Genomic DNA, 95,602 nt, shown 5'->3' with positions numbered 1-95,602 from the left:
CGGACAGAGCACAGGTTATCGAGATGGACGAATCTTCCGATACTGAAAGAACATCTGTATGTGAAAGAACGGTTGAAACGGTACCGGCAACAATACTGCACGATGCTGTTCCTTCAGAGGGTAATCCTGAATGTCTGACCGATGGTTCTATTGAAGTACGCTACAGGCCATCTTCCGGAGCTGACGCTGTTGTCATCGACCTTGGTGAGGAATGCACTGTAACTTCAGTTATTTCTGAGAGAATATCAGATACTTCTCTTGATGTAAGTTCGCTTACGGATGAATCCGTTCTTAATGTTGAGACTGTTCCGTTAATTGAACCTTCTCTGTTAATAGAAGTAGCCGGTTCTGACAGGGATTTCTATCCATTTGCCACAGAATCACGCAGCGGTACAGATGATGTTCGTTACGTAAGAGTATGCGGAGCTTCGGGTCTTTCAGAGGTCAGTGTTTACGGCAGCAGAAGCACTGATTCAGGGGTTTTATCTACTGAGATCACCCGCAGTGTTGAAAACGAAGGCTGGATGTTCGCCATTCCAGTTGTTGAATACTCCGAAGAAGCTTCGGTGAAGATCTACGATATTTCCGGCCGCATGATCTGGAGCGGTCATGCTGAATCGGGAAGTGTTCTTCACTGGGACGGTTTTACCGATAACGGAACAGCTGTTCCCAACGGCGTATACCTTCTTCAGTGCAGCATCGGTTCCGAAGTCAGCACCGGGAGCTTTGTTGTGAGGGGGAATTAATTAGTAGAGTCGTTAAAAGCCCCGCCTTCTTAAAGGGAGGCGGGGTTTCAATGGTGATTATTTCGACGAGAGATTGAAAACCCCATCCCATTTATCCGGATCATCAGCGTACTCTTCGATCATTTGTCCGCATCTTTGCGCCATTATCATCGATGTCGGATCTCCTTCGGAAGAGAACTTCTCTGCGGCGGCTCTGAAATCACCTTTTCTGTAAAGATCCAGAGCGCTTGAATACTCGCGGAGAAGTGTTTCTAGTTCATCCGTTATTTCATCGCGACGGCATTTCAGTTCGTACACCTTTACCGGTATCTGCTGACCGACAACGCGGATCGTATCCAGTTCGCGGAAAACGAATTGATTTTGGGCATTCTTGAAAGTATCTTCGGGAACCATTATGGAGGTATCGTAAACCTTATTGGCACCCTCAAGCCTTGAGCCAAGGTTGACTGTACTTCCAATGGCGGTGTAGTCGAATCGTTTTGATGAACCCATGTTGCCTACAACCATGTCACCGGTTGAAAGACCTATTCTCGTGAATATTTCAGGGTAGCCCTCCAGCATTAACTGTCGGTTCATCTCAACATGGGCTTCATGGCATCTGAGAGCTGCTGAGCACGCTCTGACTGCGTGATCTTCCAGTGGCAGAGGGGCACCCCAGAATGCGATAATGGCATCACCTTCGAATTTGTCTACAGTGCCGCCTGTTTCCAGTATAATATCGGTCATGATCGTAAGGTAACGGTTAAGAAGTGATACAAGATCTTCAGGTGTAAGCTTTTCCGAAAACCCGGTGAATCCTCTGATATCGGAGAAAAAGGAAGTCATGGAGCAATAGGAAAGTTGATCTAGTGGAATTTCCACAATTCCACAACCTGTTCACAAAGCAGTCCAATCGTCGCAATAAACCTCCGATTCCAGACTGAAACTGACCATACGATGTGAAACACCCGCAGTCAAAGATCGTTGCCGATAGATATGCACTGGAGACTCAACATACGGATGTACGTCCCCACTGAAGTCGGATCCATGAGTTATTACCCAACCTCTATTTCAGGAACATCGTCCTGCCATGGAATGTAATCCGCACTGGGTTCACATACCAGTTCCAGTGGCTCTGGAGGGGGTCTTGGGTCTTCCCAGAGATAAAGTGTTTCAGGATGCGTCTGATGACAAACGGTTGCTCTATGAAAGAGATGACCTTCATCTGTCCCCCGCACTTCAGACACTTCAATACATCAATGTCCCATACCTTCTTGAGAAGAGCAACCCACATCTGTCTTCTGCGGCGGGAGCATGTGGAACGATCACAGGAAGATGCAGATTTCTCTTCGGTTGCTGCTGCAGGTAAGATATCCTGGTGACGTTCACGGCCACGCCATGCCTGGCTGTAGGACCCGTAATAGATAACCTGCTTGGCTCCCTTCCTTGGGACATGAGATGTTATCCGTGCTATCCATACCAGGGGATCTGAAACATTGAAGTTCCTGGCAAGAGTGGGGTGAAAATGCTCTCCCCTGTAAAGTACAGTGTCCGAACCTTCGTTGAAGCTCATCCTCTCAAGGGAGAATGGTGCCCTTGATATGTTATTCGCTCAGGGTCTTACGACCATCGGCATCACAGGCTTTAATGGGCTTGCCGCAGTGAACGCTGAAGCCGCTGCGCTTCCAAGAACGCATGTTCGTTGCAAGCTCCTCTGAGATAATTGACCTGGAATTGAGGGATATTGATATTCAACAGGCATCCTGTGGTTTATTGCAGAAGTAAATAGGAAACCTGTGTGTGCTTTTAATCAAAAATATTTGAGAATTCAAAGGATTTTGTATATTCTCTGCTTCTGATTTAAATCAAGGGGGGATCGTGGTTTATTTTCTTGTGTTTTTGTATTTGATTTCTGTAAATGATGGTGAAGTGTGTGCTGTTTCAGATTTGCCAGGCAACATGGATTTTGAGACAGAGTGTGCTGACTCTCTGCTGTTCAACTGGGTCTGTAACGAGGCCGGCTTTGAGTTTGTTTATGATTCCACGGTATTCCGAAGCGGTTCCCGGTCGGGCAGACTTGATTTTGTTGAGCCTGGTGAATACATGGGAAACCTTTTAAAAAAGATTCCCTTTTCTTATCAGGGAGAGGAAATTGTTTTTTCCGGCTATTTCAGGAAATCTCTTCTTGATGAAGAAAGCTCTTCAGGATTTTACATGCTTCTCCAGGATTCCCTGGGAAATTATCTTGAGTACAATTACACTGCGATTGAGGATTCAGCCGATATTTCGGAATGGCAGCGTTTTGAAATAGCAGTGAGAAACTGTAACTTTGCCGATTCCCTTTCTTTTGGTGTGTATCACATTGGACCCGGCAGCATCTGGATCGATGATTTTGAGTTATCTGTAGACGGTAAGCCCATTACTGAGGCTCTTAGCCGTCCTGAGTCTGCTGTACTTGCTGATAATGAGTATGATGCCGGTTCGGGAATTGTAATCGGTGAGGTGAGCCCTTTCCAGCTGGAGTCGCTTGCACAACTGGGTAAGGTATGGGTATTTCTGAAGTACCACCATCCTCATATCTGTCGCGGGGAAGTAAACTGGGATTACGAGCTGTTCAGGACGATGCCCAGTGTTCTTCAGGCTTCAACTTTCGAGGAACGGGAGCAGGCACTGCTTGGGTTGCTTGACGATCTTTCACCGATTGAGCCCCATGAATGCGTTGATATCAACCCGGATGAAGTTCGCCTCGCCACAGACCTGTCCTGGATTGATCACTCAGAGCTGGGCGTTACTCTTGCCTCAGCCCTTGAGACCGTATACACCGGAAGGCATCAGGGCTCCAGCTTCTATGTGCGATTCACTTCGCTTCCTTCCTTTTTTGAGGAAAGCTATAAGGATATGGCTATGCCTGACACAGGTTTCCGGCTCCTTGCATTGTATCGGTACTGGGGAATGATCGAGTACTATTTTCCCTACAGGTATGCAACAAACAATATCTGGTCGGATCAGATCAGGATAAGTCTTCCTTCCTTCATCGCTGCAGGAAGTCCTCTTGAGTATCAACTGGCAGTGCAGCAGCTTTTCGTTTCATTAGGAGATTCCCATGCCAGCCTTCTAGTCGAACCTGAAGCTTTTGCAGGGTTTCTGGGTGAATACGCAACCCCCCTGCACCTTTACCATATTGATGGCAGCTGGGTGGTGGACGGCTATACTCATCCTTCCGCCGAGGAATCACCTGTTCGGGTCGGTGATGTTATCCTGTCCTGTGACAGAATACCACTCTCCGAAATAGCCGGGAAACTGAGGCCGTATGCACACGGCTCCAACGAGGGATCGCTGCTAAACATAATGGGACGATACCTGCTTCGCGGCAACACAAATTCCACGCTGCTTGAGATATCCCGTGGTAATCAGATCACTGAAGTGACAATGACAAGGGTTCCTGTGGAGGAGATAGACAGAAAATATTGTGAGGTCCCTGCCACAGGCGAAACCGCATATTCCATCATGGATGAAAACATCAGCTATGTTCATCTCGGTACTCTGTTGCGTTCTGATGTTCCCGGTTTGAAAGAAGCTTTTCGAGAGACCTGCGGGCTGGTACTGGATCTAAGAAACTATCCTTGCGACATGCCTCTTTTCGATGTGGCCAGCTACATTATTCCCGAACCGACACCTTTTGTACTGTTTTCAAGATGTGATTCCGACAATCCGGGTTCTTTTTACTGGGACGAACCGGGCATTGCCGGTGGAGGTGATCCAGATCCATATACCGGTAGAGTAGCTGTGATTGTAGATGAGGGCACAGCAAGCTGCGGTGAGTTTCATGCAATGGCATGGAGACTTGCTCCTGAGGCCAGGGTGTTCGGTCACGCCACATGCGGAGCTGACGGAAATATCGTTAATTTTTATCTCCCCGGGGGAATGTACAGCAGATTCACCGGACTCGGGGTTTATAACCCCGACAGCACTGAAACCCAGAGGGTTGGAATCATTCCCGATGTGTTTGTGAATCCAACAGTATCCGGTCTTCAGGCCGGTCGTGACGAATTGCTTGAAACCGCTGTGAAGTGGGTTCTCTCTACTGATTAATCGGCTATCAGTCAGCAGGTGTCAGTGATCAGGGCATGCACATGAGGATTCCAGTTGGCCATTCCCCCGAAGGTCTTCCGCGTCCCAGGCAGTCCGGCAAGACAACATTTGTTCAGATGACTTTCCCGGAGAAGGCCTATAGTGTCCTTCAGTATCCGGACGTGCGTCGCATGGCCGCCGAAGATCCACGCAGTTTCTTTGCGGAATGCCCCGATGGCGGTATAATCGATGAAGTACAGCGAGTGCCTGATCTATTGTCCTACATATGTTGATATGAGTTAAACATATTTTGGAGGTGTAATTCATAATGAAGAAAACATTTTTGACAGTCTTCATTCTGGTCATATTCACAAGCATTGCGATTGCTAACCAGGATACGCTCTACCCGACTGATGACGCCGATGTGTGGCAGGACACGCCCGGTACTAATAGAGGCTCTGAACAAAATTTCCAGGTTGGTTGTATTTCATCCGGGTATTGGAGAAATTCTCTAATAAAATTCGACCTGTCGCCGTATTCAGGGGCGACTATCAATAACGCTACTATACGGTTAATGGTTTTTACCTCATGGGGTGATTTCCCGACGGATGAAATCAATATTTCCCGGAACAACGCTGATTGGGACGAGTTGACTGTAACCTGGAATAACAAACCTGGTTTTGCTGAGTATGTCCCCATAACTGCACCATCAATCCTTTTTGAATGGTGGGAAATCGATGTAACGGGTTGGGTTCAGGATATTGTGGATGGGACTGATCCTAATTACGGCTTTCAAATATATCAGGACGATACAGACTATGCGGGATTTTCTATGAGAACGAAGGAGGGTACGGTTGATCCGGAGCTGGTGTTGGAGTATGTACCGTCTTCCCTTGAATCCACAACTTTCGGCAGGATAAAGTCTCTATTTAATTAGTGATGTCTTCTACGTCTGGAGTATGAGGAACGGTCTTTCATCGATGCCGTTTGGAAGTTCGATGGAATCAGCATCCCATACATCTGCAGAACACGAAGAGCCAGCAGTATTCCAATGCTTCAGCAGGTCACCCGCGATCGGCGGATACTCAATCTGGCACCAGGAGGTGGATACAGTTATCAGAAAAAACAGAATCAATGTTGTTTTCATGCAATTTTATCCCAAGAATCAGTAGACTTTTCTGCTGTGTCCCCGTGCTACCAGTCGAAGTATTCCAGAGTGGGAGTATGTTCGTCGTCCGGAATGAGCTGCTCCCCGTTGCCTCCGGATGCGTCTATCAGAATCAGTCGGTGGTCCATTCCAATCAGATATTCCGCAGGATTCAAGATGAAGCCCATCCTCAGAAATAGAATGCTGGCTCCGTCCCGGGAGAACACGGGAAGCCCTGCGGCATACTCCACATTTGTCAATTCCTCAATATTTCCATTGAGATCAACACTTCGTACATTCCAGGGAATAAACTCGTCCCATGAGGATGCAAAGACTTCGGGATCAGTCATTTCGATCCAGAGCCTTGATCCGGCATAGTGGCTGAAGACTATACTCCTGCTGTCAGGACTCCAACTTGGGTCATGATCCGACTCACATCCAACTGTTGATGTCAGTCTATTTTGCCCGGTTCCATCGGCGTTCATGACGAAGATCTCCTCACGAGCAGACTGCTGACTATCTCGATTTGACTTGAAGGTGATCATAGAGCCGTCAGGTGACCATTCAGGATCGTTATCCTCCCATACCGAAGTAGTGAGCTGCGTCAGATCTGTACCATCCGTCTTTATCGTGTAAATATCAGCAGCTCCAGCAGGGGCTCCAAACTCGTTCCTGAATGAACCGAAAACAAGTAAGCTGTCTCCTGGTCCCCAGTCGGGGTGCGCATCGATTACTCCGTTGTTGGTCAGGCGCGTGACTCCCCCACCGGATATATCGGCAGTATAGAGTTCCCATGTAAGTTGATTGTTTTCCTGGCCTGCCTGATAAGCTATCATTGTCCCGTCACGGGAAAGTGCTGGATTATTCTCGTGCAGGGAATTGTGGGTTAGTCGTGTGATCTCACCACTCTTATTCAATACGTAGAGCTCTCCCTCCTGTGAATCCGCTTTGGACATGAAAACTATCACGTCATTGGGTTGCTGGAACCAGGATTCAAGTGGATCGGAGGGTCCTGTCGAATCTTCACCGCAGCCGATCAGTAAAAGAAGATAAACATGTATAAGTATCAGCAGCCGCTTAGTCATAGAATACTCCCCGTCCATATTGTTCATCAATGAGTATCAGTGACCGATAACTGATACTGATCCGGGAAAGCCTTATGATTCAGCGACTGCTGCCGGATTACCTGGAACAAAAAGCTTTATTGAAATCACCCCGTACAGGATTTGAATGTGTTTCCTCGAATTTGATTCCGGCTGTTTCAATAGTAGGAAAGTGGATTTTCCGCAATCTCTTGATTTGCTTGCAAAGCAGTACAATCGTCGCAATAAACCTCCGATTCCTTCCTGAAACTGACCATACCACCTGAGAAACCGCCAGTCAAAGATCGTTGTCGGCAGATATGCACTGGAGACTCAGCATACGGATGTAAGTCCCCACTGAAGTCGGATCCTTGAATTATTACCCAACCTCTATTTCAGGAGCATCGTCTTGCCATGGAATGTAATCCGCATCGTGTTCATATACCAGTTCCAGTTGCTCTGGAGGGGGTCTTGGGTCTTCTCAGAGATCAAGATGTTTCAGGATGCGTCTGATGTCTCAGTATAATTCAATGCATCACGCGAAAGACTATCCCCTTCTTTCCAGAAAGCCCAAAACGCAGGAGTATTCAGAAATCGAGAAAGTACTCCTGTCTCTTGGATTCGAATATGGCTGGACGCAGGATACGGTAACCTCTCCGAATAACTATCTCCCTGGAAGTGATTTTATTCTATATGAGTTTCATTGACCTGCGATCACAGGTTATGTATTCTCAATAATGGTAGATAATTGTTTCTGTATTTAGAAAGAAGAAGGTAACAAATGAAGCTGTCACTTATTTTACTGATACTTGTTTTCTGTTTTTCAGTAACGGGTCAATGGCTGGAACAGACAGACTGGTCCGGAGGCCCTGGAGAGCAGGGACCCCAGTACGATTTCTATAATGCTTTCTGGATCAGCCAGCAGATAAACTGGTCAACGACAGGTAAAATATCTCTGGAATTCGAGAGGGCACAGCACAACCTCTCTGAATCCGGTCTCCCGGCAAACTTGGATTTCCCGGATACCGGGACTCTTGAATCCTCTCTTGTGTGGATGCCGATGGGAACAGACTGGGAAATCGCATGGGGCAATATTGAATGGATTTCAAATGAACCTGTGAACACATCAGTCAGTTTTCAGCTGAGAACAGGTATGACTCCGGAAACTATGGGAGAATGGACCGATCCGATAACGGAATCGGGGACTTTCCTCGGCGCCATTCTGCCTGACACGATTCTGCTTATCCAGTACAGAGCCAATCTGAATACTACGGATTCAAGTGTTACACCGGAACTGGAATGGGTTCAGATAGAAGGATGGTATCCCGGAGGAATAGAAGATCCTTTTTCCAGTGGCGATCAATATGAAGCTCTTTCGATAACACCAAATCCATCGTTCGGCTCAGTTACAGTAAATGTGAATCTCTTATCATCCGAATCTTTCGTATATCTTCGCATGTATGATCTTGCCGGAAAACTGATAAGAACAGCATTTGAAGGAGAATTGCAGCAGGGCAGCCATTCATTCATAATGAACGAATTCACTTCCGGAATATATTTTGTCAGACTGGAATCAGATTGTGCGACCGACTTGCGGAAAGTGGTGATTCTGGAATAGTAGGAAAGTGGATTTTCCGCAATCTCTTGATTTGCTTGCAAAGCAGCCCAATCGTCGCAATAAACCTCCGATTCTTGCCTGAAACTGACAATACCACCTGAGAAATCGCCAGTCAAAGATCGTTGCCGGCAGATATGCACTGGAGACTCAGCATACGGATGTACGTTTCCCGTGAAGTCGGATCCTTGAATCATTACCCAACCTCTATCTCAGGAACATCGTCTTGCCATGGAATGTAATCCGCATCGTGTTCACATACCAGTTCCAATTGCTCTGGAGGGGGTCTTGGGTCTTCTCAGAGATCAAGATGTCTCAGGATACGTCTGATGACAAACGGTTGCTCTATGAAAGAGATGACCTTCATCTGTCCCCCGCACTTCGGACATTATCCCTGCTGGATACTAATCCAGGAACATCAATTATTCAGCGCACCTGCCCATATCAGATAACCTGAGTGTTCAAAATTAGCACGACCTGACTGGAAGTTGCCGCAGTATGAATTCAAGGAGGAATACTTGCTGCGGTGATGGATGACGGTACTGGAGAACACACACTTACAATTTCCCAGACACTCTTGAGTATCAATGCCGGTAAGGACTGTCATTCACCAACCCGCTAAGACTTTGACATAACGTGGTTCTTATCACTATTGTTGTTTATGGTAAATTGCTTAATTCTGGAAGGCAGTAATCCTGTGAGTTCGCAATCCAGTTATATCCGAAAAAGTAGGAGGACTATTATGAATAAGCAAATTCTGATTGGATCCCTTTTAATCCTTGTGTTCTTTATTACAGCATCGTGCGGCAGTTCATCACCCGTTGATCCCGTAATCTCAGATGGAACCTGGACCGGATCAATAATTGGTCAACCCATTACTTTCACTGTAGAAGGGAATCAGGTCGGGGATATTCAGTTTGCATTCATTTACTGGGGTATCAGCCTGCCTGCGGATACGGTGCACTGGACCCCTGATGATGCGGTGATAACAAATAACAATTTTCATGTGGTTGATAGCCTGAGTACCGGAAACTACAGCTATACAATGACTCTTGAAGGTACTTTTGATCCTCCCACCGATATTTCAGGATTGTTTTCTACGACGGGAGCTTTTGACAGTACCGGCGTTCATCATAATGAAAGTGATTCTTTATCCTGGTCCGGTAGTCATCAATAGCAGTATTTGAGGGATGAGAGTGGATATTTTCAGCACTCATCTGAAAGGCTGATCTGTCTGATCGGGATGATCTTCTTGAAAAACTTGAGTATCTAATGCGTGATCAGCTGAACCGGAAAGAAGGAACGATACAACCCTGTTTTTCTTGATTACCATTTGTTCTTTGTCATTAACCTCCGGACTCAGGATATCGGAGGGGGGCAACGTTCTTAAGACATTCCAGCTGTGCTTCCTGCGTTGTCAGGGAGAAAAAAGTGTTGAAAACAACGAATATCAAATCGTACTTGCCTTCAACGGAAACCATTGAGAAGTCCCCTAATGTAAACGGAATAGCTCTACCGTGATGTTTCGCGCGGAGCTTCTTAACCATGGAGGTGGACGCGTCTATTCCGTGGATGTCGATTCCCTTTTCTTTCAATGGCAGAGCGATGCGGCCCGTTCCTATTCCCAGCTCCGGTGTGCGGCCGCGATACGCCAAATCACTCAGCAGCGTAATCGAGGACTCCTCGGGAGAACTGTACCAGTTATCGTAAGTATCAGCTATTCGGTCACCGTAAGTTTCGGCTTTGTAGTTTTCCATAAGTACAACCTTTCTATCGTTGATTCTTCAGACGATGCACACGGAAATCGTAAAACACCAGACAGGGTTTGAGAAGCTATTCAGGCACTCACTCTTGAATTACTTTACTTTATAGTTATACTTATCAGTAAACAATTACTATTGTAATGCTGGATATTATCTATATTCAAGCAGATAAGGTTATTATGAAAAAAACCTCTGAAAACAGCGGAATCGGAGGACGATAATGCGAACATCAAAATACGCATCACTTGCTGTATCCATAGGAATTGCTCTTCTTATTTCCGGTATTTCCGGCTGTCTTCCGGGACCTTACTGCGTTGGTGAGCCGGATTCACTTTTCTCCGAGTACCATCTTATGTGGGATATGGTGAACAGTCACTACGCCTGCTTTTTCGCGAAGGAGGACGTGGACTGGGACCAGTCGTTACAGACATACAAATCAGCGGCAGAGAACCTCAAGAACGAAACCGAGCTTTTTGATCTTTGCCTTGAACTCATGGGTGAACTCGAAGATCAGAATCTGTCTATTCGGAATTCAGTGGGAACCCGGCTGGAGAGCTGGAACCAGGGTGCTTTCGTTAACTGGACTTACGAAGTCTGGAGACGTTACATTGAGAGTTACTCCCCGGATACCGTTGTAGTCTTTCATGCCTACGGAGCAATAACGTTCAAGCCGACTAATTACGATACCTTAGGTTATATGTACATAAGCGATCTGGGTGATGGATACGGTATAAGTTCATTTTATAATATGACATATGTGATTAAAGATTGCAGAGGTCTCATTCTGGATCTCCGCATGTGCAGTGAAAGCGGTTCTGCATACAATGCATACACCGCCTGCGGCAGGTTTATTAAAGTAAGAGAGCTGGGTTATTACGAAGTTTTCAGGACAGGTCCGGGAAGAAACGATATGGGAGAGATGCGGGGAGTACTGGCGAGTAGAAACGCTTCCTGGCAGTATACTGAGCCCATCGTTCTTCTCACGGGCAGAGGTACCCAGGGAGCAGCCGAGCAGCTGGTTCTGCTTCTCAGAACTCAGCAGCATGTTACCGTTATTGGGGATACCACAGCGGGTTTTGCCAATCCTGCCGTTTCATTCAATCTTACTAACGGTTGCACCATTGAAATACCAGAAATGGTCACCTATTCCCCAGACACTACCCTCATTCTCAATTCAGGAATAGCTCCCGACATTTTCATCCCGGTTTCCGAGGCTGATCTTGAAGCCGGGGTGGACCCGGTTTTTGATGCTGCCCTTGGGATTATCACACAGTGATTTGACCCCTTTTCTATTCAGCAGTAAGAGCCAGCAGCATCCCGCCGGGACATATTTCGAGGTCAACAGGGTAACCCCTCAGATCGAGCTGATTCTCAATAATGTGGCTTGTGCAGTTGTAGGAAACCAGTCTGCTTACGAACAATAGGAAAGTGGATTTTCCGCAATCTCTTGATTTGCTTGCAAAGCAGCCCAATCGTCGTAATAAACCTCCGATTCCTGCCTGAAACTGACCATACGACTTGAGAAACCGCCAGTCAAAGATCGTTGCAAGCAGATATGTACCAGAAACTCAGAATCAGGATGTACGTTTCCCCTGAAGCCGGATCGCTGACAACTTACCCAACCTCTATTTCAGGAACATCGTCCTGCCATGGAACGTAGTCCGCGCATGGTTCGCAGACACGTTCAAGTGGCTCAGGCGGAGGCCTTGATATGAATTCACTCAGGGTCTTTCGACCGTTTGTATCATCAGCTTTTATGGGCTTAGCCACTGATTGCATCCGACTGGTTGGGTAGTATCCTCTATCGGGTGTGGCAACTGGTTCGGAGGTTTTTCCTCAGTCATTTATCGTTTCATCATCCCAGTTGTGAAATGAGATGTTGATTCTTTGATTAAGTTCCCAATCGAACACATACAGAATCATGTCGGCATGTACGAAACGGTAATCGAAATTGTCGGGATCGTTGTACTCCGCAATGGAAATGGAGTAACGAGATGTCAGCTTGAATTCCACATATCCCGATTGGCCGGACCATGTACCCAGAGTGAGAACGGCATCCGGATAATAGAATTTCACGGTTTCCTCGACTTGCGCCTCACTCATGTCGGGTTGAATTCGACCCAGGATTTGATTCACACCATCGGGGAAAAGAGGTTCCTCAGCGGCGAACGCGCTCAGAGTGATTGAGAGCATTACTACTATTACCACGATGTTCAATTTCATTCTTCCTCCCAACAATGAAGTTGAGGCAATTGTACGATTCTTACGGGCCCGATTACTGCTTATGTCCATTCATTTATCCCGAATCATATGCCGGTGTGAAGCGCAGTGAAAAACCAGCCAGGCGGATTGACAGGTTGAACAGCCTTAAAACGCAAATAGCCTTTGTAAAACAGAAATAACCTCCAGTTCACCGGCATTTGCCATAGTTTGCAGCCATAGCTTAATACTGCTTCCACTGCATTGCTTCTTCTTCATAATACTTTACGAAATCATGCTTCATATCGCAGTACTTATCGACATCGTTATCACACATACGTGCACATCTCAGCTTCAAATCACCATACTCCCCGGCTATCAGGGGATGCGCGATGAGGTAGTCACGAAAGGCAATATGCCTTATCGCGCCATACGAACCATTGTTAAATGCATGAATGTTGTGTGTCCGGTCGAATTGGCCCTTTATGAAAAACCGTCTTCCCGGTATACCGTATTCGCCTTTTGGAATGTAGCTTGATTCTTCCATTTCAGAATTGTAACTATCCAGAGCATTTACGTCTTTCACTTCCAACAGAATATCTATTATCGGTTTTGCCGCCAATCCAGGAACAGCGGTACTTCCAATGTGGTGAATGTGCACGATTTCTTTAGAGAGTATATCTGATAAAGCCCTGCTCTCAATTCGAAATTGATCCGGCCATTTCGAATTGTAAGCAACTACCTGGATAATTCGTTTTTTCATTCTCATTTACCTCTGCCAGAAATGTGAATGACAGGCCTGCAGTGAAGCAGCGCTAATGAACTTCTTTGCATGATGATACGACAACTTCCCGTGACATCTCTCTGAACCCCAGGCTCTCGGCCAGCTTGATCGATGGTTCGTTGTTAATATCTACCAGGTATATCGGTCGATATCCATGCGAGAAGCACCATTCAATCGCATGGCTGACGACGGCTTTTCCATACCCTTTTCTCCTGAATTTGGAATTCGTTCCTACCGTAATATTCGCGCCCAGGTAATCAATATCCGATATGTATGCTGAAGAGGCGATTTCATCCTTCTCAAAAGCGGTGAAGTACCTGCCGGCACGAACAGCTTTTAATCTTGCGTTCCATAGATACTCAATAGATCTCTTTCCTCTGATAATCCAGCGGGAAATGAACCTGGCTTTATCCGATTCAGATAGAACATCAACCTTGATCTTCGTTTTTTGTTTAACCAGTTCTCCCTTATCCAGTGTCATTCGCTTCATAAGCCTGGTGCTGTAGAGCAGGACTGGAAGAAAATCAAAGAAAGTATCGTCGATCATTCTCAGCAGGTCCTTATTAACAGCGTTGTCTGTAAGGAGCGTACGTTGAATCTCAAAGGCGGGAGCAAACTCCGGAGCAACGGAGAATACTACATCGCCATTAATTACCGTTGAGATCAGATGCTGTGCATAGAAGAAAGCAAATGTTCCGGCTCTTCTTTCACACGGAAAGACTCGATGTCCTACCTTCAGTCGTTCCGTATGAACGCCAAGGTATTCAAGGTAGTATTGATCGAAGCTGATCATTGATTTCTCCTCTTTGAATTCCATTCTTATCTAAACTCGCGCATCAGCGGTGCCCGCACTGCGTCCGGAGTCCGTTTGAACGAATCGTTAAGCAGCGTGACTGCACGAAACATAAAAACATATTGATCTTCACACTTCGATTCTCAATTCCGGCCGTGTCTGCTGCTGTAACAAATTTAATTCTGACCGCAATCGTGTCCAATAGGCATGATCGGAATTGAAAGCAATCTCTATGTATTTCTTCGCCATATCAGGATAATGTTCCTGCAGTATCTGCCGTATGTTCTGCCAGTTGCGGTCTTCGAAGGTATCCAGGCTCAAAGGGTAAATCCAGATCGTGTCCGAATACGGCTCGACCAGGCTGACAAGTTTTCCCACATCAGTAATGAATGGCATCACCGGGCAGATCAGCGTATACGTTTCGATACCTTCCTCATGCAACCGTATCAGCGCTTCAACCCTCTCCCTGTTTGACGGTGCAGAAGCTTCGAACAGTTCTCTGTCATGGTCGTTTTGAAAGGCTATCGAGATCCCCACCGATGAACCGGACATGCGTTTAAATAAGTCCATGTCCCTCACCACCAGGTCGGATTTAGTCAGCACACAAACCGGAAACCTGCGTTCTGCGAGTAATTCCAGTGCCTGTCTGGTCTGTTGGTAATCAGCCTCTAAAGGCTGATAAGCATCAGAATTCCAGCCTATGTAAACTGGCTGGGTATCAATAGACGAAATTTCATTACTGAGCTGGGCGCGAATGTCCTGGTGTATCTGTATCTCCCTGGCCCAATCTGTCTCAGCCTCGTTAAGAGCGTAACAGTAATAGCAGTGATGCTCACAGCCGATATAAGGATCCAATTGAAAAGAATAACCTTCCAGGGCGCAAGGTTGAAGAACAGGTCGATGCGAGCAGATATTAGCTTTTACCATCGCATAGAATTCTTTCTGAAATCATGTTCGCACCTGATCAACCTAACCGACCCGATTACACACAGCGCGGCCAAATAGATTTCGAGGCGGTAAATTACTTTCATACATTTTTCAATGCTTTTGATATTCTCTTCTTTATTTTCTGATAGGATGGAGGCGGTCCGGTATTGAGTTTTTTTCTGTTGATGAATATCGAATCAGAAATGCCCCATTCGTCAAAAACTTCTTTATCAAAAGTATTTATCTCATGAAAAACAACCTGGTCTCCAAGTTCTGAGGAAGCCCGTTTCGCCCTTTCAAAAACCATGTTGTAAGCGGGACACCATCCGTTGATGAATCCTGTTACAGTTACTTTGTCATGTTCCAATTCCGGCTCTTTCCTGCCTTCGATCCATTCTGGCGGAACAGCGTCATCTGAAAAAGGTTTCCACAGTAGAACCCGACCGAGGAAGCCTTCTTTGTCTACTTGAACGTATCCCTGCTTTTTGAACCAGGAAGCTCTCATGAAAACCGGTATAGGCACTCCCCAGGCAACTAGCCCTTTCGCGCCTCTCTTCTTTGCGTCATCTTCCGCTGCCGTTATCAGCGCCTTGCCGATTCCCTGTTTCCGATAATCCCCAACTCCCTTTTTTTTGTATCCGTGGACCCAGATACACAGGATGAAATACAATTCGCTGCCTTTTACAAAAGAGTATTCGATTGGGAGATATTGAATCATACCGACTGGTTTTGCCTCATCATTAAGAGCCAGTTTAACACGTAGCCCCTTATCTTTCATTTTTCGATACCAGAGTTCCTTACGATTTCCGGCTTCCTTTATTTCGTCTGACCAGTCTTCGAGACAAACGAAGTAATTGCCCTCGTACTCTTCTGTTAAATCAACAATTTCCATAGTCCACTCTTACTCAAATAAGTTACCTGAAATCGATATGCCTGACAGGTACATTATGAAATTGATTCTGTCACCATTAGTAAAATATACCGTACCCATTGTTAGAGGCGCATAATGCCATTCATCCATCCTGGAATTTACACAAATAGAATTCTCAAAACGGTCCTGCACGTACTCTTCAGTAAATTCAACCTGATTTGAATTCATGTATGGAGTGCCAATCAGTATTCTCGCTATCTCTATTTCCCCTTCCAGCCAGGACATCAAGGTTTCGCCTTCCCCGGGAGGATTCTCGGTCGGGAAAGTATTCGGTCCTGCATCAGTAGCAGGCCCTGTTTCAATCTGTATTTCATAGGCTTGAAGGTTACCTGGACAGGATAATGCCAGCAGAAAGAATAATGGTGTTTGAAATTTCGTTATTTTCATTTTTATCCAACCCTGCAATGATTACGTAACTGCTACTTATCTCAGTACCTGGATATTTGTACCGATGTCTCTAATACTATTAATCTGATTACTGCAGTCAAGTTCTCATCAGCAGTTCTACTTTTCCTGATAATTCATTTTCAAGGTAGAATACAAAAATAGATATCTGCTTTTCAGTTCGTTGACAAGCATGAAATATATTTCTATATGTGCTTTCTGGAATTTTTTATTTTTGTAAGTGTCGCAAATGAAGTCCGACCCCGTATTTCCGGAAGGATATCTTATGGAATCAATGACAGGCTTCGGCCGGACTGAGACTGCTGGTGACGATTATACACTGACGGTTGAAGCGAAATCGGTCAATCATAAAAGCCTGAGTATTTCCCTGAAGCTGCCCGAAGTATTCTCCGGTATGGAGCCCGAAGTCAGAAAAACCATCAAAGAGATGTTCGACAGAGGACGCATCAGGCTGGATGTTTCCATTGAACTTGGCGGCTCAGAAGGTTCGTCAGTATCTATCAATATAGAATCAGCAAGGCAGTACATTACAACCGCAGAGCTTCTCATCAAGGATAACGAACACATCAAAGGGATTTCAGCGGGGGAGCTTCTCAATCTCCCTGGAGTTGTAAGAACAGCTGAACCTTCCATGCTTGACCGCGGTGAACTGACGAATGCGTTCAGATCATCCATGACTGAGGCTCTTAATGAACTCCGGGAAAGCCGCCGCAGGGAGGGAGCCGCACTTGCTCCCTTATTTCGCGAGGGGTTCGAAAGTATCAGGGAACTGGCTGCTCCCGTTCTTGCCCGTCAAAAGGAATCGGTGCAGGAAAGGTACGGGCGTCTTAAGGAAAGAATAATCGAACTTCTGGACGATGTCAGTCTGGATGAAAACCGCTTGATGCAGGAACTCGCTCTCATGGCGGACAGATCTGACGTAACCGAGGAAGTCCAGAGGCTGAAATGCCACCTTGACCATGTCCTTGAAATCCTTGATTCTACCGACCATTCCATCGGACGGAAGCTGGAGTTTCTTATTCAGGAAATACATCGGGAGCTGAACACGATGGGAGCGAAAGTTGACGATCCGGAACAGTCACTGCGAGTTATCGAAATGAAGAACATACTGTCTTCACTTAAAGAACAGGCTGCGAACATTGAGTAGCGCGACCGGGCAGCTGATAGTTATTGCGGGGCCTTCGGGAGCCGGTAAAACTACGCTTGCCCATCACCTTGTTGATACGTTCAGTTCCGCGGTATTCTCAATTTCAACAACGACAAGACCACCGCGGGGTTCGGAGAAGGATGGGGTGGACTACTTCTTTACAGGCAGGGATGAATTCCAGAAGAGAATTGATGACGGTTATTTCCTTGAATACGCGGAGGTTCATGGACACCTTTATGGAACTTCAAAAGATTGGGTTTTAAAAGAACTATCCCGAGGGGCAAGTGTTATCCTTGATATAGACGTTCAGGGAGCGCTTCAGGTTAAGGAAGCTTTTCCGGCTTCAATACTCATCTTCGTTCTGACGTCTTCTCCGGATGTACTCCGCAGCAGGTTGATATCCAGAAATACGGATGATCCTGATGTCGTTCGAAGGAGGATGGAAACCGCGGCAAGGGAAACAGGCTGGATCGGTTCTTTCGATTATTACATACGTAACGATAGTCTCGAAGACTCCCTGATACAGGTTGAAGCGATAATCCAAGGCGAGAAGCTGAAACTGGAGAATACGGTTTTTCCTCGCGAAGTCAGGGCTTTTTCTCCCGACTCTTTCAGGGGGCTTGAATACTGGGAGGGGAGAAGGGTAATAGTAACATCCGGCCCCACAAGGGAACCGCTTGACAGGGTTCGGTTCATTTCCAACAGATCCAGCGGTCTTATGGGTTGCAGTATGGCGGAGGCATTTCGTGATGCCGGAGCTGATGTTCTGTTCGTTACCGGGCCTGCCTGCAATTCAGATCCCTCCGGAACGGATATCGTTACCGTTGAAACGGCGCGGGAAATGCTTGATATCCTTATCGGTGAAGTTGAAAAGGCTGACTTGCTTGTAATGGCAGCGGCAGTATCCGATTTCAGCCCATCAAGCTTTCTTGATGGTAAAACCGAAAGAGCGGGAACCGTAGAGCTTGAACTTGAGGCAACTCCCGATATACTTGAAGAACTGCACAGGTCAGTGAAAGGTATGTGTCCGGTGATGGCTTTTGCCCTTGAATTCGGCTCCGGCGGAGAAGAAAGAGCCATTGGAAAAATGAAGAGGAAGGGGGCATCTGCCGTTTTCTTCAATCCGGGGGACATTCCCGGAGCTGGAATGGAGGTATCCTCCAACCAGGGGAAGCTTATTTTCAGTAACGGCAGTTCCGAAGAGGTCAAACGATTCTCGAAAAGGTATATTGCCGAACTGCTGGCAGCAGCCATGGGAAGATATTTAATGAAAGGCAGTGAATGTTAATGGCTGACGACAGGAATACACTTGCTCCGAAAGGCAGAGCTGACCCTTTCTGGAATTCGGTAGCCAGCTTTGGTATTGATGACATTTTTGTACTTCCTGAATGGATTTCAGAGCTGAAAGGAGAAAAGACCCCTTCGGTAACAGGTGAAAAAGGCGGAAATATACCTGAGGGACTTGAAGCGCTTACATCAAGGGTTGGCGACTGCCAGGCCTGTCGTCTGTGTGAAAAGAGAAATTCGATTGTTTTCGGTGGAGGCAACCCTTCGGCTGGAATCCTTTTCATCGGTGAGGGACCCGGAGCCAACGAAGATATTCAGGGCGAACCATTCGTTGGCCGAGCGGGGAAGCTGTTGGATAAAATACTGGAGGCCATCGACCTGAACAGGGATTCGGTGTACATAACGAATATTGTTAAATGCAGACCCCCCGGTAACAGAAATCCTTCACCGGATGAAGTTGCAGCCTGCTGGTGGATACTGGAAGAACAGATACGGATAATGAAACCGGGTATTATAGTATCCCTTGGCGCGCCTGCCAGCAGAACGATGACCGGGAGCAAAGAGGGTATAGGAAAACTCAGAGGTTCCATTCACAGATATGGCGATATACCGGTTCTTCCCACCTATCATCCGGCTGCCCTTCTGCGAACTCAGGCCCTGAAAAGGCCTGTATGGGATGATATGAAAAAGCTTAAGAAACTCCTCGATGAATTGAATCTTCCCAGAGCCGGTAAGGATAGAGCATAATGGATGAAAAGGGACACAGACCTCCACATAGCCTGGATGCTGAAAAGAGCGTTCTGGGAGCTATGCTTCTCGATCAGGAACTTGCTGTTGAAGCCCTTGATGGCCTTAACACAAACGATTTTTTCGACCGTAAACACAGAAGAATCTTCCAGGCTTGCCGTGATCTTGACTCAAAAAACAGCGTAACGGATATGGTTACTGTTGGCGAGGAATTATCGAGAAAAAAAATTCTGGAAGAGGCCGGAGGTATAGAGTACATCGCTTCTCTTACCGATGACATTCCCCTGCTTTCGAATGTGCTTCAGTACATAAAGATAATCAAGGACAAGGCCATGCTTCGTCAGCTCATCAAGGTCAGCAGGGAGAATATCAACGAAGTTCTCGAAGGAACCGATGATGTAGAGAACGTTCTTGACGCAGCCGCCAGCAAGATCATGGCGATTACCGAAACAAGGGCTTCGGGTGAGTTCAAGCCTTTAGCACAGCTTGTTTCCAGGGGTATCGAAGAACTTGAGAACCTCAGGAATACCAAGGGTTACGTCACCGGACTTTCCACAGGGTTCACCGAACTGGATAAAATGACTACGGGATTTCATTCTGGTGAGTTGATCATTCTTGCAGCGAGGCCCGGTATAGGCAAAACAAGTATGGCATTGAATATGGCGACACATATCGCAAGCGAAACGGAAAGGGCTGTAGCTATTTTCAGCCTGGAGATGTCCGATGCGAAACTTACTCAGAGAATGCTCTGCGCCGATGCCCACATAGGTACAAAACCAATTATCGAGGGGACCCTTTCCCAGAATGCCTGGTACGATCTACAGGCAGCCGCCGACAGGCTCCAGAGAATGAAGATATTTATCGATGACAAGGCCGGTATAGGTTCTATGGAGGTGAGGGCAAAGGTTAGAAGCCTCAAAAGGCGGGAAGATCTCTGCATGGTCTTCGTCGATTATCTTCAGCTCATGCGCAGCGATGGAAACTCCGAGAACAGACAGCAGGAGATCGCGCGCATTACTGGCGATCTAAAAGCGCTTTCCAAGGAGATGGAACTTCCCGTGATGGCGCTTTCCCAGTTGAGCCGTATGGCTACAAAAAGAAGCGGTACCCCCAGGCTCAGCGACCTGCGGGAAAGCGGTGCTATCGAACAGGATGCCGACCTGGTAATGTTCCTTCATCAGCCTGAAATACATGCCGATCAGGACGGGGAATATGAAGGTCAGATTGACTTTCTAAGAAGAGAGACTGTGCTGAAAATAGGAAAACAGCGAAACGGCCCCCTGGGCATGATTGACCTTATTTTCAAAGCTGATATCACTCGATTTTTCCCTGTTGACCAGGACGGGTTAGAGTAGTTAGGGGCAGCTTGGCCAAAAAGAAGACTATTTTCATTTGTAACGAGTGCGGAGGCAATACGGCAAGGTGGTCCGGGAAATGTCCCCATTGCGGAGCATGGAATACAATGGTAGAAGAAGTCGTTGTAAAAGTTTCCGGAAAACCACTTTCCAGAGGGATCGTTACTCACCCGGTTCCCCTCTCTGAAATCCCGAAAATCTCCGGGGAAAGATTAAAAACGGGTATTGAAGAACTTGACAGAGTTCTGGGTGGAGGTGTTCTCAAAGGATCGGTGAATCTTATCGGAGGAGAACCCGGAATCGGAAAAAGTACCCTTATGCTTCAGCTTTCCGCCGCTCTTTCAGACAGAGGAGAAAAAGTACTTTACTCAACCGGAGAGGAGTCCCCCGAACAGATCGCTCAGAGGGCACGCAGAATTAATTCGGTGCGGAATGACGTGATAGTTCTTGCCACAACGAACCTTGATACTGTCCTAAGCAACCTGGAGAGCGCAGGCTGCTCCCTCGTGGTGGTTGATTCCATCCAGACGCTCTACTCCGCAGACCTCGCCAGTGCTCCCGGTACAGTTTCGCAGGTGAGGCACTGCACTTCGGAGCTTATAAGAGAATGCAAAACAAAGGGTTTAACCGCTTTCATAGTTGGTCATGTAACCAAAGCCGGTTCACTTGCGGGGCCGAAAGTTCTGGAACACCTTGTTGATTCTGTTATATATTTCGAGGGTGAAGGAGATCGGGTCTACCGTCTTCTCAGAGCCGCCAAGAACCGTTTTGGTTCAACAAATGAGCTTGGTGTGTTCGAGATGACCAGGGAAGGGCTGCGAAGCGTAAGCGAAGTATCAGCCTATTTCCTCAGGAGGGATAACGCCCTTCGTACAGGAACTGTTATTACAGCTGTCATGGAGGGAACGAGACCATTTCTTGTAGAGGTTCAGGCTTTAACAAGTACTACAAGGTACGGGTATCCACAGAGAAGTGTTAACGGTATGGATTCGCGCAGATTGCCGATGCTTCTTGCGGTGCTGGAAAAAAGATGCGGGATGGATCTTGGCAATCAGGATGTCTATGTAAACGTTGCTGGAGGCGCCAGTCTTGCCGACCCCGGAGCTGATCTCGGGGTCTGTCTTGCAGTTGCTTCCAGCAGACTGGAAAAACCGGTGAAAGAGGGCATTACCGTCAGCAGCGAAATAGGGCTTGGCGGAGAACTCAGGCCGGTGACACATTTCGATCTCAGATTGAGAGAGGCTCTCAGCCTGGGATTTTCAGGGCTGGCCGGCTCCGCGGATGATGCGGAAAAGGCTGGCAGTGGAGCAGAAGGTTTTATCAGTTTAATTGATTCCATCGAAAATCTTCTCTCCAATAAAAAGGAAAAAGGAGGAAACTGGTTATGAAAACATCAGGCTGGGAAGTACGTATACTTTTCATTCTTGTTCTCGGCCTATTGGGGACATTCGCATTCGATGGGCTTTCGCCCTCCCCATGGTTCGGACTTACTGGTCTCGGGATAGGCATAGTTGCCGTTATCCTGCAGATCGTATTCGTCAGGATTCCCGCAGATGAAATTATTTATACAACTGTAGGAGCGATTATCGGGCTTGTCGCAGGTATTCTTGTTATACTGGCCCTGCGCATGGGGAATCTCTCTCCATCTGAATCCGGCGTTACGCCGCTTATTATGATACCTTTCGCATTTGCGTACGTATTCGGTCATGTGGCATTCACAAAGGGTAAAAAGCTTGGGCTGATGCAGACTACCGAAGAAGAAGAAAAGGCTGCTACACCGGTTCTGGTTGACCTTTCCGCAGTCATCGATGGCCGGGTTGCGGATATGCTGCTCGCCGGGCTTATCAGAGGACCCTTCATTCTACCGGCTTCAATAAAGAACCAGCTTGAGGAAATGGCTGATTCAGACGATATAATTGAACGGGGCCGAGGTAGAAGAGGTATGGAAACTCTTGAAAGGCTCGAGGATGCCGCAGGAAAATCGGGAGGTCTTGAATACAAGGACTTCGGGAAGCAGGAAAGAGAACGCTTCCGCATGCTTGAGTATATCAGAAAGGAAAGAGTATCCCTCCTGAGCAGCGACAGAGATGTTCTTGATATAGCCATAAAAGAGGGCAATCACGTTATCAACCTTGAAGAGGTGGGGCCTGCTTCCAGGCCTGTGACATTACCGGGAGAGGTTCTGTCCATAAGGCTGGTCAGGAAGGGAAGAAACCCCAAACAGGCTGTAGGTTTCATGGACGACGGAACTATGATAGTAGTAGAGGATGCCGAGAGTATGCTGGGCAACAGCGTTGAAGTTCAGGCTCATACAACTTTCAGGTCATCAGGTGGAACTATGGTCTTCGCCAAGCTGAACAAGGATGACAGCGTCACCGGAACTGATGACTGACGGGCAGGGAGAATACTGAAGAGCTGAATCTTATGCAGAAGAAAACCTGGGGTGTTGTAATAGTAGCTGCCGGATCAGGAACAAGATTCGGTTCAGGCGTACCCAAACAGTTTCTCAGACTTCATGAAGTATCCCTCGTTGAGTGGTCGATCAATGCTTTTTCAGCCATCGATGAAATCGGAGAGATCGTTGTGGTTACCCCGGGTGACACCGCTCTATGGAAATCGTTCTGGAAACCACCGGCAGGTATAAAGACCGTTTCGGGGGGCCTTCGGCGACAGGACTCAGTTCTTGCCGGCCTCGAAGCCCTGGATTTTTCCAGCAGTGTGCTTATCCATGATGCCGCGAGACCTCTCGTTTCAGCTTCTATTATCAGGAATGTCATGAAGGGTGTAATTGACTCGGGGGCTGCAGTGCCCGTTATTCCCATAAGGGATACGGTGAAGGAAGTAACACCATCTTCTCTCGTGAGCGGCACCGTTTCAAGGAACAATCTACGAATGAGCCAGACACCACAGGGTTTTATCCTTGACAATATTCTGCGGGTTCTCAAAAACGCTGATGAGGTAACCGATGAGTGTGCGGCAATGGAACTTGCCGGCTATGAAGTACTTGCAGTGGCCGGGGAACCAGAGAATATGAAGCTTACGGATCCGGAAGATCTTATGATCATTGAATCTCTGTCGGGGGGGAGTATGGAAAACAGAACCGGAACAGGTCTTGATTTTCATCCTTTTGAAAAAGGAATTCTTCTTTTTGTCGGCGGTTGCCATATTGAATCGGAATTTGGTCTTTCGGGTCATTCCGATGGAGATGCTGTACTGCATGCTGTTGCGGATGCTCTTCTTTCTGCGGCAAGGCTGGGCGATATCGGAGTGTTCTTTCCTCCGGATGATGACAGATGGAAGGGTGCGGACAGCGCAGTTCTTCTGGAAAAGACCTGTGACCTTGTTCGCGGAGAGGGCTGGAGGATAAGCCAGATCGATGTAACCGTTATTACAGATTTCCCGAAGATCGCTCCTCTCAGAAACACCATGATTAACAGGATAGCTGACATAGTCGGTGTTGAACCGGAGAGGATATGGGTAAAGGGAACATCCACAAATACACTTGGCGATATTGGAAAAGGAAAAGGTCTGGGCTGCATGGTAATGGCCAGAATCGCAAGGAGAACTGACACTGCAGCGATTGGGAATCATTGATAGAAAGAATACTTGAATACCTTGCGAATAATCCGCCCGGCGCCTGGGCCGGACCACTCCTTGGATTGATTGCTTTTGTTGAAACCATTTTTCCTCCGTTTCCCGGCGACATTCTCTTCATTGTTGTTTCAGGCTGGACCGTTTCAAGCGGCTTACCTCTTCTCCTGGCAGCTCTTTACGGAGTTACCGGTTGCTTTATAGCCAGCTGTATAGTGTTCTACCTCGGTCATAAACCGGGAAAGCAATTCGTTGAAGGTTGGCTAAAAAGGAAGGTGGAACCGGAAAAGGTCAACAGAGCAAAAGAACTGATCGCAAGCCATGGTACAATTGTACTTGCCGCAAGCAGATTCATTCCGGGGGTAAGATCACTGCTCGTGCTCATGGCGGGAACCTCGGGTATGCGGTTTGCCCTGGCCGTGATTCCTGTGGCTTTCAGCGCCATAGCATGGTACACGATACTCTCGATAGCAGGTTCGGTTTTCGGGAACAACATACAGGCCGCAGAGGGATTCATGAGGCATTTTGAGATATGGATATGGGTTGTCCTTGCCCTCGCTCTGCTCATTTTTCTTGTTATCAGGGTCCGCGGGAGGAAGGAAAAAGGATGAGAATACTATTTGCCGCCTCCGAAGTATATCCCTTTGTCAGCACCGGGGGGCTGGCCGGTGTAACCGGTTCACTGCCAATAGCCCTGGAAAACGCGGGTCATGATGTAAGCGTAGTAATGCCCCTCTACCGTGATATTGAGAAACTCGTCGATTTCAGATGGATCAGCGGGAGGTTTTCAACCTCCGCGGGAGAAAAATTCGGCCTTGCTGAATCGATTATACCCGGAAGCAGCGTACCGGTTTATTTTGTAAGCAAAGATGAATACTTTCACAGACCGGGGATATACGGCCCGGATGATGCATCCGCATACGATGACAACGCGGTAAGATTCGCCTTTTTCTGCAGGGCGGTTGTAGCTTTCTCCGAAAGTCTTGGTGAGCCGCCGGATGTACTCCATTGTCATGACTGGCAGACTGGACTTATCCCCGCTTACCTCAGAAATTCCATTAAGCCTTCGGTTGTATTCACCATTCATAACCTGTTATTTCAGGGAAATTACCCCCAGGAAGTATACGACTGCACTCACCTTCCTTGGTCGCTGCTCACGATGGAAGGACTGGAGTTCTATGGAGAGTTCAGTTTTCTCAAAGCCGGTATCGTTTACGCCGATCAGGTTACAACCGTAAGCGAAACCTACGCGAAAGAGATACAGAGACCGGAATTCGGTGAGGGCTTTGATGGTTTGCTCAGTGATCGTTCCGATAACCTTACCGGGATACTGAATGGCATAGATTACAATTCGTGGAATCCGGAGATTGATAAGGTTCTATCCTCAGCTTACAGTGCGGATTCTATTTCACCCAGAAGGAAATGCAGAAAAGCGCTGTTGAATTCACTTGGTCTTGACCCGGTCAGTGAAGGCCTGACGGTTGGAGTTGTTTCAAGGCTGACCAGGCAGAAGGGACTTGACCTTCTGTTTCCCATTATCGGCAGACTGGCTGACAGGGGCTTCAACTTCGTAATATTGGGAACCGGTGACAATTATTACATGACAAGGCTTTCTGAGATTGCCCTGGAACATCCCGGCAGAGTATCGGTAACTCTAAGGTACGATGAAGCTATGGCCAGACAGATATTTTCCGGCTGTGATATTGTAATGATGCCGAGCAGATTTGAGCCCTGCGGCCTGGCACAGATGATGGGAATGAGATACGGCGCTGTCCCTCTGGTTAACCGTACAGGAGGGCTTGCGGATACAGTTATCGATGAGAAAGATGGCGGCTTTGGTTTTGTAATGAAGGAGGCTGATCCCCAGGGATTATTTGACTGTATCCTTCGAGCCGGGGAGTACTACAGAAGCAAGAACAGATGGGCCTGGCTCGTGAAAAAGTGCATGAGACGGGACAATTCCTGGAAAAGCAGAATATTACCCTACGAGAACGTATATTCCAGGGCAGTAAAGACAAGAAAGGCACGATGAAAATTCCAGAAAACACGACCGAATCGCTGCTTGCTGTATTCACTCAGTTCTGGAGAACGGATAAAGCCTATTCTCTGCTTCTGAACATAAGAACTGCCGGAATCGTGATGATCGCTGTCGTGATTGTGATATCCGCGGTCGGTTACATACCTGCTCTGCTGATTAACTGGGAGGAAGTTGAAACTGAATGGCGAAGTGAGAGACAGCCCGAACTAATAGAAGAAGGATTTACTGCTACCCGGGCTGACAGCGTTATCTCCAGTGAACTTGGTGAGATGAAACGCATGACCGAGAGCCTTCCTATGGCCAGGCTTGTGGAGAGGGGTATTATCGCTTTGCTTGCTGCTCTGGCCGCATTCGGGACGGTTTATGCTGTAGAGAATAAAAAGGTTGGTAAAGTCACTGATTTCCTGACATCTTCCATGCTTTCCCAGTCTGCGTACATGCTTACGGGGGTGCTGCTGATACTGTTCGTTTCATTACTTGATATTCCGCCTTCCGTCAGGCTTAACCTGTCGTGTTTTGTTCCGGTTGATGTTGTTGACCCGTCGCGTATTCATGTGTTCATATATAGATTCCTGGAGAGTGTAGATATTCCTTCCATAATTGCTATGTTTCTATGGGGAAGAGGTCTTGCAGCGATGCTGCGTCGCAGCCGGTCATGGGGGATACGTCTTAGCTTTTCCATGTATACTATCGGGATTCTGCTTATCTCTCTGCCGGTGATGTTCGCGCCGGAAGCGTAACGGAAAGGGAGCGTTTTAGAATGAGGAAAGCTGTATTTCTCCTGCCTTTGATTATTTCAGTTCTTTTCGCACAGGCCGATTCACTGTCACTTGATCTTTCAGGATGGGTTATAGTGGCAATGAAAAATTCACCTGACATCACTATTTCGTCAGTCGATCTGATGTCTGCCGAAGCATCCCTTACATCTTCGGAATCCTTTCTCTGGCCGCGGCTGAGTTTTAGTTCGACCGCCAGCCATTCATGGAATTCTGTCTCAGATATGTCCGGGGGTTATTCGGACACTGACAATTCATCATGGTCCATGTCCGCCAGCGCCTCTCAGGAAATCCTGGCATCCGGTGGAAGCAGCTGGCTGCGAATGTCCGGGAGCAGGCATTCTCTTGACGCCTCGCGGTTCGATATGGATCAGGCCAGGCTTGATCTGACCATGGACATCATAACGGCGTATTACGGTGTGATAGAGACAGTGCAGCTGCAGGCTTCTTCAGAAAGAGCTCTGGAGCGAAGTACCGAACAGCTCAGGAGGACGGAGGCTCTTTACAGGATCGGAGGAGCCACGAACCTCGAATTGATACAGGCCGAGGTTCAGCAGAGTTCTGACAGCCTGGCTCTGCTTCAGAAAGAGCAGGCGGTTTCCAATTCCTATATTTCTTTATATCAGGCTGCCGGTGTAATTGGCTCGGAGCATACCGTTAACACAAATGCTGTGCTGCAGCCGGTTTCCATCTCCACTGCTATGAACTACAGCCTTGATATATCGGGCAGCAAAGCAGCTGCCTCTTCTCAGGAGAGACTCACAGCGACGAGTTATACTTACGAAGCCAGCAGACGTTCGTACTGGCCCTCGCTGAATGGAGCGGGAAGCTGGAACTGGAGTAATGATGAACTTGATTTTGAGGATTTTTCCAACAAAGACAGCTGGCAGGTTTCTCTTTCTCTGAACTGGACCCTTTTCGACGGATTTAACCGTGAGAGCATCATCCAATCTTCCAGGGCTTCTTTTCTCAGGCAGCAGGCATCCCATGAGGCCCTTCTGAATTCGATAAGAAGTTCTATATTGACTTCCCAAAGTAACCTTATCAGTGCAATCAGGAGCTGGGAACTCTCACTTCAGGTTCTTAACCAGGCAAACGAGAAGTTAAGGCTATCCAATATGAGTTACGACCTCGGAAGTATCTCTCTTCTTGACTTGCTTGATGCCCAATCAGGAGTTACTTCAGCTGAAGCATCCGTTGAGTCTTCCAGAACATCATGCCTGATAGCTGAAGCGAGATTGCTGGTTCTTCTCGGGCGGAATCCAAGAGTGGGGGAATAAGTAAAATCACAGGGGTTGCGTTTGCCTGATATTGTTATATAGAATTTCGATAAGTTGTTTCCCGCTATTGTTAGGAGGATTTAATGGGAAGATTAGCTTTTCTGTTTCCCGGGCAGGCATCACAGAGTGTAGGCATGGATAAATTCCTTAGAGAGTATCCGGATGCTGTGGATTTTCTTAACAGGATCGATGAAATGACCGGTGTCCATAAATTGAGTGAAATCATTTCCGAAGGACCGCCCGATATTCTAACCAGAACAGACAATGTACAGCCAGCCATCACAATGATCAGCATAGCTACAATGAACGTTCTTGTAGCAGCTGGAGTGAAGCCGGAGGGTACTGCCGGTCACAGCCTCGGTGAGTACGCCGCACTGGTGACCGCAGGCGTGCTGCTTCCCGGAATAGCAGCCAAGCTTACCCGCATCAGGGGTGAGCTTATGCAGAAATGCGCGGACAGGCATCCCGGGGGAATGCTGGCCCTTATAGGGATAGGTCTTGATGAAGCCAGGGAATGTGTTGAAGAAGCATCTTCCATAGGCCCTGTTGGAATAGCAAACGTTAATGCGGAAGGACAGGTTGTTATTTCCGGATCGAGAGATGCTCTTGACAGAGCTGGAAAGCTGTGCAAGGAAAAGGGCGCCAGAAGGATAATACCGCTGCAGGTTTCCGGAGCCTGGCATTCACCTCTTATGAAGGATGCAGCCAAGGGGCTCGAGGGCGCACTCGATGACGCTGGCTTTTACGAGCCCGAAATACCGGTAGTAGCGAATGTCACCGCCGACCTCATCCGAAGTGGTGACGAGGCAAAACGGTTACTTACGGAACAGGTAACATCACCCGTTCTCTGGGCCGATTCTATCAAGAAGCTTCAGAAAAACGGATTCGATACCTTCATTGAAGTAGGTCCCGGGAAAGTTCTTCAGGGACTTATGAAAAGAGTGAAGGATGTTATCGTTTACGGAACCCACGACAGAGAAGCCCTTGAGGAAACCCTGAAAGCTTTTACATAAAGGTTAATCGGTCAGCTGGCCCAGCCGGACCCTTCACAGCCGGAGCATTTTGAAACCTCTTCTGTAACATCATTTCTTATTCTTCCTGTTCCCTTGCATCTTCCGCATTTTGTGGGAGGATCAGGAACGTTAAGGTGCCCGTCGCCACCGCAGATATCACAGGGAGAGTTTCCCACGCCATCTATACCGGTTCCCTTGCACCAGGCGCATTCCACCATCGCCATAATGTCTCCTTTCAGCTGTACAAAGTGTTTACTAGTTTTTCCACAAGCCTATTATGTGCACTGAATGCCAGATCAGGAACCTCCCTGATTGGACTCCATAGAACTTCTGATGCGTCGTCTCCCGCAACTGGTGTACCTTCCCAGTCCGTTACCTCCAGAACAGCAAGAAGAATTCCTCCGTAGGCAGTCATGTCGGTTTCCAGCTCCATCAGTCTGCTTTTTTTTGCACGAAGCGCTGTTTCCTCCAGCAGTTCGCGGAAGCCGCATTCAGCAGGAGTCTCTCCTGTTTCCAGGAAACCACCGGGAAGGGACAGCATCCCTTTTTTGGGTGGAACCGCCCTTTTTACAAGCAGTATTTTCTCGTGATCGTGAACCATCAGAGCCACTGCGGGGAGAGGATTCCTGTAATGGACGAAGCCGCACTTTCTGCAGAATAGATGTCCGTGTTCTCCCGATAATTTGCCAAGGGGAGCGCCACACATTTGGCAGTAGGCAGGAGGGAGGTAGAATGCACTGCCATCAGGTGCTATAGGCAGGGGACCCGCTTCCGGAAAATGGCCAGGAAGGTACCCATGTACTCTTCTGATCCTTCTGGAGATAACTCTTCTTACAAACCGCTTTGCGTCCGTGACAGCGGATTCCATGCTGAATCCCGCGGCAAGCAATGCAACAGTGGCTGAGCCCAGTGTGCAGCCGGTTCCATGTACATTCTCAGCGGTGATTCTGGAGCCACCGAACCTTACATTACCTTCTTTCGTCACCAGTATATCCACAGGATTCCCCGGTAGATGGCCTCCCTTGACAAGCACAGCCGTTGCGCCGATGCGGATAATGATCTTCCCGGCTTCGATCATGTCTTCTTCATTGTCGATTGCTATTCCGGAAAGAACTTCCGCTTCATCGATATTTGGAGTGCAGAGAGTGCAAAGGGGTACGAGTTCACTTTTTAGAAGCTCGGTCATGCCGCTGCTTACAAGGGAACTTCCTCCGCCCGCTGCGAGAACCGGGTCAAGAACGTACGGTATACCTCTCAGATTTCTTCTGATAAATCCGGCCAGGGCGGAAGCGTTCTCCCTGCTTCCCAGCATCCCCGATTTAACACCCGCAACCGGGCCGTCATCGCATACAGCCGTGAGTTGTTCAACCAGCTTTGCAGAATCAACAGCATCCCATGAAAGAACGTTTCCGCTGTTCTGAACGGTAACCGCGCTGACTGCCAGGCACCCGTGAAAGCCCATGGCTGAGGCCGTCTTCAGGTCAGCAGGCAATCCCGCCCCGCCGCTGGGATCCGTTCCCCCGATAAAAAGCAGCACTTCATTCACGCGATATAACCTCAATTCTCTATCCGGTTGAATTTTTCCTGAGATGATAATATCAGAGACAGTTCCACATCGTCAAGAAAGCAAAGACTGATGAATTCTTTGGATGGTATTCCATTTCATCAGAATATGGATATTCATTCATGCTCGGTATATGGTTTGGTTATCATCTTCGCTACGAGTTATCGGTTTCTCGAAGAGTCCCGCACCTGGAAGCTTTGCAGGTTTTTCTTTACGTTCCCTCATACCGCCCAATCAATTGTCGGGTTGAATGTCATGACATTCACCAGTTAGCTCCAGGGACGGGGGAGGAGCAGAACACTTCACTGAATACAATCATGACAACTCGATACGTAAGTCCTGTGGTGGCGAAGTCGCTGAATATTCTGTAAAAAACGATTGCGGTCCGCTCTCGACCGTCTTGATGAGAGCATTTCGACCTTTGTATTCCTCGATACGACGTGCCATTGAAGCCCCTGCGACATAAAAAGCGCGCGACTTAATAACATCATTCCAAATACGCTCCCGTAATTCCGTAATTCTTTTTGAATCCGTCCGAGATATATATGATCTGGATTCAATTTAGATAAGTTCGGGGTTACGATCAGCTAAGATAATCTCTCCGGAGTGCTTATATCAGTTTATGAAAAACAGCTTTCCTGTAAACTGCTGACAGTAAGTAACTGTTACTTGATCCCATTGTTACGAACCCCCTATGTCCCTGCTGTCCATGGGATATTGAAACTCACACATTCCGTACTCGTGAATCGAGTCCAGAACCTGCCTGTATTCAAGTATCCTTTCCCATAGCAGGGATGCGGAGATGTGCATGAAAGTGTATCCCATGCCGCTGCCGAAGCACGTCTGTCCGTCCGCCAGATCGTACCACTGAACTTCTTCCGCGAAAGACGCCCACAGATAGACAGATTGAAGAAAGGATTCGTGGCTCTCCCTGAAAAGACTGGACATTCCCTCGACGTTGACCAGTGAGTTTTCCAGTTCAATACTAAGACGATCCAGTTCACTTTCCAGTGAATCGAGATAGGAGCTTATCCGCAGTTTTATCTCTAAGTTAGCATCAAATGCATCGTAAGCGTAGTCGTAAAGAGTCTGCGTACGGATATCGGGAGGATCCATGGCGTCAGCCGGAGCAAGGGAGGGAAGAAGTAACAGGATTATTGATATCTTCAATTGCCTTTGCAGGCTAATAGAGTTGAGCAGCATATGTAGCCCTCCTTATGAATTCTGTTTATCTTCAGAGAAGACAATAATTCAGAATTAACAGATCTATGATTAATGCATCTATAATAATCGATCCGGCCTGATCAGTTCAACCGTTGCTGGAAATCCTGTATGTTATGTGAATCAGTTTTGCAGTATCCTCAGGATACTGTTACCCGGTTAATATGAAAGGTAGAAAATGTTTCCATTCTCAGGAATAGTCGGCCAGGATGACGCAAAACTCGCACTGGCCATAGCGGCGGTCGATCCGGGCATGGGAGGAGTTCTCCTGTCAGGCATGAAGGGTACCGGCAAAAGTACTCTCGTCCGTTCATTCGCGGATATACTTCCTGACCGAAAAGTGGTTGAAAACTGCCCGTACGGTTGTGAGGGAGTGAACGACGGATTCCTATGCGATGATTGCGGGAAAGCCCTGAAAGACGGCAATCTTCCGGATCCCATCAGCTTGAGACCAGAGCTGATAACGGTACCGCTGGGGGTTACCGAGGATCGTCTTCTTGGAACGATAGATGTGGAGCTTCTCCTGCGCGAGGGTGTGCAGAAATTCCAGCCGGGACTCATGGCCAGAGCGAACAATCAGGTTCTCTATGTTGATGAGGTGAACCTTTTGCCGGACAACATCACCGATGATGTTCTTGATGCTTGTGCAAGCGGTTTCAACACGGTTGAGAGAGAAGGTGTTTCAGTAACCCATCCTGCAAGGTTCATTCTTATAGGCACCATGAATCCGGAGGAGGGCAACCTGCGACCACAGATACTGGACAGGTTCGCGATGTCAGTTGACATAAGGACCGAAAGGGACCCCGGCATGAGAATAGAGATAATTGAGCGGACACTGGCCTACGAGAGTGATCGGAAGCGTTTCAGCCGTGCTCATGAGAAGGCTGTCCTGAGGTTAAGGAAAACCATATCCACAGCCCGCTCAAGACTTCATGATGTGAAGCTGCCAAGTGCAGCAATAGAAACGGTTGCAGAAGCAATGTCCGAGCTGAATGTCGACGGTCAGAGGCCGGACCTTGTAATGATAAGAGCGGCTATTGCCTGGACCGCCCTCGAGGACAAGCCAGAAGTGAATTCTGAAGCCCTCCTCAAGGTGGCTCCGCTGTGCGTATGTCATCGAACAAGATCAGGAGGGATGAACCAGCCTCCCTCCAGAGAAGAACTTATCGAACAGGTGAAAACCCAGGCAACCAGAATCTGGAAGTCGAATAGCGGCAGCTATTACGATCCTGAAACCATTCTGACTGACAGGGACTGACGGGTTTGCTCGGGAAAGATATTCCATTCTCATCCATACAGGGCCTGGATAAAGCCAAGCTAGCCCTTCAGATAATTATGACTGACCCTGCTCTTGGAGGGGTACTGTTGCTGGGGACAAGAGGATCAGGCAAGAGCGTCCTGATGCGATCCACCCGCTTCCTCCATCCGGAGCTTGATGCTGACCAGGCCATTGTCAGAGTTCCATTGGGTGTCACCGAGGGGAATCTGACCGGCAGCCTGGACCTTTCAGCCATACTGGGTACAGGAAAAGCACAGCTGAATCCCGGTCTCATGAAAAGGGCAGACGGCAGAATACTTCTAATAGAGGATGTGAACCTGCTGAATGACAGGCTTGTAGACCTTATCCTTGACTGTGCTGCCGGAGGAGTACTGACCGTTGAGCGGGAAGGTATTTCAGTATCCACCACCAGCCGATTCAAACTGCTTGCCACTATGGATCCGGATGAGGGCAGATTGCGCCCACAGCTTCTTGACCGCTTCGATCTCTCGGTGGAAATCGGCAGCCTGGGAAGCGGTAAGGAGAGAGAAGCTCTGATCAGGCGGCTGCTTGCATTTGAATACCTCGGAGAGAAGGCGGCAGCTGAATATCGCCGGAAGGATGCTATTCTAAGAGAGAAGATAATCAAGGCTCGAAGAAGACTTCCAAGGGTGGGAGTCAAGGTGAGAACCCTGGCTTCCATAGCTTTCGCGATGAGTTATCTGGAGATGGACGGGCACAGGCCAGAGATGGTTATCACAAGAGCGGCTGGAGCCCTGGCTTCCCTGCGGGAACGAACGAAGGTGTTGTGGGACGATGTCCGGGATGCCGCTGTACTGGTGACAGGCCATAGAACACGAAAATGTGGACTCGAGGGACCCCCATCCGAGAAAGCTCTTGTCAGCGCTCTCCAGGCAGGATGGGGCATAGGATCGAAATATGGGGCATCGGATATACTTCTCCGACTGTGGAATTCCCGAAGCAGAGTTTTCGCTTCTGTATCTACAGCCCTGGATTCGAATGATGATGACACAGGGAATGTCTGGAGCAAAGAGATGAAACTGCTGGACAGTCAGGATGGAATGTTCACAACCGAATTCCCCGAGTTCATGGAAAGCAGGGCCATCAAGAAACTTGTAGACAGGATTTCAATAAGTTCACAGCCCGGGTCCCTCGGGTCGAAAAGCGCCAGGATAAAACCATCCGTTGATCAGGAACGTGGAAAACCTGTACGTGTTGTTCCAACCGGAGATGCCGGGAAAATGAATGTATACCAGTCGGTCATCGCGGCTGTCACAGGAGGGGAAAAGCTTCCCCTGGTTCCACTTGATAAACGCTGGTGGCGTGCCTGGGAGAGGAGCTCCCGGCCAAGGGCTGTTGTTATGATCGTTCTTGATGCCAGTAAATCATCAAGCAACTATCTTTTCGGTTTAAGCAAACTACTCAGGACTCTGTTTGAGGATCACTTCGATCCCATGTCAAAAGTGGGGCTGGTCTCCATGCACAAAGGCAGTTCTATACTTCACTTCAAACCAACAAGGAACAGGCTCCGAGTTTACGGAAGGGTTGCGGAACTGGTCTCATCCGGCTACACGCCGCTGGCAGAAGCTCTGACGACTGCAAGAAGAACTCTTAAAAGATGCAGCATTACATCCGGCAAAACGGGAAGCTTCATCCTTCTAATATCAGACTGCGCCCCGGAACCTCTGCCTGTAGGCTGCCTGGACCCTTACGAGAGCGATCTTTACGGAGAGGTCAGAAAAGAAGCTCAAATGTGCGATGCTGCCCATTTACCCATTCTTATCATCGATCCAATGAATTACCCATCTATAACGAGTCCGGAAATTTTCCCGGGAAGGCGTCTTGCAAGGTTCATAGAAAAGGTTACCAGAGGGATGCTGATTCACATGCCCTCCAGTGTTCTGGACAGAGACAACCTGATAGTGAAGGTAATCACTTCCATGACCGGTGATAATGAATACAAAACAATCTCTACCGCACTGGACCTTGAAATCGAAAAGTATTCGAGCACAACACCCTGGCTGAGGGGATAGTCTCAAAATCTTTGACTTTATTATGACGGGGGCAGATAACAAACTATCCGCACGCCGGATTTCTCAGTTGCTTACAAGATTCAGCATGGACTCGCTCAGTTCACGTATATTGAACGGCTTTTTGATGATACCTCTGAATCCGTAATCCTGAAAGTTAGCCATGACAGGATTGTTAGAGTATCCACTTGAAACCAAAGCCTTTGTATCTGGATCTATTGGAGCAGCCTGTTTACAGTTTCCTTTCCGCTACAGGAGGTGACGGTACTGAATCCCAATCTGGTCAAGATCTAACGTCGAATGAGCTACCTTGAAAGGCCAACGCGCTTTTTTGCCAGCTATGCATTTTCAATTGCTCGCTTTGAATATGCGATATCACTTCTATTCAATATCTGCTTAACTGGCCAAACCGATTTCCAGGTCATAAGTAGTGCTCCCTTGATGGTCAGGCGTCGGTTACCAGTTACGACTTTTGACTGTACCCACCCCCTTTCTATCAGCTCATTTAACTCTATATTGAGATATGATTCCACTGTTTCGAATTCCTTACCTTTTTCGAAAGTTATTCTTTGTTCGTTTTGCTTATTAGAATTAATCAGCTTTTCAGCATATGTGAGCAGCTTGTCAAAATCATTCACTTGGGGAAATCTAAAGGATAACCTCATTTCGGATGTCGGGTATATATTGATTATTGATGAATTGGACACATTTAAAACGGAACCATTTTTGTAAAGCTGTGTGAACTCTATATAAGTTGTATTAATAGAATCGCTCCGGGCTGTTACCAGTGTGCATACTATTTTTTTATCAAAGTGATTGTAAATACTGAAGCATACTGATGTGTTACTCATATTCAACTCGGATGAATCAATATATTCGAATTCTTTATCCTGTATTTCTTCATGCAGCGCTATAAAGGTGGGAGTCCTTTCGGATAGAAACTTTTTTGAATCCACTAATCTGAAAACGTATTTCTCCGGCAATTTCTGAGTACACCAAACTATAATTGGACCAATTAGATACTGAATACCTAAAACGAATACAAGAAATTTAATTATCCATCCAGCAGTTTCCATTAGTATCCTATCGTTTTCTTTGCATATAGCTTTGAATCAGCTGTGAGTTCGCGAATCCGCTGTATTCATGTGATAATTCGATATCGCTCCTATAGTAATCTTCTATGTATTCCCGCCACTTGGAGTAAAGCCCCATTCCTCTATACTATATCTAATTCCTGGTTGATCCAGTTTCTCAATCAGATATCCATTTGCACAACCAATATCGATAAAAGATCCATTCTTGTATAGTGCTTCGAATATCGTGCCAAACCGCCTTCACCAGTGCCTTGCAGGAACGCAGAATAGTTTCGCAAACTAACGGCATCTAATACTTGACAGGATACTAGCTCGAATCACTTATTGGGATTATGCTTGACCATATGTGGAACTATACTTGCTGACGTGTATATTTCCGAGTACCCGTTCTGCGCAATTGTGCTTTATACGGATACTGCAGCTGTCAAACCCCTGGAAAGGAATCAGTATCGTACTGCAAAGCCAATACTTCAATGTAAAAGCATTTACAGCATTATTCCTGCTTCTGATCCTGCCTTCAGCTGTATACGCTTCTTTCACAGAACCTGTTGTGGATTCCATTTATGTCTCTGGAGATTATCCCGTTTCGGAGCACAAGCTTCTTAGTGGAACCGGTCTTGAGACTGGAGCATCCCTTCTAAGGATAACGCCAATACAGGTTAGCGATGGTATAGTTGTTAATCTTAATAATCTGGGATATCTCGACGCAGAAGTAACCGTTCAATGGCCTATGTGGGATGATGAGATAAACATCGTCAGAATTTCAGTTGAATCCGGAAGCAGAAGCATTCTCTCCGGTCTTGTATTCAATGGTGCGATGATTTATTCTGCAGATTCACTTGCCACCGTTTATCCCGGGTCTCCGGGTGAACCTATAACACCGGATGATACTCTCTCCTTCAGAAATTCCGTACTTAAGCTTTACAATGAAAGAGGTTACATTTATTCATCCATCGATATCGATCTTCTCAGCATGAGTGAGGCCGACGGACATAAAGGTTACCGTGCTGTGGAGTGCAATATTGACGAAAATATGCAGGCGTTTCTTGGCAGTGTTTCAGTTACCGGGTTGGAAACCATCCGCGAAAAGGTAATAACAAGAGAGATACTGATCCAGCCCGGCGATTCTCTTAATATGGAACTGCTCAGACAATCCATCAGCAATATCTACGGACTTGGTTTGTTCCAGGATGTCAGATTCGCTTACAGCCCGTCTGAGAATGACAGTTGTATCGTTGACCTTGATATCTCTATAAGTGAAACCAGATACAGGAGAGTAGATCTGGGTACAGGTTATGTATCACCATCGGCAGTTATCGGAAGTGTCACATGGCTTCACCCCAACATCATGGGTAATAACCAGAGGCTTTCCATTGGTATACGCATCCTGGAATTCATCGGTTCCAGGGAAGGACAGATGATAGAACCGGAGATTATCTACGAAGAGCCCTGGCTATTTTCATCAAGATGGAAATGGCAGTTGAAACTGGGCTACCTCTACCTTTTCACACCCGGTATCAGACAGAGGAGTTATTCAATTACTTCCACATTCGCCAGGGACATCTCGGAACACCTGAAGTTCACAATCGGTTACAGCCTGGAATATGAGAAGTACAACGAATGGGTTGATAGCAGTTTCACTACTTCCGACTGGAGAACAACTTCCAGCATAACCTCAACTCTCATACACGATACAAGAAGCCCCGTGCTTGATCCATTACGGGGACACTGGATGATGGGTGAGGGAAAACTGTCAGGAGGATTTCTTGGAGGGAGCGATTATTACAGAGCTTCCAGCGAAGCCAGGCTGTTCTTTCCAATGAACGATGATTTCATCCTGGCCGGTCGTCTGAGACTCGGATGTTCGTTTCCATACGGTGATGACACCACAATACCTCCCGATGAAAGGTTCTTCCTGGGCGGAGGAACAACTGTCCGGGGCTATCCTTTCAATTCGCTGGGTCCGAAGGATGGTGATGGGAACCCCGTAGGGGGGCGGCTTGAGGTTCTTTCGAATTTCGAGTTAAGGGTCAGAGTAGCCGGAAACCTTGGAGTTGTTCTTTTTACGGATGCAGGGGGACTCTGGAACTCGTTTGAAGAGGTGGATCTTGAAACGGCAGGATTTGGAACGGGAATAGGACTGCGCTACCATACTGTTTTTGGGCCTCTAAGGCTTGATTACGGGTTTGCGCCAACATGGAGAAATTCCCTCAAGAGGGGAAAAATATACATTGGGATTGGTCATGCTTTCTAGAACACTGAATTCGTCGGAAGTTCTTTCGTGAGTAAAAAGCGGGGAGTTGCTGTATGTATCAGGATGATACTTCTGGGGTTTGCGCTCCTGGTAGTATCTCTATATATCCTTCTTGCCAGCGGGTTTCTCGGGGATGCTACAGGAAAGATAATCGGTGGTATCGTTTCTGATGAAAGCGTTACACTGATCTTCAAAGGTTTGCGTACCGATATCTTCTGGAGTACTTCAGCCGACTCGGTTATCGTATCTGATCCGGAAGGTCTTATCGTGGCAGTAACCGGAGTTCAGATAGACGGAAGTCTTCTTGATTACCTCTTAAGCAGACACGTTGACCAGGTTATGGTCGACATGTTGAACATCCAGCTTTCTCCGGAATCAGATGTTCAGGATGATCAGCCGGATTCACTGATATCAATCCTTGATGACATCGATGGCGGTATTGTTGTCAGCACAGACAGGCTGTTACTGCGATATGGCATAATAACTGAACCATCGGGCACCCTTATCGATTCCATGTACCTTGACGCATCAATCGAGAGAGGGGTCGGAGTAGCTGTGAATGTTGACTCAGCCGGGATCGATCTTCCCGGATTCGGCAGAATCGGCGGGAGCGGGCTTTTGCGGATGTCTGATGGCGATGTTACAACTGACGGATTCACAGGCTTTGCAGCCCCGGGATCACTTCTGATCTCCGGAACGCTTTACGGTTCGGAGGAAACCCTTAATCTGGAAATATCGGGATTTGCGGGCACTTCATCTTTTGATATCCCTGTTGATCTGTCGGTTTTTCTTGATGGTAGCCTGAGAGGAAAGCTGTCGGATCTTCAGGTTGATCTGGCGCTTTCCCGTGGGAGTGCTGTTCTATTCGGGAAGGAAGCTTCCTTTGAAGCGGACACTCTGACAGCGGATCTTAGTGGTATCGCCGTGCGGAACCTGTCCCTTGTAACTGATAATGTTGATTTGAACCTCGATGGCGGATTCGACATAAAATCTCTGGGATGGAATGCTGCCATCCGCCTGAATATGGCAAATACGGATATTGCTGAATATCTGACGCAAATCTCGACCACAGATGTTACCGGCGTCATCTCCGCAGAATGTAGCGGAACAGGCTCATCGAATCTGAATGGCACCGCGACCATCGACCTTGCCGCGTCAACCTCTGGAATCGTCAGTGTCTCGATGCTCCACCTCGATGCTGTTCTATCAGATAACTCCTTCAATCTTGACGGATATGTCAACAACGGAAGTAGCAAAGTATCATTTACCGGTGATGGACATTTAGGACCGGGATGGGTACCGGAATCCTGGACAATGCAGGCTGATGGTGAGATTATGGATCTATCCTTTATCAGGGACCTCGATACCGTCGAATATCCCGATATCACCTCCGCATTTTTCTCCGTGAACGGGAACGGTACAAAATTCGGCATTAATATCCAGGGTACTGCCGGTGTAAGAGGGCTTGAAATGGATGAATTATCCGCTGAACGGGCATCATTCAACGGTTCTCTGAATTATTCCACAAGAAACAATATAACTGGGATTACCTTCGGGATGAATTTCGATGGCAGTGTTGAAGTCCTTGGCTTCGTAACTGAAGGAGTATCGGCCGATACTGCATCCCTTGATGGGACTTTCAGTATATCGAACCGCAGTATGACAGCGGATGCTGCCCTTCTGATTGACAGCCTCAGGGTAATCTCGGACGTTTTCCACACAGCAGCGAATATAAAATTCGACAATGATGATATCATAATAGACGGATTAACATTCACCGGTTCAGATGACCGGATATATTCGGCTGAAATGGAAGTGGAAATAGGCGATACGACCTTCTTCAAGATTGAGGAGATAAGAGCTACCCATTCAAAACTGAGAGTAATTACCACGGGAGGACTATCAGGGTTTACTGAGAATGGTACAATCATACTGGATACACTCTGGCTGGATCCTCCAGTGGGAGAACTTGCCATGTCCGGGATTCTCAGTGAGGAAAGAACGGAGATGCATGCTGATATAGTTAACTTCGATTTCAGCTCCTTCAGCACGTTTTCCGGTTTGCCTGCTGATATGTCCGGTGTTGGTAATTTCAATGTTTCGTATCTCATGGATACAACAGGTGCTCAGGGTTCTCTGACAGGGAAAATTTCGGATCCGGCGTACGGTCAATTTAAAATGGACAGCATAACCATCGATGTTTCAACAGAAGACAACGCATTCAATGTAAACGGGATTTATGCCTGGAATAACGGAGTAAGATCCGGTCTGCAGATGAGAGCCAGGGATATCTGGGCTGGAACGGAGTTCGCTCTGCTTGCTGACAAGATCCAGTGGCTCGAACTTGAGATCAACAATATTGGCGACTGGCTTTTCTACGTTCTTCCCTTACCGGTGAAAACCATGGGCGCAAGTGTTTCCGCAAGAGCTGAGTACGAGAAAACTGATGAGGATTATACATTTGAAATTCAGGCGTCCGCGAGAATCAGCCGCCTTTACATTACACTTCTGGGAATTGAGTTGCCCAACGTGAATTTCTACTTGAATTATCCTGATACTACAGAAAGCAGTTACAATGCCCGGTTCACACTGGGCGCCGGTAGCGAGAGTACAGGAGACTTTTCCTCCAGCTGGCAAGCGGACATCATCAGCCTCTTTCCTTTTGAGCTTGGTGATTACCGCCTGAGTTTCTCACTGTTTGATATGGAAATAGCCATACCCGGGATGGGAGCTGTTATCTGTTCCGGAGCGCTCAACTCTGATGGAACAGGGCTGGAAGATCGACCTGTCCTCTCAGGCAAGCTGGAGATTCTTGAGGGAGCGGTAGGTATTCCTCAGCCGGTAAGTTCCTCCTCCGATGGATCTGGAGAATTGCCGTTCGATCTCTCCATAGACGTGGCCGGAACCGGAGCTCTGTGGTTCAGAACGAATTTTGCTGATATTGAGATGTCTCTCAAACTCAGAATATTTACTCTTGAGCGAAAGCCAACTGTCAATGGATACGTATCAGCCGTAAGAGGTAGAATTACATTGCTTTCGAGGGATTTTCAGATAACTGAAGGACGGGTGAATATACTGCAGGGCAACCCACCCACCATGCAGCTGAACGTAACAGCTGAAACAACAGTACGAAGCGTAATAAGCCATGATGAATACAGGATTACGATTCTAATATCGGGGGATGTGGAAAACCCCCAGGTCACCCTCTCCGCTGATGGACCGATGGGTCAGATTGCCCAGGAGGATATTCTTACTCTGCTGGCAGTCGGGTTAACCTACAGCGAGATGCAGCAGATGAACTCCTCGGCTATCAGATCCGAGGTTGAGAATGTCGCTCAGACGATGCTTGGAAATCTTCTTGCCCGGAATCTCAGGCATGAGATTGGCCTTGATACATTCGAGATATCTCCCGAGCTTCTCTCAGATACCACAAGCCTTGTTCTTAATGTTGGGAAATACGTTCTACCGGATCTATATGTTTCTTACAAGGGTGATGTGTTCTCCGCTGACCCTGGTACTTTCAGTGCCCAGTACCTCTTCAGTTCTGATTTCTACGTTGAAGGAACGAGCAGAACCACAATACACGGATACCAGGAACCTACGCTGGAGCTTCATTACACCATAAGGTACTGATCCGCTTCAACCTATGGTTTTTTACCAAGTACAGCCAGAGAAGTTGCTCCATGAAAGCCGATTCTGTGAAGCCTTCTTCTTAGCTCTTCGCCCCGTTTAAGCAGTTCGGAGTTATCCTCAATATCTTGCGTTCTGCTGATGTAGGTGTCGATGGCTCCGTTTAAATGGTCTATTACTTCTTTATCCATCGGATCGCTGTCCAGGGAAGAATAGTCATCTGTTATCATCTCATCCAGACCAAGCTCTTCGAGCATATGAAGGATTTTCTTCCTTGGAAAAGTACTGAAATGAGGTACTCGATGCAGTGCATCGATGGATGCCCACCACTCATGCATCAGAACGTGTGTCATCTGAGCTTCGGTCTGGTTGTCGCAGTACATCTCGCTCACAAGAAAGTATCCCCCATGTCTGAGTACCCGCATCATTTCCTTCAAGGTATCATCCAGATTCGCCATATGATGAAGTGAATTGGAAATACAGACCATATCGAGGCTTTCATCGGGAAAAGCCATTTCCGATGAGTCCATACACACCGGGAGCATATTTCCGATATTTTTCAGGACTTCCCTGAATTTTCCCAGCCCCTTCTGGCTTATGTCGATTCCTATGATTGTGCCAATTCCCTGATACTCTTTTCTCAGAAGACCGGCGAAGTTTCCGTTCCCTGTGGCGATATCTAGTACAAGTGGTGCTTTAATGCCTTTCAGTGTTTTCTCGAGTGAATCCATGTTTTACAGTTTCCTTTTTGAGTATATGTGATAATCATATATACGCGCATTGCAGTTGGGGGATCAGCACGATTTGCCCGGGAAATCTTGTTGTCTAGGAAACGGAGTACGTTTTTTTCTCAGGAATCACTCCTCTTATTCCTCCTCTTGGATCTTCTACATCACGTTCGAATCTGGGGATAAGATGAATATGTACATGAGGTATCGTTTGTCCGGCTGCCTTTCCTTCATTCACTCCGATGTTGTAGCCGTCTGCTGCCAGTGATTGCTCAAGCTGCTTCTTTCTGAAACCCAGCGCGTGGGAAATTGAGGTTAGTTCTTCTCTGGTGGCGTCGAATACACTTGCGAAGTGCCTGAAGGGTATGATGAGAGTGTGTGAAGGAGAAACCGGGTAAAGGTCGCGGATGATGTACACATTTTCATCTTTCCAGATAATCCTGTCTTCATCGGGATTACAGAACGGACAATCATTCATTTTATCCTCCAAATCAGAAATACAGAGTATAGCTTGCTTTCCCTCAATTCATAATGTACGATATTCTACCAATGTGAAACAGGAGGAGAATTCTGAAGTATTTTACAACGCCACCGGATGGGTTTTTCAGCAGAAGTGCTGAAATCCTTGCCCACGATCTTATTGGCTGCCTTTTACGAAAGAAGGCTGGCGGAGGATTCATCTCCGGTGTAATAGTAGAAACGGAGGCTTACACCGAGGATGATCCCGCAAGCCATTCCTTCAAGGGCAGAACTGACAGGAACGGACCTATGTTCGAAAGGGGCGGCCTGGCTTACGTTTATCTTATCTACGGTGTTCACAACTGCTTCAATGTAACATCCGGAATTCCCGGAAGGGGAGAAGCCGTGCTCATCCGTGCGGTGAATCCCTTTGAGGGTATCGAACTGATGGTTGAGAACCGTGGGACGGAAGAACCTGAGAATCTTTGCAGCGGTCCTGGCAAACTTTGTCAGGCATTCGGAATAGACAGAAGACACAATGGCATCTCACTGCTAGACGGTGAAATTCAAGTGCTTGTTCCGATCGCAGATGAAAAACTCAAAATATCTGTCACAAAGCGTATCGGTATCACAAAGGCTACTAACCTTCGAAGAAGATTTTCCCTCAGGGGTTCCAGATGGGTTTCAAATACTTCACGAGAGAAATAATCAGCCTGGATGCAGATCTATAATCAGTCGTCACTTGTTTGTGAGAGTGCTTTAATTGTAAGGAGCATCAGTCCGATTCCCTCAATCACCGCGAAGAAAACGTAGATATCACCATGGAAGGCAGCTCCGTTGTCTTCAATCCATCTCAGTGTCCAAAGAACGTATCCATGGGGAATAAGAAGCTGGAAAACCGGGGAAAGAGTCCATGATGCAGTGGAAGCCTGGGCCATGAAGGCCAGAAGGCTGAGAATATATCCAGTCTGGTTCAGGTATTTCTCCAGCAGAATCGTTACTGAAACCGCGGTCAATGAGGCAAATGGAATAACAGCCCAAAGCTGCCATGGGAATCCACACTTTCCGGCTGTCCAGATAGCGGCCAGCCCCAGAGCGGGGAGAGCACCTGCGAGAAAAGGAAGAAATATTTCCGGAAGTATAAGTGAGTACTTGCCGGCTTTTGACTGAAACAGGATATCAGCAAGATTGTTTCTTGCATCCGATTCACGCCATCCGACAAGAAATGCCGCAGGTCCGCAGTAAGTGATGCAGGATATTACCAGAGGTAGAAACGGGATTGCGGTCCGTCCTGGAAGTATCCACACGATGAAGGGAGCGGCAAGCAAAATCCATACAAATAGTTGTCGACGTAGAGCCCATTCCGACATGTACCGGAATACACAGGCCCATATTCTCAGATATCCAGGTCTTCTGCCCAAAAAAGATCCGCCTCTCCAGGTTCATCGTCAGTGGTATAGAATTCCACCAGTTCGGAGTTCGATGGCGGTCTAACTTCAAACCCGGTTATCTGTCTTGAATTAGCTCTGGCAAGGTTAACCAGATTTGTTACGGCAGCGGAGAGCCCGGCATGGTAGAATTCGTATCCTCCCTGTACTGCCACAATATCCTTCGCGCCAGGAAGGCTTTCCATCACAGCCCTGGGGAGAGCAGGAAAGAACTTGACATGAAGCCTCATAAGAATTGAACATGCATCTGATAGTTCCTGAAGCCTGACTATTCTCCTCACATCATGTGAATCGCATATAGCAATTCTATCAGCGGATTGAGGTATGTACTGTATTTCGGGAAGGGATGCTATAACTGCGCAACCGCTCTGACAGAGATTTTCAAGAAGGGGATGCAAATTTTCGGAAAAAGGACCCTGCAGTACAAATACATCAGGAACAGGCAGGCATGCGGCAGCGAATGTTACCAGATACCGATTGTCGGGTGAAAGCCTATTTACTTCTTCATCTATAAGGTTTTCAAGCGAACACCAGCTGTAGAGCTGGGACAGGATTTCTCCGGTTTCTTTTCTGCTATAGCCAGCTGCAGCTGCCGCAAGCGAGAAATACCCTGATACAGTCATTCCATCAGGGCATGAGAAATTGCAGGAAACGTATTCAATCCTGCCCCTTGCGCTATGGCTGTGAATACTCAAGTTATCATCACCAAGTTGAATATTTCCTGAAACAGGTAATCTTCGGCCTGCTAGAATAAGGGCAAGATCCGAGGCGATGGTTTCATCATCACCAAGAAGAACTGTCATTGATCCTGCAAGAACCGCTAAGTCAAGTGGTACTTTTGAGTTATCCGTTATACAAAGCTCCTCAGTTCTCAGCTGTACTGAAGAATCCATGTACTGAGGTTCCCTTCTTTAGTCCGTTTTCATCAGACTGGCATCTGCCAGTTCAAGAGCCCTCACAACTGCAAGACCTTCCGCGCCGGAGGATATGGGAGTACTGCCAGTCTCTATACACCTGAGAAATTCATCCATCTCCGCCGCAAGAGGTTCTCCCGTTGGCAGCTTCGGTGAAAGGATATCTCCCGTTCTATACGAGAGTTGATATTCGCCAAAACTCTCTGGTTCAATGACTTCAACTCCCTTATCGTAAACCTTTATTTTCTCAATTGGTTCTGTATCATCGTATACGAGCATTTTTCTGCTGCCGACGATGACAGTTCTTCTGAGTTTCGAAGGTGAAAGCCATGATACCTGCACGTTACCGATTGCACCGCTCGGGAAAGCGAGGTTGATGAATGCCACATCCGGGATTTTATCAAGAACGTAAGCATGACCGAAGGCGTTTACGCTGGAGGGTTCCTCTCCCAGCCAGTAGAACAGCATTGAGAAATCATGCGGAGCAAGGTCCCAGATTACTGAAACATCCTTCTGGTGCAGTCCGAGATTTACCCTGCTCGAAGTGATGAAGTGAATTTCCCCCAGTTCACCGCTGTCGATAATTTCCTTTGCTTTAATAACGGGAGGAGAGAACATGAATGTATGCCCAACCATTGTAACAAGACCGTTCTTTTCGCCAAGTTCAACAAGTTCCTCAGCCTGTTCTATGCTGGCGGCAAACGGTTTTTCGACAAATACATGCTTTCCAGCGAGCAAAGCTTCTTTGGCGAGGGGAAAGTGGGATGAGACGTTTGTGGCTACTACAACTGCATCAAGACTGCTGTCATTTAGAATGTCCCGGTAATCCGATGTGTAACTGACATCAGGATATCTTAATTTCATTATTTCAAGACGAGTTGTATCTGAATCGCACATTATAAGCTCGCCGTTCCGTTTGTTGGCGTAGAGATTTCTGAGTAAATTGGGGCCCCAGTACCCAAGTCCGATCACTCCCGTTTTAAACATGTGTTTCCTTTCCTGTGTTTTTTATTAGTGATTCAGTCTTCCGGTTAAGGGAAACTACAACTTGATGCGATAACAGTAAAGTCAAAAAAAGGAAAAAAAAAGGGGTCAAATCTTTACTCTTGACTTTATTTGGCAAAAAGGTGCCGGGTCTAACATCTAAACATTCGTTGCTGCTGTAATAATTGAAATGTTAAGATGTCAGTCCCCCGTCCTCAAAGGTTGCCTGGCAGGATATATACTTCTATCTTATCAATAGGAGGTAATCAATGAACTTTGAGAAATTAACAACTAAATCAAAAGAAGCTATTCAGGAAGCCAGTAGAATAGCAATTGAAGCTGGTAATCCGGAGATAGTCCCCGTTCATCTTGCGGCTGTTCTGCTTGATGATCAGAACAGTGCAATAGCTGGAGTTCTCGACAGCCTTGAAATAAGTCGTCAGGCGATCAGAGATGAGATTACAGGTATACTGAGTTCGCTGCCAAAAACCCGGGGCGGCTCAGAACCCAGGATGTCTTCAAATCTGGTGAAGATACTTGGTACAGCGGAGAATATCGCCTCGAAGATGAAGGACGAGTATATAGCCAGAGAACACCTCTTTCTGGGATTACTGGATTCAGGAGACAGGATCGCGAATATACTGCATTCAAAAGGAGTCACGAAAAAGGCTTTCCTGGAGGCTCTGGCTTCCGTCAGGGGATCATCCAGAATCAGTTCGGAATCATCCGAAGACAATTACAAAGCCCTGGAGAAGTACACCAGGGACCTTACCGGAATGGCGCGTCAGGAGAAGCTGGACCCGGTCATAGGAAGGGATGATGAGATCAGAAGGGTCATGCAGGTTCTGGGGCGGAGAAGAAAGAACAACCCAGTTCTTATTGGAGAGCCCGGAGTGGGTAAAACAGCGATTGTTGAGGGGCTGGCAAGGCGGATAGCGGAGGGTGATGTCCCTGAAACACTCAGGAATAAAAGCGTAATGGCACTGGATATGGGTGCCCTGGTCGCCGGTGCTAAATTCAGAGGAGAGTTCGAGGAAAGACTCAAGGCGGTTCTCAAGGAGATAGCCGATGCTGAGGGAAGAATCATCCTCTTCATAGATGAGATGCATACACTTGTAGGTGCGGGTGCCGCCGAAGGCGCTGTTGATGCGGCCAATATGCTTAAACCAGCCCTCGCAAGAGGAGAGCTGCACTGCATAGGAGCAACAACTCTTGATGAATACAGGAAACACATTGAGAAGGATGCTGCTCTTGAAAGGCGCTTCCAGCCCGTTATTGTAAAAGCACCCTCTGTGGAGGATACGATAAGTATTCTACGCGGGCTACGTGACAGATACGAAAGGCATCACGGGATAATTATTCAGGACGCCGCACTTATCGCTGCCGCCACTCTGTCCGACCGATACATCACCGACAGGTTCCTGCCCGATAAGGCTATAGATCTTGTAGATGAAGCCGCGAGCCGTCTTCGTATAGAAATTGACAGTATGCCCGAAGTGATAGATGAGATCAGGCGAAGAATAACGAGGCTTGAAATAGAACGGGAAGGACTTCTGAGAGAGGATGAAACTGACTGTCAGGCTGAGCTTGAAATAATCGAGAAGCAACTTGCCGAGCTCAAGGAAGAAAGAACTGCGCTGGAACTCAGTTGGAAAAACGAAAAAGATCTTATCGATAAAATACGCGATTTCGCCAGACAGGTTGATGAATTTCGCGGGCAGGCCAAGATCGCTGAACGCCAGGGAAATCTGGAAAAGGTGGCGGAGTTGCGGTACGGGAAGATTCGTGAATTGGAAAATGAATCCGCAGCCCTGAAGGAGAGATTGGATGAACTTCAGAAGGAAGGATCGATGCTTTCGGAAGAAATAACTGCCGATGACATCGCTGATGTAGTATCCAAATGGACAGGCATTCCGGTATCAAGGCTCATGGAGAGTGAAAAGGAACGGCTTCTCACTCTTGAAGATGAGCTTCACGAAAGGGTTATTGGCCAGAACGAGGCGGTTTCTGCTGTTTCAGAGGCTGTCAGGAGAGCGAGGGCAAGCGTTCAGGACCCCAACAGGCCACTGGGCAGTTTTATATTCATGGGTCCTACCGGTGTAGGTAAGACTGAACTTGCAAGATCCCTTGCGGATTTCCTTTTCGATGACGAGAACGCCCTTATCAGAATTGACATGAGCGAATTCATGGAAAAGCATTCCGTTTCAAGGCTTATAGGTGCTCCTCCCGGATACGTCGGATACGATGAGGGAGGGTATCTGACAGAAGCGGTCAGAAGGAGGCCTTACTCAGTTGTTCTGTTCGATGAGATTGAAAAAGCCCATCAGCAAGTATTTAACATATTTCTCCAGATACTTGACGAGGGCCGCCTGACGGACGGCCAGGGAAGAACTGTTGATTTTAGAAACACAGTGATTATCATGACCAGCAACCTGGGCAGCGACTGGATAGCTGAAGCAGCCGGTAAGCTGACCCAGAAAGAACTTACGGAAAGGGCAAAGCGGGAACTCAGTACGCATTTCAGACCTGAATTCCTCAACAGAATAGATGATATCATTGTCTTCCGACCACTTGGCAGAGAGGAACTGAGGGAGATCGTCGAAATTCAACTGAGAAGGTTGAACAGAATACTGAAGGAACAGAACATAACCCTTATTCCATCCGAATCGGCCCTGGATCTTCTGACGAAGCTTGGATACGAACCTGCATTCGGTGCAAGACCCTTGAAAAGAGTCATACAGAGGTACGTTCAGAACGAGTTGGCAAACTCCATTATAGACGGCAGAATACATCAGGGGCAGAGAGTACTTCTGAATACCGAAGGTGAGAATTTCGTCATGAAACCGGAATAGAATGTATTCAACCCTTATTGTAATAGCGGGATATCTCGCGGCTGACATCTTTCTTAAAGGGTACATTGCCGCCCTGGTGGTGTTTTCTCTCGGATTGGGGGAATTCCTGTTTCTGCAGGTATTCTTCAAAAAGAAGCACTCTGTTCTCATTCTGGAGGGTGCGGTACTGGCCGCCGCAAGCCTTGCGGGTGACATGCTGGCTGCTGAGGGATACAGCGGAGCTGGATATGTACTTCTTGAACTGATTCTGGCAGGAGTACTGCTTGTATCGACCGCCAGAGGAAAACCGTGGCTTGCTTCCCAGATGAAAAGGTTCTCTGGATTCTCGACCGACAGGAAGTTCTCCGGGGAGATGTCCATAGTTATGGGATTGCTATTTCTGTCTCATGGAATTCTCCTTACCATTCTGATATTGCTGCAGGGGAGGGTGCCGGTTCTACCGGCCATTCTCTCCTTCGTCGTACTTTATGCAGCAGCTGTTTTCATTCTCAGGAGGATGCAGATGGAAAAGAGTATCAGGAACGAAGCACACCTTCTGAAAAGCAATGAAGGAAAATTGATACTCGAACTTGCAGGAGAGAAGCTTGGCAGCATGATGCTGAAGCTGGGAGCGATCAGTATAGTAACTGAGGTTGAGATTGCGGAGAACTGCGAAGTACATGAGTTTCTTGAGACTCTTGAAAAATTCCTGAAGCATCAGGGCTGCAAGGCCCTGAGGTTTGTTACTTGGGATGAAGATGAACTACTCCTTGAAATGTCAGGCTACAGTAGAACCCCTGCCGGCTGGAATAAGATTCTCTAAGGTCGGACTTACCTTTCTTACCTTCATGCAACAGTTTATTAAATTTGATGGAATAAAACGTATTCGCTACTATCATGTATACTCTCAATACTATTTATAGGAACCAATCCGAGTGATTGTAAATAATTCTAAATTTCACCAGGTTTCGTTACGAAGGATCGTAGAAAGATGTGGATCCAAAACTTAAGCGAGATTATATGTCTTAGCTTAACACCTATGACTTAAACAGTAAGTCAAGGACAGATGTATGAGCATTACGAAGTAGACGCGGCTTTATGTGTCGCTGCAGTAGACTGCAGGTAAAATTTACTGACTGGAGATAACGAAAAGGTTCTGGCAGTTAATAGCTAAGTTGCTCAAATTCAACCGATGTGAAGGTTGATTCTGATATTCGGCATATTCTTTAATATGCCATGTTATATAAATTGCTGTAAATGGGTAAGAAAAGTAAGTCCGACCTTGGATAGCGGAGCTTTGCAGATGAGAGTATATTTCAGCTGCTGCTGAATGATTTCTGGAGGTTATTAATGAAAAATATACTTATTGTTTCTATAATATTAACCACCTTTGTTGTTTCGTTGTTATCCTGCGGCGATACATCGGGGCCTCTGGACGTTTCCGATCCCACAGCATCAATTCTTACAGTTACACTTGAAGAGACAGATGCTATTAAGGACAATGAAACCACCGTTTCATCAGCCTTGTCCGAAGAATGTTCGGACAGAAGCGAAGTTACCATTGAAAGAAATAGCAAAGGCGGATTCCAGGCACATGCCGTATGGACCCAGTGCCCTGATGACAATTTCGCCTGGTACGCAATCTACCGTTCAGATACACCCGGAATCCCGTCCAATATTGAAGCTGCCGACACAAGTGTGATATTCACATCGGTTTCAGGTACTTCCTGGTTAGACACCGGCATCATCGCGGGAAACACATACTATTACGCAGTCCGGACTGTTAATGAGGACGATATTGATTCATGGAGTAATGAGGATTCAGTTGTTGTTTCTGCAGCTACACCACCTTCTCCCTCCACATTATCCGGATCTTACACCGGAGATGATACATTCGGCCAAATTACACTGGAATGGACCGAATGTCCGGACAGTGATTTTTATTGCTATAAACTTTACAGATCCGAGAGCCACAATATAGAGAATGATCCCTCACTGGCCGAAATTGTGGCTGTAGCGGAGGGAAGCAATAATACAAATTTCGAGGATAACGATGTTGAAGGGCTTACTACTTACTACTACGCCGTAGAAACAATCAACGAATCGCAGCTGAGTACATGGAGCAACGAAGTATCGGTTGCAATTCCGGATCTGACACCTCTGCTGACCGTGTTTTTCATTGACCCTTCGCATAACAATTACTATTCCGGGGATGTCATTCTCCTTAGAACCCCTGAGAACTACTATTACCTGATTGACGGCGGGGACAGATCGGGAAGCTGGAGCTGCGGAGTTGAAGAAGTGCTGCCGATACTTGACAGCCTGGGTGTAGACAGCCTCGACGGAATCGTAGGCACACATCCCCATTCGGATCATATAGGAGGGCTGATCGGTGTTCTCGATAGTGTACCGGTGACGACAGTATGGGATTCAGGCTTCTCCTATTCTACATCAACTTACTTGGAATATCTGCAGGCGATCTTTGACAACGGTGCAGATTACATCACCCCCAGAAGGGGAGATATTCTCGATTGGGATGATAGTCTTACCGTTGAGTGCATTCATCCTGTGGAGCCTCTCGGTACGAATCCGAATAACGCGTCCATAGTTCTGAGGGTAACTTATGGAAGTGTTTCTTTCCTGTTCACCGGTGATCTTGAAACCAGCGGCGGAGAAAACGTAATTCTCGATGCTTTGAACCAGGGAATAATAGATGATATTTCGGCTGATGTCCTGAAAGTTGGTCACCATGGTTCGTATACTTCAACTTCCCACTCCTGGCTGCAGGCGGTTGACCCGAATTACGCTGCAATAGAAGTCGGCTATGGAAATTCATACGGTCATCCCCACAGCGAAGTTATACAGAGAATTGAAAATTACGGGGCATTTATATACAGAACAGATCAGGACGGTACATTCATAATGACAACGGACGGAACCGACCTGGAAGTCTACCCATGATTTCAATATTCGATTTGGTGCGATTTGCGTTGACTTGAAACATATATTAATTCATCTTTACAACAATTGTCATAATAGTATTTTATTCATTAAATCAATAACATGAACCGGGAGGTTTGCCAGTGAACGAAAGCAGGAAATACCCATTTCCCGAGATTGATCCAGATATCTGCAAGGGGTGTAAGCTGTGTATTGCAGCGTGCCCAACGAACGTATTGGTGATATCTGAGAAACTGAATTCAAAGGGATTTCACTATTCCGAGTACGTTGGTGAGGGCTGCATCGGGTGTGGTAATTGTTACTATACATGCCCGGAACCCAGCGCAGTTACACTATACTTGAAGAATTATGTGCCAGAGGAGGTGAGTTAGATGCCTCGAAAATTAATGAAAGGGAACTATGCCGCCGTATATGGCGCTATTCTTGCTGGCTGCAAGGCATACTATGGTTATCCCATTACACCTGCCAGCGAAATAGCGGAATCAGCCTCCGCACTCTTTCCGAAATTCGGAAGGACGTTCGTTCAATCCGAAAGTGAGGTTTCCGCGATCAACATGGTTTACGGAGCAGCGGGATGCGGACAGAGGGTTATGACCGGCAGCTCCGGCCCCGGAATCAGCCTTAAGCAGGAGGGTATTTCCTACTGTGCAGGCTCAGCTCTCCCATGTGTGATAATAGACATCATGCGAGGCGGCCCGGGTCTTGGTAACATCGGCCCTGAACAGAGCGATTACAATCAGGTAGTAAAGGGTGGCGGACACGGTAACTATAAAGTTATTGTACTTGCTCCTAACTCAGCACAGGAAATGTGCGACCTGACTATGCTGGCGTTCGAACTGGCGGATAAGTACAGAAATCCTGTTTATGTGCTTACTGACGGTGTCATTGGTCAGATGATGGAAGCCGTTGAGCTTCCAGAGCCGGTAACGGAACTCCCTGACAAAAGCGATTGGGCTGTTTACGGAACTGCCGATTCCAGGCATCTCATCAATTCCATCTACCTTGATCATGATGACCTGGAACGATGGAACAGAGAGATGGGGAAGAAGTATGATACCATCAGGAAAAACGAAGTAAGGGTGGAGGAGTACAGGATGGACGATGCCGAGATCGTTGCAATTGGTTATGGAAGTTGCAGCCGCGTAATTCGTTCCGCTGTTGACCTTGCCCGGGAAAGAGGGGTCAAACTGGGTATGTTCAGGCCTATAACTCTCTTTCCGTTCCCTGTAAAAGAGATCGCTCAGTTTACGGACAGGGGAATCAAGGGAATTCTCACTGTTGAAATGTCTGACGGTCAGCTGATAGACGATGTGAATCTTGCGCTGAAAGGGAAGATGATTTCCGAACTTTACAATAGAATGGGTGGCAACGTTCCGACTGCCCTGGAGATCCTTGAAAAGGTCTCCGAACTGTATGGGGTGTGATTATGGCTCAGAAAACAGTACTCAGAAAACCAAAAGGTTTCATCGATGTTTACAAGCATAAGCCGGGGGCTGAGAAGGACAGGACACATTACTGTCCTGGTTGCGGTCATGGAATCCTGCATAAGCTCATTGCAGAAGCCCTTGAAGATTATGACATTGTAGAAAAAACAATAGTAATAAGTCCCGTTGGCTGCAGTGTATTTGCGTATTACTATTTCCACACCGGAAACCTTCAGGTTGCGCACGGAAGGGCTCCAGCTGTTGCTACCGCAGTTTCCAGGGCTAATCCCGATTCGATAGTGATTAGTTACCAGGGTGATGGAGACCTTGCTGCAATCGGAGGTAACAACATTCTCCAGGCTGCGAACCGCGGAGAGAACATGGTTGTTTTCTTCGTTAATAACGCCATTTACGGTATGACCGGCGGACAGATGGCACCGACTACACTTGAGGGACAGAAAACCACTACTACCCCCTATGGCCGAGATCCCAAAACGGACGGTTACCCCCTGCAGGTGTGCGAAATCATCAATCAGCTGACCGCTCCCGTATTCGTAGCAAGAACATCTCTTCATGACATGCCCAATATCAGGAAGACCAGGGCAGCCGTGCGAAAAGGCATAAAGAACGCTATGGACAAGAAGGGGTTTTCCTTTGTTGAGGTACTCAGCATGTGTCCCAGCGGATGGAAGATGGATGCCGTGCCAGCTCAGGGGTGGATTAAAGAAAACATGATACCGAGGTTCCCTCTTGGTACACTCAGAGATATTTCTGAAGATGCACCAGCTGTTGAACGTCCTGTACCTGAAATGGATCCTGATGAGGTCAAAAAAATTCTCGGATTCGAAGCTCTCAGCGACTCGAACCTTGATAAGAACCCGAATGCTGCATTCAAAAAGGTAGCTCTGAGGGTAGCCGGCTTTGGAGGACAGGGTATAATGTCAACGGGTATTGCCCTGGCCAACGTTGGAATGGAATACGGCTACAGTGTGAGCTGGCTTCCGTCCTACGGCCCTGAAATGCGCGGAGGCACCGCGAATTGTTCGGTTAAAATTCAGGCAGATACCATAGGCGCATCCGAGTGTACTGAACCCAACATGATCATCGCCATGAACCAGCCCAGCCTCGAGAAATTCGAGAAAATACTCCTTCCCGATGGTGTGATCATATACAACAGCACGCTTATTGACATTCAACCAACCCGCAGGGATGTAAAGGTTTATAGCATACCCATTACAGGTATAGCTGACGAACTCGGTGACACGAGATTCCAGAGTATGGTTAATGTAGGAGCCTTTGCAGCTGTTACAGGGATGTTCGATCCTGGTGAAATAAAGAATCTTATGTCTTCTCTGTTCGCAGGCAAACCAGAATCGGTCATCAAGCTGAACGAAGAGGCTGTTCAGAGGGGATACAACTACGTCAAGGATAATTTTTCCTGAAGAATAACAATTACCGTCGGCAGCTTCGGCTGCCGGCGGTAACTGTGTTCTAAATTGATTTACTGAACAGGGAGACAATATGAAAACTATGCTGTTTTCTGCAATTATGCTGCTTGTCGTTCCATGCATTACCTTTGGTTTCGGATACGCTGATGCCAACGGGAACGGCACATCCATTCTCGGATACAATGCCGTTACACTGGGGCTTGGCGGAGCAAGAGCAATAGGTTTTGGGGATGCCTTGTCTATTCTGACCAATCCTGCCGACATTTACAGGGTTCCTGGAACCACTTTTTCGATGTCAGTAGGTCCCGCTGTAATCACTGAATCCTTTGAAGACACTACAGGAATCCATGATTACAACTGGATTGCCCTGGCTAATCTTTCGGCTGCGATCAAATTCCAGGCGAGTCGTAAGCTTGCCCTGGCAGCTGGAATAGCAAGGATATCGGATTTTTCGTTTGAAGGCAAATATTATAACAGGGAAGCTGTATCGGGTACAATCATCGAATCAGTGGAACTCAATTCTCACGGTGGTCTGTTCGAAACAGCTGCAGGTTTTTCATGGCAACCGGAAAACTGGATTAATGTGGGTTTATCTGGTGGGTTGCGGTTCGGAGAGATCAGTTACGATTCCACATACGAGGACAGAGTTGAACCTGAAAACGACACAACTGTTTCGACAGGATGGAACGAAAGCGATTTCTGCTGGCATGCTGGAATCATGATTCCTCTCAGTCTCAGCAGCATAGGTATTTCATGGGCATCCGCCACAGATCATTACGATGCTCGAATTGCCGCTGGAGGAATGCTTTATACCGGGGAATCGAAGCAGGGAGCTCTTGGAATAGAGGCTGAAATCGTTGATCCGGGAGATGCCAATAACCTGGAAGCCAGGATTATCGGACAGATAATGTCGTCCAGCACCCTTGCATTCAGGGGTGCGTTATCCTTTATTGACAGGAATGGGGACATTGAGAGCCAGGGAATGGGCCTATCCGTAGGTTCGGGAGTTGTCCTTGGAAGAATAACACTCAATGGAGCGTTTTCCTGGTCTTCGATAAAAAGAGAATCCTGCGTTTTCTCAGAATGGGACAATTCTGATATCAACCTGTCGCAGTCATTACTTTCCTTCGGATTTGACTGGAATCTATAGGTTAAAGCCAGGGCCTTACAGCAAGACGGTATTCATGCACTTCCTCAGGTCTGAAGAAAAGTTCTATTTCTCTTTTTGCTGATTCAATAGAATCGGACGCATGTATCATGTTATGGCCGGGACTGGTTGCATAATCACCTCTTATAGTTCCGGAGGCGGCTTCTGCGGGATTGGTTGCTCCCACCATTGACCTGACTATTTCAACTGCGTCCATAGATTCTAAAATCATGATAACCGACGGCCCGCTTGTGATAAAGGAGATCAGACCTTTATAGAACTCTTTGCCCTTGTGTTCTTCGTAATGCTGCTCTGCTGTTTTCGGGGAGATTCTTGTAAGTTTCATAGCAGTTATCTTCATTCCCCTTCTCTCGAATTTGGATATCAGCTCACCGACCAGTTCTCTCTGTACCGCATTCGGCTTAAGAATAGCAAGTGTTTTCTCCATGAAAGCCCCTTTCATCTGTTCAGATAATATGCTTATCATTTAATTGAGCGCAATATTGATTTTACTACCAGCTGTTTGTATCATTGGAGGGACAATAACAATCACAAGAAAGGAATTAATTATGCCCGATTTCTCAAATTCCGTATTTTCACAGGGACGAACCGCACAAGCAGTATCGACTCTTATTACACTAATCCTGATTCTGTTTATTGTTCCTGAAGCAAGTCTCGGGTATGGATTTCACGACGCTCAAACTTATGGAAACACCGTAAATGTTGTCAGCATCAGATCTGCTGCCATGGCTGGTATCAGGGTATTTGGTGCTAAGGGAGCCTCCGCACTATTTCTTAATCCTGCCACCCTTTCCGAAGTAAACAGTTTCAATATGACTGCCTCCTCATCTTTTCTTGCCTGGACGGAGGAGGTTGTTGACACTACCAGTATAATACAACGGGCGGAAGCAGGATTTGGTTCAGCTACAGGTGCAATGGCTTTCAGGACCGGACCGGATCTGGTTATAGGAGCCGGTGTTGCAAAGGTATCGGATTTCCAGTATAACGGAACCCATTATCTGCCCGATGATCCTTCCCATCCCGGGATTGATATTTTTGAAAGATTAACGGCCAAAGGAGGTCTTTGGGAAGCTCTTGGAGGTGTTTCGTGTAGTGTTACCGATAATTTTGCAGCAGGAGTATCCGCAGGATTGAGATTCGGTGAAGTTAGTTACGATTACAGCTTCGATAGGAAGTACACTCCATTTGTTGATTCAACTGCTTCCTGGAGCTGGGATATGTCCGAAGCATGCTATCACGCGGGATTCATTCTAGGGGATGATGGAATAGCCGCTGGCGCGTGCTACACTTCAGGTTCTTCCGATCATTACTATTCTTCTTTAGCACTTTCGGGTAAAGCCAGGGCCGAACACATCGGTAATACTACGATGGGTTTTGAGGGTGAAATAATTGATCCGTTTAACAAGAACTATTTTCACGGAAAACTCTCTATTGAGACTCCCATAAAGCATAATATCAACATTATGGCAGGCGTCGGATTCAATGAGGGAGCGAACATGAACCGCGTAGGATTGGCTTTCTCCATAGGAGGAAACTTCCAGTCAGGCCCAATGCAAGTAGACTTAGCGTTATCTCATATGGGCAGATCCCGGATCAGCACATCTTTCCCCAAAGAATATTCGGATTATATTGATGATTCCTGGACTCATTTCTGTATTGGACTGCAGTACATGATTTAGTTTGAACGATTTCATCGTTGACTATGAGAGCGAATTTAATGAAAACTGATTCAGGAGATTCCACTTCCCGTGGATGGGTAAGAATCAGCTGGACTCCGGATTCAGGTGCATTGCTTGTTTCCGGTGACAGTGAAGGCTTACTGGGAGTAAGTGCGCGAAGGCTGATAAACTCAACTGAACCTCTTAGCCTTCTACCCACCGAGCTGGCAAACGTTCTGGCCAGCGGGTTACCGGATATCCCGATTTATCTGTCCACATCATCTCTCACCGGTTCGGTAACCACTGTTAGGGAACAGGCCGAGATAATTCTATTCGGTACTGCCGGATTCCAGAATCGCAGCAATATCATGCTTGATGAACTTGGTGCGGGTATTGTAGGAACAGATAGAACCGGCAGTATAACACTTTGGAACAAAGCGATGTCCAGCATATTCAGAGTTCCCCAGAAGCACATAATAGGTAAGAACTTGCAGGATGTTCTTGTATCTCCGGTTCTGTATTCATGGGATAATGTCATAAAGATGGTGTTGGATGGCAAACAGATCAAAGTAATCTGCCGTCCGGATGCTCAGCGGAGAATTGAGTGCACATTATCACCAGGTGGAAGTGGTCTGGTGGGCACCTGTTTCGATACAACCGAGAGCTTTCAGGCCGAAAACCGACTCAGAACAAGCAGAAAGATGAATCAGGCATACTTTCATTCCGTGAGTACCGGCCTGGTTCTGTTCGATAAAGATTACAGGATTCTCGTTGCGAACAGAGCTTTCGGCCGCATGTTCGGGCTGGTGGAAAACCTGCTTGGTATCCACCTTCATGAAATTCTACCTAGCGAAAGTTATGAGATCATAGAAGACCAGACCAGACCATTTTTCGTAGACAACTCAAAGGAAAAGGAGAATGCCAGAACTGCCCGTTTCACTCTTCCAGATAAAACCAGAAAGATAATTCTCCAGGACGTTCATCCAATTATGGAGGATTCAGGGGAAGTATTCTATGCGGTTGGAATATTTGAGGATATTTCAGAAATCACAATTATGAACGAAAGTTACAGAAACAACCTGGAGACGGTTAAAAGAGTAAACCAGCTGGCTGATGATCTGCAATCCGGTAGAACACTCAGCTCTGATGAAATCGCAGAAAGACTTCAGGATTGCATTTCTGCAGATGCTGTGGCAATCTATCTTTCCGACCCCCTCTCGGACAGCAGACTAAAAGGCAGTACATCCAGCTGGCCGGATGATGTCCCTGAAGCCTTTTCGGAGTTAAGGCTGGCACCTGTGCTAATGGAATCCGATACAGGATACAGAATCACGGGAGACGATATTGGAGTTCTTAATACCTGGTTTGATAACTGTCTTGTATTTCCACTTGAATCGGAAAGAAAAACCTTCGGGTATATTGTTATGGCTAACACGAAAAGCAATTTATCGTCGGATGCTTTTTCCCTTGCAGAAATTTCCGCTAGAATTGTCATGGCGCATTTCAATGCCAACGAGTATGAGACGGAGATCGAGCACCTGGATCTTCTGATCGGCAGGCAAAGTAAACTAGCCAGTACCGTCATCGATTCACTTGATGTCCCTGTTGCCATTTTCAGGATCGACTGGTCGGTTATACTATGGAATAGACCTATGGAGGAATTAACCGATGTATCATTCGATCTTGCTTCCAGCAGGTCAGAGCTTGCCGCGAATATTCTTTTCCATGGTATAGGCGGAATCAGTGCAGCCCAGAAATATATCAGAAACGGATCTTCGGAATTCCCTGAATCATGGGAAGTTGAAAATCAGAATGGAGATACTACCAGGTGCACCTGGCGCCTGTTTAGAACGGAATCGGTGGAAGGTAGAAATCTGGAACCCGTTATAATCATTGCCGGTGTGAAATCCGATGATACCTATAGTATTAATTCAGCCAAAAAAGCAGCCGAGATATATTCCGCATTGAGCAGAGGAACATCGGCCCTGCTTTCAGCTTCGGACCGAATCAGGATTGAAGAGGCAGCAGCAGCTGCGTTGCTTGAAATATCCGGAGCGTCCAGGGTTACTCTGAAGATCCGAGGTATAAATCCCGTTACCAGAACTTCCTACGATCAGAAAACTGATGCGGAAGCCTTACGCCAATGGACACTTTCACTGGAAACCGATACCGAGATAATAGGAGAATGCCTGTTTCAAGGTGGAAAAGAATACTCCGTCATGAAGGATTTTACCCGAAACGTTGCCAGAACCTGTGTCGAACTTGAAAAGGCAGCCATAGGAAGGCGATTTGTACTTATTGCGGAGAGGGCAGCTGGCAAATTCCTCATCTCAAACAGCAGCGGCAGGATACTTCTGTCCACCTGGATGGATATAACAGATGGAGTCGTTTCCAACCGGACAGTTTACGATACGTTCTCCGGCACTGAATGGTCATATCTGGATGCGTCAATATCAGGCATACTGAAAAAGGGCAGACTGAATATGAAACTCAAAACTGACAGCGGTGATTATATACAGATGGCTGCTGTGTCTCTTGATGGACATGAAGGGGAGGCACTGATCATATGGTGGCCAGTATCCGACCCTTCATATACAACACATCTTAAATACCTGGATATAGCCGAAGCATCGGGAATTGCGCTGAGGGACATGCTGGACAGTCTTATTGCTTCCATCAGTATGGGCTTCCTGCGTATTAAAGAAGTTCTTAACCCTGATCATCCAGTAGCGGCTGTTTTAAATACAGCAAAGTACGCTTTCGAGGGGATGGACAAGGGTTACCAATATCTTCACCTGATACAGATGTCGTTGAATACCATTCCTGAAAGGGTAAACACTGAATTCTATCTTGATAAGGTAATGTCATCGTTCGCTGAAGCAGGTATGCTTTCTCCGGATATCTCCATATTGGGAGGGCTATACGATATTTCAGGCAATATTGACCTTATGCAGCAGGTTACGGTGCATTTATGCAGTATTGTCTGTTCTGAAATAGCACCCGCCTTTAAGATATCTGTCATAAAAAGAAAAAATCTTAAAAACAGGGAGGGTCTGTCCAATGGAGTTGAGCAGTACGTACAACTGAATATCCGCAAGGCGGACGGGAGCCCCTTGAAGAATATTTCTGAAGGATTTTGCGATCTGACTACACCTGTGGATTGTTCGGGAGGGATACCTCCTGCCTCGGAGATATCTCTGCTGTGTATGATATTGCGACTTACTGGTGCTGCTCTTTTCATGAATGAAGACAAATGTTCCCTGTACATGCTTTTCCCCTGCATAGACTAACATCGATAATTGAATCGTCTGCTTTGCTTTGGCAACTCATCCGGAATTTACTTCAAGAGAGGGTTGCCTATACTTTACCTCAACCTCTTTTCTGCTCATACTACCGATTCGTATTATCAATTAATTGATGAATATCATCTGGAGGAATAACCTTGGATCCCTACGATTTTAGAAAACTTGAAGAAAAATGGAAGCCTGTCTGGGACAGGATGGGACTTTACAGAACCGGTACGGAACATGACAGAGAACCCTTCTATTGTCTTGACTATTTTCCCTATCCCTCTGGTGCTGGTCTTTCTGTTGGCCATTGCAAGAATTACATCCCCACAGATGTCATATGCCGTAAGAAACGGATGGACGGATTCAACGTATTGCATCCTATGGGTTGGGATGCCTTTGGCCAGCCGGCGGAGGAGTACGCCATTAAAACAGGTACACACCCCGCTGAAGTGACCAGAATCAACTCGGACACATACCGCAGACAGTTTAAACTCATAGAAGCCAGTTACGACTGGAAAAGGGAGATCAACTCAAGCGATCCCGGCTACTACAGGTGGACCCAGTACTTTTTCAATCTCCTCTTTGACAGGGGGCTTGCCTATCAGACCGAGAAGGATCAGATGTGGTGTCCCGCATGCAGGATAGTCCTTTCCAATGAAGAGGCAGCAGGCGGTATCTGCTGGCGCTGCGGAGGTGAGGTTACCAGAAAGAAACTGAAGCAGTGGTTCTTCAGGATTACCAAGTATGCCGACAGACTGCTTCACGACCTTGAAGGTCTCGACTGGCCCGAGGGGATCAAAGCCATGCAGAGAAACTGGATAGGAAGATCCGAGGGAGCCGAGGTTCTTTTCAAGGCGGTTAATCCTGAAACAGACTTTGAATCAGGCCTTCCGGTATATACCACCAGGCTTGATACTATCTTCGGTGCTACATTCTGTGTTCTTGCTCCCGAGTATACGGGTATCGAGAAACTGGTTACGTTAGAGAAACATGATGAAGTCCTTGATTATGTGAAAAAAGCCAGGACAAAGAGCGACCTCGAGAGGACTACGTCAGCGGATAAAGATAAAACCGGTGTGTTTACCGGCTGCTTCGCTGTAAACCCATACAACGGTGAAGAGATTCCGCTGTATGTCGCCGATTATGTTCTGGCGGGTTATGGGACAGCTGCTATAATGGCTGTGCCAGCCCATGATGAAAGGGATCATGCATTCGCTACAAAATTCGGCATACCAATTGTTGAGGTTATAACTCCCGAAGGCGTACCACAGGGGGTTTCAGATGCGGCTACTGTCGCGGACGGACAGCTCATTAACAGCGGGTCCTTTACCGGCATGGATTCCGATGAAGCCAGGGAAAAGATGGCTGAATATGCCATTGAGAATGGAATAGGGAAACCGGATGTCCGTTACAAGATAAGGGACTGGCTGGTTTCAAGACAGCGGTACTGGGGAGCCCCGATACCGATAATACACTGCGAGAAATGCGGAACCGTACCGGACAGGAATCTTCCGGTAATTCTCCCCGAAATGGATAACTTCGAGCCGGATGATTCGGGTCGTTCACCTCTGGCAAGGGCAGAGGAATGGGTGAATACTTCATGCCCTGAATGTGGAGGCCCAGCCAGACGTGACACCGATACGATGGCAGGTTTCGTTTGCTCATCGTGGTATTTCCTCAGATTTGCCTCCCCGCATGAATCCGATAGGCCCTTCGATCCGGAAGCGGTGAAATACTGGCTCCCTGTGGACCTTTATGTAGGTGGCGCGGAGCATGCTGTAATGCACCTTATCTATGCCAGATTCTGGACAAAGGTCATGTACGATGAAGGTATGCTTGATTTTGCTGAGCCATTCTCAGTGCTGAAGAATCAGGGAATGATACTCGGAGGCGATGGGCAGAAAATGTCTAAATCAAAGGGAAATATCGTGACTCCGGATGAGATGGTAGAGAAGTACGGCGCTGACGCTTTGCGGCTTTATATCCTTTTCATGGGACCATTCGAAGCGGAACTGGATTGGAGTGAGAAGGGTATAGCCGGCACCTACAGGTTTCTCAGGAGGGTATGGTCGGTGGTTCATGAAACGGCTGAACCTGTTCCAACGGAGCAGGATGACGATTTTATTACAGAACTTCGTTACAACACTGCAAGGACAGTGAAGAAGGTTACCGAGGATATAGATTCCTTTGCTTTCAATACGGCAGTTGCCGCTATGATGGAGTTTGTGAATTTTCTTTCTGCAAACAGGGAGAGAGCCGGAACTGCAGGCGAATTCTGGAGGGACTCAATCCGGAAACTGCTTGTACTCATGGCTCCCATGACACCCTTCATCTCCGATGAACTATGGGAGCGGATGAACTTCCCTGGAGATACGGTTTTCAGATGGGAATGGCCATCATGGGATGAAGATGATCTTATTCTGGACACCGTTGAAATAGTCGTTCAGGTCAGGGGAAAGATCCGCGGCAGGATTAGAATAGCCACAAACGCCAGTACCGATGAGATCGAGAAAAAAGCTCTGTCGCTGGACAGGATAGAAGAGATGCTGGGGGACAAAGAACCAAGAAGGGTAATAGTCGTACCCGGCAAACTCGTTAACGTTATACCATGACAGCTCCCGTTATGCAGCCCTTTACTCTCATCTGGAAGCTGGTCACCGGGATACTTGTGCTTACGGGAAGGCTTGTTGCCGGGATTATCGGCACAGTGTTCGTAGTTCTTGGAGTGGTACTCTGTATAACAGTTATCGGAGCAATTGCTGGAGTGCCCCTTATTTTAATTGGTATTCTGCTGATACTCAGATGTCTGTTTTAAATGGTATCCATACGATTCGGAAAGCGATGAACGATTGATGCTTCCCTGTAGAGCAGATATCAAACCAGGCATAGTGGTTAAGCTTGTCACCAAGGTTAACCAGCGTTCCGGTGAATTGACCGAAGGGATTGTTAAGGACATTCTGACAAGATCATCGAAGCATCCTCATGGCATTAAGGTTCGGCTGGAGAATGGAATTGTGGGAAGAGTTAAAGAGATATCATCATGTGGTTGAAAAAACAGCGCAGGCACTAAGCTGGAGAGAACTGGAGGTACATCATGGTAGTTCGCAAATATACAAATGTAGAAGCTGAAGATGTAAATATTGAGAATGCGAAGGGTGTAAAAAAGCGAGTGCTTATCTCGGAGGCCGACGGTGCTCCGAACTTCATTATGCGGCAATTTACAATTGAACCGGGTGGTCACACGCCATGCCATACACATCCCTGGGAGCATGAAGTCTACATACTGTCCGGGACAGGTAAAGTCCATCTGGGGGAGAGCAGTTATAAACTCGCCTTCGGAACAGCGGTGCTTGTTCTGCCAGATGAGGAGCACAACTTCGAGAACACAGGCAGTGAACCCCTGGAATTCCTCTGTTCAATTCCAAAATAGAATGGTGCCGGAATATTAGTTATCAGGCCCGGCACCCGGAATCTGGAAACTGTAAATTTTGGGATAATCCATAGGGTCACTGTCAAAAGCCAGTATTCCACCCGCGTCTATCATAAACGAAGGACGCGTTACTGGAGTGAATTCAACGTCTGTTACAGCCACGAAAAGAGGAGTGCCGGAATAGTCGTACACTCTGAATACCGGTGCATCCGTACCTGCCATCTCAACCCATATCCTTTTTTCCGCGTCTATACCAATAGAAGCTATAACGTTTCTCCATGGGTATACATTTTCAACTCTGTCCATACCGGCGGAAGCCTCGCCATCGGTTACCATGATGGACATGGTAAGTGATCCGGCATCTATCTCCTCCTGAGTTAAGGGTATTCTTTCCCTCTCTTCCATAAGGGTGAAGAATTCCTCTCCATCCGGGGAGTAGCCGCTTACCGCGAAGAGCGTATCGGATATCTCGGCCACGAAAACGCTTCCATCCGGACCAACTGCGAAATCGAACTCCGGACCCCTTTGAAACGAAGAGTGGTCCCCGCCCGAGAAGTCCATTTCTATCGGTTTTGAGAAGAACGTAAGATCTGCTTCGATGCTGTCGGTGTACTTGCACAGCTGCATTGAAGCATCCATGGTTTCTCCGGACATCACCATAGACATGCTTTGACCGATAAAGCCTCCGTCCGGGCAACCTTCTATTGACATGGGCGGTGTCGGGAAGAAGCCATCAAGTGTTTTTTGGAAAGTACCTTCGTTATCGAAGAAGGAAATATTTCGAGCAATAGCATCAGAAACCGCAACACCTCCATCGGACATGACCGCAAAATCCATGGGTATCAGAAATTCTCCGGGTCCCGGTCCCGGTGAACCGATTGATCCGATGAATTCACCCTCGGGAGAGAAGATTGAAATGCATGACCTGTTCATATCCAGAGCGATGATTTCTCCGGCAGAACCATGAGCGACCTCCATCAGCATACCGAAAACGTAAGAGCTGTCACCCATTTCGATTCCAATAGTATCAGTAACCGCAACGGTCAGAGTATCAAGAGTCTCCGGGGCCGAAATGTCATCTGGTGTTTCCGGTTCAGTATCCTCACCGCATCCTGAAACAGTCATTACTGTAAGGGCTAGAGAAATAATCACCGCTGATACAGCATGAATGTTTTTCATTACAGTCTCCTTTGCTCCTATTTTCGAAAATACGAAATTAACTAAATACTGAATCTGATTGCTTTTATAAAGCGGACTGAATGAAAGTTCCAGCTCAGAGTTATAAGGATCAGTTATCTCGGTTTATATGTACGCTTGAACAAGCGAATGTTTCAAACTGGCTGCATTGAATTCATCCATAAGTAAAGAAATCAGCTGACTCACCGACATGAGCCTGTCAATTCTGAAGGCGTTTGCTCCGGCAAAGGCATATCCGTCAATGAGGTTTCCTTCTTTGGCGTTCATAAGAGCCTTTGCTATGCAGTATGGCGCAGTCAGGAAGTCACATGTTCTGAGACATTTCCATGGGCATTCGAAAGGTTTACGTATGCCTTTCTGTACATCTCGAAGAAGTTCACTGATGATGGCTCTTCCGGGAAGACCCACAGGGCTGTCGATTATTACAATGTCTTCCTCTTTGCAGTCGATATATGCCTGCTTGAAATTTTCGTGGGCATCGCATTCGTAGGTTGCCACGAAGCGGGTTCCCATTTTTACGCCTTTAACACCTGTTGACATGATTTCGTATATATCTTTCCCCGTATAGATTCCTCCGGCTGCGATCACGGGAATACTCCTGCCGTACTTATCCTCAAAAGGTTTTATCGCTTCAAGAACACCCTGCAGAATGCTTTCAAGAGAGATACTGTTATTTTCAATGTCGGTTCTGGAGAATCCCAGGTGTCCTCCAGCAAGGGAGCCTTCAACGACTATTCCATCAGGGATGTATTCGTAATTACGATCCCAGTATTTCAATAGTAAGCTCGTAGCCCGGGCTGATGAAATCTTTGGTAAGAACCTGGTAGGTCCTTCCCGCAGAATTTTCTCGGGAACAGAGGAAGGGAGTCTCATGGGAAGACCCGCTCCGATAATCACAATGTCGATCTCTTCTTCCAGTGATGTCTTCAGATGGTCTTCGTAATTGGAAAGGGCCATCATGATATTAACACCTATAATGCCGTTTGTTGAGTTTTTTGCCTTACGGATCTCCTTTACCAGAGCACGCCTGTCGGCTTCCTTCAGATTTTTCTGGTAATTCGGTTCCTGTCTTCCTATACCTACGGTGGAGATAATTCCAATCGCACCCTGTTCAGCTACCGCTGTTGCAAGACCCGCGAGTGATATTCCTAATCCCATTCCACCCTGTATTATAGGTACACTTGCTCTATATTGTCCTATTATTAGTTCTGGGATTCCCTTTGAACTCATTCTTTCCTTCTTTCGGATATCCTGTTCAATGTTGACGACGTCAACATAATGGACAATGTTGACAAAGTCAACATCTGTAGTTACAATAAATATAGGAGGGTTCATGACTAAACGCAAAAATTATCACTACGGAGATCTGAGATCAAGACTTGTAGAAGTAACTTCTGAAATTCTTGAGAACGAAGGTATAGATAGCCTCACCATGAGATCGCTGAGTAAAAAGCTTGGTGTCTCAAGAACCGCTGCGTACAGGCATTTTCCGGATAAAGCATCCCTTCTGAAAGCGGTTGCGGAGGATACTTTCAACATGATGAGGGTATACATTCATGAGAAGTCCGCCAACGAGAAAAAACCTCTCGATCGATTCGAAGCAATTTCGAATGCATACCTGGAATTCGCCACAAGGAATTCCGCCAGGTACAGACAGATGTTCAGCAGAGAGGTAGTATCCGAGCCCGGTGTACCCGAATTAAGAGAGGCTGCATGGAAAGCGTTCTCAGAGTTTATGGATGTAATAGAAACATGTCAGAGAGAGGGAGTATTCAAACAGAACGATCCTGTGGAACTGGCGAATGTTGCCTGGGCGACTGTACATGGGCTCTCTCTTCTTTTGATCGACGGGCAGATCAGAACCAGTGAAGACGGTATAAGCCTTCATGCGCTTCTAATAAATGGCTATTCGAAACCGTCCCAAAGTGTTACTCAGATAGCAGATGCCACCATAAGCATGCTTATAGAGGGATTCAGGAAAAAGTAAATCTATCTGACTACAACCAGGTTGGTTGTGCCTGTCCAGTCAGCGGTTGCAATCCTTACATGGTAAACACCGGACGGAACAGCATTTCCACTGGTATCTTTCAATTCCCAGACAAGACTGTGCTGACCCGCTGCCATCTCTTCGGCCGCAAGTGTAGTTACGATTCTTCCCGATAGATCGTAGACGTCAACCCTGGCAGTACCTGCGCTGGCAAGACTGAAGGGTATTGTGGCGCTGCTCATGGCGGGGCTGGGGTAGACAGCGCTTACAGCGTTGATGTGATCCTGAAAGCTTCCCTCTTCAAGTCCGGTTCCGTCAACGCTGATAGATCCCTGATAGGATATATGGTCCCTTGCCCATGCTACAACGGACATAGTTCCGGTTGAAGATGGATTGACGAAAAAAGTAACTACTCCGCTGCCGTTCGTTGAATCAACCGTGTAAATGTCACCGGTCTGCCAGTTGCCCTTCTGGATGCAAACCCTTGCTCCGCTTACAGGAGAACCACCGGATTTTACTGTTACAGAGAAAGTTGTTGCTTGAGTGATGCTGCTTATGTGAGAGACATCAAGGTTCTGAGCGTCAACGAACCACATTGGCAGTTCGGGTTCTCCGAAGAGGTTGTATTCCTTAACGCACCAGTCATCACATTCATCGGAAGGGGGGCACATTTCATCACTGCCCATCAGGTGAGCAACACCGAGGTTGTAAAGGTTGTCGTTCCACATTACATCGTAGAAGTACCTTGAGAGAATCTCGCTTGGACCGTAACCAGGGTTGCTTGGATCTCCCCATCCGTACCTTGCGTTGAATGCTCCGAAGCCACCGCCGTTTGGTGAATTATTCCAGGCGTCGCCCATGCATTCATACCCATCAAGTTGGCCGATAAGGCACGAGATGGAGTTCCAGATCGCGGGGAGTCCGCCACCGGAAATGTTGGTCTGCTGCAGGAAATGAGTGGTTGTATAGCTTCCACCTGGCAGAGAGAAGGATGTTTGCGAACCGTGACTCGCGTGGTACAGATGATGCGGCCCGGCGTTAATCATATTTCTTGTAATGGTTACACTGTTGTTGCTGCCTGAATCGTAGCACTTTTCTTCTTCCCAGGATGAGGAGGGTACCATCGGGGATATCAGCTCCGCGCCTGCGGAACCGTAGCAAAGAGGATCTGACCAGAGAAGTTCGGTTGTGTAACCTATTCTCATTTCGATGGGAGCCGAGTCAAAATAGTCTGTGGCCGAGATACGTTCGTAAGCATAAACTTTCTCGTTGAAATAGGTGCAGTCAAGGTTATTGCTAACGCTTGCTCTTCCAACCCAGAGGTCGGGATGGTAGTCAACATCATCGATACCGTATTCACCCCAGATGTGATTGTGGTTGCTGTCCCAGAGGTCAACACCGGGAGCTGTATCGTTGTTATCGGCGAAATAGAGGTCAACGGGGGGGTACTCTGTGTAAGAGTAATAATGGATTCTTGCGTCTCTTCCAGCGATTACATTGTCGTCTCCATAGATGAGAACGTATTCCACACCCTCTGTAATGCAGTCGGTAAGGAACGCGCGGATCTCCTGCTGCAGGTCGTAGCAACTGTACTGGCTTTGAATCCAGGTGGTTGTGTATACATTTGTTGGGACACCCTTTGAGGTTTTCCAATCTGCCAGGTTCTGTGCGTAGCTCTGGTAAGCTGGAGTTGCGATAATGACATATTCGCCGTAGGCCAGGTATTTCGAGTCAACTATTGCTGCGCCCGAAGCGGAAACGGCTTCCGGGTTCACAACGGAGTTCCTGACGATTTCCTGTGAGCGCAGTTCGCTCTGTATGCTTCTTCTGGATACTGTGGATGCTGCGGGGCTGTTCTCGTAGGTTACGTTCAGTGTAAGGTCTGTGAGAACTTCAACCGTTTTGCTGGCAGGATTCCATCTTACAGGGAATACATTCACGTAAGCGACTGGAATTCCAATAATAACACTTGAACCCTCGAAACTTACCGGTTTCTGAGGATACGCTGCGCTTGAACTGTAAATATGCTGATCCGGTTCAACCGGATATATTTCCTGCTCGACCGAAAGGGGAACAGGCGCGGATGCAGGCATTACAGTGAAGCGGCCGCGGATGTCCGTATATACCGCATCGACTATTTCAACTCCGGTTGCCGCGCATCCGGTGGGAAGCGCTATCCTGGCGGTGAACTCGGGAAGACTCGGTTCTCCTTCAGCACCCATGAGCCTCATCCCTGTGCCGGTTATTCTTGTGTAAATACCGAGTTCCTCGAAGTTGATATCGGAAGCATCCAGTGGAATCGGTACAGTCATTTCTCCCGCAGAAATGGAAAACGCCACTGTAAGCAATATAATGGTAAAAAAGTATTTCATTCTCACATCCTTGTCAGAGGATAACGAATAATCTGGCCGGTAAATATTTAACTATATGTCGCCTTTAGCTATGCTTATGTAACACTTCAGATCAGCAAAGGTTCCGGGAATATTCCTTAAAAAACACCTGATTGCAGCAATTCCTCCACAATCAAGACGATGCTGTTTTCAGACTGGTCAGCTGATTTCCAGAGGACAGAATCCGGAGATGCTATCCCGTACTGAAGGATTTCCGGATTCTCCACCTGGAATATCAGATAATCCACTCCAAAGTACTCACGGGCTATCGACGCCTGGTGGTCCGCAGATCCTGTTCCGAGGTCCAGCGGGTCATTGTAGACAGTGATATTTCCACCGGCCAGTTCGTTCATTACGTGTATGAACTCCGCGGAGGTTATGGATCCGTTTCCTTCAGGGAAGACGGATACTCCGACAGTCATCAGAGATGTACCTGATGAGAAGGCTTCATCCCAGTTAATTCCTGTATCAACGATTCCGTCAGTTGTAGTTTGAAGCGGCACGGTTTCTTCATCTGAACTGCTTAGTACATCGATTAAGAACAAGCCACCCAAAACGACAATTAGGCCTACAGTAATGTATGTCATGGAATTGGAATCTTCGTCTTCGGATGAACTTCCACCTCCGCCTGCGGCCATAACAGGGCATGAAAAAAGGAATAGTGATATCAGAACAGCTGCTGCGACAGTCCGGCATTTCGATGTCATCTTACTCTTCCTCTTCTTCGGCTCCCGCCATGATTTGCTTCTGGATATCTCTGGGTACCGGTTTATACCCCTCGAAACTTTGTGAGAAACTTCCTCTTGCCTGAGTGAGTGATTTCAGCGTGCTTGTGTACTGAAAAAGCTCGGATTCGGGAATGCTTGCCTTTATCAACTGGAAAGCACCTTCTGCTTCGATTCCCTGAATTCGCCCGCGTTTGGAAGTTAAATCGCTCATAACATCCCCCATGAATTCATCAGGGACTGTGACTTCCAGGTTCACAACCGGTTCAAGAAGGCTGGGACCCGCGTCCATCATAACATTTCTGAAACACTTCCTGGATGCCAGTTTGAATGCCATATCCGAGGAATCCACAGGATGGTAGGAGCCATCGAAAACAACTGCCTTTATATCCACTACCTTGCTTTTCGATATAGGACCATTTTTCATGGCCTCAACGATGCCTTTTTCAACTGCGGGAATGAAATTGGTGGGAACGTTTCCTCCGACAACTTTACTTTCGAATACAAAACCCTCACCCCTTGGAAGCGGTTCCAGCCTTATGAATACATGGCCGTATTGGCCTCTTCCGCCGGTCTGCTTCTTGTGCTTATAGGAGCCTTCCGCTTTTTTTGTGATCGTTTCATGGTAGGCGATTCTCGGTTTGAACGTTTCAGTCTCTACTCCGGTTGAATCCTTCAGCCTGCTCAGCATGACCTTGAGGTGCAGTTCACCCATTCCTGAGAGAGTTGTCTGTCCGATTTCACCTTCGTTTCTGAGAATGAGAGTAGGATCCTGAGCCGCAAGCAGTGAAAGACCGGAACCCATTTTGTCTTCGTGGCCTCTTTCTTTCGGTGCTATGGCAACTCTGTATACAGGTTCCGGGAAGACGATGGGATTAAGAATAATATTGCTGCCCTTCATCCCCAGAGTATCGTTGGTGGAAGTATTCTTCAGTTTGGCGATCGCGACGATATCTCCAGTAACCAGCCTGTCTGCGTTAATCCTGTCTCCGCCGCTCATGAAGTAGTAGTTACCGAGACGTTCTGAGGCGTTTCTTGTTGTATTGGATATGTCTGTGGTTCCTTCGATGCTTCCGCTCTGTACCCGCGCGAATACTATTTCACCCATGTGGGTATCTACTTTACTGTTGAACACCCTGGCAATGAACGGACCCGATTGATCGGGAGTTATTTCTATTTCGTTTTTTCCATCAATTGCCGGTATAGAGGGTGCTTCCAGGGGAGATGGAATGAATGCGGGAATTGAATCAAGAAGGAATTTCTGGCCAACCGGAGGAATGGCCAAACCGCTGAATATCGGAAAAAAGCTTCTGGTGGCAATAGCTTCCTTCAATCCGGTGTTGATTTCTTCTTCGGAGAGAGTATCATTCTCGAAGAATGATTCCATCAGTTTTTCGTCGGTTTCCGCAGCAGTTTCGGTCAGCTGCATTCTGTACATTTCGATGTCATCCTTTGCCGAATCGGGAAGTGGAATTTCCTTTCCATCGGAATTCACCGCCTTACCTGTAAGTACATTGACAACTGCTGTAAAAACGCCGTTGTCCTTCACTGGGAATGTTACCGGGACAACGCTTTTATTGAGGTTCTTTTTGATATCTTCAAGTGCTCTTTTGAAATCAGCGTTGTCGCGGTCAACCCTGTTCACCCATATCATAAGCGGTTTAGCATCCCTGGCCGCGAAATCCCATGTTTTAAGGGTTCCAACTTCAACACCGTCGGATCCGTCAACTACGAGAAGAACGCCGTCGGACACTATTACACTGCCTATGGTCGCGCCGTGGAAATCAGCCAGTCCGGGAGTATCTATGATATTTATCTTGAAACCGTTGTGATCAATTATGCCCATCGAAGAGGAAAGACTGTGTTTTCTGTCACGGCTTTCGTCCGTATAATCGAATTGACTCGTGCCATTATCGACGCTTCCAAGTCGCTCTACAGTACCGCCTTCCAGAAGAAGAGAATCGCAGAGACTGGTTTTTCCAACCGAACCATGACCGATAACCGCTATTGTTCTAAGCTTGTCAGAATTGTAGTTCTTCAAATCAAAACTCCTGTTCCCGAACTTGTTTACATAGAAAAAGGTTACTAATATTCATACTATAATAGAGAGCGTATTATTTACGCATGAAAAGAGCTTCTGTCAACCGCCGACACTTTTTGGAAACGGCTGTGCTTTTCTTGGAGGAAAAATGAATTCAGCGAGGCTTCTGCTTCTATTTGTGGGTATCGCGTTTCTGTGGTTCATCATCAGGCAGGTAATACGCAGCTGGCTGACAGGCCCTGACAGGAATAAAGGATACAGGGAGATGGATGCTGAGGAGAGAGCAATAGAGAGGGAAGCCGGGGACAACATTCCTGTATGCCCCCTTTGCGGATCTCTTACGAAGCTTCACAAGTATCCGCATATCACCGTATGGAGGTGCATCAACTACCCCGGATGCAGGGGTTTTGTGAAAGCAAAAAAACCAGGAAGGTTGAAATTCGCAGCCGACTGGGACAGGAAAATAAAGAAGAAAAGAACTTGAAACCGTTGCGTCGTTTAATCCGCCGTGCTAGATTGACCATTCTCTGAAACAAATCAAAGGAGTCTTAAGGAGGAGAAGTGTCTTTCCAGGAAAAGAGAATCACAAAACATCCAATTCTGGTAGAACCTGAAGTTAAAAAAGTCGAATTCACATTCAATGGAAAACCCGCTTCCGGCTTTGAGGGGGAAGCCGTTTCGTCCGCGCTTTTTGCCGGAGGTATCCATGTATTCGGACATCACCACACCGATGAAAGCGCCCAGGGGATGTTCTGCGCAAATGGTCAGTGTTCACAATGCAGCCTTATTATTGATGGTATCCCGCGGAAAAGCTGCATCGTTCCGCTCAAGGCCGGAATGGAAGTTGAAAGCCTTGAGGGGCTTCCCGAACTCAGGGATCTTCCCGGACCGGATGTTCGTTCACCCCGGAAAATTGACACAGGCGTATTGATTCTCGGTGGGGGACCGTCCGGCATGGCCGCCGCTATTGAGCTTGGAAAAAAAGGAATAGATACCATCATAGTTGACGACAAGGATCGCCTTGGCGGGAAACTGGTGCTGCAGACGCATAAGTTTTTCGGTTCCGTCGCCGACTGCCATGCGGGAACCAGGGGTATCCATATAGCTGAATTGCTTGCGGGAGAAATATCGGAACTGAAATCGGTTGATGTATGGCTGGACAGCATAGTGCTTGGAGTTTTCAGTGACGGTACGGTTGGTATCAGATGCAGAGACGGCTACAGGATAGTGAAGTCGGAATACATCCTTGTCGCGACCGGAGCCAGGGAAAAATCACTTCCATTTCCAGGATGCACATTACCCGGAGTATACGGCGCCGGAGCGTTCCAGACTCTTGTAAACAGGGACCTTGTGAGATGCGCTGAAAGAATATTCATTGTTGGAGGAGGCAATGTAGGACTTATTGCCGCTTACCACGCTCTGCAGGCCGGGATGACAGTTGTTGGCCTGGCGGAAGCTCTGCCCGTGTGCGGCGGTTACAAAGTTCACGCCGATAAGATCAAAAGGCTCGGTGTTCCCATTTATACCGGCCACACGGTGCTTGCGGCCCATGGCCGTGAACAGGTTGAAGCGGTTACGATCGCGGAAGTCGATGATTCTTTTAAGCCCATACCTGGTACAGAGAAAAGCTGGGAAGTAGATACGGTTCTAATCGCGGTGGGACTGAATCCTGTTGATGAATTTAACACGAAAGCTTCTCAATTCGATATAGAGACGATGATGGCAGGCGATGCGGAGGAAATCGCTGAAGCCAGCGCAGCGATGTTCTCCGGGAAGATCAGAGGGCTTCAGATTGCCCGTAAGCTGGGAGTAGAGGGTATTTCAATACCATCTGATCTTCATGAGAAAGCTGAGGTGCTGAAAAGCCCGGGCGGGAAAACGTTCCCGTACCTTCCGTCTGAATCGCGGGAGGGGGTATACCCCGTTCTTCACTGCATGCAGGAGATTCCATGTAATCCATGTATGACGATCTGCCCGAAGGATCTGATAGGTACATCGGGGCATCCGATCATGGGTCTGCCTGAATTTCACGGCTCCTGCGTTGGCTGCGAAAAGTGCGTTGCAGTGTGTCCTGGACTGGCTGTCACACTGGTTGATTTCAGAAAATCCGCAGAAAAGCCCCTGGTGACAATACCCTTTGAACTGGGAGAGTGGCTGCTTGAAAAAGGCGGTGAAGTAACCGTTACCGGATGGGAGGGTTCCGTACTCGGAAAAGCTGTTATCAAAGACTGGAAAACGACAGCGGGATTCCCGAATACGATTCTGCTGAAACTTGAAACCCCTGCAGACATCGCCAGCAGGACAGCCGGAGTAATGATTCAGTATCCTGAGAATATAACTCCTCTGAAGGAACCACTTGAAGTGCCGCTCCTCGATGATGCCATTGTCTGCAGGTGCGAGAGGGTCACTGCGGGAGAGATCCGAAAGCACATAAGATCGGGAATAAGGGATATGAACCATCTGAAGGCAATAACGAGGGCCGGATTCGGAGCATGCGGAGGCAAGACCTGCTCAATCCTGATCGAGAGGATATGCCGGGAAGAGGGAATACCTGATGAGGAAGTAACAGCCTTCACGGACAGACCCCTTTTCGCCGAGACTCAGCTGGGTTGGTTTTCAGGAACGGAGGATAATGATGAATAAGAAGAATTACGATGCAGTCATTATCGGAGCTGGAAGTGCGGGAACTCCCCTGGCGATGAGCCTGGCTGAGAAGGGTGTATCCGTTCTCTGCATAGATAGCGCGCCCTCAGCGGGGCAGGGAAACAACAAGTGCGCCATAGGGGGAGCCAGGGCTACCCACAGTGAGTCTGCAAAGGTCGCACTTGGGCTGCGATCCCTCGAGATATTCAGAACCTGGCAGGACAGGTTCGGTGATGACATAAGCTGGTATCAGGGAGGTTATACTTACGTAGCCTACGATGAAGACACGATGAACCTGTTCCGCGGTAACGTTCCCCTTCAGCAGAAGGCAGGCCTTAACATCAGGCTAATTGATAGCGGGGAGATGGAGAATCTTGTTCCCGGCATCAATCCGGCAGGTCTTCTGGGCGGCACATGGTCACCCGAGGACGGAAGCGCCAGCCCTATGCAAAGTTGTTACGCGTTTCAAAGGAGGGCTTTTAACCTTGGAGCCGATTTCGTTTTCAACGAAACTGTCCGGAGACTGGACATAGAAGGAAGCAAAGTAGTCTCGGTTACTACTGACAGGGATTCGTACACATGCGGTGCGGTTGTCAACTGCGCGGGATCCTTTGCAGCGGAAGTCGGGAAAATGGCAGGGATCGAACTGCCCGTTTATCCTGAGAGTCATGAGGCAGGCGTAACTGAACCGGTTGCGAGACTCTTTGACCCGATGGTGGTGGATATTAGAAAAGCGCCGGGTTCAGCGAATTACTATTTCTATCAGCACGATACCGGACAGATTGTTTTCTGCATTACACCGGATCCGCCCATTCCAGGTACCGATATCGATGAAACATCTGAGTTCCTGCCTCTGGTGGCACCGAGGATGACCGGGCTCTATCCGCAGCTTGCCAATCTGAAGGTGCGGAGAACATGGAGGGGTATTTACCCCATGACGCCGGACGGAGGGCCGATACTTGACAGGTGCGGGCCTGATAATCACTTCGTCGCGGTTGGAATGTGCGGCCAGGGATTCATGCTGGGACCGGGCATTGGAGAGGTAATGGCCAGATTCGTTACTGGTGAGCTGAATGAAACTGACCGGCAGGTTCTGAACGAACTCCGACTGAACCGCCAGTTCACCTCCGAAGAGGCCCTGAAATAGGGGGACGTACCACACTTCTTCAACTAACTGGACGTGATATCCCTGATAAATATTATATATCTGACTAAATAGTCATATTAGTATAACATATTTCACTAACAAAATTATGCCTATTATTAATCTCTATCATTAGTTAATATTGACATAGTAGATGATCGGAATTAATTGTACAGAGCTCCCTCTTTATGAAACTGTTTTGTATAGTTTTTGTTAATACCCTATGTCAGATACATTATTCTAGATCAGAGAATTTCTGGAGGAAACCGATGAAGCTAGCATCCATTCTGCTGATATTAGTAGCGGCAGCCTACGCTGAGATGTCCGTATGCGGAACGGAGGAGCTGCTTCCCATCGGTTTCACTGATGAAGAACTGCTTCGTCTGGATGATATAGGTCTTAACACCATTCCCACCGCACCGCCGCCGGATGGCACGGTTAACCCCGGTGAATTCGATCCCTCGACTGGAGTATTCGTAAGATGGCCCCTTGGGCTTCCCTATAGTCTAATTACATCTCTTTCTTTAGAAACCACCGTATGGGTGATATGTACATCTGGACAGCAGAGTTCGGTTGAAACTGCCTTCGTAAGTGCTGGAGTGAATATGAGTAACATCGACTTCATGTTTGCGCCTACGAATTCAATATGGGTGCGCGATTACGGCCCATGGTTCGTTCTTCTGGAGGATGGGCATCAGGGCATTTTCAATTACTCTTACAACAGACCAAGACCAGACGATAACGATATCCCGGTTGTGGTGGGATCAGCATGGGGAATACCCGTTTATACCTCAACAATTGAACACACCGGCGGGAATTATATGTCCAGCGGATTCGGCCAGGCGATGTCAACGGATCTTGTTTACAGCGAGAACGGCGGCAACGAGGACTGGGTCGATACACAGATGGGGACTTACCTGGGAATAGATACCTATGTTACAATGGAAGATCCCCTTTCCTATGTCAGCATCGATCATATCGACTGTTGGGCGAAGATGCTCAGCCCGGACAGGCTTCTGGTTTTAAGGCTTCCACCTTCCCATCCTGATTACGTTGTACTTGAAGCAGCAGCTGACATTCTGGCATCAACTGAAAGCCCCTTCGGAACTAACTGGGAAGTATACAGGGTTGAAAGCAGCGGAAGCGAGGGATACACGAACAGCCTGATAAGCAACGATCATGTTTACGTTCCAACTTTCGGCTCCAGCAATGATCCTGCTGCAATCGATGTATACGAAACAGCTTTGCCCGGGTACACAATAGAGGGTATCCAGTACGGCGGTTGGTTGCCGGATGATGCCCTCCACTGCAGAACCAGAAATGTTATGGATAACGAGATGCTGTTCATCCGTCATATTCCGGTGGATTCACCGCAGCTGTCAGGCAATCCAGTTGCGATTGATGCCCTTATCAGATGTCATCCTGATAATACACTAAACGGTCATGATGTGTATTACAGAATAGGTACTTCCGGTTCCTTTACATCGCTTCCCATGACATCCTCGGGTTCTGACTCTTTTACGGTGAATATTCCCGGAGCTACAGGAAACGAAACGGTACAGTATTACATATCCGCTTCGGATAATTCGGGAAGGGACGAATCGCAGCCCAGATTCGCCCCGGAAACCTGGTTCTTCGAGTACGAGACCTACCCAACCGGTATATCTCAGGGCCATTGTTCAATTACAGGTATATCAATTGAGATCGCTGAGCCCAATCCATTCCGGAACGCTATTTCTATTCAGTATTCAACAGCTTCTCTTGTACCGGTATCAATGACCGTTTGCGATATTTCCGGAAAGGTGGTAGCCGCAACTGATAATTGTCTTGAAGCTGGTTCCGATTCATTCACCTGGACGCCTGACGATACTGTCCCTGCAGGTGTTTACATCATCAGGCTGGAGGGTTCCGGATGTCAGACAGCACAAAAAATCACACTTATCAGGTAGTTGACTGATAGAATTGTCCATACCGCCGACTCAGCTCCGTGAATTACTGGAAAAGGTTTACCTGAAATACAATAAACGGGAATATATTCATCCGGATCCACTGGAGTTTCTCTGGAGGTACAACAGTATCGAAGACAGGGAAATAGTCGGGTTATTAGCGTCCGGGCTTGCCTATGGAAGAGTTGCCCGGATACTTAAAAGCACTGAAAAAGTCCTTGATGTGCTGGGACCTGATCCATCCGGTTTTCTCCGGAAAATATCTTCACATGAGCTTTCAAGGGCACTTGTCGGATTCAAACACAGATTCACAACCGCTTCAGAAATTGTTTCCCTTTCCAAATCCGCATCCACGCTTCAGGAGGAATGGGGTCTTCTTGGAAACATGCTGGAAGCTTTCCTTTCGGAAGATACTTATTACAATGCCCTTGAGAGATTCGTGGTGAGCATTCTAAAGCGGGCCGGTATCGAAAAATGCAGCCTGCTGCCAAGGCCATCTCTTGGAAGCGCCTGCAAAAGACTTCATCTTTTCATGAGATGGATGATCAGAAGTGATGAGGTTGATCCGGGAGGATGGGAAACTATTTCGCCTTCGGTTCTTGTAGTTCCCCTGGATGTTCATATGTTCAGGGCTGCCAGAATACTGGGGTTCACCGGGAGGAAGACCGCAGGCGGCGCGGCAGCCTTTGAGATAACAGACAGATTCAGGGTAATCAACCCGGGCGATCCGGTGAAGTACGATTTCGCGCTTACCAGAATGGGGATACAGGGATTGCACCACGATAATCTGTTCAGAAAACTATTCAAGTGATAAACAGGTTTCATTGACAGTTAACCATAAATTGAGATATGCTTTATCGTCATGAAAGCCAAATACACCATCCGGAGCCTGTCTTCATTTATCGGTTATCAAACTGATGATCGTATTTGTGAATCAGATATATCGGTTTCAGTATGTTGCTAGCAGCATTTGCCGCCGTAATTCCAGCCTTTCTCTGGATGATATTCTTCTACAGAAGCGACAGATACGCCCCTGAGCCCAAAAAGCTTGTAGCAAGAACTTTTCTTGTTGGTGCGCTGGTGGGGGCCGCTATGGTCTTTTCTCTGAAAGAGCTTCCAATCAATCTAAGTTATCTTACACTGGCTGTTTTCATAGCCCCGGTTACTGAGGAGATAGCTAAATTCTTCTGCGTGCGGTGGACTGTATACGAGCGGAAGGAATTCGATGAACCTGTTGATGGTATGGTTTATGCCACAGCCGCTGCATTGGGATTCGCGTCTGTTGAGAATGTCATTTATGTTCTAAGCAGCTGGGCTTCTGATGGATCAGGGACAGGGGTAATGGTTCTTGCCGGAAGATCGGTTCTGAGCGTTCCGGCCCATGCATTGTTTTCAAGTCTCTGGGGACTGGCTCTCGGATGGCACAAGAAGAGAAAGAACCTTAAATCGTCACTGTTCGTAGTTGCCGGACTGCTGGGTGGAATGATCCTTCACGGTCTCTTCAATTACCTTACAAGTGAGAACCTCTTTGGAGGTCTTATATTTCTGGCTGTTCTTGCCATTGCGTGGCGATTTGTATTTCTTCTTATACGGAAAGCACTCAAACAGGGTCAGGAGAACTGATCCTTGCCAACGCCGCAGACCGGGCATACCCAATCATCGGGAATATCCTCAAATACGGTTCCCGGTTCGATGCCGCCATCGGGATCACCCTTTTCCGGATCGTAGACATAACCGCAGATGTTGCATACATACTTCTTCATTCTACTATCTTCCTTTCGTTTCGGCATTTCTTTCGTATCATTCGGTGCAGGTTTGTGGGATGGCGCTGTTGGAGGAGTTTTTCCGCAGAGCACTTCCCTGTAATATGAATAGGTCATGGGAGTACCCTCGCCAGTAATGCCGCAGTTTGTGACTTCCCCTATAAAAACGGTGTGAGTTTCCACATCAATGGTATTACATATCTCTATATCGATGTAAGCCAGTATGTTCTCCTCAGGGATCGGGCATCCGGAGGGTGTAAGCATGTATGGGATATCAGAAAATTTGTTTACATCTCTTCCACTTTTGAACCCGAAATTGCCTATGAAGGTTAAGTCGGCATTTTCACTGAGGACTCCTATACAGCACTTCCCTGTCTTGCTTATCAGTTCATGCGTTAGTTCAGTTTTATTTATAGAGACCGCGACTTTGACAGGATCGGACGTTATCTGAAATACTGTATTCGCAATTTGCCCGTTCAGTTTTTTTCCGGAACTTGATCCAACTACGTATAATCCGTAAGTTATTGTGAAAAGAGGCGTAATATCCATTATGTTTTGCCTCCGCAGATATCCATCACTCTGCGCCCAGCAGTCCGACCAAGGTTGACTGACTGCTCAAGTACTGTTTTATCCGGTACGTAAACCGTTCGAAGCCCTTCAGAAATAAGCTCTACTTTCATGCCCTCAAGTGAAGTATTAAGTTCCCTTACTGCCTCGCCACTCCAGCCGTAGGAACCGAATGCCGCTCCAATAAGATTCCTTGGTTTCAGGCCGCCAAGATAGTTCATACACTCCGCTACAGAGGGGAAAATTCTTCCATTGATTGTAGGACTTCCAACTATCAGTGCGGATGCCTCGAGCACTTCAGCGGCGATATCACTTATGTGAGAAGCCCTCAGGGGCATCAATTTGCTGCTGACGCCTTCCTGAGTAAGTCCTTCGATAATGGCTTCTGCCATCTTCCTGGTACTGTTCCACATTGTGTCGTAAACCACGACCGCCTTTGGCAGAGGTTTCATTTCAGCCCAGGAATTCCATTTTTCGAGTATCCAGTCAATATTACTTCTCCATACCGGACCGTGGTCCGGACATAGCAGCTCAATATCAATATTCATTTTCCGCAGATTCTCAATAAGCGTTTTGACCAGGGGAGAGAACGGCATAAGGATGTTCGCGTAGTACTTTCTGGCTTCCTCTTCAAGGATGCTCCGCGGAAGCTCATCATCGAATCTTTCCGTTGATGCAAGATGCATTCCGAAGCCATCCTGACAGAAAAGGATCTTTTCATCAGGAAGGTAGGAAACCATACTGTCAGGCCAGTGTAACATGCGCGTTTCTATGAACTCAATAGACATATTTCCAAGATCAATACTGTCTCCGGTCTTCACAACATCAATTGGATCTTCTTCCCAGTGAAAATGAGCGGAAAGAGCTTTTGAGCCCATGGGTGAAGCGTATACCTTATCCGGTTTGACCTCAGATATCGTTCTGGGAAGGGATCCGGTATGATCCATCTCGGAATGGTTGCTGACGATTATTTCTATCTTCGATGGATCTATTACCGAAGATATTCTCATCATCATCTCTTCGAAAAAGGGTTCTTTTACCGTATCGATCAATGTAACCTTCTCTGAAAGAATAAGGTAAGCATTGTAGGTCGAACCCCTCCCCGTGCTATATCCATGGAAATCACGGATGGCCCAGTCAATTGCTCCAACCCAGTATACATTCTCAGTGAGTTTTACAGCTTTGAACGCATCCATCATTTTCTCCTTAAAGAATTGACTGAAAAAGGTTATCTATCTTGAATTCAGTTTATTTCGCTGTTTTTCAAGATACGATATATGACCGATTTCCTCATCGATTACTTCATGTATTCTTTCTTTACCCAGCCTTTGCGAAACCAGTCTTTCAAGCCCGAGGAAGAAAAGAAGAGAATCTTTCTCAAACTGAATGGCGCGATCTATAATTTCTTCTGTATTCACGTTTCCTTCAAGTTTTGATAAAGATTCGCCAGTCTGCTTTCTGAATACATGATCATTGGCCATAGCTTTAAGGTACATTGCCGATTCGCAGTACGGGTCAATAGCGACCTGTGATTTTTCTTCCTTACTGAGTTCCAGCCTCATGGATATGAAGAGGGCTTCGTGTCCCTTTTCCCATTCAGCAAGATCCGAAAGGAGTCTGGAAACTTCAGAATCATCGACAGCAATTGAAGCGTTCCTGTAGAATTCCTGTCCATTTTTTTCGATCTGCTCAGCCATCTTAAGGACTTCTTCGGCGTTGAACTGGTCTCCCATTTCGTTTTCCCTACTCTCCGCTGTTGGTAGCGGGATTGAATACTCTCTGTCCGAGTTCATTGTCTATCATAAACTTGCCACCGCCCGAATCACCTATCAGCTTCAGTTTTCTGACAACTTCGCCAACGGACGATTCCTCCTCGACCTGTTCTGCAACGTACCATTGCAAAAAATTGTCAGTCATGTGATCACTCTCTTCCCTTGCCAGAGTCACAAGATTGTTAATAAGGGAAGAAACTTTTTTCTCGTGTTCAAGGGCATCCTCAAAAGCATCCAGAACCGATTTCCATTCCACAGGAGGTTTTTTGATGGCATCCAGTATCACCCTGGCATCCCTCTCATTCAGGTAATTCATGAATTTGTCTGCATGAACCAGTTCCTCCTGCGCCTGCGAGTTCATCCACTTCGCCGCACCGCTCATATCAACCGATTCGAAGTACATGGACATCGCAGCGTAAAGGTATGAGGAATACAGCTCAGCGTTGATCTGATGGTTGATTGCGTTCTGCATATTTTTACTGAGCATGTTTACCCCTTCCAGAGACCATGAATACTGCAATACTCCCTTGCGGATACTTCACCGAGATCACCGGTCTTGAATTCAGCGACAGGATCCATTCCAGGTTTCAGATACATCATGTAAATTGTGTTTCCGGAGATAAGCTCGATCCATTCTATATAATGGGCATCGATCATGGGATGCAGTGTTGATCCCACAGTAACCCTGTAGCCACCAACGATTTTTTCGATAATCGGCACATGCTTCTCGGTTGCCATGTCTGCAGCCTGTTCCCCCATGGCAACCATCGGTTTTCCACAGCAGACAAGTTCGCCGGCTCCTCCGTGGGTCATCTCAACGATGTTTCCGCATATCTCGCATTTATAAATTTCCATACGTTCGGTCATTTCAGCAACTCCTTTTCTGTTCTTCTTACCAGTTCTCTGCAAGTAATTCGAAATGTGCCTGAGGATGCGCGCAGGCGGGACAAAGGTTCGGAGCCTCCCGCCCCTCGTGCAGATATCCGCAGTTCTGGCATCGCCAGATAACAATATCATCTTTCTTGAAAACCCTGCCTTCATTGATGTTCTTCAGAAGTCCGAGATACCGTTTTTCGTGCTGCTTCTCGGCGACAGCGATTGATTCGAAGATTATCGCTATTGCATCGAGCCCTTCTTCACGGGCTGTTACTGCAAAGCCCGGATACATCTCTTTATACTCGTGATTCTCTCCCGCTGCCGAAGCTTTAAGGTTTTCTTCGGTTGAACCTATCTTACCAGCAGGATACGAGTCTGTTATCTCAACAACCCCGCCCTCAAGGAGTTTGAAAAGTCGTTTCGCATGTTCTTTTTCCTGGTTCGCGGTTTCCTCAAATATCTTCGATATCTGAACATAACCGTCCTTTTTTGCCTGAGATGCGAAGTAAGTATACCTGTTCCTTGCCTGGGATTCTCCGGCAAATGCCTTCAGGATGTTCTTCTCTGTTCTTGTTCCCTTAATACTCATTGCAATTTCTCCTTTTCAACTGTTCTGCACATTCGGGACATATTCCAACAAAGTTCAAATGGACTTCTTTCACTATGTAGCCTGAAACACTATCGGGTTCCAGCGAATTGATATCAATTACATCGATACTGACATCGGAAACCTTCCCACAGATAACGCACTTTATGTGATTGTGTTCTTCTATATTATGATCATAATGGATTTTCCTGCCAGTACCACTGACGGCAATAATCTCACCCTGATCCACGAGTATTCCGAGATTCCTGTAAACAGTGCTAAGGCTTGTCCGGGGCAGTACTTTTCGAACAGTATCGAAAATCTGCTCAGCTGTAGGATGACATCCAAGCTGTTTCACAGTCCGGAGTATCATCTGTCTCTGTTTTGTATTTCTGCACACCTGCTGCTTGATCATATTTTTCCTATTCATAACAAGAACTATTCCTAATATAGAAACTCTTCTTATGGGCGTCAAGCTTTTTTATGACTTTATTATAGAGGGGAAAACCTGCGGATTTAAATTAGCTCTTCCGTAAATTCTTCTCCAGGATGTCTCCCTTTATTCCGATCATTATAGATTCCATCGGAATTACGCTACCGCTTGATTCTATAGCCGATTCTACAAGCTTTGGAAGACCTCTACAGCAAGGTACTTCCATATAAACTACCGTTATGGAATTCACTGTGTTGAGTCTGAACGTTTCCGATAGTTTGAACTCGTAATATTTAGAATCATCAAGCTTCGCGCATCCGATCAATACGACTTTGTCACCGATGAATTCGCGGTGGAAGTCTGCAAAAGCAAGGGGTACACAATCCGCTGTAATAAGAAGGTCTGAATTGTTAAGGAACGGAGCTTCGGGAGGAATCAGACTAATTTGTACAGGCCATGTGGACAGTCGGGAATTGAGTTCTGATGATGAAAACCTGTTATTTTTGTCATTTCGTTTATTATCTGAGATTGGTTCCGAACCAGGGTATGACGAGGAGCAGCTTGATCTCTCTAACATATACTTTCTGACTGCCTCTTCATCGAATTCTTCTGCTGTTCTCTCCTCGATGGTTATCGCATTCCTGGGGCAGGGACCAATGCAGTCTCCAAGACCATCGCAGTAAGATTCTTTTACCAATTTAGCCTTTCCATCAATGATTTCTATTGCACCCTCATGGCAAGCTTCGGCACAGATTCCGCATCCATCACACTTATCTTCATCAATTTTAATTATTTTTCTTGTTATTCTTTTCATTCTCTGTCTTTCTATACAAGGCTGCCTATATCAGCAACGGTTGTATTTGTGAAATACTCCCTTATAAGTTCTGAGGCATCCAGTCCGATTGATCCGAACAGGCATTTGGGAAGTGAACAGCCATTCCCCGTATATGGGCATATCGCGCTCTCGAACGTTCCTTCAAGAGCGATCCATACATCCATAAGCCGAATATCGGATGGACTCACACAAAGTATGAAACCTCCACTGCGACCTCTTCTGGATTTCACCATACCTGCCTTTGTGAGTTTCTGCATTACTTTTGAAAGATGGTATGCCGAACCTGGTCTTATAAGAAGGTCGTTCAACTTCACTGGTTCAGTTCTACTAGTACTAGCAGCAAGCTTGGCGAGAGCGTGAACCGCAAGGAAAATCGATTCCGGAATGGAAACTGGTGATGACATAGCATTCCTTTCATTCTACATAAACTAGTAATAGAATACCATAATGTCAATAACTGTGGCTTAACAAACGTATACAAATGTATGCCTATTGACGAATAATGTGGAAATGATATAATTGGTAATAGAATGCTAAATTAGGATTCAACGAATTTAAAACAATCTCAATGAAAGGAGAAAATATGTTCTGCTATCAGTGCGAGCAGACAGCAAAGGGGACAGGCTGCGACAGGTTCGGAGTCTGCGGCAAAGACCCGAGAACAGCGGTAATGCAGGATCTTCTAATCTATGTTGCCAAGGGTGTTTCCATGTGGGCGAACAGAGCCCGGAAATTTGGAATTGTGAATAGGAAAGCAGATGTTTTCGTCATTGAAGCGCTGTTTACCACGGTTACAAATGTCAATTTCGATTCAGATACACTGAATAAACTCATCCGTACAGGCGTTGAAATAAGGGAAAAAATTTGGAACCAGTATCTGACAGCTTGCAATGAAAGGGGGCTTCAGCCCGAGGAGCTTACCGGACCTGCTGTATGGCAGTTGCCAGTCGATGAGGAAGATATTGAGAACGAAGCCGCTTTACTTTCAATCGCGGACAGACTTGAAGACCCAGGCAAGGATATCACAGGCCTGGAGGAGTTGATCACCTATGGATTGAAAGGATCAGCGTCCTACGCAGATCATGCCCATATACTTGGTTTTGATAACGAGGATGTATTCGCCTTCTTTCACGAATGTCTTGATTTCCTGACAAGGAAGAATACCGCTGAGGACCTCTTTGCAATGGCGCTGAAAGTGGGCGAGAAGAATCTCGCAGTTATGGAACTTCTTGATTCCGCAAATACGGGAACCTATGGACATCCTGAACCGACCGAGGTTCGAGTCACTCCTGTAAAGGGTAAAGCCATCGTTGTTTCAGGCCACGATCTTAAAGACCTTGATGAACTGCTGAAGCAGACCGAGGGAAAAGGAATAAACGTTTACACTCATGGAGAAATGCTTCCGACCCTTGCATATCCCGGACTTAAAAAATATTCGCACCTTGCGGGAAATTATGGAGGAGCCTGGCAGGATCAGCAGAGGGAGTTTGATGAATTCCCCGGAGCGATTCTCATGACAACCAACTGTATTCAGAAGCCGAAGGATTCCTATAAGGACAGAATCTTCACAACCGGATTGGTTCAATGGCCTGGGGTCATGCATATCGAAAACCATGATTACTCTCCTGTAATTGAAGCAGCCCTCGCGGCTGACGGTTTCAGCGAGGATGCTCCCGAAAAGAAAATCATTGTAGGATTCGGACATAATGCCGTCCTTTCAGTTGCCGATAAGGTAATACAGGCAGTTAAGGATGGGGATATCCGACATTTCTTCCTGGTTGGTGGGTGTGACGGCGCGAAGTCCGGCAGAAATTACTACACTGAAATAGCGCAGCAGATACCCGATGACTGTATCATTCTTACACTGGCTTGCGGCAAGTACCGATTCAACAAGCTTGAATTTGGCGATATCGGCGGTATTCCCAGACTTCTTGATATAGGACAGTGCAACGATGCTCACTCTGCAATTCAGATCGCAGTTGCACTGGCAGAGGCGTTTGACTGCGGAGTCAATGATTTGCCTCTTTCAATGATTCTGAGCTGGTACGAGCAGAAGGCAGTGACCATACTGTTGTCACTGCTTCATCTTGGTATAAAGAGTATCAGGCTCGGGCCGACACTTCCGGCTTTCCTTACTCCCGCTGCCCTTGAAGTGCTTGTGGATAAGTTCGATATTATGCCTACTACAACTCCTGAGGATGATCTTAAGGCGATACTTGGCTAAACAAAAAAATGGGGGTGGTCCGCCACCCCCTTCATGCTTCAAGGAGGTATTTATGAACACTGTTATAGTTTATGAACAGCCTGTTGCACACAATGCGCACGGTATTGATGTCAGGCGGGTATACGACACTGAACATGCCCTTGCAAGCCATCTTACACTCAAACCCGGGGAGAAGCTCATCAGACACATAACGCCTGTTGATGTGTTCTTCTATGTGCTTGAAGGCTCAGGGATTGTTGAAGTGGGTGATGAAAAGCGTGAAGTATCCACTGATACAGTAATAGACAGCCCCAGAGATATTCCCCATTGCTGGTACAACGAGAGCGACGAAATTCTCAGGATACTGGTAATTAAAGTACCGCGACCGTCTACAGCAACAAAGCTTCTTTAATACAGTTCTTATCTATTCGGTACCCGGGATTTCGAGCACCAGAACTCTGGGCCACGTCATGGGATCAGGTATCCATGCTGTTGCCCCGTTTTCCGTAATCCGTACAACCATGTCATCTATGTCCGGGTCATCCGTTTCCATGGATGCGGTGAACAGAAGTTCTCCTTCAAAATTGTAGACGTTCCAGAAGGGGTAGCGGAAGGCACCTAATCGAACCCATAATCTATCCCTGCTGTCTATCCCCAGGTCGGTAACCATTCTGCGGTAGAGAATGGGATCGAAGATCATGTTCACATCGGACATTCTTCCGCCACGGCTACCTATCCGGGCGGAGAGTTCCTCGAATTCTGCCTGCTCCCGGACAAGTTCCTCCTCGTTCTTCTCAACTCTCTCAACGTTTTCTTCTATAGTAAGAAAAACTTCTCCATCTTGATCGTATCCGGTTATACTGACAGCATCCGAACCAGGGGCAGCTATGAATACATGCCCTGTATTGTCTGATGTGAAAATTGGAGCTTCCTCAGCTCCTAGAGGACCTACCCTTGAAGGGTTGAAAGCCTGCATCTGTTCATCGTAAACGGTTACCGGTTCGGATGAATTTTCCATTCTTACGATGGAATAACCCATAAGACCTTCTTCCCGGTTGAAAGAGGGGAGCATTCCCACGAATGCCGAGTCTCCAGCTGTCCTGACTGTGAAAGGAGGCCTTGGGAAGAATCCGATAATGTTCTCTCTCCAGTTCAGAGAATCATCGAAAATGCAGATTGCGCCGCCTGCCATGTCGCTAACAACAAAATCGTTATTTCCGAGAATAGCCATGCCTCTCGGCATCTGGAACTCTCCCGGCCCGGTGCCCTGTCTGCCGGCGGATCCAATGAACTCACCGTTAGAAGAGTATTTCCTGACATTCATTGTAGATGTATCAAGTATCAGAACATCCCCATTTTCATTCAAATTCGCTTCAACTATCTGTCCGAAAACGTAATTTGAGTCACCGAGTTCAACACCGATGGCCAAACCCGGAGTAAGCTTGATGTGTTCAGTTCCTGCTGAAATGGTTTCTGACAAAGGTGTTGCCATATCATTATCAGTGCTTTTGCAACTGAAAAACATCATGCAGAAAATCAGAAACGCGTCTATCGTCAAACATCTTTTACTACTCATTACGAAACCTCCAGCTAAACTGATTATGAATTAGGACAGTATCCTATATCCTACAGATATTGTTTCAGAATTACTATGTTGTTAACAGAATGTAACAATTTGTAACAGGCTGTGATTTTGGAAATTCCAATCAATTCATATATTTGGAAATACAAATATCAAATATCTCAAAATCGTAAGGCAGGTTTCCGATGACAGAAGCTGTGGAAATTAAAAAGAAGATTTCGAGGAATATATCCAGAATATCTTCTGAAGGCGCGAGTTACGTTGATGTAAGGTTTTATCTTGATGACAGTTCAGAAACTCTTTTACTTTACGATGGTGACCTTGAGGCTAACGATACAACCGTAGAAAGTGGTATTGGAGTCAGGGTTCTATGGGAGGGAGCATGGGGTTTTGCTGCTACCAGTGATCCGTCTGCTCTGGAGGCATGTTTCGACATGGCTGCTATGAATGCGAGAACGGCATCCAAGCTGGTTAAAGTACCCCTTACAATGGGAGTAAAAGAAGCTGTCAAAGGAAGCTACGCATCACCGGTCGCGGTTGATCCTTTTTCGGTCAGCCTTCAGGACAAATTGGGATTCCTCACCAGACTGGATAATGAGCTGAAGGAGGATTTTGTTCTCAAGAGAATGGTTTATGCCAATTTCCAGAAGAAGAAAGTTCACTTTCAGAACAGCGAGGGTTCTGAGATCGACAAAGATATTGTCAGTGTATTCGGTATGATTATGGCTATGGCCCTGGATTCTGACGGTGAAATGCAAAGGCGCAGCATGAGCTTGTATTCAACGGGAGGCGGTACTGCCGGTTGGGAGATGATGATTAATCCGGAACTATTCTCCGGGCATGCGTCAAGAGTCAAATCGGAGCTGGCTGAACTAATAAAGGCCGAACCCCTTGAGTACGGAAGAAAGTCAGTGATACTTCTACCGGGTCAGGGTCATCTCCAGGTGCATGAGACCATAGGACATCCACTTGAACTGGATAGAATTCTTGGATACGAGCTTTCCTATGCGGGAGGGTCTTTCGTCGACCTTGATTCGTTTGGGAAGCTGAAGTACGGAAGCGATAAGTTGTCTGTAAGCTCTTACGGAAGCATAGCGAACTCTCCCGGATCATTCGGTTTTGATGATGACGGAACCCCTGAACGCGACTATCTCCTTATTGATAGGGGATTACTGGTTAATGCCCTGACATCCAGGGCCATGGTCAATGAAGCGAATGAGAGAGCTGGCAGGGAGGTTTTCCATCAGAGTGGAGGAGCTGCGCGGGCAACATCATTTTACAGGGCTCCTATAGATAGAATGACAAACGTGAACATTCTTCCGGGTAATGACGGTACCGAGGAGGAAATAATCGCATCAACCGAAGACGGTATCGTTGTTGATAATCCGGTATCCTGGTCAATCGGTTCGAACAGGGAGCATTTTCACTTTGGTTGTGAAATAGCCTGGGAAGTCAAGAATGGAGAAAAGACCAGAATCCTTAGAAATCCTACATACCAGGGGCACACATTGGAATTCTATGGATCCCTTTCAGCGGTTGGTGATAAATCCACCTGGAGAGTTGAGCAGGTAGACAATTGCGGGAAAGGTGAGCCGAACCAGGTTATGCAGATTGGTCACGGTGTCCCTGTAGTCAAATTCGATGATGTGATTACCGGAGAAAGGAAGTAGAAAATGCTGGACGCAAACATCAAAGAAATTCTGATGCAGGTAAGAGATGAAGCTGCCGATGAGGGCATCCAGGCAACACTTAAACTGCATCATGAAAAAAGCCATCTTATGCGGATTGGCAACAATTCGGTATCACTGAACACGTCCGAGGATCTGATGAGACTGGATGTAGAAGTGACAGACGGCAGAAAACAGGGAAGTCAGACTTACCTTGGAGCCATTAAAGATGCTGATACTATTCGCGATATCCTTGATAAAGCCAGAGAAAAGGCGAGAGTAGCATCGCCCAAAACCTACGATCCTATTCCTGATGAAGTTGAAACGACTATAACTGAAGAAAGCCAGTTCGATCAGGAGCTTGCTGATCTGAATCCCAGCATAAAGACCGAAGCTTACCGTGAGATTTTCGATAAACTGGGAGAGAAGTACAACTATTCCGGATCCTGGTCCAGCGGGTCGATGGAAGTTTACATTCTTACCACCGCCAACAGGAGCGAGGCTTACCATAGAGGCACGGACCAGCTTTTTTCCATAGTACTCAAACATCCTCAAGCTAAATGGGAACTTACGCATGATCAGACAGGATGGAAAACCTCGGACTTTTCCGTTGATAAAACAATTAACCTTTTGAGTAATCTGATACCCTTATACGAGGAAAACGAAGGGTTTAAGGCTGAACCAGGAGAGTACACGGTTGTTTTCGGAGCAAGCGCCGTATCAGAGATAATTGGCATGGCGGTATATACCGGTCTGGCAGGAAGAGGCTGGGAGGAAAAGCAGAGCTGGACAACAAAATACAAACCCGGCGACAGAATCCTTGGTGAAGATATATCCGTTGTGGACGATCCCACAAATCCAAAAACTTTCATGTTCGGATTCGACATGTGCGGACGCAGACGGAGTATTTTCCCGTTGGTGGGAGATGGAGACATGATGAACCTCATGTACGATTCTGGTACCGCTGCCAGGTATGGAAAGAAGCCTACAGGTCACAATACAGGTTCGCCGAGTATCGTGATGGATACTGGCTTCGGTCATGCTGACCACCTTGAAGCAGTTAAGGATATGGGCAGAGTACTGTACATACCCGCGCTGCATTACATGAACATCCCAAGCCGTAGCAAAGGGATATTCACAGGCAGTTCCAGGTTCAACGCAGTTCTTATTGAAGACGGGAAAACCGTATCACCCATTTTTTCCTCCAGAGTTACAGACTCTCTTCAGAATGTACTTGGTAACGTGAAGGTGATTTCATCGGTTTCGCAATCAGTAAATGGTTCCAACACTTACGGGAGAAGGACTCCCGTAGCAATGAGTGTACCTTCATATATCGTTTCAGAGGGCGTAAAAATCACCGATTCCGCCGATTCATTCTAAGTTTCTATGAAGGGGGTCTGCGTGGCAGGCCCCTTTATCGCAAGAAACATACAATATGAAATATGAATTAAATGGATAATAATGCCCGGATGCAAGACCTGACCCTGGTTGTGGGGGGGGGGCCTGCGGGATCATCGTGCGCCTGGAAACTGGCTTCTGCCGGTATTCCATGTATCCTGATAGACAAGGCTGAATTCCCAAGGGACAAAGTATGCGGAGGCGCCCTGAGCATAAGGGCTGCTGAGATTCTCATCGACTCGGGAATCCTTACCCACCATGAGCTGGAAGGTCTTGCCCTGAGAGAACATAGGACGTTATTCCTCTGGAACAGAGATGAACTCCTTAGAACCTACACTTCACAGGACGGCCCTGTTCGGATAATTTCCAGAAAGGAATTCGACAGCGTACTTCTTGAAAAGGCGGCTTCGGCAGGAGTGTCCATCGTTTCGGGGGATTCGGTTGTATCTGTTGATTCATCATCTGTGACAACATCATCCGGTAAGAGATTCTGTTTTTCAAATCTCGTTGGAGCGGATGGATGCAACAGTATTGTAAAAAAATTCATCTCCGGAAAAAACAATAGAAAAACAGGACTTGGTCTGGAATATTTTCTTCCGCTATCCGACTTCAATGAAATGCCGGACGGCCTTCAGATCCACTTCGGTCATATTCCTTATGGTTACATCTGGGTTTTCCCCGACAATGAGAAGGTCAATATTGGAGCCGGGGCAGTGGGCAGCCCGGTATCACCCGCCGATATAATCAAAGCGCTGAAAGGATTTCTGGAAGCAAGAGGAATCTCCTGCGATGAGTATCACCTTCAGGGAGCCTTGATGCCATCGCTATCACTTGATAGGAATCTGGGAACAGGGAATATCTACCTCGCAGGGGATGCGGCAGGTCTGGTGGATCATGTCTCCGGAGAAGGAATCGGACATGCTGTTCAAAGCGGATTCCTCGTGGCTGACTGTATCATATCCGGGGGAGACCGCAGTACGATAAGGAACGAAAAAGACTCCTGCATAAATATCGTCAGGCAGTCGATGTTCTACAGGCATCTCCTATTCAGCCCGATCACCCATGGAACAGCCATGATGGGGCTTCGGGACAACGAAGAATTCGCCAGGGGCTACTGGAACATCATCTCCGGCAGAGAATCCTACAACGAAATGTTCAAGCGGCTTCTGACCTGATTCTGTTCTGTTCAACCGATATGAAGTATTGAACCGCTGCAGTAGAGTATTTACGATGGATCCGGAGATCCCCGCGGACCCAGGATTTCATCCTGCTGATTTTTATTTGATCTCATTCCGCATGAAGATGATATCGTAGCTGGGTTTTTCCTTAACAGCCTTATCAAGAATTTTAACGAGTTCCGTTTTCAATACTGCCGGTGAAAGCTCTTCAGGTATATCATCTCCGGGGATCTGAATCATTTGCCAGAGATCATATACTGGAATAGCGGCACTGACAGAGTCGGGTGTATTAGATACGATTTTCCGAACAGTTCTGATGCAATCCAGTTTTTCATCGAGAGTCGCGGCGTTTTCGAAACGAATTCTCTGCAGAAGGGAATCGTTCTCCAATATAGGTTCAGGTTTTTCCTGTTTCTCTATCAGGGAATTGGATTCTCTGGCGGTAGCGTCCGCTTCCGGAAGCCTTCCGAGCAGGAAAAGGGTGCGTGCCTTATCTGCCTGAAAATAGTAAATGTAGTGGACGTAATTCAACTCCCTGAGGATCAGCAATGATTTGTCAAATGCACTCAGAGCTCGCTCCAGTTTACCTTTTTTCATCAAAGCAATAGCCATGTAACCAAGTGCTTCCGCCTCACCGTAACGAATACCTGTCTCACGGGAGGTCTCATAGTATTCCTGAAGCATCTTTACCGCCTGATCGTAATCTCCCTTATCGGTCTTCAGTATTGCAAGGCCGCATGAATGATAGGATATATAATACCTGTCCCCGATTTCCCGGGCGATTGTCAGGGCCTTCTGATAAGCCTTTTCTGCTTCTTCAAATTGATTCTTCTTGTGAAACAAATCCGCAAGATTTCCAAGACTGACAGAATGCAGCCGTTTGTCTTTGTGCTGTTTTGCCACATCAATCGCTTTCTCAAGAATCTGCTGTTTCTCGGTAAGATCAACCGCTGTAGATGCCATATTATTGTACACCTTGGCGTTACTTTCATTATCATCCTTCATCTCTTCGAAGATTCTCAGCTGTTTCTCAAACAGTTTCCTTGCTTCACTTACATGACCTGTCATGAACTTGATAGCTGCAAGATATCCGGTGGATTCGTATATTCCCCTCAGATATCCCAGCTCATTATGAATTTCGAGTGCTTTCTCATTTATCTCAAGAGCTGTCTTCAAGT

At 47.1% G+C, this 95,602-nt stretch carries 90 protein-coding genes; 50 read left to right on the top strand and 40 right to left on the bottom strand.

Going from position 1 to position 95,602, the window contains the following annotated elements; all coding sequences use genetic code 11:
- Positions 1–746, top strand: a 746-nt coding sequence (locus tag K8S15_01110; GenBank protein MCD4774632.1) for a hypothetical protein, incomplete at its 5' end; no start/stop codon positions are given.
- A 57-nt stretch (positions 747–803) separates the two neighbouring features.
- On the opposite strand, the gene K8S15_01105 is transcribed toward K8S15_01110, so the two are convergent.
- Together K8S15_01105 and K8S15_01100 are read right to left on the bottom strand one after the other, a co-directional pair.
- The gene (locus tag K8S15_01105) at positions 804–1,607 is read right to left on the bottom strand and encodes an adenylate/guanylate cyclase domain-containing protein (protein MCD4774631.1); all 804 of its coding nucleotides are present in this window, start codon (positions 1,605–1,607) and stop codon (positions 804–806) included.
- 184 nt (positions 1,608–1,791) lie between these two features.
- Positions 1,792–2,298, bottom strand: coding sequence for a hypothetical protein (locus tag K8S15_01100; GenBank protein MCD4774630.1), 507 nt, complete (start codon positions 2,296–2,298; stop codon positions 1,792–1,794).
- 305 nt (positions 2,299–2,603) lie between these two features.
- Between K8S15_01100 and K8S15_01095 the strand changes: the two genes are divergently transcribed.
- Genes K8S15_01095 through K8S15_01085 form a run of 3 tightly spaced genes read left to right on the top strand, consistent with a single transcriptional unit; the run spans position 2,604 to position 5,733 of the window.
- Positions 2,604–4,817 (top strand): hypothetical protein, encoded by a 2,214-nt coding sequence (locus tag K8S15_01095; protein MCD4774629.1) that lies wholly within the window; start codon positions 2,604–2,606, stop codon positions 4,815–4,817.
- A 41-nt stretch (positions 4,818–4,858) separates the two neighbouring features.
- Positions 4,859–5,089, top strand: coding sequence for a hypothetical protein (locus K8S15_01090; protein MCD4774628.1), 231 nt, complete (start codon positions 4,859–4,861; stop codon positions 5,087–5,089).
- A gap of 35 nt (positions 5,090–5,124) precedes the next feature.
- A complete protein-coding gene (locus tag K8S15_01085) occupies positions 5,125–5,733 on the top strand; it encodes a DNRLRE domain-containing protein (protein MCD4774627.1) in 609 nt (202 codons plus the stop codon).
- 9 nt (positions 5,734–5,742) lie between these two features.
- Here K8S15_01085 and K8S15_01080 read toward each other — a convergent pair whose 3' ends face one another.
- Positions 5,743–5,943: a hypothetical protein gene (locus K8S15_01080; GenBank protein ID MCD4774626.1), complete on the bottom strand. Its 201-nt coding sequence runs from the start codon at positions 5,941–5,943 to the stop codon at positions 5,743–5,745.
- 47 nt (positions 5,944–5,990) lie between these two features.
- The gene (locus K8S15_01075) at positions 5,991–7,028 is read right to left on the bottom strand and encodes a hypothetical protein (protein MCD4774625.1); all 1,038 of its coding nucleotides are present in this window, start codon (positions 7,026–7,028) and stop codon (positions 5,991–5,993) included.
- Positions 7,029–7,537: 509 nt separating this feature from the next.
- Here K8S15_01075 and K8S15_01070 point away from each other — a divergent pair.
- The 3 genes from K8S15_01070 (at position 7,538) to K8S15_01060 (ending at position 9,817) form a co-directional block, all read left to right on the top strand.
- A complete protein-coding gene (locus K8S15_01070; protein MCD4774624.1) occupies positions 7,538–7,732 on the top strand; it encodes a hypothetical protein in 195 nt (64 codons plus the stop codon).
- Between the two features lie 74 nt (positions 7,733–7,806).
- On the top strand, positions 7,807–8,643 hold the full coding sequence (locus K8S15_01065) for a T9SS type A sorting domain-containing protein (GenBank protein ID MCD4774623.1): 837 nt from the start codon (positions 7,807–7,809) through the stop codon (positions 8,641–8,643).
- Between the two features lie 739 nt (positions 8,644–9,382).
- Positions 9,383–9,817: a hypothetical protein gene (locus K8S15_01060; GenBank protein MCD4774622.1), complete on the top strand. Its 435-nt coding sequence runs from the start codon at positions 9,383–9,385 to the stop codon at positions 9,815–9,817.
- Between the two features lie 169 nt (positions 9,818–9,986).
- Here K8S15_01060 and K8S15_01055 read toward each other — a convergent pair whose 3' ends face one another.
- Positions 9,987–10,397, bottom strand: a complete 411-nt coding sequence (locus K8S15_01055) for a class I SAM-dependent methyltransferase (protein MCD4774621.1) — start codon at positions 10,395–10,397, stop codon at positions 9,987–9,989.
- Between the two features lie 226 nt (positions 10,398–10,623).
- On the opposite strand from K8S15_01055, the gene K8S15_01050 reads away from it, so the two are divergent.
- Positions 10,624–11,679: a hypothetical protein gene (locus tag K8S15_01050; protein MCD4774620.1), complete on the top strand. Its 1,056-nt coding sequence runs from the start codon at positions 10,624–10,626 to the stop codon at positions 11,677–11,679.
- Between the two features lie 13 nt (positions 11,680–11,692).
- Here the strand turns inward: K8S15_01050 and K8S15_01045 are convergent, their stop codons facing one another.
- The 8 genes from K8S15_01045 to K8S15_01010 form a co-directional block, all read right to left on the bottom strand.
- Positions 11,693–11,875, bottom strand: a complete 183-nt coding sequence (locus K8S15_01045) for a hypothetical protein (protein MCD4774619.1) — start codon at positions 11,873–11,875, stop codon at positions 11,693–11,695.
- A 142-nt stretch (positions 11,876–12,017) separates the two neighbouring features.
- Positions 12,018–12,173, bottom strand: coding sequence for a hypothetical protein (locus K8S15_01040; GenBank protein MCD4774618.1), 156 nt, complete (start codon positions 12,171–12,173; stop codon positions 12,018–12,020).
- A 66-nt stretch (positions 12,174–12,239) separates the two neighbouring features.
- The gene (locus K8S15_01035; protein MCD4774617.1) at positions 12,240–12,626 is read right to left on the bottom strand and encodes a hypothetical protein; all 387 of its coding nucleotides are present in this window, start codon (positions 12,624–12,626) and stop codon (positions 12,240–12,242) included.
- Between the two features lie 220 nt (positions 12,627–12,846).
- A complete protein-coding gene (locus tag K8S15_01030; GenBank protein ID MCD4774616.1) occupies positions 12,847–13,365 on the bottom strand; it encodes a GrpB family protein in 519 nt (172 codons plus the stop codon).
- 52 nt (positions 13,366–13,417) lie between these two features.
- Positions 13,418–14,179, bottom strand: coding sequence for a GNAT family N-acetyltransferase (locus K8S15_01025; GenBank protein ID MCD4774615.1), 762 nt, complete (start codon positions 14,177–14,179; stop codon positions 13,418–13,420).
- Positions 14,180–14,308: 129 nt separating this feature from the next.
- Complete coding sequence (locus K8S15_01020) at positions 14,309–15,034, bottom strand: radical SAM protein (protein MCD4774614.1); 726 nt, start codon at positions 15,032–15,034, stop codon at positions 14,309–14,311.
- Positions 15,035–15,206: 172 nt separating this feature from the next.
- Positions 15,207–15,998, bottom strand: a complete 792-nt coding sequence (locus K8S15_01015) for a GNAT family N-acetyltransferase (GenBank protein ID MCD4774613.1) — start codon at positions 15,996–15,998, stop codon at positions 15,207–15,209.
- A gap of 9 nt (positions 15,999–16,007) precedes the next feature.
- Positions 16,008–16,424, bottom strand: coding sequence for a hypothetical protein (locus K8S15_01010; protein ID MCD4774612.1), 417 nt, complete (start codon positions 16,422–16,424; stop codon positions 16,008–16,010).
- A 283-nt stretch (positions 16,425–16,707) separates the two neighbouring features.
- Between K8S15_01010 and K8S15_01005 the strand changes: the two genes are divergently transcribed.
- The 12 genes from K8S15_01005 (at position 16,708) to fabD (ending at position 29,676) form a co-directional block, all read left to right on the top strand.
- Positions 16,708–17,589 (top strand): YicC family protein, encoded by an 882-nt coding sequence (locus K8S15_01005; protein ID MCD4774611.1) that lies wholly within the window; start codon positions 16,708–16,710, stop codon positions 17,587–17,589.
- On the top strand, positions 17,582–18,877 hold the full coding sequence (gene gmk / locus K8S15_01000) for a guanylate kinase (protein MCD4774610.1): 1,296 nt from the start codon (positions 17,582–17,584) through the stop codon (positions 18,875–18,877). The genes K8S15_01005 and gmk overlap by 8 nt, the downstream gene beginning before the upstream one ends.
- On the top strand, positions 18,877–19,623 hold the full coding sequence (locus K8S15_00995; GenBank protein ID MCD4774609.1) for a uracil-DNA glycosylase: 747 nt from the start codon (positions 18,877–18,879) through the stop codon (positions 19,621–19,623). The genes gmk and K8S15_00995 overlap by 1 nt, the downstream gene beginning before the upstream one ends.
- Positions 19,623–20,978, top strand: a complete 1,356-nt coding sequence (gene dnaB / locus K8S15_00990) for a replicative DNA helicase (protein ID MCD4774608.1) — start codon at positions 19,623–19,625, stop codon at positions 20,976–20,978. The genes K8S15_00995 and dnaB overlap by 1 nt, the downstream gene beginning before the upstream one ends.
- 11 nt (positions 20,979–20,989) lie before the next feature.
- Positions 20,990–22,366, top strand: a complete 1,377-nt coding sequence (radA, locus tag K8S15_00985) for a DNA repair protein RadA (protein ID MCD4774607.1) — start codon at positions 20,990–20,992, stop codon at positions 22,364–22,366.
- Positions 22,363–23,370 carry a hypothetical protein gene (locus K8S15_00980; GenBank protein MCD4774606.1) on the top strand — a complete coding sequence of 336 codons (1,008 nt, stop codon included), beginning with the start codon at positions 22,363–22,365 and terminating at the stop codon, positions 23,368–23,370. The genes radA and K8S15_00980 overlap by 4 nt, the downstream gene beginning before the upstream one ends.
- A gap of 32 nt (positions 23,371–23,402) precedes the next feature.
- A complete protein-coding gene (ispD, locus tag K8S15_00975; GenBank protein ID MCD4774605.1) occupies positions 23,403–24,572 on the top strand; it encodes a 2-C-methyl-D-erythritol 4-phosphate cytidylyltransferase in 1,170 nt (389 codons plus the stop codon).
- A complete protein-coding gene (locus K8S15_00970; protein ID MCD4774604.1) occupies positions 24,569–25,180 on the top strand; it encodes a DedA family protein in 612 nt (203 codons plus the stop codon). The genes ispD and K8S15_00970 overlap by 4 nt, the downstream gene beginning before the upstream one ends.
- Positions 25,177–26,601 (top strand): glycogen synthase GlgA, encoded by a 1,425-nt coding sequence (glgA, locus tag K8S15_00965; GenBank protein MCD4774603.1) that lies wholly within the window; start codon positions 25,177–25,179, stop codon positions 26,599–26,601. The genes K8S15_00970 and glgA overlap by 4 nt, the downstream gene beginning before the upstream one ends.
- Positions 26,598–27,347 carry a hypothetical protein gene (locus tag K8S15_00960; protein ID MCD4774602.1) on the top strand — a complete coding sequence of 250 codons (750 nt, stop codon included), beginning with the start codon at positions 26,598–26,600 and terminating at the stop codon, positions 27,345–27,347. The genes glgA and K8S15_00960 overlap by 4 nt, the downstream gene beginning before the upstream one ends.
- A gap of 20 nt (positions 27,348–27,367) precedes the next feature.
- Positions 27,368–28,663, top strand: coding sequence for a TolC family protein (locus K8S15_00955; protein ID MCD4774601.1), 1,296 nt, complete (start codon positions 27,368–27,370; stop codon positions 28,661–28,663).
- A gap of 83 nt (positions 28,664–28,746) precedes the next feature.
- On the top strand, positions 28,747–29,676 hold the full coding sequence (gene fabD / locus K8S15_00950) for an ACP S-malonyltransferase (GenBank protein ID MCD4774600.1): 930 nt from the start codon (positions 28,747–28,749) through the stop codon (positions 29,674–29,676).
- An 11-nt stretch (positions 29,677–29,687) separates the two neighbouring features.
- Here the strand turns inward: fabD and K8S15_00945 are convergent, their stop codons facing one another.
- The 4 genes from K8S15_00945 to K8S15_00930 form a co-directional block, all read right to left on the bottom strand.
- A complete protein-coding gene (locus K8S15_00945) occupies positions 29,688–29,900 on the bottom strand; it encodes a hypothetical protein (protein MCD4774599.1) in 213 nt (70 codons plus the stop codon).
- An 11-nt stretch (positions 29,901–29,911) separates the two neighbouring features.
- The gene (gene thiD / locus K8S15_00940) at positions 29,912–31,237 is read right to left on the bottom strand and encodes a bifunctional hydroxymethylpyrimidine kinase/phosphomethylpyrimidine kinase (GenBank protein ID MCD4774598.1); all 1,326 of its coding nucleotides are present in this window, start codon (positions 31,235–31,237) and stop codon (positions 29,912–29,914) included.
- 318 nt (positions 31,238–31,555) lie between these two features.
- Positions 31,556–31,801, bottom strand: coding sequence for a hypothetical protein (locus K8S15_00935; GenBank protein ID MCD4774597.1), 246 nt, complete (start codon positions 31,799–31,801; stop codon positions 31,556–31,558).
- Between the two features lie 120 nt (positions 31,802–31,921).
- Positions 31,922–32,443, bottom strand: a complete 522-nt coding sequence (locus K8S15_00930) for a hypothetical protein (protein ID MCD4774596.1) — start codon at positions 32,441–32,443, stop codon at positions 31,922–31,924.
- A 196-nt stretch (positions 32,444–32,639) separates the two neighbouring features.
- On the opposite strand from K8S15_00930, the gene K8S15_00925 reads away from it, so the two are divergent.
- Together K8S15_00925 and K8S15_00920 are read left to right on the top strand one after the other, a co-directional pair.
- Positions 32,640–33,719, top strand: coding sequence for an ATP-binding protein (locus tag K8S15_00925; protein MCD4774595.1), 1,080 nt, complete (start codon positions 32,640–32,642; stop codon positions 33,717–33,719).
- A gap of 5 nt (positions 33,720–33,724) precedes the next feature.
- Positions 33,725–35,773 (top strand): VWA domain-containing protein, encoded by a 2,049-nt coding sequence (locus K8S15_00920; GenBank protein ID MCD4774594.1) that lies wholly within the window; start codon positions 33,725–33,727, stop codon positions 35,771–35,773.
- Between the two features lie 335 nt (positions 35,774–36,108).
- Here the strand turns inward: K8S15_00920 and K8S15_00915 are convergent, their stop codons facing one another.
- Positions 36,109–36,846 (bottom strand): hypothetical protein, encoded by a 738-nt coding sequence (locus K8S15_00915; protein MCD4774593.1) that lies wholly within the window; start codon positions 36,844–36,846, stop codon positions 36,109–36,111.
- 376 nt (positions 36,847–37,222) lie between these two features.
- Between K8S15_00915 and K8S15_00910 the strand changes: the two genes are divergently transcribed.
- Positions 37,223–39,118 (top strand): BamA/TamA family outer membrane protein, encoded by a 1,896-nt coding sequence (locus K8S15_00910; GenBank protein MCD4774592.1) that lies wholly within the window; start codon positions 37,223–37,225, stop codon positions 39,116–39,118.
- Between the two features lie 27 nt (positions 39,119–39,145).
- Positions 39,146–42,751: a translocation/assembly module TamB gene (locus tag K8S15_00905; protein MCD4774591.1), complete on the top strand. Its 3,606-nt coding sequence runs from the start codon at positions 39,146–39,148 to the stop codon at positions 42,749–42,751.
- Between the two features lie 11 nt (positions 42,752–42,762).
- On the opposite strand, the gene K8S15_00900 is transcribed toward K8S15_00905, so the two are convergent.
- Both K8S15_00900 and K8S15_00895 read right to left on the bottom strand, forming a co-directional pair.
- On the bottom strand, positions 42,763–43,479 hold the full coding sequence (locus tag K8S15_00900; protein MCD4774590.1) for a methyltransferase domain-containing protein: 717 nt from the start codon (positions 43,477–43,479) through the stop codon (positions 42,763–42,765).
- A gap of 94 nt (positions 43,480–43,573) precedes the next feature.
- On the bottom strand, positions 43,574–43,954 hold the full coding sequence (locus K8S15_00895; protein ID MCD4774589.1) for an HIT family protein: 381 nt from the start codon (positions 43,952–43,954) through the stop codon (positions 43,574–43,576).
- A gap of 92 nt (positions 43,955–44,046) precedes the next feature.
- Between K8S15_00895 and K8S15_00890 the strand changes: the two genes are divergently transcribed.
- Positions 44,047–44,643 carry a DNA-3-methyladenine glycosylase gene (locus K8S15_00890; GenBank protein ID MCD4774588.1) on the top strand — a complete coding sequence of 199 codons (597 nt, stop codon included), beginning with the start codon at positions 44,047–44,049 and terminating at the stop codon, positions 44,641–44,643.
- A gap of 23 nt (positions 44,644–44,666) precedes the next feature.
- On the opposite strand, the gene K8S15_00885 is transcribed toward K8S15_00890, so the two are convergent.
- From K8S15_00885 to K8S15_00875, 3 genes are read right to left on the bottom strand one after another with little or no spacing between them, the layout of a single operon-like run.
- Entirely contained in the window at positions 44,667–45,356 is a 690-nt protein-coding gene (locus tag K8S15_00885) for a hypothetical protein (GenBank protein ID MCD4774587.1), read from the bottom strand.
- The gene (locus K8S15_00880) at positions 45,332–46,276 is read right to left on the bottom strand and encodes a hypothetical protein (protein MCD4774586.1); all 945 of its coding nucleotides are present in this window, start codon (positions 46,274–46,276) and stop codon (positions 45,332–45,334) included. Before K8S15_00880 ends, K8S15_00885 begins: the two co-directional genes overlap by 25 nt.
- Positions 46,277–46,294: 18 nt before the next feature.
- Positions 46,295–47,284: a Gfo/Idh/MocA family oxidoreductase gene (locus tag K8S15_00875; protein MCD4774585.1), complete on the bottom strand. Its 990-nt coding sequence runs from the start codon at positions 47,282–47,284 to the stop codon at positions 46,295–46,297.
- A gap of 266 nt (positions 47,285–47,550) precedes the next feature.
- Between K8S15_00875 and clpB the strand changes: the two genes are divergently transcribed.
- The 7 genes from clpB to K8S15_00840 all read left to right on the top strand — a co-directional run bounded on the left by clpB (position 47,551) and on the right by K8S15_00840 (position 57,095).
- Complete coding sequence (gene clpB, locus K8S15_00870; GenBank protein MCD4774584.1) at positions 47,551–50,133, top strand: ATP-dependent chaperone ClpB; 2,583 nt, start codon at positions 47,551–47,553, stop codon at positions 50,131–50,133.
- Between the two features lies 1 nt (position 50,134).
- Positions 50,135–50,935, top strand: a complete 801-nt coding sequence (locus K8S15_00865) for a hypothetical protein (protein ID MCD4774583.1) — start codon at positions 50,135–50,137, stop codon at positions 50,933–50,935.
- 527 nt (positions 50,936–51,462) lie between these two features.
- Positions 51,463–53,073 carry an MBL fold metallo-hydrolase gene (locus K8S15_00860; protein ID MCD4774582.1) on the top strand — a complete coding sequence of 537 codons (1,611 nt, stop codon included), beginning with the start codon at positions 51,463–51,465 and terminating at the stop codon, positions 53,071–53,073.
- A gap of 116 nt (positions 53,074–53,189) precedes the next feature.
- The gene (locus K8S15_00855) at positions 53,190–53,444 is read left to right on the top strand and encodes a 4Fe-4S dicluster domain-containing protein (GenBank protein ID MCD4774581.1); all 255 of its coding nucleotides are present in this window, start codon (positions 53,190–53,192) and stop codon (positions 53,442–53,444) included.
- Positions 53,445–54,497, top strand: a complete 1,053-nt coding sequence (locus tag K8S15_00850; GenBank protein ID MCD4774580.1) for a 3-methyl-2-oxobutanoate dehydrogenase subunit VorB — start codon at positions 53,445–53,447, stop codon at positions 54,495–54,497.
- Between the two features lie 2 nt (positions 54,498–54,499).
- Entirely contained in the window at positions 54,500–55,939 is a 1,440-nt protein-coding gene (locus K8S15_00845) for a 2-oxoacid:acceptor oxidoreductase family protein (protein ID MCD4774579.1), read from the top strand.
- A gap of 79 nt (positions 55,940–56,018) precedes the next feature.
- Positions 56,019–57,095: a hypothetical protein gene (locus tag K8S15_00840; protein MCD4774578.1), complete on the top strand. Its 1,077-nt coding sequence runs from the start codon at positions 56,019–56,021 to the stop codon at positions 57,093–57,095.
- Between the two features lies 1 nt (position 57,096).
- Here the strand turns inward: K8S15_00840 and ndk are convergent, their stop codons facing one another.
- On the bottom strand, positions 57,097–57,540 hold the full coding sequence (gene ndk, locus K8S15_00835; GenBank protein ID MCD4774577.1) for a nucleoside-diphosphate kinase: 444 nt from the start codon (positions 57,538–57,540) through the stop codon (positions 57,097–57,099).
- A 121-nt stretch (positions 57,541–57,661) separates the two neighbouring features.
- On the opposite strand from ndk, the gene K8S15_00830 reads away from it, so the two are divergent.
- From K8S15_00830 to K8S15_00805, 6 genes are all read left to right on the top strand, one after another.
- Positions 57,662–58,792, top strand: coding sequence for a hypothetical protein (locus K8S15_00830; GenBank protein ID MCD4774576.1), 1,131 nt, complete (start codon positions 57,662–57,664; stop codon positions 58,790–58,792).
- 38 nt (positions 58,793–58,830) lie between these two features.
- Complete coding sequence (locus K8S15_00825) at positions 58,831–62,061, top strand: PAS domain-containing protein (protein ID MCD4774575.1); 3,231 nt, start codon at positions 58,831–58,833, stop codon at positions 62,059–62,061.
- A gap of 152 nt (positions 62,062–62,213) precedes the next feature.
- Entirely contained in the window at positions 62,214–64,673 is a 2,460-nt protein-coding gene (gene leuS, locus K8S15_00820; protein MCD4774574.1) for a leucine--tRNA ligase, read from the top strand.
- Positions 64,670–64,876 carry a hypothetical protein gene (locus tag K8S15_00815; protein MCD4774573.1) on the top strand — a complete coding sequence of 69 codons (207 nt, stop codon included), beginning with the start codon at positions 64,670–64,672 and terminating at the stop codon, positions 64,874–64,876. Before leuS ends, K8S15_00815 begins: the two co-directional genes overlap by 4 nt.
- A 37-nt stretch (positions 64,877–64,913) precedes the next feature.
- Positions 64,914–65,111: a YwbE family protein gene (locus K8S15_00810; protein ID MCD4774572.1), complete on the top strand. Its 198-nt coding sequence runs from the start codon at positions 64,914–64,916 to the stop codon at positions 65,109–65,111.
- A 44-nt stretch (positions 65,112–65,155) separates the two neighbouring features.
- Positions 65,156–65,491 carry a cupin domain-containing protein gene (locus K8S15_00805; protein MCD4774571.1) on the top strand — a complete coding sequence of 112 codons (336 nt, stop codon included), beginning with the start codon at positions 65,156–65,158 and terminating at the stop codon, positions 65,489–65,491.
- Positions 65,492–65,506: 15 nt separating this feature from the next.
- Here K8S15_00805 and K8S15_00800 read toward each other — a convergent pair whose 3' ends face one another.
- Positions 65,507–66,670 carry a 6-bladed beta-propeller gene (locus K8S15_00800; GenBank protein MCD4774570.1) on the bottom strand — a complete coding sequence of 388 codons (1,164 nt, stop codon included), beginning with the start codon at positions 66,668–66,670 and terminating at the stop codon, positions 65,507–65,509.
- Positions 66,671–66,793: 123 nt separating this feature from the next.
- Positions 66,794–67,918 carry a nitronate monooxygenase gene (locus tag K8S15_00795; GenBank protein ID MCD4774569.1) on the bottom strand — a complete coding sequence of 375 codons (1,125 nt, stop codon included), beginning with the start codon at positions 67,916–67,918 and terminating at the stop codon, positions 66,794–66,796.
- A 103-nt stretch (positions 67,919–68,021) separates the two neighbouring features.
- Here K8S15_00795 and K8S15_00790 point away from each other — a divergent pair, with 103 nt between their 5' ends.
- Positions 68,022–68,675, top strand: a complete 654-nt coding sequence (locus K8S15_00790; protein MCD4774568.1) for a TetR/AcrR family transcriptional regulator — start codon at positions 68,022–68,024, stop codon at positions 68,673–68,675.
- Positions 68,676–68,677: 2 nt separating this feature from the next.
- Here the strand turns inward: K8S15_00790 and K8S15_00785 are convergent, their stop codons facing one another.
- The 3 genes from K8S15_00785 to K8S15_00775 form a co-directional block, all read right to left on the bottom strand.
- Positions 68,678–71,047, bottom strand: coding sequence for a T9SS type A sorting domain-containing protein (locus K8S15_00785; GenBank protein ID MCD4774567.1), 2,370 nt, complete (start codon positions 71,045–71,047; stop codon positions 68,678–68,680).
- A gap of 116 nt (positions 71,048–71,163) precedes the next feature.
- Positions 71,164–71,772 (bottom strand): hypothetical protein, encoded by a 609-nt coding sequence (locus K8S15_00780; GenBank protein MCD4774566.1) that lies wholly within the window; start codon positions 71,770–71,772, stop codon positions 71,164–71,166.
- 1 nt (position 71,773) lies between these two features.
- Positions 71,774–73,831 carry an elongation factor G gene (locus K8S15_00775; protein ID MCD4774565.1) on the bottom strand — a complete coding sequence of 686 codons (2,058 nt, stop codon included), beginning with the start codon at positions 73,829–73,831 and terminating at the stop codon, positions 71,774–71,776.
- Positions 73,832–73,979: 148 nt separating this feature from the next.
- On the opposite strand from K8S15_00775, the gene K8S15_00770 reads away from it, so the two are divergent.
- From K8S15_00770 to K8S15_00745, 6 genes are all read left to right on the top strand, one after another.
- Positions 73,980–74,315 (top strand): hypothetical protein, encoded by a 336-nt coding sequence (locus K8S15_00770; protein ID MCD4774564.1) that lies wholly within the window; start codon positions 73,980–73,982, stop codon positions 74,313–74,315.
- A gap of 77 nt (positions 74,316–74,392) precedes the next feature.
- Complete coding sequence (locus tag K8S15_00765) at positions 74,393–76,474, top strand: FAD-dependent oxidoreductase (protein MCD4774563.1); 2,082 nt, start codon at positions 74,393–74,395, stop codon at positions 76,472–76,474.
- Entirely contained in the window at positions 76,464–77,621 is a 1,158-nt protein-coding gene (locus K8S15_00760) for an FAD-binding oxidoreductase (protein ID MCD4774562.1), read from the top strand. The genes K8S15_00765 and K8S15_00760 overlap by 11 nt, the downstream gene beginning before the upstream one ends.
- A gap of 266 nt (positions 77,622–77,887) precedes the next feature.
- Entirely contained in the window at positions 77,888–79,567 is a 1,680-nt protein-coding gene (locus tag K8S15_00755; protein ID MCD4774561.1) for an agmatine deiminase family protein, read from the top strand.
- Between the two features lie 4 nt (positions 79,568–79,571).
- A complete protein-coding gene (locus K8S15_00750; protein ID MCD4774560.1) occupies positions 79,572–80,375 on the top strand; it encodes a TIGR02757 family protein in 804 nt (267 codons plus the stop codon).
- 143 nt (positions 80,376–80,518) lie between these two features.
- On the top strand, positions 80,519–81,187 hold the full coding sequence (locus K8S15_00745; protein ID MCD4774559.1) for a PrsW family intramembrane metalloprotease: 669 nt from the start codon (positions 80,519–80,521) through the stop codon (positions 81,185–81,187).
- Here the strand turns inward: K8S15_00745 and K8S15_00740 are convergent.
- The 9 genes from K8S15_00740 to K8S15_00700 form a co-directional block, all read right to left on the bottom strand.
- On the bottom strand, positions 81,175–81,876 hold the full coding sequence (locus K8S15_00740; protein MCD4774558.1) for a rubredoxin: 702 nt from the start codon (positions 81,874–81,876) through the stop codon (positions 81,175–81,177). The genes K8S15_00745 and K8S15_00740 overlap by 13 nt on opposite strands.
- The gene (locus K8S15_00735; GenBank protein ID MCD4774557.1) at positions 81,876–83,090 is read right to left on the bottom strand and encodes a flavodoxin domain-containing protein; all 1,215 of its coding nucleotides are present in this window, start codon (positions 83,088–83,090) and stop codon (positions 81,876–81,878) included. The genes K8S15_00740 and K8S15_00735 overlap by 1 nt, the downstream gene beginning before the upstream one ends.
- A 36-nt stretch (positions 83,091–83,126) precedes the next feature.
- A complete protein-coding gene (locus tag K8S15_00730) occupies positions 83,127–83,627 on the bottom strand; it encodes a ferritin family protein (GenBank protein MCD4774556.1) in 501 nt (166 codons plus the stop codon).
- A 10-nt stretch (positions 83,628–83,637) separates the two neighbouring features.
- Complete coding sequence (locus tag K8S15_00725; GenBank protein ID MCD4774555.1) at positions 83,638–84,153, bottom strand: ferritin; 516 nt, start codon at positions 84,151–84,153, stop codon at positions 83,638–83,640.
- A 2-nt stretch (positions 84,154–84,155) separates the two neighbouring features.
- Positions 84,156–84,533 carry a desulfoferrodoxin gene (locus tag K8S15_00720; protein MCD4774554.1) on the bottom strand — a complete coding sequence of 126 codons (378 nt, stop codon included), beginning with the start codon at positions 84,531–84,533 and terminating at the stop codon, positions 84,156–84,158.
- A gap of 25 nt (positions 84,534–84,558) precedes the next feature.
- Complete coding sequence (locus K8S15_00715; GenBank protein ID MCD4774553.1) at positions 84,559–85,131, bottom strand: rubrerythrin family protein; 573 nt, start codon at positions 85,129–85,131, stop codon at positions 84,559–84,561.
- Positions 85,121–85,558 (bottom strand): transcriptional repressor, encoded by a 438-nt coding sequence (locus K8S15_00710; protein MCD4774552.1) that lies wholly within the window; start codon positions 85,556–85,558, stop codon positions 85,121–85,123. The genes K8S15_00715 and K8S15_00710 overlap by 11 nt, the downstream gene beginning before the upstream one ends.
- 91 nt (positions 85,559–85,649) lie before the next feature.
- Positions 85,650–86,375, bottom strand: coding sequence for a 4Fe-4S binding protein (locus tag K8S15_00705; protein MCD4774551.1), 726 nt, complete (start codon positions 86,373–86,375; stop codon positions 85,650–85,652).
- A gap of 11 nt (positions 86,376–86,386) precedes the next feature.
- On the bottom strand, positions 86,387–86,800 hold the full coding sequence (locus K8S15_00700) for an Rrf2 family transcriptional regulator (protein MCD4774550.1): 414 nt from the start codon (positions 86,798–86,800) through the stop codon (positions 86,387–86,389).
- 179 nt (positions 86,801–86,979) lie between these two features.
- Between K8S15_00700 and hcp the strand changes: the two genes are divergently transcribed.
- The gene (gene hcp, locus K8S15_00695) at positions 86,980–88,620 is read left to right on the top strand and encodes a hydroxylamine reductase (protein ID MCD4774549.1); all 1,641 of its coding nucleotides are present in this window, start codon (positions 86,980–86,982) and stop codon (positions 88,618–88,620) included.
- A 52-nt stretch (positions 88,621–88,672) separates the two neighbouring features.
- Positions 88,673–89,011, top strand: coding sequence for a cupin domain-containing protein (locus K8S15_00690; protein MCD4774548.1), 339 nt, complete (start codon positions 88,673–88,675; stop codon positions 89,009–89,011).
- Positions 89,012–89,023: 12 nt separating this feature from the next.
- Here the strand turns inward: K8S15_00690 and K8S15_00685 are convergent, their stop codons facing one another.
- On the bottom strand, positions 89,024–90,175 hold the full coding sequence (locus K8S15_00685) for a hypothetical protein (GenBank protein ID MCD4774547.1): 1,152 nt from the start codon (positions 90,173–90,175) through the stop codon (positions 89,024–89,026).
- A gap of 191 nt (positions 90,176–90,366) precedes the next feature.
- Between K8S15_00685 and K8S15_00680 the strand changes: the two genes are divergently transcribed.
- The 3 genes from K8S15_00680 (at position 90,367) to K8S15_00670 (ending at position 94,421) form a co-directional block, all read left to right on the top strand.
- On the top strand, positions 90,367–91,851 hold the full coding sequence (locus K8S15_00680; GenBank protein MCD4774546.1) for a TldD/PmbA family protein: 1,485 nt from the start codon (positions 90,367–90,369) through the stop codon (positions 91,849–91,851).
- A gap of 3 nt (positions 91,852–91,854) precedes the next feature.
- Positions 91,855–93,228 carry a hypothetical protein gene (locus tag K8S15_00675; protein ID MCD4774545.1) on the top strand — a complete coding sequence of 458 codons (1,374 nt, stop codon included), beginning with the start codon at positions 91,855–91,857 and terminating at the stop codon, positions 93,226–93,228.
- Positions 93,229–93,299: 71 nt separating this feature from the next.
- Positions 93,300–94,421, top strand: a complete 1,122-nt coding sequence (locus tag K8S15_00670) for a geranylgeranyl reductase family protein (GenBank protein MCD4774544.1) — start codon at positions 93,300–93,302, stop codon at positions 94,419–94,421.
- A gap of 102 nt (positions 94,422–94,523) precedes the next feature.
- Here the strand turns inward: K8S15_00670 and K8S15_00665 are convergent.
- Positions 94,524–95,602 (bottom strand): tetratricopeptide repeat protein (locus K8S15_00665; GenBank protein MCD4774543.1); only part of this gene is annotated, 1,079 nt, incomplete at its 5' end.

Origin of the sequence: Candidatus Aegiribacteria sp., assembly GCA_021108005.1 — a bacterium.
Taxonomy (GTDB): Bacteria; Fermentibacterota; Fermentibacteria; order Fermentibacterales; family JCC-6; genus Aegiribacteria.
This window is presented reverse-complemented; position numbering and strand designations above follow the sequence as displayed.

Coding starts and splice junctions, on each gene's coding strand:
- K8S15_01100 (MCD4774630.1), bottom strand. CDS start 2,298: ATGAGCTTCAACGAAGGTTCGGACACTGTACTTTACAGGGGAGAGCAT.
- K8S15_01090 (MCD4774628.1), top strand. CDS start 4,859: ATGAGGATTCCAGTTGGCCATTCCCCCGAAGGTCTTCCGCGTCCCAGG.
- K8S15_01085 (MCD4774627.1), top strand. CDS start 5,125: ATGAAGAAAACATTTTTGACAGTCTTCATTCTGGTCATATTCACAAGC.
- K8S15_01080 (MCD4774626.1), bottom strand. CDS start 5,943: ATGAAAACAACATTGATTCTGTTTTTTCTGATAACTGTATCCACCTCC.
- K8S15_01075 (MCD4774625.1), bottom strand. CDS start 7,028: ATGACTAAGCGGCTGCTGATACTTATACATGTTTATCTTCTTTTACTG.
- K8S15_01070 (MCD4774624.1), top strand. CDS start 7,538: ATGTCTCAGTATAATTCAATGCATCACGCGAAAGACTATCCCCTTCTT.
- K8S15_01065 (MCD4774623.1), top strand. CDS start 7,807: ATGAAGCTGTCACTTATTTTACTGATACTTGTTTTCTGTTTTTCAGTA.
- K8S15_01060 (MCD4774622.1), top strand. CDS start 9,383: ATGAATAAGCAAATTCTGATTGGATCCCTTTTAATCCTTGTGTTCTTT.
- K8S15_01055 (MCD4774621.1), bottom strand. CDS start 10,397: ATGGAAAACTACAAAGCCGAAACTTACGGTGACCGAATAGCTGATACT.
- K8S15_01050 (MCD4774620.1), top strand. CDS start 10,624: ATGCGAACATCAAAATACGCATCACTTGCTGTATCCATAGGAATTGCT.
- K8S15_01035 (MCD4774617.1), bottom strand. CDS start 12,626: ATGAAATTGAACATCGTGGTAATAGTAGTAATGCTCTCAATCACTCTG.
- K8S15_01030 (MCD4774616.1), bottom strand. CDS start 13,365: ATGAAAAAACGAATTATCCAGGTAGTTGCTTACAATTCGAAATGGCCG.
- K8S15_01025 (MCD4774615.1), bottom strand. CDS start 14,179: ATGATCAGCTTCGATCAATACTACCTTGAATACCTTGGCGTTCATACG.
- K8S15_01015 (MCD4774613.1), bottom strand. CDS start 15,998: ATGGAAATTGTTGATTTAACAGAAGAGTACGAGGGCAATTACTTCGTT.
- K8S15_01010 (MCD4774612.1), bottom strand. CDS start 16,424: ATGAAAATAACGAAATTTCAAACACCATTATTCTTTCTGCTGGCATTA.
- K8S15_01005 (MCD4774611.1), top strand. CDS start 16,708: ATGGAATCAATGACAGGCTTCGGCCGGACTGAGACTGCTGGTGACGAT.
- K8S15_00995 (MCD4774609.1), top strand. CDS start 18,877: ATGGCTGACGACAGGAATACACTTGCTCCGAAAGGCAGAGCTGACCCT.
- dnaB (MCD4774608.1), top strand. CDS start 19,623: ATGGATGAAAAGGGACACAGACCTCCACATAGCCTGGATGCTGAAAAG.
- K8S15_00980 (MCD4774606.1), top strand. CDS start 22,363: ATGAAAACATCAGGCTGGGAAGTACGTATACTTTTCATTCTTGTTCTC.
- ispD (MCD4774605.1), top strand. CDS start 23,403: ATGCAGAAGAAAACCTGGGGTGTTGTAATAGTAGCTGCCGGATCAGGA.
- glgA (MCD4774603.1), top strand. CDS start 25,177: ATGAGAATACTATTTGCCGCCTCCGAAGTATATCCCTTTGTCAGCACC.
- K8S15_00960 (MCD4774602.1), top strand. CDS start 26,598: ATGAAAATTCCAGAAAACACGACCGAATCGCTGCTTGCTGTATTCACT.
- K8S15_00955 (MCD4774601.1), top strand. CDS start 27,368: ATGAGGAAAGCTGTATTTCTCCTGCCTTTGATTATTTCAGTTCTTTTC.
- fabD (MCD4774600.1), top strand. CDS start 28,747: ATGGGAAGATTAGCTTTTCTGTTTCCCGGGCAGGCATCACAGAGTGTA.
- K8S15_00945 (MCD4774599.1), bottom strand. CDS start 29,900: ATGGCGATGGTGGAATGCGCCTGGTGCAAGGGAACCGGTATAGATGGC.
- K8S15_00930 (MCD4774596.1), bottom strand. CDS start 32,443: ATGCTGCTCAACTCTATTAGCCTGCAAAGGCAATTGAAGATATCAATA.
- K8S15_00925 (MCD4774595.1), top strand. CDS start 32,640: ATGTTTCCATTCTCAGGAATAGTCGGCCAGGATGACGCAAAACTCGCA.
- K8S15_00915 (MCD4774593.1), bottom strand. CDS start 36,846: ATGGAAACTGCTGGATGGATAATTAAATTTCTTGTATTCGTTTTAGGT.
- K8S15_00900 (MCD4774590.1), bottom strand. CDS start 43,479: ATGGATTCACTCGAGAAAACACTGAAAGGCATTAAAGCACCACTTGTA.
- K8S15_00895 (MCD4774589.1), bottom strand. CDS start 43,954: ATGAATGATTGTCCGTTCTGTAATCCCGATGAAGACAGGATTATCTGG.
- K8S15_00880 (MCD4774586.1), bottom strand. CDS start 46,276: ATGGATTCTTCAGTACAGCTGAGAACTGAGGAGCTTTGTATAACGGAT.
- K8S15_00875 (MCD4774585.1), bottom strand. CDS start 47,284: ATGTTTAAAACGGGAGTGATCGGACTTGGGTACTGGGGCCCCAATTTA.
- clpB (MCD4774584.1), top strand. CDS start 47,551: ATGAACTTTGAGAAATTAACAACTAAATCAAAAGAAGCTATTCAGGAA.
- K8S15_00865 (MCD4774583.1), top strand. CDS start 50,135: ATGTATTCAACCCTTATTGTAATAGCGGGATATCTCGCGGCTGACATC.
- K8S15_00860 (MCD4774582.1), top strand. CDS start 51,463: ATGAAAAATATACTTATTGTTTCTATAATATTAACCACCTTTGTTGTT.
- K8S15_00850 (MCD4774580.1), top strand. CDS start 53,445: ATGCCTCGAAAATTAATGAAAGGGAACTATGCCGCCGTATATGGCGCT.
- K8S15_00845 (MCD4774579.1), top strand. CDS start 54,500: ATGGCTCAGAAAACAGTACTCAGAAAACCAAAAGGTTTCATCGATGTT.
- K8S15_00840 (MCD4774578.1), top strand. CDS start 56,019: ATGAAAACTATGCTGTTTTCTGCAATTATGCTGCTTGTCGTTCCATGC.
- ndk (MCD4774577.1), bottom strand. CDS start 57,540: ATGGAGAAAACACTTGCTATTCTTAAGCCGAATGCGGTACAGAGAGAA.
- K8S15_00830 (MCD4774576.1), top strand. CDS start 57,662: ATGCCCGATTTCTCAAATTCCGTATTTTCACAGGGACGAACCGCACAA.
- K8S15_00825 (MCD4774575.1), top strand. CDS start 58,831: ATGAAAACTGATTCAGGAGATTCCACTTCCCGTGGATGGGTAAGAATC.
- K8S15_00815 (MCD4774573.1), top strand. CDS start 64,670: ATGACAGCTCCCGTTATGCAGCCCTTTACTCTCATCTGGAAGCTGGTC.
- K8S15_00810 (MCD4774572.1), top strand. CDS start 64,914: ATGCTTCCCTGTAGAGCAGATATCAAACCAGGCATAGTGGTTAAGCTT.
- K8S15_00805 (MCD4774571.1), top strand. CDS start 65,156: ATGGTAGTTCGCAAATATACAAATGTAGAAGCTGAAGATGTAAATATT.
- K8S15_00800 (MCD4774570.1), bottom strand. CDS start 66,670: ATGAAAAACATTCATGCTGTATCAGCGGTGATTATTTCTCTAGCCCTT.
- K8S15_00795 (MCD4774569.1), bottom strand. CDS start 67,918: ATGAGTTCAAAGGGAATCCCAGAACTAATAATAGGACAATATAGAGCA.
- K8S15_00790 (MCD4774568.1), top strand. CDS start 68,022: ATGACTAAACGCAAAAATTATCACTACGGAGATCTGAGATCAAGACTT.
- K8S15_00785 (MCD4774567.1), bottom strand. CDS start 71,047: ATGAAATACTTTTTTACCATTATATTGCTTACAGTGGCGTTTTCCATT.
- K8S15_00780 (MCD4774566.1), bottom strand. CDS start 71,772: ATGACATCGAAATGCCGGACTGTCGCAGCAGCTGTTCTGATATCACTA.
- K8S15_00770 (MCD4774564.1), top strand. CDS start 73,980: ATGAATTCAGCGAGGCTTCTGCTTCTATTTGTGGGTATCGCGTTTCTG.
- K8S15_00760 (MCD4774562.1), top strand. CDS start 76,464: ATGATGAATAAGAAGAATTACGATGCAGTCATTATCGGAGCTGGAAGT.
- K8S15_00755 (MCD4774561.1), top strand. CDS start 77,888: ATGAAGCTAGCATCCATTCTGCTGATATTAGTAGCGGCAGCCTACGCT.
- K8S15_00745 (MCD4774559.1), top strand. CDS start 80,519: ATGTTGCTAGCAGCATTTGCCGCCGTAATTCCAGCCTTTCTCTGGATG.
- K8S15_00740 (MCD4774558.1), bottom strand. CDS start 81,876: ATGGATATTACGCCTCTTTTCACAATAACTTACGGATTATACGTAGTT.
- K8S15_00735 (MCD4774557.1), bottom strand. CDS start 83,090: ATGGATGCGTTCAAAGCTGTAAAACTCACTGAGAATGTATACTGGGTT.
- K8S15_00730 (MCD4774556.1), bottom strand. CDS start 83,627: ATGGGAGACCAGTTCAACGCCGAAGAAGTCCTTAAGATGGCTGAGCAG.
- K8S15_00725 (MCD4774555.1), bottom strand. CDS start 84,153: ATGCTCAGTAAAAATATGCAGAACGCAATCAACCATCAGATCAACGCT.
- K8S15_00720 (MCD4774554.1), bottom strand. CDS start 84,533: ATGACCGAACGTATGGAAATTTATAAATGCGAGATATGCGGAAACATC.
- K8S15_00715 (MCD4774553.1), bottom strand. CDS start 85,131: ATGAGTATTAAGGGAACAAGAACAGAGAAGAACATCCTGAAGGCATTT.
- K8S15_00710 (MCD4774552.1), bottom strand. CDS start 85,558: ATGAATAGGAAAAATATGATCAAGCAGCAGGTGTGCAGAAATACAAAA.
- K8S15_00705 (MCD4774551.1), bottom strand. CDS start 86,375: ATGAAAAGAATAACAAGAAAAATAATTAAAATTGATGAAGATAAGTGT.
- K8S15_00700 (MCD4774550.1), bottom strand. CDS start 86,800: ATGTCATCACCAGTTTCCATTCCGGAATCGATTTTCCTTGCGGTTCAC.
- hcp (MCD4774549.1), top strand. CDS start 86,980: ATGTTCTGCTATCAGTGCGAGCAGACAGCAAAGGGGACAGGCTGCGAC.
- K8S15_00690 (MCD4774548.1), top strand. CDS start 88,673: ATGAACACTGTTATAGTTTATGAACAGCCTGTTGCACACAATGCGCAC.
- K8S15_00685 (MCD4774547.1), bottom strand. CDS start 90,175: ATGAGTAGTAAAAGATGTTTGACGATAGACGCGTTTCTGATTTTCTGC.
- K8S15_00680 (MCD4774546.1), top strand. CDS start 90,367: ATGACAGAAGCTGTGGAAATTAAAAAGAAGATTTCGAGGAATATATCC.
- K8S15_00675 (MCD4774545.1), top strand. CDS start 91,855: ATGCTGGACGCAAACATCAAAGAAATTCTGATGCAGGTAAGAGATGAA.
- K8S15_00670 (MCD4774544.1), top strand. CDS start 93,300: ATGGATAATAATGCCCGGATGCAAGACCTGACCCTGGTTGTGGGGGGG.